We start from the raw sequence: 115,343 nt of genomic DNA on the forward strand, positions 1-115,343 counted from the left end.
CGGAGGCCCACATCCTGGAAGTCCGGCTTGGCCTGGACACGCAGGCTGCAAGGCTCGCAACGCGGAACGCAACGGCCGAGGACGTCGCCGCCCTGGCTGCCCTCCTGACGGCCCGGAACGAGGCCTGGAGCTCGGAGGACTACGAGGCGTGGGCCCAGGCGGACTGGGGCTTCCATGAACGGGTGGCGCAGGCATCGGGCAACCCCCTGCTGCACGAGCTTTACGTCAGCTTCGGCGCAGTGGTCCACGGGGATCTTCTCCAGCAGCTCCGCCGGCCCGGGTTCGAAGGACTCCAGCACGAGGGTCACGACCTCCTGCTGGCAGCCATTGAGCAGCGGGACGAGGATGCCGCCGTGGCAACGGTCAACGCCAATTTGAACTCCTGCGCGGAGTGGCTGGCCGGATAGCCCGCCCCTCGGGGTTTCACCCATCCTCAACCAGTCAGTAGGCTTACTATCTGAGACAGGTAGTATCCCTGCGGCGCATACCCGCGCCCAGGGCACCAGCCGATGATGAGGAGTCCCCATGGCGCGAGCAACACGCGTGACCGACCACGGGCCGGCCAGCGACACCCCGCAGCCCATGCCAGCGGCCGGGCCAGTTATGCAGCAGCAGGCGCCGGTGCCTGCTGCAGGGAAACCGGAACCCAAGCCGGTCAGCGCGTTGTGGACCGACGGGCTGGGCAGGGTAGGTATGCGCTCCGGGCAGATCCTGCTGATCTTAACTCTGGCCGTGGTGTCGGTCTACGCGCTCATGCAGATCAAGCTGCTGGTGATTCCCATCCTGATCGCCCTCATTCTGGCCGCCGCCATCGGCCCGTTCGTAAATATGCTGCGGCGCCGTGGAATGCGGGGCGGGGTGGCCACCGGCATCGCGTTCATCGGGCTGCTGCTGGTACTGGGCGGGGTTTCCACCGTGATCTACTTCTCGGTCCGCAACCAGTGGGGTGAACTGGCCCAGCAGGCATCATCCGGGCTGGACGAGCTGGAGCAGTTTCTGCTGACCGGCCCCATCCCCCTCGAGCAGGAGCAACTGGACCAGGCCCGCGAGGGGATCGTGCAGTTCGCTACCAGCAGCCAGGTCCGTTCGGGCGCCATCACCGGACTGTCCGTAGTGACTGAGTTCATCGCCGGCGCCAGCCTGATGATCGTGATCCTGTTTTTCTTCCTGAAGGACGGCGCCAAGATCTGGAACTTCTTCCTCCGTCCCTTCAAGGGGCAGCGGGAAGCGAAGCTGCGCCGGGTGGGCCGCCGCACGCTTGAGGTACTGGGCGGCTACGTCCGCGGCACCGCGATCGTTGCGCTGGTGGACACTGTAGCCATCGGGGCCGCGCTGCTGATCATGCAGGTTCCGCTGGCCATCCCCTTGGCCATCATCGTCTTCATCGGCGCCTTCATCCCGCTGGTGGGCGCTACAATTGCCGGCATCCTGGCGGCCCTGGTCGCATTGGTGGCCAACGGCCCGGTGGTGGCGCTGATCGTGGTGGCCGTGGTGATCGCTGTCAACCAGCTCGAAGGCGACCTCCTGCAGCCGATCGTGATGGGCAAGTCCCTGCAGCTCCACGCCCTGGTGATCCTGATGGCATTGACGGCCGGGACCATCCTCGCCGGTATCGTCGGCGCGGTGCTGTCCGTGCCGCTGGCCGCCGTCGCCTGGGCCATCATCCAGGTGTGGACGGCGGAGGATCCCAAGCTGGAGGACATGAACCCGGACCTGCCGCCAGCCAACAGCCAGCCGATCTAGGCATCCCGCCCGCAGAGTTTTTGGGCGGGCAGCGAGTTTTTGGACGGGCAGCGGGACCTGGAGGGCGTTTGGGTCGGCGTATCTGCCAGAACGCCGTAGGGGCAGCGCACGACGACGGTCCGGCACTTGGGTGCCGGACCGTCGTCGTGCGGGTTGATGCGTTGGTGCCGCGGGGGTTTAGCCGCGAAGGCCGGCGAACACGTTCTTGGGCCGCTGCATCTCGCCGTGCTTGGCACCAAGGATGACCACCAGCCCGGCGAACGCCGGGATGACCCACTGCAGCATCTTCAGCTGCTGCTGGGCGGCCTTAAGTTCGTCGGAAGCATCGGGGCGCGGCTCGGTTGCACCCTCGGCGCCCTCGGCCGCCAGCTTTTCGACCTTCTTTCCAAGGATTCCGGAGTAGAGGGTTACCGCTGCGCCGACCACGGTCACGGCGGTCTTGACCACGGTGTCCCGGCCCACGCCTTCCTGCTTGGCGATGCGCTCCTTGTTCTCCCAGGCAATGGCGAGGTCCGCCACCAGATGCGAGGCAAAGGCAGCCGTCTGGAACGGCGCCCATTTCATCCAGCCGGCGCTGGAAAGGCGGGTGCGCTCGGACGGGTCCTTCGCCGCCGCAGCTGCTCCGTTCAGGCCGATGGCACCCATCAGGGATCCACCGAACCATGCTGCTGCCGTCAGATCGTGAACTGACCGGGCAATGAGATTTCCTGCCATGATGTGCATTCCTAACGTTGAACTGGTTGAGATGCCGCGCCTGCGGACTTCACTTGCCGTGTCCCATCGAGGTCATGGTCCGCCCATGGTAAGCACACTTACTAATGTTACGAAAGCCCGTCTTGCGCGCGCCGACCGCGTAATATCGTCGCCATGGGAACTACAGGCAGTTTGTTCGGCTGGGCCTTCGGGGACCCGGCCCGTGAAGACGACGACAGTTACGTGGAAGGGCTCCAGGGCGAGGCATTCGGTAATGCCCGGGCCACTGCGAAAGCCAAGGGAGTGGCCGTTGTGACGGGCTCTGAGGTCTTCACCGTGCTGAGCGCGGACGATTCGTTGGTGGAGCTGGACAACGCGCCCGGAAAGCTCGTGGTCCGCTGCACCGTTCACGTCGAGGGACCCGGCGCGGAGAAGATACGTGCCGAAGGACCCATGAACGGCTGACAGATGTCGGACAGCGATTCCACCATCAGCCAGGCTGCGGACGCCGTCGAGGAGGCCTCCAACCACCCGGCACTGGATGTCCTGGCGCGGACGGGTTTCGCCGTGATGGCCCTGCTTCACGTCATTATCGGGGCCATCGCCATCGCTGTTGCTTTCGGCCAGCCGGGTGAGGCGGAACCGACCGGGGCGATTGAACAACTGGCCTCCAACCCGTGGGGCCCGGCCGTGATGTGGGGATGCGTGGCGGCATGCATCGGCCTGGGATTGTGGCAGGCGAGCGAAGCCACGCTGCGGGCCCGCCGCCTGCCCCGGAAGGAACGGGTATCCAAGCTGATCTCCTCGGGCTTCCTGGCTGTCGCCTACACCAGCGTTGGCCTCAGCTTCGCCGGTTTTGCCGTGGGGCTGCGGGGGGATTCCAGCGAAAGCACACGGGATTTCAGCGCCTCGCTCATGGCTACGCCCCTGGGGCTGTGGGCGTTGGTGGCGCTTGGCCTGACCATCATCGGAATCGGCATCTATTTTGTCTTCAAGGGCGTCCGGCGTGGGTTCAAGGAGGAGCTCTTCCACTTTGACGGCACCCGGCGCGGCCGGCTCATCGACACTCTCGGCGTCACAGGCCACATCTCCAAAGGCGCCGCCCTCGGCCTCACGGGCCTGCTCTTTGTGATCGCTGCCGCCAAGCACAATCCCGAAGAGTCCACCGGGCTGGACGGCAGCCTCAAAGCACTCCGGGACCACCCCTATGGCCCCTACCTGCTGGTAGCCATCGGCACCGGATTCATCGCCTACGGGATTTTCGCGCTGATCCGGTCGCGGTTTGGACGCATGTAGTTCCCCGTTTTGTTGGTAGGAAGGAAGCATGAAGCACCACTTGCTGAAGGAGCAACCAACCGACGGCGGCGCGGCGCGGATCGAGCCTGGTGTGACGGAGACGGCGGGCCGGGCTTTTGCTGCCCTGTTCCGGCTGCTTAAGGTGGCACGTCCCCACCGGCCCATCCACCCGAAGGGCATTGGCCTGACGGGTCAACTGACCAGGGCAGGGAACTCCGGCGGGCCGAGCGGGTTGGACTGGCTCGACACCCCCGGCATCGATCCCGTTGCAGCGCGGTTTTCGCGTTCCGTTGGGTTGCCCGAGGGGCTTCCGGACATCCTGGGGCTCGCGCTCCGGATTACGCCGGCCCGTGGCGGTGCTGCAGGCAAGGCGGACGACGGCGGGGCAGCCGACGTGCTGTTTTCCACCACCGGCTGGCACGTACCCGGGAGGTTCCTGCTCCAACCCAAGCTCGGCGTCTCCTCAGCAGCCTTCACCACGCTGATGCCCTACCGCGGCCGGAAGGGTCCCGTGCTCCTGGGGCTCCGGACCCTAAACCTGCCGGCGGGGTCCGTCACGTCCGGCGAATGGGTACTTGGGCTGTACTGGGCCAAACCGACGGGCCCGTGGCGGCACTGCGGGGAACTCCGGCTGCGGGCTTCCCCGGAACCGGCTGACACTCCGCTGCGCTTCAATCCCCTTGAGAACCAGCCGCCCGGCGCCCAGGCCTACGACTGGACCCGCCGCCTGCGGGAGCGCTCCTACCGGGCGGCGCAGCAAACCGCGCCGTCCGCCGTCGCGCATTCTGCCGGCACTCCCACTCCGGCGGGAACCCACACCAGCCCAGCCACCCGAGGAAGGAACACCATGTCCACCGTGTCCCAGCTATTCAACACCCCTGCCGCCGACGTCTGGCGGGTCATTGCCGACGGCTGGCTGTACTCCGGCTGGGTAGTGGGCGCCTCTCGGATCCGCGCCGTCGATGACACGTGGCCCCAGGCGGGAGCCCGCCTTCATCACTCCGTGGGCGCCTGGCCGCTGGTGATCAACGACAGCACCCGGGTGACCGCCGTCGAACCCGGAAAGTCCTTGGAACTGGTGGCCCGCGGCTGGCCCATGGGCGAAGCCAAGGTGGTAATCACCCTCCAGGACCAGGGCGGCCAATGCCTTGTGACTATTGCTGAGGACGCCATCCGCGGTCCCGGCAAGAAGGTGCCCAAGATCATGCGGGACCCGATGATCACGGTGCGGAACCGCGAGACCCTCAAGCGGCTGGAGCTTATGGCTGTGGGCGGGGCTGGGAGATAGCGCGACCGGGTTAACTGGTACGACAATTACCCCGCTTAATGCATCATGCGGCCAGTTCGGGCCCTGACCCTGAGCGGGTAGGGCGCAAACTGGCCGCGCGTTGAAAGTCGCGGGATTAGACCTGTGCGGCGACGCCGTCGCGGGAGATGGCAACCATGTCCTCGCGCGGCACCACCTTGATGCGCTCGCGCTTGACCTCAACCCCGTGGGAGCCGCCGGCCTCCGTGGCGGCTGCGCCGAGGGCGAGTTCGTGGGCGTCCAGCGCCAGCCAGCCTTCCCAGCTGGTGAACTTCACGCCACGGGCGTCGAGAAGGTCAACCACGGCTTCCGCCTCGGGAACGGCGGCGGCCGGAAGGTTCCCGCGATCCTCCAGCAGGTAGGTGACGGTTTCCAGGGCGTCGCCCTTGGTGTGGCCAATCAGACCCACCGGTCCGCGCTTGATCCAGCCCGTGGCGTAGATGCCCGGCACGTGCTGGCCGTCGGCGTCCAGGACGCGGCCGCCGTCGTTCGTCACTACGCCCTTCTTGTGGTCGAACTCAACGTCCGGCAGGGCCGAGCCGAAGTAGCCGATGGCGCGGTACACGGCCTGCACGGGGTAATCGACGAACTCGCCGGTGCCGCGTGCGTTGCCGGTGCCGTCCAGCTCGGTGCGCTCGAACTTGATGCCGGCAACCTTGCCCGGCGTCTCGGCGTCGTCGTAGATCTCCACCGGGCTGTGCAGGAAGTGCAGGTGCAGGCGGCGGGAAGCCTTCAGCTCGGAAACATCCTCGGGCTGCTCGGCGATCCAGTTGGTGAGGGTGCCCACCATGGTCTTGGTCTGGTTGTTCGTCTGGATCTGGCGGTCGGATTCCTCGTCGAACTCGAAGTCCTCCGGGTACAGGATGATGTCCACGTCCTTGGAGTGGGACAGCTCGCGCAGCTCCAGCGGGGTGAACTTGACTTGGGCGGGACCGCGGCGGCCGAAGACGTGCACGTCAGTGACGGGTGAAGACTTCAGGCCGGCGTAAACGTTGTCCGGGATCTCGGAGACCAGCAGGTCATCGGCGTGCTTGGACAGGACGCGCGCCACGTCCAGCGCCACGTTGCCGTTGCCGAGCACGGCGATTTCCTTGGCCTCCAGCGGCCACTCGCGGGGAACGTCGGGGTGGCCGTCGTACCAGGAAACAAAGTCCGCACCGCCGTAAGAACCGTCGAGTTCGATGCCGGGGATGTTCAGGTCCGCGTCCTTGATGGCGCCGGTGGCGAAGATGACCGCGTCGTAGTGGGTGCGGAGGTCCTCGATGGTGAGGTCGGTGCCGTAGTCCACGTTGCCGAAGAAGCGGATGTCGCCGCGGTCCAGCACCTTGTGCAGGGCGTTAACGATGCCCTTGATGCGGGGGTGGTCCGGGGCGACGCCGTAGCGGATCAGGCCGTAGGGTGCCGGGTAGCGGTCAAAGAGGTCGATGCTCACGGTCAGCTCGCCGCTCTTGACGGCTTCGCTCTTGGTGAGGATGTCCGCGGCGTAGACGCCTGCCGGGCCGGAGCCCACGACGGCGACGCGCAGCGGACGTTCGGCAGAACCTACGGTGGTGCTTGATGACACGGCTGTGTTCCTTTTCTTCGATCCGTCCCAACCTCGTTGGGTTGGTGGGCTAGGTGGTGAGGACGCGGGGGCTGTTCGGGGTGATGGTGCTGTAGTCAGCGGTTTTGAAGTGCGACGGCGCAAACGGGCTCACGCGCACCACGTCACCGATGACAATGACTGCCGGATTTGCGACGCCGGCAGCTTCCGCTTGGTCCGCAATGGAACCGAGGGTGCCGATAGTGACGCGCTGGTTGGGCAAATAGCCGTTTTCCACAATACCAACCGGGGTGTCCCCGGGCAGACCGGCTTTGCCCAGAGCGGACGCCGATTCACGCAGCTGGCCCACACCCATCAGCAGGACAACCGTGTGGTCCGCGCGGGCAGGCACTTCGGACAGTTCCTCGTGCCCGGTCACCACGCTGAAGCCCTTGGCCAGCCCACGGTGCGTCACCGGGATGCCGGCGGCGGCGGGAACGGAAATTGCGGACGTGACGCCCGAAACCACCTCAACCTCGACGCCGTGCTGCCGGCAGTACTCGGCTTCCTCGCCGCCGCGCCCCAGCACGTACGGGTCGCCGCCCTTGAGCCGGACCACGTGGTGACCCTTGAGGGCTTCCTCCACGAGGATTCGGTTGATCTCTGACTGCGGGACGGGGTGGTGGCCGGGGGTCTTGCCGACCTCGATGACGCGGACATCAGGAGCAAGTTCGTTCAGAAGCCCGCGCGGGCCAAGGCGGTCTGCGACGACGACGTCGGCCTGGCCCAGGAGGCGGCGGCCGCGGACGGTTATGAGGCCGGGGTCCCCGGGACCGCCGCCGACGAGGGCGACACTTCCCGCGGATGCGCGGCGGCGGCGCAGCGGCAGGTCTCCGGTTTCCAGGGCGGTGGCGACGGCGTCCCGGACGGCCATGGCGCGGCGCGGGTCTCCCCCGGCGTTCACGGCGATCTTGACATCGTCCACCTCGGCGACGGCGGGGGTCCACGCGGCGGAGACTTCATGGTCGGAGGCGTTGACGCACCAGATACGCTGCGCCTCGGCGTCGGCGGAGACCTGGGCGTCCACCTTCAGGTCTCCCGTGGCGGTCTGGACGAACCATACGCCGTCGACGTCGGATGAAGAGTAGGTGCGCGGCTCCCAGGTGAGGAGGCCGGCGTCGGCCAGTTCCTTGAGCGCGTCAGAGGCAACCGGAGCCACGACGGTGACCACTGCACCGGCGTCGAGCAGGCCCTTGGCGCGGCGCGCGGCCACCGGGCCGCCGCCCACCACCAGCACGGGGCGGCCGAGCAACCGCAGCGCTGTGGGGTAAATATCCTGAATTGCCATGAATCAACGGTAGGGCCGCGTCACAATGGCCCACAAAGGCCGAGCAACACCAGTTCACGTAAGGTAACGCTGCGTCACACAAGGTTGGGCCGGCGTCGCCCTCCGTCGCGGGGCACTATGCGTCGGCGAGGGGCGCTATCGGCTGAGTCTGCGGCGTGTCCGTGTCAAAGCGCCCCAGTTTGGCCGCTCCTGGTGGGCGGAGGGGAGGCCCAGGTGCCAAAAGTGACGCGAACGCGTCCGGGGAACAGCAGAGCCCGACGGCGGGAGTCGCCGTCGGGCTCTACAGAGGTTGTGTTGGGGCTACCGCGTGCTGCCGGACAGGAGGCCGCGGCGGCGGAGGAGGCGCTTCTCAACCGGCGCGAACACCAGCAGTTCGATCAGGATGCCGACGGCGAGGATCAACAGGATCGCCGCCATCACCACTGACATGTCGGACAGTTGCCGGCCCTGGTCCAGCAGGGAGCCCAGGCCGAAGCCGATAGTGCCGCCCACGGCAATGATTTCCGCAGCCATAAGTGAGCGCCAGGAGAAGGCCCAGCCCTGTTTGAGGCCGCTAAGGTACCCCGGCAGTGCGGCGGGGAGGATGATCTGCAGCGCCATCTGGAGCCTGCTGGCACCCAGGACGGTGCCCACCCGGCGGTACTGCGGCGGAATCTGGTCCACGCCGGAGATGAGGCCGTTGATGATGGACGGAATGGCGCCCATAAAGATCACGAAGTACACGGTGGCGTCGGTGAGCCCGAACCAGATGATGGCAGCCGGCACCCAGGCCACTGAGGGCAGCACCTGCAGCCCGGAAATCAAGGGTCCGAAGGCACGGCGGAGCGGAGCCACCTGGGCCAGCAACAGGCCTACCGGAGTTGCGATGGCCACACTGATCACGAACCCGACAACCCCACGCTGCATGGAAGTCCAGACAGATTCCTGCAGCTTGCCGTCACTCCAGAGCACGCCCATCTGGGTCACCACGTCCAGCGGACCGGGCACCAGGTCGCGGCGTTTCACCCCGAGCGAGACGTAGAACTGCCAGATGAGCACCAGGGCCACCAGGGCCGCGATGGGCAGGAGCACGCGGCTCCAGTCGACCCGGTGTTTGCGGTCGGCGTCGGACTGCAGTGAGTCAAGACCGGACTCGAGTTCCCGCAGGTCCTCACGCCCCGAAGAACTTCTCGTTAAAGCGGCATGAACGTGCTGAGTGGATGCAGGCGCAGCGCCCGATGCCGCCCAGGGAGTGGCATCGGGCCTGTCGAAGCCGGCCGCTTCGTCCGCAGGACGAAAGCGGTCCGGCGAAGGGGCGGGGGCGGCATCGGGCGCGGAACCGGACAACGACTTACTTGGCATGGCGGCGAATCTCCTCACGCAGCCGGGCAGTGATGACCCCGGTCAGCTGGCCGGCGAGCCCGGCGTCGGTTCGGTGTTCCTCGGTGACGGCCCATTCCTGGACAACGCGGCCGGGGCGGGAGGACAGCAGCAGCACCCGCTGGCCCAGTCGGACGGCCTCGCGGACGTTGTGGGTCACGAAAACGATGGTGCGCCCGGTTTCCTTCCAAATGCGCTCGAGCTCGTCGTGCAGCAGGTCGCGTGTAATGGCGTCCAGGGCGGCGAACGGCTCGTCCATGAGGAGCAGCTGCCGGTCCTGTGCCAGCGACCGCGCCAGGGATACGCGCTGGCGCATGCCGCCGGAGAGCTCGTGGGGGCGCTTGTCCCCGGCCGTGCCCAGGTGCACCAGCTCGAGGAGCTCCTGCGCCTTGAGCTTGCGCTCGGCCTTGCCCACGCCGCGCAGCTTCAGGGCCAGCTCAATGTTCTCCCGGGCCGTGAGCCAGGGGAACAGGGCGGCGTCCTGGAACATAAAGGCCGCGCCATCGCTGGGCACTTCCAGCGCGCCCGACGACGGGGCCTCCAGTCCCGCCATGATGTTCAGCAGGGTGGACTTGCCGCAGCCGGAGGCACCGAGGAGGGCAACAAACTCGCCCTTGCCGATGTTGGCGTTGACGTCGTCCAGTACCGGGGCGCCGTCGCCGAAGCTCTTGCCCAGATGTTCCAGTACGACTGGCATGGTGCCGTCCTTAGGTAGTTGGTAAGGGTTCAGTCCTGGCCGAGGCCGGCGGCTGAAACAGGTGCGGTGCCGCCGCCGGTGGCGATGACGTCGTTGAGCGGACGGAGGCTGAACAGCCCGTTAATGTCGGCCTGCCTGGTGGTGCCGGCCTCCACTCCGTCCTGCAGCAGCCGGGGGTAGCTGCCGGCCAGCGGGTCCAGGGTGAAGGTGATGTTGGCCAGGGACCGTGCGAGGACGTCATCGGCCAGGGCTGCGCCGGCTGATTCCTGCAGGGCCGAGTTGATGACGGCGGCCTTCTGCTCGGCGGGCGCTTCGTTCAGCCAGGCGACCGACTTCGCATGGCCCGCCAGCAGCGCCTTCACGGTGTCCGGGTGGTCGGCCGCGAATTTTTGGTTCACGATCAGGACAGTTGTCGGGAACTCGCCGGGTTTGCCGGTACTGCTGCCGTCCCACAGGTCCTTTTCATCTACGAGTACCTTTGCTCCGGCTTGAAGCACCAGCCTGGACGCCCACGGCTCGGGCAGCCACGCGCCGTCGAGCTTTCCGTCCTGGAACAGCTTCAGCGTCTGCGCGTTTTCCGTGGGGTTGATGGCGACGTCGCCGCTGCCGTCAACGTTGGTTTTGTACCCCTGGTCCGCCAGCCAGGAGCGAAGGGCCACATCCTGCGTGCCGCCGAGCTGCGGGGAAGCCAACGTCTTGCCCTTCAGGTCTGCCGCTGAGTTGACTTCGGGTTTGACCACCAGCTGCGCGCCGCCGGCGGCAGCGCCTGCGACGATCCTGACGGACTCGCCCTGGCTCTTCACGAAGGAGTTGATGGCCGGGTTGGGGCCGATGTAGGCCGCGTCAATGGCGCCTGCGTTCAAAGCCTCAATGGCTGCGGGGCCGGCGTTGAAGGTTTCGGTGCTGAGAACGGTACTGCCCAAGGCCTCTGCAAGGAAGCCTTCCTTGATGCCTACCAGCGCAGGCGCATGCGTGACGTTGCCGAAATAGCCCAGTTTCAGCTCCGATGCCGGGGTGGGCTCCACAGCCTGGGCCTCAGTGTTACGCGAAACAGTGGATGCCACCACGGCGCCCACCACAATCAACAGGACCAGCCCAACGGCCAGGGCCGCCTCGATGGCACGCCTGCGCTTGGGAACCGCGCTTTCGCCTGCCACGATGCGGGTCATCCCGGGCTTGGAAGTAGTCATTGTTTCACCATAGGGAGTGGCCCAAAGCCGTTCAATGAAGCGGAAACGGGGGGTCACGCGGGTTCATCTAGCGTCATATTCCGGCGAGAGCGGCCCGCCACTTGGAATCCGTAGATTTCCCCCACCAACAGATTCGAGTACTCACTACTCGTGCCTCAGCAAGGGCTGCCCCGTATTCTCCATTGAAAGTCCTGCTGGGAGGCGCACCGAAGTTTTGAGCTTCAGGGGTTCGTCATGGGTTTGCGAGTTTGCAGGCGGCCGTTGCGTCATTGGTGCACGCCCGGTGCGAGGACTGGCCATGGGGGGCACCTGTGACCCAGGGCGACGGCTACGCACCCCTCCTGGACCCAAGCGTGCTGGTGAGATTGCGGGAGGAGCTCGACGACGACGAAGGAGTCTGGAAGGTATTCGTACAGAACTTCATCGCGCACCTGCCCGAACGGAGCGAGCGGCTGCGGCAGGCCCTGACCACCGGAGACCTAAGGGGCGCAATAGACGCGGTCCTCAGCCTCAAGACCTCCAGCCAGATGGTCGGGGCGGAGCGGCTGGCCGGGCTGGCAATGGATCTGGAGCAGGCCATTCGGAACGACACCAGTGACGCCGACCCGGCCGTCACTCTGCCTCAGCTGGCGGTCGCCCACCTTCGGCGGATCACGCAGTGCAGCAGGCAGACCACCTATCTCCTGCAGGCAGCCCTGAATCAGAAACCTGACCTCGGCTGACGTGCGCCGTGTGCGGCTTCTGTCCCTGCAGCCGGCACCACGCCCAGGCTTTTGACCGGATGTTGTTGCCCCGTTAAGGTTGCTCCACCTGCGAGTTGACCTTGCCTTCATAGGTTCTGGTGGGTGACCAACAACCAGGTGCTTCCCGCTCTGCAATTTCCCTCTGACCTTCCAAAAAACAACTCCCGACCCGACCCACGCAGTACCGGCTTCGCGGTGGTTGGCCATCGCGGGGCCATGGCCCTGGCACCCGAGAACAGCGCGGCGTCGTTTCGCCTGGCGGAAGCCGCCGGTGTTGACGAAATTGAACTCGACGTGCGCATCACTGCCGATGGCGTCCCCATCGTCCTTCATGATCCAACCCTTGAGCGGCTGGCAGCGGGAGGGCCGAACGTGGCGACGCCCATCGCCGGGCTAACGCTGGCCCAGGTGCACGAGGTTCCGTTGGACTCCGGACAGCCCATTTTGACCTTTGCCGAAGTCCTCGAGCTGACCAACGCCACGCTTCAGGTGGAGATCAAGGACGCGTCCGCTGTCCCTGCCCTGGTCCAACTGCTCGCACAGAATCCGTCCCATACCGGCCGCGTCAAGTTCTCGACCTTCCTCCCGCAGGCCCTGTTCCTCCTCGCGCTGCACCTACCGGCAGTTCCCCGCGGACTCATTGTCAGCACTTTCCCGGCTACCCGACGGCAGCAGGAAGAACTTGAAGACGTCCTCATCATTACCGGCGCAAGCGCGCTGTACACGGGATTTGAGCATCTCACTCGCATGCACGTGGAACAGCTGCAGGCAGCCGGCATGGAGGTCCACGTCTGGCCCCTGCGGAGCGGCGAAGACCTGGACCGGGCCCTGGAGCTGAATGCCGACGGCGGAACGGCCGACGATCCTGCCCAGGCAAAAACGTGGCTTGAGGCAACACAGACCAGGGTCGCGGCCGAGGTGGTTGACGCGACCACCTAGGGGCTCGGCAGCGACACCAGCGGGCAGCAACACCAGTCCGTCAGTTGCCCTTGACGTTGATCAGCTGCCGCAACTTGTGCCGGACCGTGACGAGGTCGGCGGCGTCCTGCATCACCTGGTCAATCGATTTGTAGGCAGCAGGGATCTCATCGATGAACGCCTCGGACGCCCGGAACTCGATGCCCCGCATGGCCTTCTTCAGCTCCTCAAGGGAGAACGTCTTGCGGGCCGCATTGCGCGAGTACTCCCGGCCTGCCCCGTGCGGCGAGGAATTCAGGGAAGCGGGGTTGCCACGTCCCTCCACCACGTACGACGCCGTTCCCATGGAACCGGGAATGAGTCCGGGATCGCCCGGCGCGGCTTTGATGGCGCCCTTCCGCGACACCCACAGGGATTTGCCGTAGTGCGTCTCCTGCTGGGTGAAGTTGTGGTGGCAGTTGATCCGCTCCCGTTCGTGCACCGCGCCGCCCACCCAGTGGCCGAACTGCGTGCTGACGCGGTCCATCATTTCTTCCCGGTTCAGCAGTGCAAAATGCTGGGCCCAGCGCAGCTCCGCGATGTACCGGTCGAACTGTGGGGTGCCCTCGTCCAGGTAGGCGAGGTCCGGGTGCGGCAGGCGGATCTGGTTCTTCCGGGACACGTGTTGGGCGACGCCGATGTGGTGCTGGGCGATCTTGTTGCCCACGCCCCGTGAGCCGGAGTGCAGGAACAGCCAGACGTCGTCGTTTTCGTCCGCACAGACCTCGATGAAGTGGTTGCCCGAGCCCAGGGACCCCAGCTGCAGGTCCCACTTCGTCACGTACTGGGCGGGATTGAAGCCAGCTTTCGCCGCCAGTTGCTTCAGCTCCGCAATCCGGGGCTCCGCCGTGGGCAGCACTTTTTTGTTGTTGTGCCCGGCGGACAGCGGAACCACGCGTTCGATGTCCTCGCGGAGCCGCCGGCGGTCCTTCGGCAGGTCCGCCAGCGAGTACTGGGTCCGCACCGCGATCATGCCGCAGCCGATGTCCACTCCCACCGCCGCCGGGATGATCGCGTTCAGCGTGGGAATGACTGACCCCACCGTGGCGCCTTTGCCAAGGTGAGCGTCCGGCATCAGCGCCAGATGCGGATAGATGAACGGCAGCTCGGCAGTCATCACGGCCTGTTCCCGCGTCTGGGGGTCAAGGATCGAAGCCCAGTTGAGCAGCTTGCTGTTGATGGTCTCCATGCCTGGCCTCCTACCCGGAAAACGGGACGACAAAACCGCGGCCTGTTCGCAAAACCCGGCTGTGAAGGTCAGGTTTCGCGGACAAGCCGCGGTTTCGTTGTCAGAGACTAGATCGAGTAGCGCTCGTCCTCGTGGTCGCCCGGATGGTCCTTGACGAGGCCGGCGGCCAGCGTGTTGCCGTCCAGCGGGTCGATTACCAGGAACGCACCGGTGCGGCGGTGGTGCAGGTAGTTCTCGAGCGGCAGCGGCGCGGCGAGCCGGAGCTGCGCGTGGCCGATGTCGTTCAGTTCCAGGGTGGACGCCGGCTCCAGCTTGAAGGTGGCCAGGTCCAGCTTGCCGCCAACGTTGCGCACCAGTGCCTGCACGGTGCGGGTGCCGTGCTTAACCAGCACCTTGGCGCCTTCGCGCAGCGGCTTCGGGGACAGCCAGCACAGCGACGCGTACACATCCGCCGAAGCTTCACGGACAGTTCCGGCAGCGGCGATGGTGTCACCACGGGCGACGTCAAATTCCTCGGCGAGGCGGAGGGCAACAGACTGCGGGGCTGAGGCTTCATCCAGCGAGGCGCCGGCGAAGTCGATGCCCACCACGGTGGTGGTGCGGGGGTCCTGGCCAGGGGTCAGGACGGAAACCCTGTCCCCCACCTTGACCGAGCCCTCAGTGATCTGACCGGCGTATGCGCGGTAGTCACGATAGGCCTCCACATCCAGACCGGCTGCGACGGCGTCGGGAGCCAGGGCGCCCTGCGGCCGGATGACCAGCTGCACCGGGAAACGGAAGCTCTCCAGGTGGCTTTCCAGCTCGTCGGCTGCGGGCAGGGTCTCAAGGACCTCGAGCAGCGCGGGGCCGGTGTACCAGGGGGTCCGCTCCGAGCGCTCCACCACGTTGTCGCCGTCGAGCGCGGACACGGGCACCACCAGCAGATCGGTGATGCCGTCTGAACCCAGCCCGAGCTCGCGGCCTACCTGCTGCACGTCCGCTTCGATCTCGCGGAACACGGACTCGCTGAAGTCCACCAGGTCGATCTTGTTCACGGCCACAATCACGTGCGCCACGCGCAGCAGCTGCAGCACGGACAGGTGCCGGCGGGTCTGCTCCAGCACCCCCTTGCGGGCGTCGATGAGTACGACGACGGCATCCGCGGTGGACGCGCCGGTCACCGTGTTCTTGGTGTACTGAACGTGCCCGGGGCAGTCGGCAAGGATGAAGCTGCGGCGGTCCGTGGCGAAGTAGCGGTAAGCCACGTCGATGGTGATGCCCTGTTCGCGCTCGGCGCGCAGGCCGTCGGTCAGCAGGGCAAGGTCGATGCCGCCCTTGTCCCCGCCGAACCCGCGGTCCGCGGACGTGCGGGCCACGGCGTCGAGCGTGTCAGCCAGGATGGCCTTGGAATCGTGAAGGAGGCGGCCCACCAAAGTGGACTTGCCGTCGTCGACCGATCCTGCGGTGGCGAACCGGAAAAGGGTCGTTGGCAGGGCTGTCTCCAGCTCCGAAGCCAAAGTGTCGGTGCTCATTTAGAAATACCCGTCCTTCTTGCGGTCTTCCATGGCGGCCTCGGAGATGCGGTCATCTGCACGGGTGGCGCCACGTTCGGTCAGGGTGGAGGCAGCGACTTCAACCACCACGTCGGAGACGGTGTACGCGTCCGATTCGACGGCGCCGGTGCAGGACATGTCCCCCACGGTGCGGTAGCGGACGGTCTTGGTGATGACTTCCTCGGAAGGCAGCGGCTGGGAAACCTCTCCCACTGCACGCCACATGCCGTCGCGGGCGAAAACCTCGCGCTCGTGGGCGTAGTACAGGCCGGGCAGTTCGATGTTCTCACGCTCGATGTAGCGCCAGATGTCCAGCTCGGTCCAGTTGCTGATGGGGAACGCGCGGACGTGCTGGCCCACGGTGTGGCGGCCGTTGTAGAGGTTCCACAGCTCAGGGCGCTGGTTGCGCGGATCCCACTGGCCGAATTCGTCGCGCAGGCTCAGGATGCGCTCCTTGGCGCGGGCCTTGTCCTCGTCCCGGCGGCCGCCGCCGAAAACGGCGTCGAACTTGTTCTGCTGGATGGCGTCCAGCAGCGGGACGGTCTGCAGCGGGTTGCGGGTGCCGTCGGCACGCTCGGCAAGCTCGCCGCGGTCGATGAACTCCTGCACGGAGCCCACTACCAGCTTCAGGCCCAGGCGCTCCACGGTGCGGTCGCGGAAGTCGATGACCTCCGGGAAGTTGTGGCCGGTGTCCACGTGCAGCACGGGGAACGGGACCTTGCCGGGCCAGAACGCCTTGGTGGCCAGGTGCAGCATCACCACGGAGTCCTTGCCGCCGGAGAACAGCAGCGCGGGCTTCTCGAACTCGGCAACAACCTCACGGATGATGTGGATGGCCTCGGACTCGAGGGTGTCCAGGCTGCTCAGTCGGGTTGATCCGCCGAATGCCGCCCCCGCCCCTTCGCCGCGCGACTGATCTTCGATCAGTCCAGCGCGCGGCTCCGACAGGCCCGAAGCCACTCCCTGGGCGGCATACGGCGTCTCAGTAGCGTCAGTTTCCAGCACAGACAGCTCCAGATCCTCGTTGGTGGTTTGGGTGCTCATACGTGTAGTCCGCATTCTGTCTTGTCGGAGCCCGCCCAGCGGCCGGCGCGGGGGTCGTCGCCCGGCGCCACCTTCCGGGTGCAGGGCTGGCAGCCAATGGAGGGGTAACCCTGGGAAAGCAGCGGGTTGACGGGCAGGAGGTTGTCGTCCGAGTACTGGACCAGCTGGTCGAACGTCCATGCGGCCACCGGGTTGACCTTGACCAGGCCGTTGGCCTCATCCCACGTCACCAGCGGGGTGTTGGTGCGGGTGGGGGCCTCATCGCGGCGGACCCCGGTGAACCATACCTCATAGCCGGACAGGGTGCGGCGCAGCGGAGCCACCTTGCGCAGCGCGCAGCACTGGGCGGCGTCACGGGCGAAGAGGTCCTTGCCCAGGAGCCGGTCCTGCTGCTCCACGGTGTTCTCTGGGAGGACGTCCACCACGTTGACACGCAGGTTCGCGGCCACCTCGTTCCGCGTGGCGTAGGTTTCCGGGAAGTGGTAGCCGGTCTCCAGGAACAGGACGTCGACGCCGGGCAGCTGGTCCGCGACCAGGGCGGGCAGGACGGCGTCGGCCATGGAGCAGGCGACGGCGACCGCGGGCAGGTCGAAGTTGCGCTCCACCCAGGCGATCACGTCGCGGGCCGGGGCGTCCCAGCCGAGCTCGGCAGCACCGGCCTCGGCCAGGGCCTTCAGCTCTTCTTTGCTGCGGAGCTTCGGGGCGGGCGCAAGGTGCTTCGCAGGCGATGCCGCCCCCGCCCCTTCGCCGCGCGGCTGATCTTCGATCAACCCAGCGCGCGGCTCCGACAGGCCCGATGCCACTCCCTGGGCGGCATCGCCTGCCAGCGGTAGTGCGTGCTTGCTCACTGCAGGGCCTCCTCGTCTGCTGCGTGGGCCCACTCGGCGAAGGTCTGGCCTTCGGCGCGCTGGGCGACGAAGGTGCGGACGACGCGCTCCACGTAATCGGGCAGGTCGTCGACGTAAACCTTGAGGCCGCGGACCGTGCGTCCCAGGCCTGCTTCCTCACGCTCGTTGGAAGCCAGCCCGCCGCCCAGGTGGACCTGGAAACCCGGGGAGGGGTCGCCGTCGGGCGTGGGAAGCATCATGCCCTTGAGGCCGATGTCCGCGGTCTGGATGCGGGCGCAGGAGTTGGGGCAGCCGTTGATGTGCAGCGACAGCGCGTGCGGCAGTTCACCGGAGGCGGCGAGGTCGGCCAGGCGCCGTTCCAGCTCGGCGACGGCGGTGGCCGCGGTGTGCTTGGTCTCCACAATGGCGAGCTTGCAGTATTCGATGCCGGTGCAGGCGATGGTCCCGCGCCGGAACACGGACGGGCGGGCGGACAGGCCCAGCGCGTCCAGCTCTGCCACCAGGGGCTCCACCTGGTCCTTCGCAACATCCAGGACCACCAGCTTCTGGTGCGGCGTGGTGCGCAGGCGGTAGGAGCCGCGCGCCTCAAGGGTGTCCGCAAGCTTGACCAGCCCGGCGCCGGACAGGCGGCCGGCCAACGGGGTGGCGCCGATAAAGAACTTGCCGTCCTTCTGCTCGTGGATGCCGATGTGGTCACCGGGAGACGTGGGCTTGGGCGCGGCCGGACCGTCGGCCAGCTTGTAGCCCAGGTACTCGTCCTCGAGGATCTGGCGGAACTTCTCCGGACCCCAGTCAGCCATCAGGAACTTCAGGCGGGCCTTGGTGCGCATGCGGCGGTATCCGTAGTCGCGGAAGATGCTGGTGACGCCCAGCCACACATCCGCAGCTTCCTCGGGCCGGACGAAGGCGCCCAGCCGCTTGCCGAGCATCGGGTTGGTGGACAGCGCGCCGCCGGCCCAGAGGTCGTAGCCGATGCCGAGCTCCGGGTGGCGGACACCCACCAGGGCGAAGTCGTTGATCTCGTGGACCACGTCCTGGCTGGGGTGGCCGGTGATGGCGGTCTTGTACTTGCGCGGCAGGTTGGACAGCAGCGGGTTGCCGATGAACCGCTCCCCCAGCTCCTCGATGAGCGGAGTGGGATCGATAATCTCGTCCTTGGCAATGCCGGCCACGGGCGAGCCCAGGATGACGCGGGGAACGTCGCCGCAGGCCTCGGTGGTGGACAGGCCAACGGCTTCCAGGCGGGTCCAGATCTCCGGGATGTCCTCCACACGGATCCAGTGCAGCTGGATGTTCTGGCGGTCGGTGAGGTCGGCCGAGTCCCGGGCGAAGTCAACGGAGATCTGGCCGATAACGCGCAGCTGCTCGGTGGTGAGCGCTCCGCCGTCGATCCTCACGCGGAGCATGAAGTACTTGTCCTCGAGCTCGTGCGGCTCAAGGGTTGCGGTCTTGCCGCCGTCGATCCCTGGCTTGCGCTGCGTGTACAAGCCCCACCAGCGGAACCGGCCGTGCAGGTCCTGGCCGGGGATGGCGTCGAAGCCTTCCTTGGAGTAGATGGTCTCGATACGCTCGCGCACGTTGAGGCCGTCGTCTTCCTGTTTCCAGGTTTCGTTGGCGTTCAGGGGCGTTTTGCCGTCCACTTTCCACTGACCGTGCGGCTTCGCGGCGGGTCGGGACGGGCGGGCCGGGCGCTTCGGGGCGGCGGTGTCCGCGGACGCTCCGGCTAGAGCTGTATCAGTCATGCATCGACTGTAGGTCCCGCCCGAATTGCGTCACAAAGGCCCGGAAACGTTGAGTCACCTAGGGAAATATTTCGTCACGAAACGCCGGACCGCCTTGAAGAAGCCACCCTCCTGTGCATCTGATCCGGCTGCGGCGGGCTCGCCGGCCGGGGCTTTCGGGGGTGCCGCAGCTGCGGTTTCGGAAGCTTTCGCGACGGCGGCGTCGTACCGTTCCAGCGCGATCTCCGCCAGCACCGGCGACGGCAGCAGCGGTTCCGTCACGACGTCGGCACCCGCCTTGGCGAGCTGGTCGTGGAAGTAGCCCGGCGCCAGGAGGTAGGAGGCAATCACCACCCGCCCGCCGACGTCGACGGCTCCGGCGGACTCCCCCGCCCCGGCACCTCCTTCAAGTTCCTCACGAAGCATCGTGACGGCGTCGGGCACGGAGGGCTTGGCGGAGGCACCATAGGCGGCCACCATCCGGTTGGGCCGCAACTCCTGAAGCTGGCCCAGCAGCTCCTCGACGCTCACCGCTGCCTTGGGGTTCGACGAGCCCGCGGCGGCCAGGATAATCACGTCGCGGTCCGTCACCCCGGCCTCCCCCAGACGCTGGTCCAGCAGCGCAGCGAGGCGCGGATCCGGTCCCAGCGGTGCGGCCGCGGCACTTCCCGGACGGCTCTTAACCGCCCGCGCGATGTCCACCTTCACGTGGTAGCCAACGCTGAGCAGCAGCGGCACCACGACGGCGGACTCACCCTCCGGCAGGCCCGCCACCACGTCCACCAGGTCCGGCTGCTGGACGTCCACATAGGCTTCGCGCACGTCGAGGCCCGGGCGCAGCGCCGCAATGGCATCCCGCAGGGCGTTGACCTCCGCGGCGCCCTGTGTGCTGGAAGTCCCATGGGCGCAGGCGATCATGATGGGGCTGTTCATAGGGGCTAGCGTAACGTTGGAGCCGCCCTGTCCGCCCTCTTTGAATTGCCGGGACGCTCCCATGACATTCCCTTTTGACATCGCCCTGGTATGGCTGGATCTGGCCGGTGTCTTTTTCTTTGCTGTCTCCGGATCCCTGTTGGCGGCCCGGAAGCAGTTCGACATTGTGGGCTCCCTCCTGCTGGCCTCCCTCGTGTCGCTGGGCGGCGGCGTCATCCGCGACATCATCCTCGGCGCTGCGCCCCCTGCGGCCTTCAGCAACCCCGCGTATCTCCTCCCGCCGATGCTGGCCACGTTCCTGGTGTACTTCCTGTTCTCCAGCGTGGAACGCTTCACGTCCCTGCTGGTCCTGTTCGACGCCGGCGGGCTGGCCCTGTTCTGCATCACCGGCACGCTGAAGGCGCTCTCGTTCGGCGTCAATCCGGTGGCCGCCGTGCTCCTGGGTGTCACGACCGCGGTAGGCGGCGGTCTGCTGCGGGACATTACCGCCAACGAGGTGCCTCAGCTGTTCAACTCCCGGGACCTCTACGCTCTGCCGGCCTTCAGCGGAGCGGCCCTGACGACGGTGCTGTGGGTAACGGGAGCCTTTAATGCGGTGACCGCCTGCGTGGTGGCTGCCCTTGTTTTTGCCTTCCGGGTGGTGGCCTGGCGGCGCTCCTGGTACATCCCGCTGGCCGTCAATGGATGGCACCGCAGCGGTTCTGGAGGCGGCGAATTACGGGGCGGGGATTAGCTAGGATATTTGCATGACTGACATGTTCCTCGAGAAATTCCGTGCGCTGGTTCCGAAGTATCTCGAGGACGAATGGCAGGAAGAGGACGGGCTGTCCGCTGAAGAGCTGGACAAGGCCCTGGCCGACCACCAATTCCAGATTCCCCTGGTCCTCCGCGAGTTCTACCTGGCCATTGGCGGTTGTGAGGACCTGATGGAGGCCTACCACTACTTCTGGGATCCCGATGAGCTCGAAGTGGATGACGAAGGCTTCCTCATGTTCCTCGAGGATGAGGAAGAGGAGTACACGTGGGGCTTCCGCGTCGGAGACCTGGGCGTCCCGGATCCCATCGTCTACCGCCGCAACAACACCCGCGGCCAGTGGAAGTCCGAAGAGGGGACATTCTCGGAGTTCGTGTTCGACATGTTCGAGTGGGCCTTCGAGGACGAGGACTAGGGCCTCCCTCTGGCGGTGGTCCTGCCGAAACGGGGCACTTTGACACTGGCGCGCCGTGCGCCGTGCCCACACCAGGGTTGCCGCCGCTCAAAGTAGCCCACGACGGCGGCGCTCACCTTCCGCTGAAGGCTCCCCTCCGGCTCAACTCAAGCACCCCCAGCACCCGTTCCATCATCCGCCCGGGGTGATGGACGACGTCGTCATAGCCGAAACGAAGGACCAGATACCCGCCGGCCAGCGTGGCGTTGTTGCGCCTCCGGTCCTTCTTCACCTGGCGCGGCTCCAGGTGAGTGGCACCGTCTGTTTCCACCACCAGGCAGTCCTCAACCAGGAAATCCACCTCCCCCACTCCAGGCACCTCCACGTGCCTGCGGACATGCAGCCCCCCACGCCGGAAGTGATAGTTTGCCAGCACCTCCAGCAGGGAGTCCGCCCTCGGGATCACGTACTCCAGGACCGCCCTGGCACGGGCGTTACGATTCCCGGGGAGCTTGCGGCGAAGGAACTCCAGTGTGATGTCCCCACTCTGCGCGGCGCACTGGACCATGACCAACGCCTCGATCTCAGGCAGGCATCGCAAGGAATGGATCAGCACGTCAGCCAATCCGGCAACTGGCAGCCAGGGGTGGCGTGGATGTGAACACCTGCCGTGGGCAAGTGCACCCGTCGGGGTTCTCCGATGCCCGGAGCTCAGGTGTATTTCGGCTGCTTTGTTCAACGTCCACAGCCCATACGTCGGCGCGGCCGACAGGCAGGTCAGCAGTGCGTTATGCTGCAGGGCCATCCCAAGGACTCCCGCCTCCCCGGGCAGGCTGTAGATGCCCCGCCGCAGCCTCACTATTCGGCCTGAGGCCTGGGCTTTAGCAATGCTGCTTCGGGGGAACCCCGCATGGCGGAGGGTCGAGTTTCGCGCCACACCCGCGCGCCTGCCGAGAAAGACCTCGATATCCATGCATCCACAGTGTCCTGGCGGGAACACGAAGGGCAGTTTGGTCCTTCAGTATGTGGAAAGCGCACCTTCGCGGGGCACTTTGCCACGGACATGCCGACACTTCAGGGGGGAACCCCTTGCCGCTTGGCCCAATGTGCCCCGAAGAGGCTTCGGAAAGTCTTTGACAAGGGTAGTAACAATGGACTTGCGTCCTGTGACAAAGGTGTCATAGACTATTCACGGATCCGCTAAACGCCTCCGGCGGGTCTGATGCGAACGGAGAGGCAGCCTCGGTTTACAGCAACGGATGACTCGTCATCCAGCGCTGGGGACCGGGGCTGTCCCGTTTAACATAACCTCCGGCAGGACAGCACAAGGCCCACAGCAAAAGCCCGGCACCACCACGGAGCCGGGCTTCCACAGGAAAAGCTAACTGGCGCGGTCCACCACAGCCATCGCGAAGTTGGACAGGGATTCCTTGACCACACCTTCGGGCAACGGGGCAAGGGCGGCGATGGCCTCATTGGCCCACTCGCGCGCCACAACCCAGGATTCAGCCGTGACCGGGTGCTCGCGCAGACCCGCCACCGCCTCGGCCAGGGCTTCATCAGAGGTCAGGTCGCCGTCGATGAGCTGGAGAAGTTCGACGGCGGAGCGGTCACCGTCCGCAGCGGCCCGGCGCAGGAGCAGCACCGGCAGCGTGGGAACACCTTCACGCAGGTCCGTACCCGGGGACTTGCCGGACTTGACCTTGATGCCCGTGACATCAATGACGTCGTCAGCAAGCTGGAAAGCTACACCAACCTTCTCGCCGTACTCCACCAGCAAGGATTCGTAGGCTTCATCCGCGCCTGAGAAAATTGCGCCCAGCTGACCGGAAGCAGCAACCAGGGAGCCGGTCTTGTCTGCGATGACCGAGAGGTAGTGCTCCACCGGATCTTCGTCCGGGCGCGGCCCCACGGTTTCGTGCAGCTGGCCCAGGCACAGCCGCTCGAAGGTGCGGGCCTGGATGCCCAATGCCCGCGAGCCGAGTTCGGACACCAGGATCGAAGCGCGGGCAAAAATCAGGTCGCCGGTGAGGACGGCAACTGAGTTGCCCCACACTTCGTGGGCAGTCGGCGCACCGCGGCGGAACGGTGCGGAGTCCATTACGTCGTCGTGGTACAAGGTGGCCAGGTGCGTCAGTTCAACCACGACGGCGGCCTGCACCACGGCGGGAAGCGACGCGTCACCGAGGTGTGCACAGAGGAGCGTCAGCAAGGGCCGGATGCGCTTGCCGCCGGCTTCCACCAGGTGGCGCGACGTTGCGTCAGCCAGCGGATCCGAGTTGGCAATGGCCTCGCGCAGCTTTTTCTCCACGCGGGCCAGGTTGTTGGTGATGGCCGGCCCCAGCTCGGCATCTCCGGCGATGGCGGCGAAGCCCGCAGGCAGCTGCAAACCCGTCGCGATGGCGGTGGTATTGAGGCTGGGTTCGGAGTCCGGCAGGCCGTGTCCGGCGTGCGTCCAGCTGTGGTCTGCGGGTTTGGTCACGGGTTAACCCTAACTTTTTGTTGCGGATACCGCTGATTCGAAGCCGACGGAGTGGCGGATGTATTGGATGTGGCCGGAACCAGCGACTCCAGGACCCGGATCACCCGGTCCTCGAAGCCCTTGGCAGCAGGGTCCGTGAGGTTGGCCAGGAGCCGGACCACGAACCGCATCAGCACCGGGATGGGCATGCCGGTCCGCAGTGCAAGCTTCATGACCGCTGGCTTGCCGATCAGTGCGGCGAACGCCCGCCCCAGCGTGAAGTGGGATCCCCACTGGCCCCGCACGTAGTCCCCGTACCGCGAGAGGTGCGTATCGGCGTCGTACGTTCCGCCTGAGGAGGCAGTGCGCGAGGAGGCATCGATGATGAACTCGGCGGCGAAGCGCGCGGACTCCATGGCGTAGGAGATGCCCTCGCCGTTGAACGGGGAGACCATCCCGCCGGCGTCGCCCAGGAGGAACAGCCCGGGCGAGTAGTGGGGGGTGCGGTTGAAGCCCATGGGCAGCGCGGCGCCGCGGATCTCCCCCACCTGGTTCTCCGGCGTGAAGCCCCAGTCAGCGGGCATTCCGGCGGTCCATTCGCGCAGGACCTGCTTGTAGTCGAGCTTGCCGAATTCCTTGGACGAGTTCAGGATGCCCAGGCCCACGTTGGACGTGCCGTCGCCCACGCCGAACACCCAGCCGTAACCGGGCAGCAGCTTGCCGTCGCGGCCGGGGAGTTCCAGCCAGCCTTCCATCCAGTCGTCGTCGGTGCGCGGGGAGGTGAAGTAGGTGCGGACGGCGACACCCAGCGGTCGGTCGTCACGCTTCTGAATGCCGAGGGACACGGCTGTGCGGGTGGAGTTTCCGTCAGCGGCGAGTACGACGTCGGCAGTGAACTCGTGCGTTTCCCCCGTCTTGCGTCCGGCCTCGTCCAGGAGCGCTGCGCGGACGCCGGTGACGCGGCCGTCGTCGTTCCGGAGGGCTTCGGTCACGCTGTGCCGTTCAAGGATGATGGCGCCGGCAGCCTGTGCGTGCCGGGCGAGTTCCTCGTCAAAACCCAGCCGGGTGCGGATGAGGCCGTACTGCGGAAAGTCCGAAACCTCGGGCCACGGCAGTTCGATGGTCCGGCCGCCCGCAATCAGGCGCAGGCCCTTGTTGCGGCGCCAGCCCTCACCTTCGGGGTGGGGCAGGCCGAGTTTCTGGATTTCCCGGACCGCGCGCGGGGTGAGGCCGTCGCCGCAGACCTTTTCGCGCGGGAAGCTGGTCTTCTCCAGGACGGTGACGTCGATGCCGGCTTTGGCAAGGTAGTACGCGGCGGTGGAACCAGCCGGCCCCGCGCCGACTATCAATACCTTCACAGCTCAGCGGGTGTTGCGGCGCAGCTTGGCCACGGGGCCTTTATGCGCGGCGATGGCGGCAGCCGTCCCACCGGGAGTGCCAGCTGGTGACTCGGACGCCTTGAACGCACGGTGCACCGCCACAATGCCGCCCGTGAGGTTGCGGTAGGTGACCTTCTCCCACCCGGATTCCTCCAGCCAGGCTGCCAGGTGGTCCTGGTCTGGCCAGGCGCGGATGGATTCGGCGAGGTAGACGTAGGCGTCCGGGTTGGAGGCCACCTTGACGGCGATGGCCGGCAGGGCGCGCATGAGGTATTCGGTGTACATGGTGCGCCACAGCGGAACCACGGGCTGCGAGAACTCGGCGATCACCAGGCGGCCGCCCGGCTTGGTCACGCGGAGCATCTCCTGCAGCGCCTTCTTGGGCTCGTTGACGTTGCGCAGGCCGAAGGAGATGGTGGTGGCGTCGAACGTGTTGTCGGCGAACGGCAGGTTGGTGGCATCCCCGGCGATGAAGTCGATGTCCGGGCGGCGGCGCTTGCCCACCTTGAGCATCCCAAGGGAGAAGTCACAGGCCACCACATCAATGCCCGCATCGGCATATGGCTCGCTGGATGTGCCCGTTCCGGCGGCGAGGTCCAGGACGCGCTGGCCCTTGACGGCTTCCATTGCTTCCACCACTACCTTGCGCCAGCGGCGGGTCTGCCCCAGGGACAGGACATCATTGACGACGTCGTATTTGGGGGCGACGTCGTCAAACATCGTGGCTACTTCGTCCGGACGCTTATCCAAGGATGCTCGGTTCACCATGACATTGTCTCAAATGTTCAGGAGCGTCCGGACCAAGGCCCGCCGCTGCTCCGGGGGCTGGCCACTGCAAATTACCCTGAGGGGTAGTGTTGATCCATCATGACCAGCACGTTCCGCACCCTGACAGTCCCCCTCGATGGCCAAAAATTCGCCGGGGGGCTGCCGTCGTTTCTGGTCCGGGAGGACGTCCTCTGCTGGACCCGCCGTGAGGCCGGACTGGTGGGCTTCGGCGAGATCACCCGCTTCACCGCCACCGGCCCCGAGCGCTTCCTCGAGGCCGACATCTGGTGGCGCCACCTGGTACTCGAAGCCCGCATTACAGACTCCGTGGAACTGCCGGGCACCGGTCCCGTGGCTTTTGGCTCCTTCGCTTTCTCCAAGACGTCAGCCCACGAGTCCCGGCTGATCGTGCCGGAGGTTGTGGTGGGCGTCCGTGACGGCCAGGTCTGGCTCACGCACTTGACGTTCGACGACGGCCCCCTTACCGAGAAGCGCGCCCTCGCCGCGCTGGACCGCTGGCTGGGCAGCAGTGCCTCAGGCGCAGAAGGCACGACGGCGGCGGCGGACTCCGGCGGGGACGGTACCTCCGGCTCGGTTCCCGCCCGGGCGGGCGGCGCCGTCGTACGTCCCCTCCCCCTTGCCGCCGGCGCAACGCTGCATACGGGATCACTGAGCGAGGCGGACTGGATGGCCGCGGTGGAAGCGGGTGTGGCCGAGATCCGGACCGGCGCGCTGGAGAAGCTGGTGCTGGCCCGTGACGTCGTTGCCACCCTTCCCTCCGGCGTGAACGCAGCCCAGGTGCTGCGCGAACTCGCCGGGCGGTACCGCGAATGCTGGACGTATGGGGTGGACGGACTGGTGGGCGCTACGCCCGAGATGCTGATCCAGGTGGAGGGCCGCACTGCCCAGGCGCGCGTACTGGCGGGCACCCTGGACCGCCGCGATGCCCACGGTGAGGACGGACTCCCCATGGATTACGCCACGCGGGTGCTGGCGGGGTCGGAAAAGCAGCGGCACGAACACGAGATCGCGATCCAGTCGCTGACCTCCCAACTGGCGCCGTTCTCCGAGGCGATGAACGCCCACGACGAGCCGTTCATCCTGGAGTTGCCCAACGTGTGGCACCTGGCATCGGACGTCAAAGCTGAACTCACGGAGGTGGAAGGGCACGTCCCCACCTGCCTGGCCCTGATCAACGCACTGCACCCGACTGCCGCCGTTTGCGGGACCCCAACGCAGGTGGCCGGAGCGCTGATCCGAAAGCTGGAGCACCTGGACCGGGGGCCGTACGCCGGACCGGTGGGATGGCTGGATGCTGCCGGGAATGGAGAATGGGGCATAGCGCTGCGCGGCGCCGTCATCGAGGCCCGGGACACGGTGCGGTTGTATGCCGGCTGCGGAATAGTCGAGGGATCCCAGCCGGAGGCTGAACTCGCAGAGACCTGGGCGAAGTTCCGGCCCATGCTGGAGTCACTCGGGATTAGCCACTAGGCAAGGAGTCCGGGATACGGGACAGTTCCCCTTCGCCTAGGCTTGAAACAAGGGTAACTTGGTTATCCAATAGTGAATCTAAGTTTCCTGTGATGCACATCTCCTAATCGGCGCTACACTATGAACCGATTTAGTACCGCATACTCCTGCAACAAAAGGTAAGAAACATGCAGCTCAAGTCCCTGGCCACGGCCAAGATCACCGCCAAGGCAGCAGCACTGTTCGCCGTCGGCGCCCTCACCCTCACGGCCTGCGGCGGCGGAAGCTCCACTCCGGCAGCCTCCGAAGGCGGCATCCAGCTCATCAACGCCGGCAAGCTCACGGTGTGCTCGGACATCCCCTACGAGCCGTTCGAATTCGAAAAGGACGGCCAGACGGTCGGCTTCGACGTGGACATCGCCAAGGAACTCGCCAAGGACTTCGGCGCCGAATTGAGCATCGTGGACAGCTCCTTCGAGGCCATCGAGACCGGCACCGCGCTGACCCAGTGCGACTTGGGTATCTCCTCCATCTCCATCACCGACACCCGCAAGTCCGTCATGGACTTCTCCACGCCGTACCTCGATGACGATCTGGCCCTGGTAGCCAGCGAGGACTCCGGCATCACCAACCTTGCCGGCGCCAAGGGCAAGAAGGTGGGCGTCCAGCAGGCCACCACCGGTGCCGACTATGCCCAGGAGCAGGGCCTCGACGCACAGCAGTTCGAGGACACCGGGCTCCTGGTTCAGGCCCTCCAGGCCGGCACCATCGACGCCGCCCTGGGCAACCAGTCCGTCCTGGGCTACGCCATCAAGGACCAGCCCAAGTTCAAGAGTGTTGAGCAGTTCGCCACCGGCGAGCAGCTGGGCATTTCCATCAAGAAGGGCAACACCGCCATGGCGGAGAAGGTCAACGGCACGCTCAAGCGCCTGACCGACGACGGCTCCCTCGAGAAGTTCAAGACCACCTGGTTCGGCGAAACCGCCAAGTAGCCAAAGACCGCCAAGTAGTCGCCGTGCAGGCCTGAGGCTCCCCCGCCCGGGTCCGGTCACGGCCCTGAGAACTACGCAGCCGGGGCCCCGGACGAGCTGTACCGCAGTCCGTCCGGGGCCTCTGGCACGCACAACGAATGTGAGCAACCCATGGCAATGACCGCACGTCAGCGAGCCAGAGTAAGCCTGTATGTCCAGGCCGGAATCTTTGTTGTGGCCATCGCCGCGCTGATCCTGGCCACCGACTGGGAGACCATCGGCAATAGCGTCTTCAACTTCGCCAAGATCGGCCCCATGTTCCCGGGGATCTTCATGACCGGCCTGGTGAACACCCTGATCTACACCTTTCTCGGCTTCGTCGTGGGCCTCTCCGGCGGCCTGCTGCTGGCCCTGATGAAGCTCTCCAGCTTCCCGCTGTACCGCTGGATCGCCACCGGATACATCGAGTTCTTCCGCGGGATCCCGGCGCTGCTGGTCTTCATCGCGTTCGGCTACGGTGTTCCGCTGGCGTTCGGGGTCTCGTGGAACATCACCCTGATCGTGATGATTTCGCTTGGCATGGTGGCCTCGGCGTACATCGCCGAAACCCTCCGCGCCGGCCTGCAGGCAGTCCCGAAGGGCCAGCTGGAGGCCGCCCGTTCCCTGGGCATGCCGCAGTGGCGGGCAATGGTCACCATCGTCATCCCGCAGGCCTTCAAGATCGTCCTGCCGCCGCTGACCAACGAGGTCATCCTGCTCACCAAGGACTCCTCGCTGATCTACGTCCTGGGTCTCACCGCGTCCCAGTACGAGCTCACCAAGTTTGGCCGCGACGGCATCTCCAGCCTCGGCGCAGGCCTTACCCCGCTCCTCGTGGCCGGCGCCTTCTACCTGGTGATCACCATCCCCCTGAGCTTCCTGGCCCGGAAGTTCGAAAGCCGCAGCGCGCGGACCAAGCGATAGGCAGCGAAGACCATGAACGACGTCGTAAACAACTCCCGCGGTGGCACGGCAACAGTCCACGCTGCCGGGGTGGAGATCAAGGACCTGCGCAAGTCCTACGGATCCAACGAGGTCCTGAAGGGCATCAGCCTGGACGTGGCGCCCGGCGAAGTGGTGTGCCTGATCGGGCCCTCCGGGTCCGGCAAGTCCACCCTGCTGCGGTGCGTGAACCTGCTGGAGCAGCCCAACCAGGGCAGCATCCACGTGGGCGGCTTCGAGGCCACCGATCCCGATGTGGACATCGACAAGATGCGCCGCAAGGTGGGCATGGTGTTCCAGCAGTTCAATTTGTTCCCGCACCTGGATGCCAAGCGCAACTGCTCCATCGCGCAAACGAAGGTCCTCAAGCGTTCCCAGGCCGAGGCGGACAAGGTGTCCATGCACAACCTGGAGCGCGTGGGGCTGGGACACCTCGCGGACCGGTTCCCGGACCAGCTTTCCGGGGGCCAGCAGCAGCGCGTGGCCATTGCCCGTGCGCTGAGCATGGACCCGGAGCTGATGCTCTTCGACGAGCCCACCTCGGCACTGGACCCCGAGACCGTGGGCGATGTCCTCTCGGTGATGCGGAACCTGGCCAAGGAGGGAATGACCATGCTGGTGGTCACGCATGAGATGGGCTTCGCCCGCGAAGTGGCTGACCGGGTGGTCTTCATGGATGGCGGCGTTGTGGTGGAGGAAGGCGTGGCCGAACACGTCATTTCCGCCCCCACCCAACCGCGTACCAAGGAGTTCCTGCGCCGTGTGCTCGATCCGACGCACATCGAGATCGAGGAATAGGCGCTCCGGCTTTTCGAAACCCCCTCGCAGATTCCCTGACGCTACGGATATATCCGTAGCGTCAGGGAATTTCTGCGTCACGGGGGCTTTTGCGCGTCACGGGGGCTTTTGCGCGTCACGGGGGCTGGGAGCGTACGACGGCGGGGCGCGCCATCCGCTGCCGGCCTTCGTTCCAGCCGGGTCCTTTACTTCCATGAGTGTTGCATTCGACAATGGTCCTTCTGGACAGCCTCCACTGGCTCAGCAGCGCGCTGCCAATCCGTGTGGCAGCCCCCGGCCGCCCTACCCAGGAGCGCTGGCATGACAGATCCGACAACCAGATCCCGGACCACCTCAGCGGTGTCTGTGCGTGCTGCACAGCTGGCCTCGATTCCCTCCTTCCAGCGGGTAGACGCCTACCTCGGGCGCGCCATGTTCCGCCGGAAAAGCCAGTCGGACGGCTGTGATTTCACCTTCGGCAACCCGCACCAGATGCCACCTGACCGCTATGTCAATACGCTGCGCGACGCCCTTACTCCGCAGCATGACCAGTGGTTCGCGTACCAGACCAATGGCGAGGCCGCCCGGGAGGCGGCAGCGGAATCCCTGCAGCGGCTGCTGGACGTACCGTTCCGGCCGGAGGATATTTATCTCACCACCGGCGGCTTCGCCGCCATCGCGCTGGCATTGAAGACGGTGGCCGATCCGGGCGACGAAGTCATCTACAGCCTGCCGCCATGGTTCCTATACGAGCCGCTGATCCTTGAAGCCGGGCTGGTCCCCGTGAAGGTCAAGGTCAACACCGCCACGTTTGACCTGGACCTCGACGCAATTGAGGCTGCCATCACGGACCGCACCAGGGTTGTCATCGTCAATTCGCCCAACAATCCCACGGGACGGATCTATCCTCCGGAACTGCTGCTCCGGCTGGCGGAACTGCTGGAGGCGGCCTCGGCGCGGATCGGCCGGCGCATCTACCTGGTCTCGGACGAGGCCTACAACCGGATTGTGTTCGACGGCTTGCGCTTCCGCAGTCCGGTGGAGTTTTATGCGCACACACTGCTGGCCTACTCCTACGGCAAGACGCACCTCTCGCCGGGCCAGCGGGTTGGGTACCTGGCGCTGCCGCCCACCATGCCGCACCGGGATGAGATGCGCCCGGCCATAATCGGTTTGCAGGTGGCCATGGGTTGGATTTACCCGAACGCCTTGCTCCAGCACGCGCTTCCCGAACTGGAGAAGTTCTCCATCGACATAAACCGGCTGCAGCGGCGGCGGGACCGGCTGATGGACGCACTGGGCGGTATGGGCTACCGCGTCCCGCGGCCGGAGGGCACGTTCTACCTGTATGTCACGTCCCCCATCGCGGACGACGAAGCATTCACCGAGTCACTCGTCCGCCGCGATGTCTTTGTTTTCCCGGGCGCGCTGTTCGAGACGCCGGGCTTCTTCCGGATCTCGCTGACGGCCAACGAGGGCATGATCGAACGCAGCCTGCCGGCATTCGAGGCGGCGATGAAGGAAAGCGTTAACGGGAGCGAGAGATGAACCAACGGACCTACCCGCAACGGGCTGGCTTTCGACACACGAATGCACTGGGGCGCCGGAGATTTCGGTAGCACAGGAAAATTTGCGCGTCGCCAGAAATATGCGAGTCGAAACTATCCTGCCAGTACTCCCCCGACCGCTGCGGCAACGGCCTCCTTGATCCGGCCATGCAGGGCACGCAGGCCGTGCCTGTCGGTGCGGACTTCGACGATGCTGCGGCCCACGATCGGCTGGCTGAGCGCTTCGGCGAGTGCCGCCGTCGTACTTACTGAGCAGTGCCCGACGCCGTACGCCGCGGCCAGTGCCGCGATGTCCACTGTGTGCGGGGTGCCGAAGAGGCGTTCGACGGCGTCACCATACGTTGCGGCCTCACGCACCGCACCATGCTCCAGCAGGTCGAAGATGGCACCGCCGGCGTCGTTGAGTACGACGATCCGCAAGTCGGGCTGCTCTTCGCCGGTGCCAAGGAGCAGTCCTCCGGCGTCGTGCAGGAACGTGACGTCGCCCAGCAGGACGGTGGTCTCCTGCCGTCCGCCGAGAGCGATGCCGGTGGCGGTGGAAACGGTGCCGTCGATCCCGGCAAGGCCGCGGTTGGCATAAACGGTGGCAGCAGGCTCAGGGGCGGGCAGGCCTGCCAGATCGACGTCGCGGATTCCGTTGGAGGAGCCCAGAAGCAGCTGGCCCCGGGCGTTTCTCCACACCAGCGACCCGACGGCCGGGCCGGTGGCGGGCGCTTCCTCAGCCAGGATCCGGTCCACTGCATGCTGTGCGGCCGAACCGGCGAGCAGCCAGGTGTCCAGCCAGGACGACGGGCCGCGGCCGGCAAAATCAGCCAGGTCCGCGAGGCTTTCCAGCGGCAGTTCCGTGCGCCGGCCCGGCTCGTACCAGGCCACCGGAACCGGCTGGTACAGGGCGGACTCAACGTCTGCGCGGGCCAGCAGGGCTGCCACCGGGCGTGACAGCGTGGGGCGGCCAAACAGGACAACCCGCTCAATCGGCATTGCAGCCTCGGGCCCGAAATGCTCCAGTAATAGCCGGTATGGTCCCACGGCTGTAGGCCCAAAACGGGCGTTGGAGGAGGGCTCTGCCAGCAGCGGCAGGCCGTGGGCGCGGGCGAAGGCCTCGGCGACCGGTCCGGCGTCGTGCCCTGCAAGGACTACGGTGCGCCGTTCGGGCAGATCGGGCGATGCGGGCGGCAGGTTCATCACAAGCGGCTCGGTGGCCACCCTGTATCGCGGCCGGTCAGCCGGCGTCGGCAGTTTCTCTCCGGGCCCGGGAACCAGCGGATCGCGGAATGCCAGGTTGAGCTGGACCGGGCCGGGCGGAAGGTCGGGGAACGCCCCGGTGGCCGCGGACAGGCCGGTCCGGATGGCGCGTTCGGGGTCCATACCCGCGGGGATGTCGACCGCGAAGCGCACCTGGTCGCCGAAGATGTCGGGCTGGATAGTGGTCTGGTTGGCGCCGGTTCCACGCAGCTCGTCAGGCCGATCAGCGGACAGAACGATCAGCGGTACGGCCGCGTGGTTGGCCTCCATCACGGCCGGCAGCAGGTTCCCGACGGCGGTCCCGGACGTGGTCAGCACGGCGGCCGGCGAGCCGGTGGCAAGGGCCAGGCCCAGGGCTGTGAAGCCGGCGGACCGCTCGTCGATCCGGACCAGCAGCTCAACCCTGCCCTCCGCCGACGCCTCCGCCAGCGCGTAGGCCATGGGGGCGGACCGGGAACCGGGCGAGACCACCACGTGCTGCACGCCGCCGTCGACCAATACCTCTACGGCGATGCGCGCCGCCGCCAAAGCGCTCAGCTGAGGGGCAGCGTCGGAGAAGTCTGCACGGGAAGTGGCTGCAGGGGAAGCGTCCGTGGAGGAAGCGTCGGGGGCGGAATCGTTGGGCGAAGTCACCAAACCAGTCTGCCACCCCCGACGCCCCATCACCTTTCGCGCCAAAAACCCAAACGCCCCATCACCTCACGCGCCAAAACCCCAAACGCCCCATCAGCTCCCGCGCCAATATTGAAAACGCTCCCCCACTTCCCGTCCGGTATGCGGCGGAAGGTGGGAGAGCGTCGTCGGATAAGCAGCGAAAGCTGATAGGGCGTCGTCGGATAAGCAGCGAAAGCTGATAGGGCGTTGCAGGAATACCTGCGAAAGGTGATGCGGCGTTGCAGGAAAACCTGCGGAAGCTGATAGTGGGTTTGGGGCCTTGGCGGTTAGCCGCGGAATACCTGGATCACGGACGGACGGGGCGCGCGTGCCTGGCCGCGGGCCGGCGTCGTTCCTGCCGGGACGTAGTCCGGGAAGAAGGAGACCTGCTTTTCGAAGGAACCGTCCTCACCCGGGTGCTGTACGGCGACGAACACCGTGCGCTCCTCGTCGTGGATGACGGGTCCGCAGGTTTCGCCGTCGCGCGGGACGGCGAGGAACTGCTCGACCTTGCCGCGCTCGGCGCCGTCCAGCGTGACCTTGAACAGGCCGTCGGCGCGGCCGATCCCGGAGGGGGCCCCGTCGGTGGAGATCCAGAGGTTGCCTACGGAGTCGAAGGCGAGGTTGTCCGGGCAGGAGATCGGCGAGACCTTGTCCGCCGGGAAGCCGGAGAAGTAGGTGACATCGCCCTGCGCCGGATCACCGCAGACCATCAGCAGGTTCCAGGTGAACGTGGTGGAGGTCTGGTCGCCGGTTTCGGTGATCTCCACGATGTGCCCGTCGCGGTTCTCGTTGCGCGGGTTGACCTCGGTGGCCTTTTCGTTGGAACCGGTGCCGCGGTTGGAGTTGTTGGTGCAGGCCACGTAGACCTTGCCGGTGTGCAGGCTCGGCTCCACGTCCTCGCAGCGGTCCATCTTGGTGGGCCCAACCTTGTCGGCGGCCAGGCGGGTGTACACCAGGACCTCTTCCACGGACATGCCGTCAACCACAGACTTGCCGTCCACCACCAGCGGCAGCCATTCACCGATGCCGTCAAACGCACCGTCTGAGGGCACAGTCCCGGTACCGGTAATTTCGGCTGCCGGCGAGTTGCCCGTGAACTTGGCAACGTAAAGGCTGCCCGCGGACAGGAGGGTCATGTTGTGCTTACGGTCGCCCTCGATGTATTTGTCCTTCGAAACGAACTTGTACAGGTAGTCGAACCGCTCGTCGTCGCCTGAGTAGGCAACGACGTGCCCGGACTCGGCGATGATCACGTTAGCGCCCTCGTGCTTGAAGCGGCCCAGCATGGAGTGCTTCCTGGGGGTGGAGGTGGGGTCGAACGGGTCAATTTCGACGATCCAGCCGAAGCGGTTGGCTTCGTTTTCGTAGCCGGACTTACGGGTGTCCCAGCGCGGCTCGTCCAGTTCCCATCCGCGCGCCGTGGGCTTGTTGGTGATGCCGTAGCGCTTGTCCCCGGCGGAGGTGCCGTTGCTGACGAAGTAGCTCTGGAAGTTTTCCTCGCCGGAGAGGATGGTGCCCCACGGGGTGGTGCCGCCGGCGCAGTTGCCCAGGGTGCCCTTGATGAAGCGGCCAGCAGGGTCTTCCACGGTCTTGACCAGCGAGGAGCCCGCAGCCGGACCGGTGAGTTCGTACTTCGTGTTGTTCAGGAACCGTCGGTTCAGTTCCGCGCCCTTGACGTACGTCCACGGCTTGTTCTTGTTCTTGCGCTCGAGCTCCACCACGGTGAGGCCGTGAGCGGCTGCCCCCACAGCACGCATCTGGTCTGCGGGCATGGTGGCCGGGAACATGATGTTCTCGTTGGTGTACTCGTGGTTGGCGAAGAGTACCGCGCGGCGGCCCTTGCTGCCCGGAATTTCCAGGATGTCCGTGTAGTCGTTGTTGTAGCCGAACTGCTTCTCCTGCGCAGCGGCCGTCTGGTTGTCCAGGTCGAACTCCGGCGCGTCATTAAAGATCGGGTCGCCCCAGCGGATGACCGGCTGCCAGGTGAAGCCTTCCGGGACCGTGACGGCGTCCACGGAGGCATCAATTGACGGGATCGCCGTGAACTGCAGCTTGGACTTGCCGAAGCCTTCCTTGGCCGCCTTCGAAAGGCCGGCTGCGCTGGCGGAGTCGGGTGAGGTAACGGCACTGCCGAGCACGACGGCGAGCGCACCGGCGGCGCCGAAGCCCAGGGCGGCGCGGCGTGACATGGTGGCGGAGGCGATGTCGCGGAAGTAGCTGTTGGAGCTCGTGTTGCAGACATCGCCCGAGCAGGCGTTGTCGCACTTCAGCGCGCAGGTAACGGCACTGCGCTTGCCCTTGGTGTGGCCGAGCATCGGCAGCAGGGTGAACTTGCGGGCAGTCGTTTCAGACATGGGGGCCTTCCAAAAAAATCGATGCGGTTCGCCCACCCTGTCAGCCGGTTTCTACGCGCAGTAGACAGCAAGGTGAAGTTCCGGTTAACCGCGCATGACCTGCAGGGATGTGATGGAGCGTCCGCCAAAAAGGCGCGGAAGGTGGTGGAGCGTCCGCCCAAAAGGCGCGGAAGGTGATGGAGCGTCCGCCCAAAAGGCGCAGAAGGGGATGGAGCGTCCGCCAAAAAGGCGTGGAAGGTGATGGGGCGTTTAGGCGGTGAGGAGGGCGTGGACGCGGCGGAGCCGGGCCAGCCACCAGTCCCGGCGCTCTGGCGGCGCCGCATACTGCTCAAGCAGCCCTGCGTCGGCGGTAACGTCACGGAGGCGGATGGCGCCGTCGTCGGCCACCAGCGGATCGAGAGTGATGTCCGATTCAAACAGTGACACGGTCCCCAGCCCGCACGCGTAGGGCAGTTCCGGAAGCGCCGCCGCCAGGGCAAGGCCAGCACGGATCCCCACCGACGTGTCCAGCGCTGAGCTCACGACGGCGGGAAGCCCGGCCTGCGCCACGATGTCCAGGGCGCGCCGCACTCCCCCGAGCGGCGCCACCTTGACCACGATGAGGTCGGCCGCGCCGGCACGCGCCACGCGCAGGGGATCTGATTCCTTACGGACACTCTCGTCCGCCGCGATCAGCACAGGTGTTCCGGCCGCCCGCAAGGCACGCCGCACCTCGGCCAGCCCATCAATGGTCGGCACCGGCTGTTCGGCGTATTCAAGCCCTACGCCGGCCAGCCGCATGAGCGCCTCGACCGCTGCGGGAACATCCCAGCCGCCGTTGGCGTCCACCCTGATGGCCGCGTCCGGCAGGGCAGAGCGGACGGCGGCGAGGCGGGCGGCGTCGTCGTCGAGCGTCTGGCCCTGCTCGGCAACCTTCACCTTCACGGCGTCCACGCGGCCAAAGCGCGCAAGAACCTCAGGCACCCGCTCCGCAGCAACGGCAGGGACGGTGGCGTTGACCGGAATAACAGGCCGCATCGGAGTAGGAAAACCGTGCCACGCGGCCTCAACGGCAGAAACCAGCCAGCGGGAAGCCTCGGCGTCGCCATACTCGGGGAACGGGCAGAATTCGCCCCAGCCGGCCGGGCCCTGCAGGAGCAGGGACTCACGTTCAGTGATGCCGCGGAACTTCAGCCGCATGGGCAGGCTCACCACGTGCGCGCCGGCCAGCAGGTCCTCAAACGAAGGCAGTGCGGGCACAGGCGAAGTAGGCATGGATTCACTGTACAAGCGGTGACAGACAAACCCTTTTTATGCATATCTATATGGGTATACGATTGCGGAATGGCACGGGCAGCAACAACGGCGGATGCATTCAATGCGATAGCTGAACCGCGCAGGCGGGAAATCCTGGACGCGCTGGTTGGCGGCGAGCGCCCGGTTGGTGAGCTTGTTGACCTGCTGGGTATGGCTCAGCCGCACGTGTCCAGGCACTTGCGGGTACTGCGGGAGGTGGGCGCCGTCGCCGTCCGGGACGAAGGCCGGCAGCGCGTCTACCGGTTGAACCCGCAGGCCCTCAAACCCATCCACGAGTGGGTTTCCGGCTACCGGCACCTCTGGGAGGAGCGCTTGGATCTGCTGGAAGACGTTGTGGAAGACCTCAAACAGCAGGAAAAGTCGGCAAAGGAGCAGGGCAATGGCACAGACAACCATGAACGTCACCTTCCCCAGCGATGAGGAAATCCTGATCACCCGCACCGTCAACGCACCCCGGCACCTCGTGTACCGGGCCTGGACCTCCCCCGAGCTGGTCAGGAGGTGGTGGCCCGGCAAGCGCGGTGAGATGACAGTCGCGGACATGGACTTCAGGGTGGGCGGTGCTTGGCGGTACGTGATGGTGGCCCATGGTGAATTCGAGGTGGCCTTCCATGGGACGTACCGGGAGATTGTTCAAAACGAGCGGATCGTCCACACGGAAATCATGGAGACGCCGGGTCTTGGCCCGGACAGCGAGGACGGTGCCGTGGTCAACACCGTCACGTTTGAAGAGGCCGACGACGGCGGCGCCACCCTGGTGAGCATCCGCACCAACGCGGGCAGCAAGGAAGTCCGGGACATGATTGCCCAGTCCGGCATGGAGGGCGGCGTGCGGGAGCAGTTCGAGATCATCGAGGAGCTGGCTGCGGGCCTCCGTTAGGCGCCGCGCCGCAGGGAACCGCTGGGAGCCGCTGGGAGCCGTCGGCGCGGCGCCCCGCGGCCAAACAACATGGGGCATCATCCCAGCTTTCTGTGACAACCTTGAAGCGATGACTTCTCAACGGACTGCACAGACCAGGACCCCGGCACGCCCCGCTCCAGGGTCGGGCTTCCTGTTCGTGCTTGCCACCCTGGCGTGCGTTGCCGGGCTGATCGCCGCGTACTACTACTTCGTCCGCACCACCACAGGCCAGTTCATCGACGAGTCCGCGCTGGTGGAAGCGGTGGATATCCACGGACCGGCGGGCAAGGCGAGCACCCGGTTCCTGGACCTGCTGCCCACCATCTCACTGGTGATGGCAGCCGTCGTAGTGCTGTTTGTCACGGTAATCCGGAAGCGCTGGACCGAAGCCGGCATTGCGGTGGCCGCCTGCATCGGCGCGAACATCGCCACGCAGGTCCTCAAAGATGTGCTGCCGGCCCGGCCGGACAAGGGCGTGGTGACGCTGGAGCTGAACTCGCTGCCGTCCGGGCACACTACCCTGGCAGCTTCCGCGGCGGCTGCGGTGTTCCTGATGGCCTCGCCGCGCTGGCGCCCAATGGCCGGTTTTGTGGGCGGAACGTTCGCCATCGCCTCCGGAGTGTCCACACTGATCAACCAGTGGCACCGGCCTGCTGATGTGGTGGCCGCGTTCCTGCTGGTGGGCGCGTTTATGATTCCCGCGGGCTGGCTGATCATCCGGCGCGGGGCGTGGAATGCGTGGGACGGTTTCGGCGGGCATATCGGCTCCGCGCGGGTCTGGCTGACGCTGCCAGTGATGATCGGGCTGGCCTCGGCTGCGGTGGCCGTGTATTCGCTGGCCCTGATCGCGCCCAGCCCCTGGCAGCAAACCAGCACCACAAATTACTTCTGGGCCGGGATCTCGCTGATTGTCATCGCCGGGTATTTGGCAACCGTCGCCACCACCGCCCTGTTCGCCTTCGCCGCACGACGGCGTGACTCACCAGGGCGCTGACGTCACCACCGCCCCCGCTGGCCCAACCAGGGTGGGGCGCAGGGAAGGTTAGCCCGGGGAATTGAGGCGGGCAATCAGGAGCGCCTCGGCGAGAATGGCGTTCTCGAAGTCGCCCAGGTGGATCGACTCGTTGGCCCCGTGGGCGCGGGAGTCCGGATCCTCCGCCCCGGTGATGAGGACCTCCGCCCGCGGATACAGCTTGGTCAGGATGTTGACGGCAGGAATCGAACCGCCCACGCCCATACAGACGGCGGGCACTCCCCAGGTCTCCTCCATTGCCGAGAGCATGGTGCGGGCAGCGGGTGAAGCGGCATCACCGGCAAAGCCCTCGGTCCTGCCGGCGGGCATAAACGTCACGTCGGCGCCGAAGGGAGTGTGCGCCTCAACATGCCGGCGGACAGCTTCCATGGCAGCGGACGTATCGCTCTCGGGTGCCAGGCTGAGGCTGAATTTCGCCCGAGCCACCGGCTGCAGCGTGTCCGAGGAAAGGGCAACAGACGGCACATCCACCCCGATAATCGCCAGCGCAGGCTTAGTCCACAGCCGCGACGTCAGTGAGCCCGAGCCGGCAAGGGGCACCCGCGGACGGACGCCGGAATCCGCGCGGAACTCCGCTTCATCCAGCAAAGGCCCCGGCGTATCCGAGGCCAGAAGCCCCTCCACGGCCACGCTGCCGTCGTCGTGATGAAGCGTGGCAATCAGCCGCGACAGCACGGTGACGGCATCCAGCAGCGGCCCGCCGTAGGTGCCCGAGTGCAGGGCATGGTCCAGTACCTGCACCTCGATAGTGCCGAGGATCAGCCCGCGGAGGCTGGTAGTCAGCGCCGGGACGCCCACCTTCCAGTTTCCGGAGTCGGCCACCACCAGGACGTCGGCGCTGAGCAGGTCGCCGTGCTGCTGGAGCAGCAGCGGCAGGCTGGGCGAACCGGCCTCCTCCTCGCCGTCGATGAAGATTGTCACGCCAAGATCCAGATCGTCCCCGAGGACCCGCAGCGCGTTGCGGAAGGCGGCCAGGTGAAGCATCACCCCGGCCTTGTTGTCGGCCACTCCCCTGCCCCACAGCCGGCCGTCCCGCTCCACCGCTTCGAACGGCGGGCTCTCCCACAGGGTGATCTCCCCGGCCGGCTGAACGTCGTAATGCGCATAGAGCAGGAGCGTCGGCTTGCCGTTCCGGGCGGGTCTCCGTCCCACCACGGCCGGCGCTCCCGGCGCCCCATCCGGCCGCGGCGCCTGCAGGATGTCGACGTCGGTGATCCCGGCTTCCTGCAGCAGGCCCGCCACCTGCCGGGCTGCCTTATCCAGTTCGGACGGGTCGAAGGACTCCCACGCCATCGCAGGAATGCGGACCAGCTCCGACAGCTGGCCGACGGCGGAGGTGAAGTCCCCCGTCACGGCTTGGCGCAACTCGGGCAACAGGGAGGTGGTGGTGTCCCGCAGGCTCAATGGTCAGCCCACCCCGTGGTGCTGTAACCACATCTCCAGCAGCGCCAACTGCCAGAGGACGTTGCTGTTCACGGCGGTCCGCTGTGTATTGGGGTCGGCCAGGAGGCCGTCGAGGTAGGCCGGCTGGAAGAGTCCGCGCTGCTTGGCCTCGGGTGCATGAAGGGCCTCGCGGACGATGGAGAGGAAAGGTTCCTCCAGGTGGCGGAGGGCGGGGACCGGGAAGTATCCCTTGGGCCGGTCCACCACGGCCTTGGGAAGCATCTGCCGGCCCAGGTCCTTCAAAATGCCCTTTCCGCCCTGCGATGCCTTCAGCTCCGGCGGGCAGGAGGCGGCGAGTTCCACGAGCTCATGGTCCAGGAACGGTACCCGGGCCTCGATGCCCCAGGCCATGCTCATGTTGTCCAGCCGCTTGACGGGATCGTCCACCATCAGCAGGTGGGTGTCCAGCCGGAGCACCGCGTCCAGGGCGGTGTCCGCGCCGGGGGCGTCCAGGTTGGATGCCAGGACCCGGCTGCTCACATCGGTGGCGCAGTACCACTCGGGTTCCAGGATGTTCAGGAGTTCTTCATGGCTGTGGTCCACAAAACTTGAGGTGAACGTGGCCAGGGCCTCCGAAAGGCCCACAGAAGCAAGCGGCTGGTGGTACCCGTACCCGCCAAAGACCTCATCGGCACCCTGCCCGCACTGCACCACCTTCAAGTGCTCCGCAACGGTCCGGGAGAGCAGGTGGAACGCCGTGACGTCGTGACTGGCCATGGGTTCGGACATCGCACCCACGGCCCCGTTGATGGACGGAGCGAACTCGGAGGTGCTGATGTGCAGTTGCTCATGCCGCGTACCGAATTCCCGGGCAACCAGGTCCGAGTAGGCGAACTCGTTCCCGGAGTCCCCGCCAGCGGCGTCAAACCCAATGCTGAAGGTCGACAGCCCGTGCTGGCCCTCCTCTGCAAGCAGGGCTACCAGCAGGCTCGAATCCAGGCCGCCGGACAGGAGGACGCCCACCGGCACGTCGGCGACCATTCGCCGTCGCACTGCTGTTTTAAGTGACTCGCGGACGGCGTCCTGCCAGTCGATAGCGGACCAGCCCGAGTTCTCCGCACGGCGGGTGTAGCTGGGCTTCCAGTACTCGCGGTCGTGCCAGCTCCCGTCAGCGCGGATGGTGCGGATGGTGGCCGCCGGCAGCTTCTGGATACCGCGAAGTATGGTCCGCGGCGCCGGGACGATCGAGTGCCAGCTCAGGTAATGGTGCAGGGCCGTCTCGTCGATGCTGGTGTCCATCCCGCCCGAGGCCACCAGTGCTGGCAGGCTGGATGCGAAGCGCAACGTTCCGGGGAGCTGGGTGACGTACACGGGTTTTATGCCCAGCCGGTCCCTGACCAGCAGGACCTCCTGCCGCTGCGGATCGTAAAGAGCCAGCGCGAACATCCCCACCAGGTGGTGGACAAAGTCGTCGCCCCACTTCCGGTAAGCCTTCAGGATCACCTCGGTATCGCTGGTGGACCGGAAGGTGAACTCCGGCTCAAGCTCCCGGCGCAGTTCCTTGTAGTTGTAGATGCAGCCGTTGAAGGTGATGGCCAGGCCGCCGTCGTCCAGCATCGGCTGCGCCCCTGCCTCGGACAGGTCGATGATGCTGAGCCGCTGATGTCCCAGAGCCACCCAGCCCGCGCCATTCCACGTTCCCCTCCCGTCCGGCCCCCGCGACGTCATTGCCCCCATCATTTTCAGTACCGACTCTTGGGAGGCCTTTCTCCCATTGAAGGCGATTTCGCCGGCTATTCCGCACATGGTGCTGTCCTCGTTCCTTGCAATCTACTGCGATCGGTGCGGTTCTTCCCGAACCACCCTGATGGTCTTGAGCGTGGGATCGGCGGGATCCGGCAGGACCATTCCCGCCTCCACACCGCTCCGGAGGTAGTCAATGGCGGCTTTGTTGATCCGTTCGCCGGGCAGCAGGAGGGGGATGCCGGGCGGGTAGGGCGTGGCCATTTCGGCGGCGATGCGGCCCGGTGCTTCCTCGCACGGAATCACTTCCACCGGTCCGAAGAACGCGTCCCGGGGCAGCATCACCGTCTCCAGGTAGAGGTCCTCCTCATCCGGAATGACGACGGCGGGCGGCCGGGGCAGGTCCGGGGCGGCTTCAGAGAGCGCGCGCAGTCCGGCCAGCAGCCGGCCAGCCGTCTCCTGGTCATCGGACACCGCGATCACGGCTTCCGTCCGGCGGTGGTCTGTGGTGCCCATGTCGATGCGGCAGTTCTCGCGCAGCCAGTCCGTGGCCTGGAACCCGCTGATGCCAAGGTTCGAGACGTCGATCATGATGTGCTGGACGTCCAGGTCGTGGGAGGCCTCCGCGTGGACCAGTTCGTCTTCGAGGACGTGCAGGCCGGGGAGTGCCTCGATGTCCCGCCGGAGTCCCTTCGTCAGTTCCAGGGCCTTTTCGATCATGGCCTTGCCGTCCTGCACCATCTGCCGGCGCCAGCCGTCCATCGCTGCGTACAGCATGACGTTGGCACTGGTAGTGGACAGCACATCGGCACACTGGTTCAGCCGGACCGGGTCCACCAGGCTGCCTTGCAGGTGGAACATGGAGCCCTGCTCGAAGCCCAGCCCCATCTTGTGGACACTGACCACGCAGATGTCCGCCCCGGCGGACATCGCCCAGGTGGGCGTGTCCGGGTGGAAGGGCAGCTGCGCGCCCCAGGCCTCGTCAACGATCAGCGGTTTGCCCCGCTTGTGGCAAATCTCCACGATCGCCTCGAGGTCCGCGCACGTGCCGTACGGGGTGGGGCTGACAATGAGCGCGGCGGAGGCATCCGGGTAACGCTGCCACATCTCCTCCACGGTTTCCGGAGACGGCGGGTGGCTCAACTTCAGCTCGTTGTCCCATTTCGGCTTGATCCACCGCGGCTGCAGCCCGGACAGCACCAGCCCCGAGACCACCGATTTGTGGGCGTCCCGGCTGATGAGCAGCTCCCCCTCGCCGCGGGTCACAGCAAGGATGGCGGCTTTGATGGACAGGGAGCTGCCGCAGGTGGAGAAGAAGGCCATGTCCGCGCCCACGGCTTCGGCCATCAGCTGCTCGGCTTTGGACAGGTAGCCGTTGGAGGACTGCCGGTCGTCGAGCCCGGAGGAGGCAACGACGTCGGACTTGAAGCTCTGCTCGCCCAGCACCTCCAGCACGCGCGGATCAACGCCGCGTCCCTGCCGGTGGGCAGGAGGAGTGAACCCGTACCTTTCCAGTTTCTGGTGTTCGGCCAGTGCATCGAGCACCGGCGCTTCATTCTGGTCCATATGCCCTCCCGGATCCTCGGCTAAGAACTCTGGTCGCTCGCCAGCAGCGGCGCATCAGTCAGTTGTCGAAGCGGTGTTGCCGGCAGGCTGCTGATGTGGACGGCGTCGGCGATGACGTCGCACAAGCTGCCCGCCTTGGCGTAGGCTTCCCGCTGCCTTGCAGCACCGGTGCCCCTGGTCAGGACCTGGAACAGCAGGGATTCCACAACGTCGAACTCGCCCTGCTCCTTCAGCACCGGCTGGACATGGTCCAGCAGTGCCATGACCACTTCGAAGGCCGCGCGGGGCTGGCCCGTCAGCGGATCCACCAGCTCGCCGTCAAGCCCGAAGCGGCCCGCCTGCCAGGAGGCGAGCCGAAGCTGCAAAGCAGAGGCAGGAACCGGAGGCACACCTGCGTGCCACTGCCTGGCCGCCGTCTCCACCAGACCCCGCACCAGGGCGGCCAGCAGGACTGCGTCGTCGGCAAAGAGGCACACGTCCCCCACCCGGACCTCCACGGTGGGATGACGATGGCTCAGCCTCGCGTCAAAATAGATCTGCCCCTTGTCCAGGGGGACGCCCGACGTCAGGATCTCCTGAACCTGCGCATGGTAGGCCTCGGCCGAGCCGAAGATCTCGCATGGCCCGGCGGTGGGCCAACGGTTCCAGGCCTGTGAGCGGTAGCTTGCGTAGCCGGAGTCGGTGGCGTTCCAGAAGGGGGAATTGGCAGTGATGGCCATCAGCACCGGGAGCCAGACCCTGACCCGGTCCAGGACAGCGACACCCTCCGCGTCCGACTCCACCTCCACATGTACGTGGCAGCCGCAGGTGAGCTGCTCGACGGCGGTCAGGCCGAACCGCTGGATCATCCGCTGGTAGCGAAGGCCAGGAGTCGCTGTGGACTGCACGGGAAGGGGCGAGGTGGCAAGGGCCACCGAGCGGGCCCCTACCCCACGGGCAGTGGCATCCGCGCTTACCCGCCGTGCTGTGATGTCCTGTGCCAGTTCATCCAGGCTGATCCTTGGCAAGGTGCACGTTTCGATCTGTTCCTGCTTCATCTCACTGCTGAGCCCGTCATCGTCGCTCAGGCGTTCCAGCAGTTCGCCCAGCGGAACAGCATGCCCGTCGGCGTAGTCGAGGATGAGGAACTCCTCCTCCACACCAACCCGGCGCATCAACGCTGTCCCTTTGGACCGGCACTTCCCCCGTCTGGGATATGACCGTGGGCAGAGCGCTCGTGGGGATCAAGATAAGCCATGGTTACTCCTCCAAAAAAGGACCTTGGGGCGTTGGCTTAACCTCCGGTGCTCACCACATACTAAGCATGCTTATTTCCCGTCCGCAAGGCAGGATGCACAAAAACACCCCGAAACAAGGCGTTTTTCGCGCTGTTTCGGGGCGGTTCCGTGAATCTATTCAGGAGTTCTTTCCGGCTCTGTGGTACGGCTATGTGCCTAGACGAGTGGCGGCCCGGCGAGGCTGGCATTGATCTCCGCTGTGACGGACGACGTCGGCATGGCCGGGATGAGGCGTTGCAGGAACTTCCCGCGGGCTGCTTCGACGAAACCACGGAAAAGGCCGAAGTCCTCGGGAAGCTCCTCCGGGTGCCATTGAATGCCCATGGTGAAGGTGTTGGCGGGATACTCGATGGCTTCCACCACCTGGTCTTCACTCCAGGCGGCAGCAATGAGGCCCTCGCCGAGCTTGTCCACGGCCTGGTGGTGGGAGACGGGAACGGGTCCCGGGTCCGAGCCGATCAGCTGCTCGAGCCGGGAACCGGGCTTGATCTCCACGGGAATCCTGTTGAAGTTGTAGCCGCCGGGCTGGTACCGGCCGTTCCCGATCACATCGGGAAGGTGCTGGTGGAGGCTGCCGCCCAGGGTGACGTTCAGAAGCTGCTCGCCACGGCAGATACACAGCAGCGGAACGTCCTGGCGGATCGCTTCCTGGATCAGGGCCTGCTCCCAGGCGTCGCGCTCCGGCCGGGGCGCATCGGTCTCGGCGTGGGCTTCCTGGCCGTACAGGGAAGGATCAACGTCCCAGCCGCCGGGGACCACCAGGCCGTCGAGCCTGCCCACGAGCTGTTCGATCATGCCGGCGACAACCGGCTGCGGCGGCAGGAGGATGGGAACGCCGCCGGCGGCGATGAGGGGGTTCAGGTAAGTCTCGGGCAGGAATGCCGCCCTGACCGTGCCGCAACCATCTGTGCCCGCCTGCTCCAGGTACGTGGTCAGTCCGATGATGGGCTTCATCGCGGCGTCGGTTGTTTCCAATGTGGTCCTTCCAGAAAATTTCTCTGCCTCCAATTTTATGGCCGCGGAAAGCAGGAAATGTTTCGTGCAGGTCAAATCCAGGTGTCGAGAGGGTCACACTTTTTGGCTCAGTCCATGCCGCGGGGTATCACGCTGAACCGCCGGTTGAGCAGGGACGGCACCCGGGTCCTAACGGCCGCGATCCGTTCCGGTTCCAGCTCGGCAAAAACGACGCCGGGCGCTTCACCCGCGTTGGCGATGACCACCCCGAAAGGATCCACCACGATGGAGTAGGCGGTGGCGAGCGGCCCCGACTGGTTGGCCGTCACCACATAGGAGGTGTTCTCGATTGCACGGGCACGGACCAGGGTGCTCCAGTGGTCCTCCTTGCCCGGGCCAACGATCCACATGGCCGGCAGCAGCAGGACATTTGCCCCCGCGTCCACCAGGTAGCGTGCGCTCTCCGGGAACCTGAGGTCGTAGCAGGTGAGCATGCCCAGGCGAAGCTGGCCGTAGGAGAGCAGCTCCGGCTGGCCGATGGTTCCCTGGCTTATTCCAGCGCTTTCGCTGTAGCCAAAGGCGTCGTAGAGATGGACCTTGCGGTAAGTGCTTTGGACGGCGCCCTCGGAGTCAATGGCCACCAGGGTGTTGTAGGGAAGGCCTTCAGGGTTGGCTTCCGTGGTACCCACCACCACCGGCAGGTGGAGACCCTTGGCGAGCGCCCCGATGCCGCTGACGAAAGGCCCGTCCAAGGGCTCTGCGACGTCCGCGAGGACGCTCGGCGGTTCGGTACTCGCGTACAGGCTGGACTCCGGCAGCACCAGCAGGTCAGCGTTACCCAAGGCGGCAGCTTCCATCAGTTGCCCGATGTGCAGCAGGTTCCTTCGGGGATCCCTGCCGGCGCTGAACTGCCCGGAGGCGATTATCACTTCAGCCCTCCTGCCACGGCGAAACGGCCCCTCAACAAAGGTTCGCACACCCGGGTCCGCGCGAACAGCCCCGCTGGGCCCCTCCGCAGGAAGCCGCTCCTCACCGAACTTTGACCTGCGCAAATATGGAACAACTCTTGACAAAACCTTGAGTGATTACCTCGGCGTAATTTGAGCCCGGTCCACAAAGCTATTCCTATCGGAGCCGCACAGGCTCACAAGGTCTCTGCGGAACACCGCACAATATTCACTGAGGGGCACCACATGGCTAAGGTTGCAGGACGTAAAAAGCGCATCATCGGCACCACCGTTGCACTGGTGGCCATCAGCGGCGGCGCCGCCTTCGCCTACTGGACTGCAAGCGGCGCAGGGGACACCACCACGACGGCGGCTGCCGCCAGCACGAACTTCACCATCACCAGTTCGGTTGCCGGCAACCCACTCTCTCCCAACGGGCCGATCCAGACGGTCACCTTTACTGTGACCAACCCGGCCACCGGCAGCCAGAAGGTCACCAATGTCGTGGCGACGGTTGCGGGCCTCAACGGCACAGCCTGGACGTCGGTTACCGGATGTTCCAAGGATGACTTCAGGGTCGTGGGCCCCACCAATTTCCCCGCAACCGAAATCGCGGCCGGCGAGGCCGTCACCGGCACCGTAACCCTTCAGATGATCGACCGCCCTGGCGTCAACCAGGACGGCTGCAAGGGCGCCGACGTGCCCCTGCACTTCGCGGCCAGCTGAAGAAGGCAAGGGATCACTTTCCTGAAGCAGTCCGTCAGCTTCATAGCCCGATGGTGATGAAGTCCGCCTAGCCGCTATCAAGCCCGACTTTCCCGGAAGGTTCCCGTGCCCACAGTCGCCAGCTCCCCCGAAGCCTCCCCCCGGCTTCGGCGGGAGCTGGTTTGTTTTAACCGGGTGGCGCGTGCCGGACTGCTGGCGCTCGTAATCCTTTTCGTTGCCACTTTCGCGGGCGCTTCACCGGCGTCCGCCTACTGGCGGGCCGCCGGGTCCGGAAGTACGACGGCGGCAGTCGCCACGCTGCTTCCGCCCACCAACGTTTCGGTGTCGGCAAGCAGCAACTCCAACGTCGCAGTCAGTTGGACGCGGTCCGCCGGTGCCGTGGTTCCCACGGGCTACTACATCACCCGGATCACCGGTTCCACAGTGATGGCGGCCTGCGGTTCAAGCCCTGTGACGCCGCTTTTAGCGTCCTCGTGCACGGACATATCGGTTCCCGAAGGCACGCACCGTTACCAGGTAACCGCCGTCCACCGCTCTTGGACCGCAACGGGCACCGTGAGCGGAAACGTGGCGGTCACCAGCCTCCGTGACCTCTCCTTCGTCTCGCAGCCGTCCGCAACCGCAACAGCCGGCTCGCCGATCACTTCATTCACGGTGCAGTTGCGGACCATTTTCGGTCTTGAGGTGTGGGACGAAGGTATCCCCATCACGGTGAGCATCGGTGCCAACCCGGCGGGCGGTACCCTTTCCGGAACCGTAACCACTTATACGAACTGGTCCGGCACCGCCACCTTCGACGGCCTGTCCATCAACAAAGCAGGCGCTGGCTACACCCTCATCGCTTCCAGCCCTGGCTTCGCCGGAATCGCCAGCAACAGCTTCACGGTTCTCCCAGCCCCTGCCAGCAAACTGGTAATCACCGCCGGAGCATCCCTTACGGGCCTCGCCTCCAGCGCGGCGATCCTCGGGCCGGTGACTGTGCAGCGACAGGATGCCTACGGCAATGCCGTTACCGCCGGACCTTCTACGGTCTCTCTCGCCACCAGCTCCGCCGGAACCACCATCTTTGCTGCAACGGCGAACGGTGCAAATGTCACCATGGTGACCATTTCCGCGGGGTCCTCGTCGGCGTCGTTCTTCTACGGGGACACGAAAGCCGGCACCGCAACCATCACTGCTGCTACACCAGGCCTCACGGCTCCCGTGCCCGTCACCGCCACCATCACCGCCGCAGCAGCAGGAAAACTGAAGTTCGATGCCATCGCTGCCGTCGTCCCCAAGAACACACCCATAACGCCTTCCGTAACGGTCCGCGTTCTGGACGCCTTCGGCAACCCGACCGACAGCCCCGGCCAGGTCACGCTTCATTCGAACTGCTCCACTAAGGGCATGCTCATCCGCGCCTTGTCCGCCGGGGCAGCCACATTCCCGGACCTTGAAATCACAGGAAAAGCCACCGGCTGCACGCTGACCGCAAGCAGCGGCACACTGGCCGGGGAGCCAAGCAACTCCTTCAGCACAGACTGAGTGAACATCAGGCAGGCGGGCATCTTCTCCAGGTGGATTCCGTTGCGCCATAATGGCAGGCAGTAGCGCCCTGCCGTCCGGAGAGATCCCTGCACAGGGACGGGCCATGTTGCGCTGGTGACACCTTGAGCTACAGGCGCTGCTGCGGAAGAAGGACGCCATGAGGGACGCAGGAAAGCAGGGCTCAGACCCATCCGGTGAGAGCGGGCCAGCAGCGCTGCAACATCCACGATTCGCCCGGGCCTATCCGCGGGCCGTGGAGGTGATGAACCGCCGCGGCGGGACAGAACACCGGCGGAGCATCCTTGCCGGCCTCAGCGGAACCGTCATCGAAATCGGCGCCGGTAACGGCTCCGTCTTCGCCCTCTATCCGGAAACGGTGACCCAGGTGATTGCCATCGAACCGGACGATGATCTCCGAGACCTTGCTCAGGCCAATGCCGCCTCGGCACCGGTTCCCATCACGGTTCTGGCGGCAACCGCCGAACAGATCCCGGCGAAGGACGCCAGCGCGGACGCTGTGGTGGCCAGCCTCGTCCTGTGCAGCGTGGCCGAGCCGGCCGCCGCACTGGCTGAAATCCGCCGGGTCCTGCGCCCCGGAGGGACACTGGCCTTTTATGAGCACGTCCGCTCCAACAACCGCCTGGCCGCCGCGGCTGAGGATTTGCTGACCCCTGCCTGGCAGCGGATCGCGGGCGGCTGCCACCTCAACCGGAACACGCTCGAGGCCATCACCGCTGCTGGGTTCACCGGGGTGGTCAGCCGGCGTTTCGGCTTCTCTGCAGGCCCGCTGGTCCCTCCGGTTGCTCACATCATGGGTACGGCAACGAGCCCCGGCCCCGGCTGACCTGAAGCGCTCTACGCCGAGCCGCGCAGCCCATTCCCTTCCACCAGGCGAGCGGCTTCAGCCCTCCGAAGATCCCACCCTGCGCAGCCGCTCCGGCGGGTGCAGGTCGATGATCGGCAGGTGGCCGTCGGTGCGGATCGCGTCGCCTCCGCCGTTGCGGTGGTGGTAGCCGCTGGAGTAGTGGCGGATCACGTGCACGGACTCAACGGCGTTGGCTGAGCTGAGCGTCTCGATGATGAAGTCGCGTTCCTCGTCCGTGCGGTCAGCAATTTTGTGGGTGATCTGGAACGTAAACAGGGACAGCCCCACGCTGCGGTCATACGTGCCGGCGCCTACCCAGTCCACGGCCAGGCCGCCGGGCAGCATCCATCCGGCCGGGCACTTCCAGAACCGCACATGGTGCCGTTTGCGCGGGTTCCCGTCGATTTCCCGCTGGAATGCAAGGTCCTGCTTGTTGCCGAAAACGTAGAGCGAGCTCACGGGGGCATGCGGGTAGCTCCGTCCCAGGACGGTGGAGGTCAGGGTGCGCCAGGCCGTGGCCGGGGTGATCGGATCGGCCTCCACCCACCCCGCCGTCTGCATCGCCTGCCTCAGCTCCTCCTTGGGCCCCACTACGGCGAGGTTCACGGGATCGCCCAGCACGCCGTCGCCCGTCCTGGTCCGCCCGATGAAGTAGTCCGGGATGTACAGGCTGCTGAGAATCTTGTGGATGCGCGGCAGCAGGGCGTAGGCAAGGATCAGCCACACCGGCAGGAAGACCCACGTCTGCTCCGGCCCGCGCGAAAGCCGGGCGAGCAGGAAGACGTAAACAGCCCAGCCCACAGCAATCGTCACCACCAGGTACAGCAGCCGCTGCAGGACCGCCAGGACGGTGGCCCACCTGCTTTGCCGGCGCACCACAGGACTGCTGGACCGCGAGTGGTCCGGTTCTTCCGGAACGGTCCGCTTCCCGCCAGTGGACGTCACAGTGCTTCTCCTTTCGGTCGCCAACCCATGACCAGCCTAGAAGATGCGCCCGCACTCCTGCAGTGGGCCGGCAGGAGCCAGAGCCCGGAACAGCCAGAAGGCAACCAGCTCAGGCAGGAAGGCTCAGCTGCTCCACGATGATCCGCGCCGTCTCGTGCTCTCCGAGGATCCGGAAATGCCCGGCCGTAGGCAGTTCAATGTTCGTGGCACCCGGCAGGACGCTGCCCTCAGGAATGTGCGGATCGAACGGGCCGTAGATCGATGTGATCCGGCTGTTGATCGTCTCCTCACGGGCCAGTTGGAGGGTGAGGGCGTTGCGGGGCGAGAAGATCCGCAGGCTGGGCAGTAGCATGTACTTGGCGTAGCGCGACCCGGAAAACGGCGTGCACACGGCGATCATCCGGTCAATGCGGTGCTCCGGATCCAGGTTCAACATCGTGTACTTCCCGATGAGCCCGCCCTTGCTGTGCGCCACGATGGCCGCATCCCGCAGGCCCGCCTCCTCCAGGTGCTGGGCCACGAGCCGGGCGGCAGCGGGGACGTCCAGGCTGTTCCGCTGCAGCACCGTCACCACGTGCACCGGATGGCCGGCGTCGTGGATGCACTGAATAAGGGGCAGCATGAACTGCCAGTTTTCGTACACGCCGGGGATGATCACCACGGGAGCGCGGTGGCCCTGGTGGAACGAGCCGGGCTGCACGCGGGAGAGCACGCCCCGGACCTGCCAGGCGCCGGCATAGAGATAATCCTGAAGCCACCACACGCCTTTTTGCAGCGCACTGGCTCGAGTGGGCGTGCCCGTTTGACTCATCTGTTGAGGATAGCCCCACGCGCGGGATTCAGTAGTTCCGCCGGTGCTTGAGCCGGGGAATGACGACGGCGAACACGGCAGCCGCCGCGAACCCCAGTACGCCTGTGGCTGAGATCCCCGCGCCCAGGGACGCCAGTGCCGTCACCCCGGAGAGGAGGACAGGCCCACCGGTGGACCCTGCGTCCGCCATGAACCGCCACAGCCCCAGGAACTGGCCGCGCCCCCGGTCCGGCGAGAAGTCGGCCCCTAGGGTCATGACCAGTCCGGAGCTGATGCCGTTGCCGAACCCGATCAGCAGCGACGCCAGGAGCAGCGCCACAAAGGACCCCGTCAGCGGTATCAGCAGCAGCGCCGTACCCATGATCAGCGTGGACGGGACAGCCACAAACTGGCGGCCCTTCCGGTCCATGAGCTTGCCGGCGGGATAGAACACCAGCATGTCGATGGCTCCGGAGAGCCCGTAAATCAGGGACGCCGAGGTGGCGTCCATGCCCAGGTGGTCGGCCCACAGCGGGATGACCACCTGGCGTGAGGAGCGCAATGCGCTGAGCAACAGGATCCCCACACCCACGCTCAGGAACACGCCGGCATGCGAAACTGCCACGCTGCGGAGGGTGGGCTCGGGGCCGGACGTGCCGCCGTCGTGCGCTTCGGCCAGCACGAGGTCCGGAATGGTGAGGGACAGCAGCGCGGCGGCCGCCATCGCCACCACGCCCACCCAGTAAGCCCCGCCAATTCCGGAGAACTGCATCACGGCCGCACCCAGGAAGGGCCCGATGAACACACCGATCCGGTTTACGCCGCCCAGTGTGGACAGCGCCCGCGCCCGGAACGTCACGGGAACGGCTTCGGTGAGGTACTTCTGCCGCGCCAGCCCGAACACTGCTCCGGACATGCCGACGACGGCCATCGCCACCGCGAGCAGCCACAGCCCGTTAGGGATCAGGGAAGACAGCCCCGCTGCCGCGAGTGCCAGACCGGCAGCGACGGCGGCGCCCACAATGGCCCAGCGTTCGCCGAATTTCAGGGTCACCAGGGACGCGGGCAGGTTGAAGAACCATGAGCCCAGCCCGATCAGGGTGACGATCAGCGCGGCCACTGCAACGGAGGCACCAAGATCACGGGCGGTCAGCGCCACCACCGGAAGAATCGCTCCCTGGCCGATCCCAAAAAGCAGGGTGGGGCCGAAGGCTGCCACGGCGATGCTGCGAAGGCTGAAGGGCTGGGGGTCATCCGGGGAAGTCATCAGATTTATCCTAGGGCGGCCGGCATAAGGAGGGAGAAAAGCCCAGACTTGGGGGTCACAAAACCCTTGCAAAGGACTAGCGTTTGCCTTATGGGGTGCTGATTCGCGCCCACGGCCACAGGGGAGGTTCTTTCATGGGTGAAGTGTGGATCCGTACGCTCGGCAACGGGCTGGTCCGGGCAGACAAAGTCACCGAAATCACATCAACCCGGGGAACCCTCCACGAGGACCAGGGGTATCTGCTGAAGGTCATCGTCGACGGCAAAAGCCACGCACTGATCGACGACAGCGACCTTCAGGGAACCTTGGCCGAGCGGCTCGAATACGCGCGGCATGTGGAGGACGCCCTGCTGCTGGCCATCGACGAGGCGCGGGACAGTGATGCCTCCGTGGTCATCTCGTATGAGCCCGAGCGCGGGCGCTGGTCATCGGCTCCGGTGACGGCGTTAACCGGAAGCCTGCCCGAAGCGGTGGGTTGAGCAGGGCCCGGACAGGAGGCCCCGGACTGGGTCCAAAGGCCTTGGTTTAGCCTGCGACGACCCCAACGGCGAGCACCGACGTGTCACAGGATCAGCATCCTAATCGGTGTAATAAATACGTAACTGTTGCGTGGGTCACATTTGCCCCTTACTCTGGATGAGGCTTAAGAAATAGGCCATAGCAAGAAGCTGCAGCGTCGCAGCCAATGCCGGGGAAGGCTTTACAACTTGAATTCGAAGCTGAACATCGTTGTCCGTGTAGATCTCGATCACGCCAAGGCTCTGGTGATTGCAAAGGGGCATATCACCGTCCACAGCGTGAACGCACTGTATGTAGTAGTGAAGAGGGCCAATTCCTTACGGGAAGGCCTGGACCTGAAGTTGGACATCACCCACGCACGGGTTGATGAAGAAGCCCTGGAAATGCTTCATACCGCTTCAGAAACGCATCACCTGCCGGCCAAAATCGATCCGCAGCAGGCACCTTGCACTATCAGCGTCCTGGCAGCTCGCCGGGAGCATGCACCCGCAAGGCGCGCGCTGATCGCCGCCTAAAGCTTTGCAGGCAAGGTACCCGCAGCGTCCACAATCGGGCCAGTGTGCCAGCCACAGACTTTTTTCTTCCTGATTTTCCTCAAACTTTGAGTGCAGCTGTATCCGAATAGACGGGTAGCTGCACTCTTAGTTTGAGGGCAGCCCTTCAAGCGCGAGCCGGTTCACCGCCTGCGTTTGCATTCAGCCATTCCTTGAGGAGCGGGGCGGGCAGCGGCCGGGCGAAGTGGTACCCCTGGGCGAGGGCCGTGAGCGATTCGAGTGCCGCAGCGGGGTCGGCCATGAGAGCCCTCTCGGTGATTTCCAGCAGCAGGAGGCGGGGTCGATGCTCCTGAGCCGTGGGCAAACATCATCATCGGACCGTCAGCCCGCCCGGATACCGTGACGTTGTTCCGGCGGATCACACGCCCACCGCTACGTCACCGAGCTGCAATACCGAAATATGTGGTGACACGCCGGGGGCCCGGCGGCGAAACTGTGTGTCTGTTTCGCTGCCGGGCCACCGGCCACAAGGACATGTGTGCTGATGACATGTTTGTGTGTTGGGTGTGTTTTTGTGTTTTGCGGGGTCCTCCTTCCGCTCAGCCTGCTTTATGCTGCCGCTTCAGGCGCATGGTGCAGGCACGGCCAGCAAACGTTGGGTGTCCTAGGAGACCTTGCGCTTGCGGAGCATGAGGAGGATTCCTGCTGCCAGGAGCAGCAGGGCCAGCGGGACCAGGGAGGCGTCCGCGCCGGTGTTGGCCAGGGTGTTGGCGCCTTGGCTGGTGCCTGCTTGGGCAGCGGTGGTGCGGGCGGTGGTGTCAAGGGCGATGGCGCCGCCTACTGCGGTGGACCCGGCCGGTGCTGCGGAGAAGCCGCCGGCGCCTGCAGTGCCGGTGTCAGAACCGTCGCCCGTGCCCGTGTCCGTGGTGCCGTTGCCTGGGGTGTTTGTGCCCGGAGTGTTGGTACCGGGAGTGTCCGTGTCGGGGTCGACGGCGCCGGTGCCTCCGGTGTTGCCGTCACCCGGGGTCTCCGTGCCGGGGGTCTCGGTGCCGGGTGTGCCGGCGCCGGGGTTCTCCGTGCCATTGCCGTCACTGCCCAGTCCCAAGCCAAGATCCAGACCCAGGTCAAGGTCGGCAACCAGTCCACCGGTGCTTCCGGTGTTGCCGGTGCTGCCGGCGCCAACACCGACAGCTGCGTCTACTACGGCGTCGAGTCCGCCGGTGGTGAGTCCGTCGGTGGCACCGTTGGTGCCGCCGAGGCTGACGTCCACGAGGGCATCGACACCACCAGTCGTGACTCCATCAGTGGCACCGTTGACGCCGCCGAGGCTGACGTCCACGAGAGCATCGACACCACCAGTCGTGACTCCATCAGTGGCACCGTTGATGCCCCCGAGGCTGACGTCCACGAGAGCATCGACACCACCAGTCGTGACTCCATCAGTGGCACCGTTGACGCCGCCGAGGCTGACGTCCACGAGAGCATCGACACCACCAGTCGTGACTCCATCAGTGGTGCCGTTGGTGCCGCCGAGGTCGACGGCGACGTCCGCGGCGGCGGTGAGGTCGGTCGCGGCCGGAGCCGTTCCACCGGTGACGGCGTTGCCGAGACCGAGGTCCACGACCGCTGCTGCGGCGAGGTCGGGGCCGGTGGCTTGGCCGGTCCCGTTCCCGAGGTCGACCGCTACGTCCGCGGCGGCGGTGAGGTCGGTCGCGGCCGGGGCAGTTGCACCGGTGACGGCGTTGCCGAGACCGAGGTCCACGACCGCTGCTGCGGTGAGGTCGGGGCTGGTGGTTTGGTCGGCAGTGGTGATGGTTCCGAGGTCCACTGCGGCGTTGACTACGGCGGCGACGGCCGTTGACTCCGACGGCGTTGGGTCACCCAGCAGGCCCAACGACGCCGTGTCAGCGGACGCCGCCGCCGAGATGAGGGCGGACGCGGAAAGATCCGGACCGCTGGTGGTGTCCGCGGCGTTCGCCGCGGTGCAGCCGAAGGCCAGAAGCCCGCCGGCAAAGAGGGTGCCGAGCATCCCCCTGCGAAGGTTCGAACTCATGATGATGTCTCCTGAAGAAGTTGAGGTCAGGGGCCGCTTGTCAGCAACCCGCAATAGCCGTCTTCTGCCGCACCCAGAGGGGGCAGACGGGTCTCAACTAATCAGGAGAGGAACCGGGGTCCAGGGACACCGGTGCAGGGACATGCTCAGAGGTTTCACCGGCGCGGAAGGCACCGGGAACAGGAAAATCAAAGCTGAACGGGCTCAGCCAGGCCGCCACGCCGGGGGCACCGGTAGCGGACGTGCCGCTTCCGGCACCCGACCCCGGGACGGCGGGAGCCTGGGCAGGGACCGGCGAAGGGTCAGCGGTGTCCTGCTGCCCAACCCGGCCGTCAGATGCGGCGGCGGGGGCCAAGAGCGGGGACGACGTACCCGCCGGGGCAACCGCACCGGCACCGGCACCGGCACCGGAGGCAGCCGGACCCGGGCCTCCCACAGCGTCACCAACGGGCAGGCCGACAGGGGCCGGGCCCTCATTGGCAGGCCCCGGATTCGCTGCCGGGACCTGGGGTTCGGCGGGGGCTGCCGTGGCGCCATCGGCAAGACCGGCGCCTCCGGCAGGGTCCGCACCATCGGGGACGACGGGCAGGTCGGGCACCACTGCGGGCAGCGGTGCGGTGCCGGTCACCAGGTCAGCGACGGGCTGCAGAACGGGTTCGAGAACCGGAACAGCCCCGGCCACAGGCGGAACAACACCGCCCGCCACGGCTGCGGTGGCTCCGTCAGCAGCACCGGCAACGGGAACCGCAACGGCCGCTACGGCACCGGCGGGAACCACCTGGTTCACCACCGGTACTGCTGCGACGATATTATCCGCGAGCCCGGCAACCTGACCGGCCACCGGCGTCAGCAAACCCTGAGCGGGCGCCGCAGCAGCGGCAGGGACAACGGGGGCAGCGGGCGCCGCAGGGGCGGCGGGTGCAGGGCCGGCAAGTCTGTCCGTTACCGAGGACACCGAACTGGTGACCCCGCCCAACAGCGACGCGGTGTCAGAGACCGCATCCGCTGAAGCAGCCGGAGATGAAAACGTCAGCCAGGTCAGGGTCGCCGCGCCGGCAAGAAGCACAGGACGCAGGGCACGCCACGAAGAACGAGCCATAGCCATGCGTACCACCCCCAGTACCGGTGCATTCGACGATTGCCCACAGCCTAAAACCAAATGTTGCAGGAAGTCTAGGCAAATCGAAAAACAAATCGACTAATGCGGACCGAAGAATGCAATCCAACTGCTGATGTCACTTAAGACGCGCTTGCATTAGGGCATGCAACAGTTCCGTAATTCATGTGACGCTGATCACTAAAAGCGCTTTCCTGCTTCTAACTTAGGATTGCCTACCCTACAGTTCCTCGGGTGGGCAATCTTTCCCCAACACCCACCAGGACTCCGGTCCGCCCCACTCTTCCCCAGAAAGCAGTGCCTCAATGAAGATTCGCAACAGCGCTCTAGCCGGCATCGCACTCGCCGCCAGCGCCGCCCTCAGCCTGTCGGCCTGCGCCGGCAGCGCCACGCCTGCATCCACGAATTCAGCAACCTCCGCCGCCTCGGCTGGAGCAGTCTCGGGCGAAATCACCGTCTACAACGCCCAGCACGAAAGCCTCACGAAGGAATGGATAGATGCCTTCACGGCGGAGACCGGCGTCAAGGTGACCATGCGGCAGGGTTCGGACACAGAGCTGTCCAACCAGATCATCCAGGAGGGTCCGGCGTCCCCGGCCGATGTCTTCCTCACCGAAAACTCCCCCGCCATGACGCAGGTTGAGAACGCGGGCCTCTTCGCTGATGTGGACAAGGCAACCACCGAGCAGGTACCGGCAGAGTTCCGGCCCTCCACGGGTAAGTGGACGGGCATTGCGGCCCGCTCCACCGTCCTGGTCTACGACAAGGCCAAGCTGACCGAGGCCCAGCTGCCCAAGTCCATGCTTGACCTGGCCAACCCCGAGTGGAAGGGCAAGTGGGCGGCTTCGCCGTCCGGCGCCGACTTCCAGGCCATCGTGTCCGCGCTGCTTGAGCTCAAGGGTGAGGCAGCCACCGAAGAGTGGCTGGCGGGCATGAAGGAGAACTTCAAGGCCTACAAGGGAAACAGCACCGCCATGAAGGCAGTCAACGCCGGCGAAGTGGATGCCGCGCTGATCTACCACTACTACTACTACGGCGACCAGGCCAAGACCGGCGAGAACTCGAAAAACGTCACCCCGTACTACTTTAAGAACCAGGACCCGGGCGCGTTTGTGTCCGTCTCCGGCGGCGGCGTGCTGAACACCTCCAAGAATGAGGCCGCGGCGCAGGCATTCCTAAAGTTCATCACCGGCAAGAAGGGCCAGGAAGTCCTCAAGGACGGCACCTCGTTCGAGTACGCCATCGCCTCGGATGTTCCGGCCAACGAGAAGCTTGTCCCCATAACGGACCTTCAGGCGCCCACCGTGGACCCCGCCAAGCTGAACTCCGAGAAGGTCACCGATCTGATGACCAAGGCAGGACTCCTCTAATTTCGTGACTCCTGATCTATCGGCTCCCCCTCGAGGGAGCACGACGACGGCGGGCCGGGGCAGCAGCCCCCGCCCGCCTTTCGGCGTTTCAGCAGTGTCCATCCTGGCGGTGTTGATCGCCCTCTTTTCCCTCGTCCCCCTGGGGTACGTGGTGTACATGACGGTGGCAACCGGGTGGGACACCGCCGTCGGACTCGTCTTCCGGCCGCGGGTCCTCGAACTGCTCCTCAACACCCTCCTGCTGATGGCATTCACCGTCCCGCTCTGCCTTCTCCTGGGCGTGGCGGGTGCCTGGCTGGTTGAACGGACCGGGCTGCGCGGCGCCCGGATCTGGGCGGTTCTCCTGGCAGCGCCACTGGCCATACCCGCGTTCGTTAACAGCTATGGCTGGGTTTCGGCCGTCCCGTCACTGGGCGGGCTGGGTTCCGGCGTCCTGATCGCCACGCTCTCCTATTTCCCGCTGGTGTATATCCCTGCTGCGGCCACACTCAGCCGGCTGGATCCGGCCATCGAGCAGTCGGCAGCGGCGTTGGGCCTGGGCGCCTGGCGAACGTTTTTCCGGGTGGTACTCCCCCAGCTGCGGATCGCCATGACGGGCGGGGCCCTCTTGGTGGGGCTCCACCTGCTGGCGGAATACGGGGCATTCGCGATGATCCGCTTCGATACTTTCACCACCGCGATCATGGTCCAGTACCAGTCCACCTTCAACGGCGCTGCCGGGAATATGCTGGCCAGTGTCCTGGTGTTCTTCTGCCTTCTCCTGCTCGTGGCCGAAGTCCGCAGCCGCGGGAATGCGAGGTATGCCCGCATCGGTTCGGGAGCGCAGGCGAAGGTGCTGCGGCTGCCGTTGCGGGGCTACCAGGTTCCTGCCCAGCTCTTCCTGCTGGCGCTCACGGCGCTGGCCGTCGGGCTCCCCCTGTTCTTCGTGCTGCGCTGGACTGCGGCCGGCGGGGCGGACGCCTGGGCGGCGGATGAATTCCTGCCCGCCCTCCTGACCACCCTCGGTTACGGCCTGGCAGGAGCCGTGGCCACTACCGTGGTGGCTTTTCCCATGGCCTACCTCGCCGTCCGCCATCCCGGCTGGTTCAGCAAGTCCCTGGAACTCTCCAACTACGTCACCAGCTCGCTGCCAGGCATCGTGGTTGGCCTGGCCTTCGTTACTGTCAGCATCCGGGTGGTCCCGGGGATCTACCAGACCGCCGGCGTGCTGGTGGCAGCCTATGTCCTGCTGTTCCTCCCCCGTGCCCTGGTGAACCTGCGGGCAGGACTTGCCCAGGCGCCCAAGGAACTTGACGAGGCCGCGCAGGCGCTCGGCAAGCCGCCGCTGCTCTCCTTCATCCGGGTCACCCTGCGGCTCACGGCACCCGCGGCCGCGGGCGGAGCCGCCCTGGTATTCCTCGCCATCGCCAACGAACTCACTGCCACCCTGCTGCTGTCCCCCAACGGAACCCGCACACTGGCCACCGAGTTCTGGAGCAAGAGCAGCGAAATTGACTACGCCGCAGCCGCCCCCTATGCCCTCCTGATGATCCTGCTCTCCGCCCCCACGACTTACCTCCTCTTCCAGCAGTCCAAGAAAGTAGCCGGCCAGTGACCGAACAATCCCCTCCCCGGCTGCCGGAACCGCGGATCGCCCCGTCCGTGGCGCCGTCCACGAACAGCCACCTGGAGATCACCGAGCTCACGCGGAACTTCGGCACGCAGGCTGTCCTGAAGGGCGTTAATCTTGCCGTCGCCCAGGGCGGAACCACCGCCATCGTCGGCCCCTCCGGCTCGGGCAAGACCACCCTGCTGCGACTGATTGCCGGGTTTGAGCACCCGGCAACCGGCAGCATCTCGCTCAACGGGAAAAAGGTAGCCGGTGACGGGGCGTGGGTTCCGGCCCATAAACGGCATATCGGGTACGTGGCCCAGGACGGTGCCCTGTTTCCGCACCTCACGGTGGCCAAAAACGTGGCCTTCGGACTGGACCAGGCCAGGCTGGCCGGCGGCCGGCGGGGGGTCGCGGACCGGGTCCGCGAGCTCCTGGAGATGGTGTCGCTGGATCCGGACATGGCTAGGAGGCGTCCTCACCAGCTTTCCGGGGGCCAGCAGCAGCGCGTTGCCCTGGCCCGTGCCCTGGCCCGTGAACCGGAACTAATGCTCCTGGATGAACCGTTCTCCGCACTGGACGCCGGACTCCGCGTAGCCACCCGCAGGGCGGTGGCCAAGGTCCTGAACCAGGCGGGCGTCACCACCATCCTGGTGACCCACGACCAGGCCGAAGCCCTCTCCTTCGCCGACCAGGTGGCCGTGATGCGCGGCGGAAAGCTTGCGCAGATCGGCAACCCGTTTGTGGTGTACACCCGCCCCGCAGACCGTGCCACCGCCGAATTCCTGGGCGACGCCGTCATCCTGGACGCCTGGATGGAAGGGTCCTTGGCGACGTGTTCTCTCGGCGGGATCCCCGTCCGCAGGCCACCGGCCCAAGGCCGGGTGCAGCTGATGCTCCGGCCCGAACAGATCCGGATCGCCGAGGACGGTCCCATCCGCGGGGTGGTGGTGGAGACCGACTATTTCGGCCCTGAAACCACGGTGCGGCTAAAGCTTGCGGTCCCTCCCGAACTGGCCGCCGGAGCTGACCACCGTTATCCGGGCGGCGGCGAGGTCATCACCATCAGGCACTGGAACGCCTCCCTCGCCCGGCCAGGGATGGAGCTTTGCCTGCGCGTTGTGGGCGAAGGCGTGGCGTTTCCATCTGAATCCTGACCGGCCGGAGGGTGGCAACTGTGGATGAGGATGTCAGTCCCTACGCACCGAGGCGGTGGCCGTGCCGCCGCGGCTGGATACGGCCCGCACGGAGGTGACCTGGTAAGTCGGGCCGGGCTTGGCCGTCAGGGACCAGTTACCGAGCGAGTTAATCGAGACGGCTCCCAGCTTGGTGTTGACACCTCCGGGCGAGACAGAGTAGACGGTGACCGACGCCGAACCGGACGGGACGAGCCCGCCGACCCTGGAGGTGCCCGCAATCGTCATGTCCTTCCGAAGACGGTGCCGGGCGGTGGTGATGCTAAGGACCTCGGTCTGTGCGGCCGGGGCTTCAGCCGTTGGCGTTGGGGTGGGCGTTGCGGTTTGGGTCGGAATTGCGCTTTGGGTGGGTGTTGCGGTGTCTGTTGGCTCAGGCGTGCCGCTTGAGTCGTCACCATCGGCTGGTTCCGTATTTGTTGGTGCCGGCTGCTCCACAACGACGGGGGTGATCGGATGCGGCCGGGAAGCCTCGATGGGATCGTTGGGATCCGGCTCGTTCGCGTCGATACCCACGCTGAACTGGGCCATCATGTCGTGATCCTCGTGCGGGAGGTTGTGGCAGTGGATCATGTACCTGCCGCGATGGTGCTCAAACTTCATGAGCAGCCGGACCGTCTCGCCCTCGCCGACGTAGACAACGTCCTTGGGCCCGCGTTCGTAGTTGAAGGGTGCTTTCCCGTTGCGGCTGAGGATCTGGAAGTCCACCAGGTGAATGTGAACCGGATGGAACCAACCGCCTGAGCTGTTTTCGATTTCCCAGATTTCCACATCATTCAGGTCCGGGTCTGCCAGGACTTTCCTGTAGCCGCTTTCGACCACCTCGTCCCACGTCATGCCGCCGATGGTCCAGATGTCGTTGTCCCGCTTCACGCGCATGCGCCGGGTCTTCACCGACTCGGAAGTCTTCAGGCTCATGGTGGTGCTCGAGGTGAGCAGGGTTGGCATGACCTTTGCGGCCGGTCCGGACGTATCCACCGGCTCATCAGTCACATCAAAAGCCATGACCCTGCCGGTGAAGTCATAGTCCACGTTGTTCTTGTTGGACGCGTTGCGCAGTTCCACGCGTTTTCCTGCGGGGTACTTGGAGAAGTCAATGAGGATCTCATAGCGCTCCGCGCTGCTGTGCCGCCATGACGTCACCTGCTGGGCCGAGGGCATCAGACCACCGTCCGTAGCGACCATGGTCACGGGATCCCCCGTGCTGAGGGAAAAACGGTAGGAACGTGAAATGGAGGCATTAAGGACCCGGAAGCGGTAAATCCGCCGCTGGACCTTCATTACCGGCCAGGGAGCGCCGTTGACCAGGATGACGTCACCCCAGAGGCCGGAGTGGGTGTTGTCGTCATAGCCCAGGGAGCCGTTGGCGGCGAACATGGCGTCAGAAATGGTCAACGGTACATCAAACTTGCCCTGCGGAAGCAGGTTCCGTTCCACCTCGTCGTGCAGGTGGTAATGGCCCGCCAGCCCGGAATAGACACTTTGCGCAGTGTTGTGGACGGCATGGTCGTGATACCAGAGCGTCCGTGCCGGCTGGAAGTTGGGGTATTCGTAGTCCTTGCAGTAGCCAAGTCCGGTCAGATCGTTGGCGTACCCGTCGAACTGCGGCAGCGAGGCCGACCCGTGCAGGTGGGTGGAGGTATCAAGCCGGTACCCCCACTGCGGATGGAGCAGCGGCAGCACGTTGTCCATCATGAGAGTGATGCGGTCGCCCTTGTCCACCTTGATCGTGGGGCCCGGGAACGTCCCGTTGTAGCCAAGGATGGGAGTGCTCAGCCCCGGCACGATACTCGCAGAGCTGAGCTTCTGCTCTATGCGGTAGTGGTGCCTGTTGTGGCCGTCGGCATCCACAGTTTTTTTGTAGGGCGCAAGCACCGAAGGGACAGTCAAAGTCCGTTGGTAGGGCTTTGGCATGTTGCGGGCAGCCAGCTGGCTCGCTGACTTTGCCTCGACTGATCTCAGTGGGACGGCAAGCCCAAAGGCGCCGATGATTCCGATACCACCTATTTGCATTGCCTGCCGGCGTGAAATGGACATGCACACAGAGTGGGGGGAGCAGGTTGCGAAAACATTGGGAAATTCCGGGGGCCCGGTAATGCCAAGGATTTCCCAAGCGGGTTACGCCAAGCTGGCGTGATGTAAGAGGCCGCGTTGCCGTACGAACGGGATCAGGGCCAATAGAGCGGCGGAAGGGGCGCTATGTCGCTGAGTACACGGGTAATGGCATGGCCGGCGCTGCTGGTGGGCGGAATGCTGTCGTTGGTCTGGGCCTACACCTACGGCAGCGGCGCGAACGCTGGCCTACTGGACAGGACGGGTCCCGCCGTGACCTGGGGCTTGCCAACCGCCAAGTTGGTGTTCAACCTCGCCAGTGCCGGCACCATCGGGGCCCTGGTGCTGGTGCTCTTCGCACTCCCGCACGGCGGAACCCCTCATCAACGGGCACTTCGACTTGCCGGATATTCGGCGGCGGTCTGGGCCGTGGCCGCTGCGGTACACACGTCCGGAAGCTTCCTGCTCCTTGCCAACAGGGCACCAACGGCGGGATTCGGTGATGAGTTCCTGACGTACCTGACCAACATTGACGCGGGCCGCGCCGGCGCCCTCAGCACTCTCATAGCCGCGGCCGTGACACTGATGTGCTTCCGATTCAAGAGCCCGCGGACTGTTGCCGTCACCGCCGTCGCGGCTTTCGCCGGCCTGTTGCCGCTGGTCATGAAATCCCATGCGGCCGGCGGCACCGACCACGCGGACAGCACCACCGCCCTGTTCGTCCACGCGGCCGCCGCGGCGGTCTGGCTCGGCGGCCTCCTGGCGCTTCTAGTGCTGCGACCAGTGCTGCCGGCGGGCCAGCTGGGTGTGACGGTACGCCGGTACTCAACCCTGGCGCTGATCAGCTTCATCGCCCTCGCAGTCTCAGGATTTTTGGGGGCCCTCACCAGAATCAGTACGGTCGAGGCCCTTTTGAGCCCCTATGGTGTAATCGTCCTGGCCAAGGCCGGAGTCTTCGTCATCCTCGGGCTGTTCGGGGCGCTGCACCGGCGCTGGTCGGTGGGCCGGATTGAAAAGAACCCGGACCGGGGCGGCAGGCACTTCACCGCCCTCGCCGTCGTCGAACTCGCAGTCATGGGCGCCGCCTCCGGTATGGCTGCGGCGCTGGCCCGAACAGAACCCCCGCCGGCCGCAGGATCCGGGAAGACGTCCGCCGGGGACTTCGCTGCCGGGCTGCCCGAGCCGGGCCTCTGGGAATACTTATCCCGCTGGGCCCCTGACCCGTTATGGATTCTGGCCTGCGGCTTCGCCGTCGTTGCGTACCTGGCAGGGGTGCGGCGCCTCCGGGCCGGGGGCCGGTCATGGCCGGTGAACCGCACGGTGGCGTGGCTTGCGGGAATGGCGGTCCTGTTTGTTGTCACGAACGGGGGCGTGCACGTCTACCAGGGCTACCTGTTTAACGCCCACGTACTGACCCAGATGATGCTCACCGCCGTGGTGCCGTTACTGCTCGTCCCGGCCGCCCCGCTGACCTTGGCCAATTTGGCGGTCAGGGCCAGAACCGACGGCAGCACCGGAGTCAAAGAATGCCTGGAACGGTCCGTGGAGCCGGTTCTGGCAGTGCTGCGCAGGGATCCAGTTCTGACCATTTTTGTCCTCGCCGCGTCCCTGCTCGTCATCTACTACACCCCTCTGCTCGAATGGGCGGCCGTGGGACAAATCGGCTACAGCATCATGACCCTGCTCGCTCTGCTGACCGGTTCCCTCGCCACCGCCGCGCTCACCGCGGCCCCGGACCAAGGCATCAGCAGCAGCCCACGCAACCGGCTGTTTGTCCTGGCAGGAATGGCCGGCGTCTACGCTTTCGGCGGGTTGAAACTCCTGGAGCAGGCCCCTGCAATGGAAATGCCCTGGTACACCTCGGTAGGCCAACCCTGGGGGTTGTCTCCGGGTGCTGCCGCGGAACTGGGCGGCCCCATCATGTGGTCCATCGCAGCCATATCACTCGCCATTACAGCTGCCATGGTGATCGTTCGGCGCGGCCAGAGCCCCCGGAACCAGAATCCGGGGCCGGCGCACAGCAAAGCCCGGGAGTCCGCGTCTGTACATGAAGAACTAGCCACTCCGGCTGCCTGAGCGGTAGCCGGTCACTGGCTCTTCTACCCGAGGGCCGGGTTACAAGGTATTTCCGGGATCGTCCCGGCAGGCTGAGTGCTGTACCAACACATAAATGTCCCAGAACTGGAGGCGGAGATGGATGCACGCGTGCTGCACCTCGTGCGTCCACTCCTGGTGACCGGAACCGTTTGGTTGCTTGCGGCCGGCGCGCATGTCCTCGGCGGAGGTACACTTCCGCCGGCGGAGACCTCGATGGCGCTGATCGCGCTGGTCTTAGTCGCCGTTATGTTGGTCTTGGGCCGCCAACTGGGCATGGGGAGAATTGCCGCCGTCGTAAGCATCGGGCAGCTGCTGCTTCACCAGGCCCTCAGCCTGCTGTCCCATGCCCCGTGCGTGACTTCGCCGCACGGCGGTCTGCACCAGGCGGCCACTGCCGGCCCGTGCCTGGCCGGGGCCCCCGAGCCCCTCATGCACACCGACCAGGGGCTCGCCATGCCGGTGGCGCACATTCTGGCCACCGCTATAACTGCGGGCCTATTGAACCGGGCAGAAGCAGCACTGTGGCGGCTCGTCGCATGGTTCCGCACCCTGACACAGGCCCTCCAGCCGGTCAGCATTTCCTGGTACGGACAGCCCCGTGTTGATTGCAGTTCCGGCCGAGTACCGACTCCCTGGCGAAACCACCGTGCCGACGGTATCCGGGGGCCGCCGGCACACAGCGTCTCCCTCAGGTGCCTGATCTGAGTGCACAGGCCGGCGGAGGGAACGCTGCTGCCGTCAACCTGCAATCCGCTGCCCTCCAAGCTTCCGGTCCTGGGCGGCACCCAGCAAAGGACCTTTCCCATGACAACCAAACGTTCCCTCAAGGCAGCTGCCATTGGGGCAGCCACGGCCACTCTTATGACATGCGGCCTCGGTGCGGCCTCCGCGCACGTGACCGTAACACCCGACGCCCCCGCGGAAGGCGCCTCCACGCAGGTGACTTTCAGGGTTCCCAGCGAGTCGAAGACCGCCACAACCACAAAAATCAAAGTGAATTTACCAACGGACACTCCATTCACCTCGGTCCGGGTCAAGCCTGTTCCTGGCTGGACCGCTGAGGTGGTCAGGGGGCCTTTGCCCCGGCCGGTAATTGTGGACGGCGCCACCCTCACTGAGGCGCCCTTGTCCGTGTCCTGGACCGCCAACGACGCACCAAGCCAGTTGACGGTCGATCAGTACCAGATGTTCTCTGTGCATGTCGGGCGGCTTCCGAAGTCCGGTACCACCGTGATGCTGCCGGTGGCGCAGTCCTACTCCGACGGCAGTGTCCGGAACTGGGATGATCCTGTGACCGAGGGCCAGGGCGAACCCGAGGACCCCGCCCCATCCTTTGTGACCACTGCCGCCCAGCCGGCACAACAGCATGGCCACGCCGACACAACTGCTGCAACCCCAGCCACTGAAACGGCGGCCTCGGTGAGCTCGGACGCGCCTTCGCCGGGGCTGATCTGGGCGGCCTTGGCGGCCGGCCTGTTAGGGCTCGCCGCAGGTACTGCCGCGTTCTTCCGCTCCGGCCGCACCCGAAAGAGCTGATCGCCAAGCCCCTGCCCGGCGTCGTCGCACCAGGAGTGAGACATCGCCGGGCAGGGGCTTTTAACGCCCAGCGCAGCAGTTACTGCCGTCTGCCCGTAATATCCCCGGCACGGCTTGGTCAGGAACAGCTCCTAGGGAATCCCTGGCAGCCAGGCCTGAGCGCTGGGCGACCTGAGCGTTACCTGCCACGCGCCGCGCGTGCCAAACCACCATCCGCATTGGTGAACACAGAAAGCGAGGGCCTCCTGGCCTTGAGCTGAGTGTGGTGGCTCAAGTCAATACCCGGAGGCCCTCGCCGCTCTTATCAAACCTACGTTGCCCTCAGTACCGCTGGATCCTGGCCGGACTTGGCAACAAGGTGCCGGCCGGCGAAGCGGAGGGCAGGGGCGGCAACACCGAACGCTGCGGTAACAGAGGTTCCGGCCCGCGGGGCTGAGCGGACCTCAAAAGTGCCGCCTGCCTGCCGGATCGTGTCCCCCAGGATCCGGAGGCCAAAATGGCCTTCCGCGCGCGGCTCGTTCAGGTCGAAGCCGACGCCGTCGTCGGAAACTGTGAGCTGGGTACGCTGGCCGGCCTGCCAGATCCGGATTCCAACTGATTGCGCGGAAGAATGCTTGCCTACATTGACCAAGGCTTCGCGCGCCACACGATAGAGCAGAACTGCGCGGTCCCGGTCCAGCACGAGCTTGTCGGGGATCTCAACAGTCAAATGTATCCCCCGCTCCACCAGGGGCGCCTCCAGCCTCGTAAGGGAAGCCTTGAGCCCGAGCTCTTCGAGGTCAGGCGGGTAGAGTTCGCTCGTCATGGCCCGCAGGGTGCGGATATTGTTCTGGAGCATCGTTCTGGCATTCGTAAATACCGGCTGTAGTTCAAGCGGTCCGCGGCGCTCCTCCGATTCAAGGGCGTACGCCAGCCCGGACAAGTCCTGAATCACCTCATCGTGGAGTTCGCTGGCGATCTGGCGGCGCTCCTGGTCCGACGCCTCGATGGCACACCGCAGCGATGCATTGCGTGCCGCTTGATGGACCTGCATCCGCCGCGCCAGGCGGACGGCAGGAACCAGTTGCGTCAGCTGGAGGACCGCCAATGACAGGGCCATTGGCGGAACCATTCCCGTCAGCACTGCTTGTTGTTCGCGGCGGACGCCGTCCCCGGTGGTGTACGTCTCGAAGATCATCGGGGCTCCGCTTTGGGAGGCGGAGCGGGCATAGACTTCCACGAGTTCGCCGGAATTCGCCTCAAACTCGTTCTCTTCGCCAGTCTGGGATTCAAAGGTTGCCGTCGCCGGCCCGCCTTCCAGGAGCTCGCGTGCCCATTCCTCCGTTTCGAAATCCTGCCCGATGAGGGACTCGACATCCGAGTAGACCACGCGGCCGTGCTCGTCCCATACCTTAATCCTGATCACGCCGCTCTCGGCCAGCCACGGCTCCAGCCGCTGATCCAGCAATTCCAGCGCAGCGGGCTCGCGGGCAAGGAGCTGGTCCGTTATCAACGGCCCAACCACGTTGTCGGCCAGCCGCTGGGTGATGTCCCTGGCATTGGCCAGCGCGTGCCGTTCCGCTTCGGCACCCACCCAGAAGGAAACGGGGACGGCGACCAGGACGAGCGCCGCAAAACCGGCGGTGAGGAAACGGGCTACAGCTGCCCTGACCTCACGCCGCTCAGCGGCATCACGGCCGATGATTGCGGCATGGGTGGGCTCAACCTTGTGAAGTTTGCGCACTGTTATTTTGCCCGGTTAGTTTTCCGAAGTTCCCGGTGCTGAGGCAACGGTACTGCCCCACCTTGCCACCAGGGACGGATTCACGATCATGTTGCCGGCGTGGGCGTGCCTCAGGGTGTCCAGCATGACTCCCAGGGCGCCGTCTTTCGGGAGGAATCCGCAGATACCCATGCGGGCGGCTTCACGCAATGCTTCCTGCGACGGATTACCCGTCAGCATCACGATCCGGGTTTCCGGTGCTTCGGCGAGAATGCGTTCAGCAGCCGTGAGCCCGGAGCCATCAGGAAGGTACAAATCCATGATGACGACGTCGGGCCCAAGGTCCCGGAACATTGTCACCGCGGATGCCACAGACTTTGCTGCCCCTACACTTTGCAGGTCCGGCTCGCGGTCCAGCGCCCCGGCCAACAGGTCGGAAAACGTGGTGTGGTCATCAACGATCAGGATTCGCAGGCGACCCGTTTCCTGTGGGGTTATCACATCCTGCTGGGTCATCACGGCAACGGAACCATTCTCCGCCACCCCGTGAGTGGCGTGAAGGAAAGTTGCCGCGGTGCTCCTCAGGAGCCTGCCCTGTGCCTCCCTCAACGCGGGCCCCGGGGCACACCCCAATTCCTGGTCAATAGCCCGGCGGCAGCGGTCATATGCCCGCAGGGCTTCGGTGTTCTCGCCGTTCTGCTCCAACCCCAGAATCAAGGCCGTCCATGCCCGTTCGTTGAGGGGATCTTCCTTTACCGCCGCACCGCCCCAGGCAATGGCCTTGCCTGCTTCCCCCACGGCGAGCGCGGTTTCTGCAGCCAAGACGCGGGCAAAGCCGATCTGCGCTGCATGTGCTGCCCGCTCCTCTTCTGCCCAGGCCGGCAGCAGCTCGTCCCCGAGCAGTGGAGCGGAAGCGAGGTCGAGTGCTTCTGTCAGCAGTGCGAGCGCCTCGCGGGGCTCTGCCTGGCCGGCCATTTTGGTCAAGGTCTCGAACCGGTCCAGATCCAGTTCCACCAGCGAACGGTCGATGGCATAGCCGCCAGTGACCGTCCGCAGGGGACCTGTCCGCCCGGTACCTGGCTGCAGGTGGCGCCGGAGGACGCTGACATAGCTTTCAAGGGTAGGCAGGGCAACGGCCGGGTGGTTGCCGCCCCACAGCAAATCCATAAGCCGGGTCTTCGACACTGCCGAGCCAAAATTCATCAAGAGAATCTCGAGCACCTGACGCGGTTTGGGTCCGCCCAAGTCTTTGGCGCTTAGCTCGATGTCGCCGCGGCGAATCGTCAACGGGCCGAAAACCGAAATTTGAAGTGTCGACGTCTGCGGCGATGCTTCGGGAACGAGACCCGTGTGGTCCGCGTTGTCTGCCAGTTCCAAAGTAATCACGAAGGTTCCCCCAAAGTAGTTCGGTGGTGCGTGGTTCTCATTGAAGTGGCGGGCCAAACACGCCAACAACAGTGTTGAGTACTCGCTTTCGAACTGGTACTGCACTTGGTACTACCTGCCCTACGCAGAACCTATGCGGCAAAGACAGGTGGGGCACCTGAAACGAAGCAGACCGCGGGAAGCGTTTTCGCTGGTGAAGCCAAAGATTGATGGCCTGCGTCAAACGTTGGGAAAAGCCTAGGTAGCACGGCGTAATTGGTAATCGGCCGCCAAAGCTTTCCCCAAGCCGGCCTACCTAATTTTGTAGAGAACAAGTACAGCCCTGGTGCGGGCAGCCAATATGACGGGATACAAAGATGAAGCGGATCGCCATGACGGACAAAGTTTCCGCCATGATGCGCACCCTGCCGCTGACTCAGGGCTGGCACGGCATCCGGGCAGAGCTTCGCACCGTCCGCTTTCGGGTACTGGCCACGGTCCTGGCTTTCCTGGCGGCCGGCCTGCTGGTCACCGGCATCACCACGCTCGCCCTGGACCTCCGCAACCTCAACAGCCGCGCCAGCGGGGAGCTCCTGCTTCAGTCCGCCCGGCTCCAGAACATCGTGGACCAGGGTGTTCCGGGCGGAGGGCCATTCAGCTCCCTCGACGAGCTGTTCACCGTGTTCCTCCAGGGTGACGCTCCCGGCAGGTACGAATCGGTGATGGCAACAGTCAACGGCGGCACCACGTTCCTTCCCGCCGGCGAGCAGCCCAGCAATCTCGCTGCTCCTGGACTGCTCGAAACAGCGTGGGCACAGCACAGTGAAAACCGAACCGTTTTCCAGGACACGACGCTGGACGGCCGGACGGTGCGTTTGGCCATCACTTCCGTGTCTTTGGGCGATGGAGGAGCCACCGGGTTGTTGGTGGCAGCAAATGAAATTGGGCGGCAGAGGGAGGAGATGTTGGGGTCCTTCGGCACCTTCGCAGGGGCGTCGCTGGCAACGCTGCTGCTGGCGGGGGCCGTGGGTTTCGCCGTGACGGGCCGCCTGTTTGTTCCTGTCCGGCGCTTGCGCCAGGCCACCGAATCCATCACGTTCGAGGACCTGAGCAGCCGCGTCCTGGTCCCGTCCGGCGATGACGACGTTTCGCAGCTGGCGACGGACTTCAACCGCATGCTGGACAGGCTGGAAAAGGGCATTGCCGACCAGCGCCAGTTTGTGGACGACGCCAGCCATGAACTTCGGACACCCCTGACCATCATCGGCGGGCATCTCCAGCTTCTGCAGGCAGGAGACCCCAGGGATGTCAGCGATACCCAGGTACTGCTCCTGGAGGAACTCGACCGCATGCAGTCCCTCGTGGATGAACTCCTGCTGCTGGCCCGTAGCGGCCGCCCGGACTTCGTCCGATTTAACTGGATCGACGCCGATTCCTTTCTTAAGGCGGCCATGGACAGGATCAGTGTCCTGGCCGATCGCCGGTGGCAGATCGAAGCCATGCCCGGCGGCCATTTCCGTGCAGACCGCAACCGTCTCACCCAGGCGGTGGAACAGTTGGCAGCCAACGCAGTACAGTCCACGCGCCGGCATGACGTTATATCCCTTGGTGCCGCCTGGACCGCCATGCCGGGCGGCACAACAACGCCCGGACACCAGGATCCTCCCGGAGGTGGCTTCGAAATCTGGGTGGCCGATTCGGGTTGCGGAATCAGCCCAGCGGACCAGGACCGGATTTTCGAACGCTTTGCCAGGGCCGGGGTTTCACGCGGCAAAGAAGGATCAGGACTGGGGCTGCCGATCGTCAAGGCCATCGCCGAAGCACACCGCGGAACACTGCGCGTGACTTCGCGGATCAATGAAGGCAGCCGGTTTGTGCTCTCACTCCCAGGAGGAACCTCATGACACGGATACTGATCGCCGACGACGAACCACGCATTGCCAGCTTCATCACCAAGGGACTCACCGCAGCGGGGTTCACCACCACGTCAGTGGAGGACGGCATGCGGGCTCTGGACTACGGCAGCTCCGGGGAGTTCGACCTGCTCATTCTGGATATCGGCATGCCCAGAATGGATGGCTTAACTGTCCTCTCGGCCTTGCGCGCCATGAAGTGCAGTGTTCCGGTAATCGTCCTGACGGCCAAGGATTCGCTTCAAGATACCTTGGCTGCGCTCGACGGCGGCGCGGACGACTACATGACCAAACCCTTCCGGTTCGAGGAACTGCTGTCGAGGATCCGTCTGCGACTGCGCGACAACCCGGGGGCACAGGGCACACCAGACCCAACAAGCGGCGACATCAGCCTGGATATAGACCTGCGAAGCGCCAAGGTACGCGGCCGAACAGTGCCGTTGTCTGCCCGGGAATTCGCCATGGCCAGGGCGTTTGTAGAAAACGCGGGCAAGGTGCTCACCCGGGAACAGCTGCTGAGCCGGGTGTGGGGGTACGACTTTGACGGGTCCTCCAACGTGGTGGATGTCTACGTGGGGTACTTGCGCAACAAGCTTGGCCCCGAAAAATTCCTTGCTGTCAGGGGCGCCGGTTACCGCTTCGTAGCCGCCCCTGCTGTCCCGTCCCGGACGCAATTCACCACATGAGAGATCTCTCATAAAGGTCTCATCCCACTCTCACCGTTTCCCGGCAAAGTGGGACCACAACCAAGAAAGGCGAGTTCAATGAAGAATCTTTGGTATCTTCCCATTGCAGCTGCAGTTGGTGCTACGAGCCTCACCGTCTGGGGCCAGGCAAATGCCGGCCCGCCCCCTGAAGTTACTCCAGGGGTGGTGGTGACGGCTGACCTGGCGTCCGGCAGCGGCACCGTGAAAACTGAGGAACCGGCGGCCCTGCTTCCCACACCAACCCCAACGGCCAGCATCACCGCAATCCCTGACCATGCTGCAAACCCGGGAACCCAGCTCGTTCCCGCAGAACCGCAGACCTATGCACCAGTGCAGACAGCCAGCCCGACGCACGACGCCTTCGACGATAAAGGCGGCCTCAGGGCCGACAACGTTTCCGACGACCCGCCCGGCGACGATAAAGGCGGCCTCAGGGCCGACAACGTTTCCGACGACGCCCCCGGAGACGATAAAGGCGGTGAGCGGTAACGCCTGACTGTCCGCACCAAGGTTTTCCCTAGGACACCCCTGCAGCATTGCCTTGTTCGCCGACTCTACTGGGGAGTTGGCCCCACAGGGGAAGCAGAGATCGCAGGATGAAGGCTTCATCGCGTAAACCAACACAAAAAAACAGCACTCGCCCACGCCTCCGGTTCGTGGCTGCATCCGGGGCAGTGGCGCTGGCCGCTTCCATGGGCTTGCCGCCCATCGCCGCCAATGCAGTGCAAGCTCCGGTAGGCGCCGGCTTCACCGTGACGCCTGCCGACTTGTCCTTCATCCTGAAGCAGATCAAGATCGCCGAGGCCCACGTCGTGAACACGACGTCGGAAACCGGGCCCTGCGGGGCCCTCCTGGGCACCGGCCCGAACCAACTGGCCAGCCCGCTGCTGTCCCACGGGCTGCGTACGGTTGACGGAAGCTGCAACAACCTCCAGCCTGGCCAGGAAACCTACGGCGCCGCCGACCACGTATTCCCGCGTCTGACCTCGAAGTCGTTCCGCGACGCTGAGAGCGGCACTGCCAACCCGCGCGGAACGGCGGTGGATACGAGCTACTCACAGAAAGCCGGGGACGTCTTCGATTCCCAGCCGCGCGTCATCAGCAACCTGATTGTGGACCAGACGTCCACCAACCCGGCCGCCGTTTCCGCTGCCGGCAATCCCGTGCGCACGCAGGGCAATGACGGTGTCAAGCCCTGCACCACAGACCCCGATCCGCTCGCAGAACCGCCGGTGGCCGCTGATCCGGCCGGTTGCGTCCCATCCCACAGCACGCTCTTTATCCCCAACGTCACCACCGATGTCGGCTTATCGCCACCCTACAACTCGATGTTCACCCTGTTCGGGCAGTTCTTTGACCACGGCGTAGACCAGACGGTAAAGGGCGGAGGAACGGTTTACGTTCCACTGAAGGCCGATGATCCGCTGATCGCCGGTCCGGACCACAACATGGCCACTACGGCTGATAATCTTCCCCCTCAACTCCGCTTCATGGTCCTCACCCGCGGCCAGAACCAGGACAACGGCACTCCTGACGACACCAGCGACGACGTGCAGGACGCCCTGAACACGGACTCACCGTGGGTGGATCAGAGCCAGACGTACACCTCGCACGCTTCCCATCAGGTCTTCCTGCGCGAATACGCGAAGAACGCTGCCGGCCAGCCCGTGTCCACCGGCAAGATGCTCGGGGGCATGCCCGGCACGCCGGAAGCAAGCGGCATGGCCACGTGGGAATCCACGAAAAAGCAGGCCCGCGACCTGCTCGGAATCCAACTGCTGGACAAGGACGTCCTGAACGTTCCGATGCTGGCCGTCGACCTTTACGGAAATTTCATTCCGGGCGCCAACGGTTTCCCGAAGTTCATAACGGCAACGGGGGAAGTGGAAGTCGATCCGGCTGCCAACGGAGGCGCCGGCACCCTTGTTCCGGCGAACGTGCGTTACTTCAACACCCCGTTCCTGACCGATATCGCGCACAATGCCGACCCGTCGGCCAAGGACACGGACCACCGACCGGACACCCCGCCTGTTGCCCCGCGGACGGACGACGACACGACGGCCTCGGCTGACTTTGCCAGCCAGCCCGCGGGTACGTACGACGATGAGATGCTCAACGCGCACTTCATTGCCGGTGACGGGCGTGTCAACGAGAACATCGGCCTGACGGCCATTCACCAAGTGTTCCATTCAGAGCACGACCGCCTGGTCGATGACGTCAAGGCCACGCTGGCGAAGCCGGAAAATGCCGCACTTCGCGCCAGCTATGAGGCGGTCAGCGACTCCACGTTCGACTACGGGGAGCGCATCTTCCAGGCAGCCCGCTTTGTCACGGAGATGGAATACCAGCACATTGTGTTCGAGGACTTCGCCCGCAAGGTACAGCCGGCCATCAACCCGTTCCAGCCATTCGCCTTCACCGAAACCGATATCAACCCGGCCGTCACGGCTGAGTTTGCCCACGCCGTCTACCGGTTCGGCCACTCGATGCTCACCGAGACCATCTCCCGACGCAACGAACACAAACCCGGAACCGACGGGACCTACGGGACCTCGGATGACGTCGCCGGTTCGGTGAATGACATCTCACTGCTGGAGGGTTTCCTGAATCCGCCGGCCTACTTTGACGGCGGCGATGCCGGCAAACTGACCCCTAAACAGGCTGCGGGCAGCATCGTCATGGGCATGTCCGACCAGGCCGGCAACGAACTGGACGAACACGTCACGGAAACACTACGGAACAACCTGCTGGGCCTCCCCTTGGACCTCGCCGCCATCAACATCACCCGCGCCCGCTCCGAAGGCATCCCCAGACTGAACGCGCTGCGTAAGGAAATCCACGAGGCCACCAACGACGGCCAGCTCAAGCCCTACATGAACTGGATCGATTTCGGGGAGAACCTCAAGCACCCGCAGTCCCTGATCAACTTCGTGGCAGCCTACGGCAAGCACCCCACCATCACGCAGGCATCCACGCTGGCAGCCAAGCGCGCAGCTGCCCGCGCCATCGTCAACCCGGATACGATCGCGGGGGATGTCCCACCGGAGGACGCTGCAGCGTTCATGAACGGTACCGGTGAAACATGGTCAGATGCAGAAGGATCGACAAGGACGGGTCTTGAAGACGTCGATCTTTGGGTCGGCGGCCTGGCAGAGCGGACCAACCTGTTCGGCGGGCTGCTGGGCAGCACGTTCAACTACGTATTCGAGAAGCAAATGACTGAACTGCAGAACGGGGACCGTCTCTACTACCTGGCGCGTACCCCTGGCATGAACCTGCGGGCACAGCTGGAAGGCAACTCCTTCGCTGAACTGGTGATGCGCAACACCAACGCCCAGGCGCTGAAGGCCGACGCCTTCGCCACCGCCGACTGCAAGTTCGAACTGAAGAACCTGGCCGGCACCCGGGACGGTTTTACCCTCTCCGGCAACACCGTCGCTGACGACGCGGACTCGGAGTGCAACGAAACCGCGGTCCTTATCCGTATGTCTGATGGCACGATCAAGTACCGCGCCTCAAATACTGCGGACCCTGCCGGCATCAACGGCCAAGGGGTTTACAACGGCACCGCAGGAGCCGACCGTATCTACGGAGGCGTCGACAATGACACCTTCTGGGGCGGCGAAGACAACGACATCATCGAGGGTGGCGACGGGGCCGACGTCGCGCTCGGCGGCGAAGGCAGCGACATCATCACTGACATGGCCGGGGACGACATCCACAAGGGCGGCCCGGGCAACGACGCGATCGACGGCGGCCCGGGTCTGGACATCCTGATGGGCGGTGACGGCAGCGACTTCACCAACGGCGGGGAGAACGACAACGAAACCTTCGCCGGTGAGGGCAATGACTTCGCCATTGCCGGCAAGGGTATGGACGCGGTCATCGCCGGCAGCGGCGATGACTGGATGGAAGGCGGCGAAAGCCCCGATCTGCTGATCGGTGACTCCAGCAACCTGTTCTTCCTGGATGATTCGGAAAAGCCGGGCCATGACATCCTGATCGGCCAGGGCGGCGACGATGACTACGACATGGAAGGCGGGGACGACATCGGACTCGCAGGCCCGGGCATCGAAAAGGCGGCTGGTGGTTCCGGCTACGACTGGGAAATCGGCCTGCACGATCCCCAGCCGCAGGACGCCGACCTCAACCTGCAGATCCTGCCCCTGGATATCCTCGAAATAGGCGTCCGCGACCGTTACAACGAAGTGGAGGCACTCTCCGGAGGCCCCCTGAATGACAAGCTGCGGGGCGACGACATCATCCCGGGCGTGCTCGGGGGCGAAGGCTTTATCGGCTGCAACGTCCTGGATGTGCACGGGGTGAACCGTATTGCCGGCCTCAGCGAACTGATCCCGGCAGAAGCGCGAACCACTCGCATTGCGGACGTTATCGCCGCCTCGGCCTCCCAGAGTTGCCCGGTTCTGGACTCCTCGGAGAACGCCATGGCTTGGGCCGACGGCAACATCCTCCTCGGCGGCGGCGGCAGCGACATCATCGAAGGCCGTGGAGGCAACGACATCATCGACGGTGACCGTTACCTGAACGTCCGGCTCAGCGTCAAGAACGACGCCGGCGAAGTGATCGGCAGTGCCACGTCAATGACCGCCCAGTACCTGAAGAACGAGGCCGGTGCCCTGACCGGAGCGACCCTCCAAGCGGACGTTTTCGCCGGCAAGGTCGACCCGGGCAACATCCAGGCGGTACGGGAAATCCTCTCCACCAGCGGTGGCACCGACAAGGCCGTGTTCTCCGACATCGAGGTGAACTACACCGTCACGGAAGAGAACGGGGTGACGACGGTGACCCACAACAACGCCGGCGCAGACGGAACGGACACCCTCCGGAACATCGAAACCCTGGTCTTCGCCGACTCGGTTGCACCAAGCGCACCTACCGGCGTCACCGCCGTCAGGGGCAACGGTGAGGCAACGGTGAACTTCACTGCTGCTGAAGCAGGCGGGATCACCGAAGGGTTCGAGATCAAGGTCGTCAACGTGGCAACGGGTGCCCAGATCGGCGAGCTGCGCACTACGGAAGGTGATGCCACCAGCCTGGTGGTCACCGGCCTGACCAACGGTGTTGAGGTCCGCTTCGAGGTCACGGCAAAGAACGTCCACGGTTCCAGCCCGGTAGTGGTGTCCAACGCGGTCACCCCTGTAGTACCGGTGCTGGTGACGGCTGCCCCGACCATTACGGGAACGCCTGCTGTAGGTGCCGTCCTGCGGGCCAACACCGGTGTTTGGGGACCGGCTCCGGTGACGCTGGCCTACCAGTGGCTCGCCAACGGCACAGCAATCAACGGAGCCACGGCATCCAGCTACACCCTGAAGGCCGGCGACGCGGGCAAGGCAATCACCGTCAGGGTCACCGGTTCCAAGACCGGGTATGCTACGGCATCCCAGACCTCGGCCGCGGTAACGGCAGCCAACGTTGCCGGCATCCTGACCGCGCTCCGGGACTTCAACAGTGACGGCAACGCGGACCTGCTGGCCAGGGACTCGAGCGGAGTGCTCTGGACCTACATGGGCAACGCAGCTGGAGCATTCCCGACGCGCGTCCGGGTCGGTGCCGGCTGGAACACCATGAATGTCATCAGCGCCTCCGGCGATGTAAACGGTGACGGCCGGGCTGACCTGGTGGCCAGGGATTCGAGCGGTGTGCTGTGGTCCTACCTGGGCAACGGCGCCGGAATCTTCCCGAACCGGATCCGCGTCGGTGCCGGCTGGAACACCATGAATGCCATCAGCGCCTCCGGCGATCTGAACGGTGACGGCCGGGCTGACCTGCTGGCCAGGGATTCGAGCGGTGTGCTGTGGTCCTACCTGGGCAACGGCGCCGGAATCTTCCCGAACCGGATCCGCGTCGGTGCCGGCTGGAACACCATGAATGCCATCAGTTCTTCCCGCGACCTGAACGGTGACGGCCGGGCTGACCTGCTGGCCAGGGATTCGAGCGGTGTGCTGTGGTCCTACCTGGGCAACGGTGCCGGAACTTTCCCGAACCGGATCCGCGTCGGTGCCGGCTGGAACACCATGAATGCCATCAGCGGTGCCGGTGACCTGAACGGCGACGGCAGGGCTGACCTGGTGGCCAGGGACTCGAGCGGCACGCTCTGGTCCTACCTGGGCAACGGTGCCGGAATCTTCCCGAACCGGGTCTCGGCCGGCACCGGCTGGAACACCATGAATGCCATCAGCTAGTCCGCTTGCCACCCGGGCCCGGAAGGGCCCGGGTGGCGGCCCCACCCCCGTATCCGTCTTCATTGGCGGATGCGGGGCCCAAGACACCACGCCCGGACCTTCCACAACAACGCGCAGCCACAGCGCGGGGAGGCCCGGGCGTAGTTTTGTGCGCTGGCCCAGTACCTGGTGGCGGATCCCGGCACCGCGGTCCTCGCCATCACTACGGGTGACATGCTGGTTGCTTGCCCAGTCCAAGGGCGGCCTAACCCCAGCGAGGGGTGCAGGCCGCCCTGGGATATGACCTTGGAGGCTGGGAAGTCCCAAGGTTTGCTGTACCGGCTCTCACCCTGGAAATGGCCGGCCAGATCAAGCCCTTCGAAGTCTTCCTGATGCCCACCGAGGCGAGGACATTGTCCACGTTCATCCACGCGGCGAACGGCGGGCCTGGCTCCGCCTAATCAAAATGGCGCCGGCTGCACCCTCGTCCCAGCCACAGCACGAAGCCGCCGTCCATCGGACGGCGGCTTGCCAGTTAACCTACTTCTGTCCCGTCAGCAGGGTGCCGTGGACCGCCGTCAAAGGCACGGCCCCGAAGTCCCTGGAATCGATGGAAACACCGCGGTTGTCGCCCAACAGAAAAACGCTCCCGGCCGGAACCTTTTCGGGTCCGAAGTACGTGGCGTCGATGCGGCTGTGATCGATGAAAGGCTCTGGTACGAGGACGTCGTCTACGTACAGCACGGAGTCGCGGATGGCAACGGTCTGCCCCTCCTTCGCGATGACGCGCTTGATAGCCGGGTGGCCGTCAACGGGATTGGTGAAAGCCACCACCACGCCATTCTGGATCCAACCCGACGCGGCAGCCGGCTTGTACAGGAGCACCACGGCGCCCGAAGGAATGGTGGGCTCCATGCTGTCCGAGGACACGGTGAAAGGTTCCACCACCCATGCGCGGACGGCAAGTATGGCCAGGGCAGGAATCAACGCCATCGCAACGAGGCGGGGCCAGCGGCCTTTAACTGGATGCACCTTTGGCAACGGCCGCAGGCGGGCGCCCGGGAGCCGCCGCCTGCCGCGGCTCTTTACTTGTAGCGTGGTCAATCCTCTTCGTTGTCCCATTTCCTGCACAGGATTCCCCACTCTCCTTGGAGAAACCCTGAATCCCGCTGGAGACAAGATCTTCAGAGGCTAATCCGGCGGTGCCCAGGAATTCCCAGGGGCCGCACAGGCCTCTAGTGCCACGCCTTGATGGCGCCGGCGAAAGTTGAGCCATTCTTGAGCCATCCTTGACGCTATCTGCCGGGGCCCTTGAGCGTGGCGGTGCACAGTAGTCCGTGTAAGGCCGGAAGCGCAAAGCAGTAACTGGGATCTGGGCCCAGCAGCCAAGGTCTTCCTGGGGGGAACAGCAGAGGTCTTAATGCTTGGCGGTGTCGAGAAGCCGGCACCGCCAAGCAGGCCACTGCAGATGAAATGCTCGTCGCCGTACAACCAATTGGCGGCAGTAGGTTGCAGTTGAAAAGCGAGTACTCACTACTCGTGTACTACCTACCCCCGCCCCGTAACGTCCTGAATAGCGTCGCGCAGAAGACTTTCTTCAAACGTTTTGACGGTTCAGGGGGACGGATTTATGGGGACAAATCTTGGGGTGCGGAAGCTGCACCAGCAGACCGGGACCGATGACGGAGGCGGCGGGACAGCGTGGTTCCGCAAACAGTCATCGGTCCCTACTACCTCCGGGCCCCTCTTGGATTTCCGGGCCGAAAATGACCAGGATTCCCTTGACCTGTTCGTCCTTGCCGGTGCGGCTGCGCTGTCCGATACCGGTAGCCAGTTGGACTGTGTCGTGTTACTTCCGCAGCCCCGGCAGGCCTTCCTGGCGTCTGGCACCAGTGACCGCGCCGCCAGCCTTGCCCGTTGGGATCAGGAGAACGGGGACGGTCCGGTATCCGAGGCCCTCGGCGGGGAATTGGCGGTCATCATTAACAGCTACTCCAGAAACCCCCGCTGGCCCGCCTACTGGCAACACATGGCTGAGGCCGGCTACCGTTCCCTGGCATCGGCGCCTGTTCCCCTGGAACCCGGGAATTTCGCCGCCTTGACCCTCCTGGCGGACAGGGACGACGTCTTTACTACCGCGGCTATTGAGCGTCTCACTACATTCAGCAAGGTGGCAGCCAGCAGTTACATGATGGCCAGGGACCTGAGGGCCGCCCAGGCAACGGCCGATCAACTACGCAACGCGATGCAGGGCAGAACCTCCATTGACGTCGCGTGCGGAGTCATCATGGGGCAAAACCGGTGCTCCTACCAGGAGGCTTTCAACATCCTCGCCAGGGCCTCAAGTAACAGAAACGTCAAGGCCCGGGTGGTGGCCGAAACCATCCTGAGCGATCTGCCGGGCGGAACCCCTTCGACCCATTTCAGGGCGTAAGGCTGTGGACCTTTTGGCGGCAGGACAGCCGTGATTCAGTACGACGACCACACTTTGCCCCTGCTGGACAGTTCAGTGCTGGACAGGCTGCACCTGGAACTGGACTGCGACGAAGGAGTCTGGAAAGTCTTCATTCAGGACTTCATCGCGCATCTGCCTTCCAGGATAGAAAGACTCAGGCTGGCTCTGACCACCGGTGATGCCGTCACCGCAAAAGACGCTGTACTGAGCCTGAAAACCTCAAGCCAGATGGTGGGCGCGGAACGGCTGGCGGGCCTTGCCCTTGATCTGGAGTGGGCGCTGCGGTTTGACTCCAGTGAGGACGATCCCTCCGTTGTCCTGCCCCGGATTGCAGCAATTCATCTGTTGGGGATCAGGCAATGCGCGCAACAGACCAGCTACCTCTTGAATAGGCACCTGCTCAAAGCTCCTGGCCGGGTTTAGTTGCCGGGCGGCGGGACCATGAAGACTTTCGCTTCTTCCTGAGTTGCGGCACTCAGCCCATTCCCGTGCTCTTCCCGCCGCCTGCATAAGTAGGTAGCCTTGGGGGTATCAGCAGCCTGCTGACTCTTAGGCGGGCTGGTGAGGGGCTCCTGCAGGAGGGCTGAAAGGTTCACGGCCGTCCGGACGATGTGTCACCGGTCCGGGTTGCCTTCCTCATTGGAAATCCCATGAAACCTCTTCAGAATCAGCCGGGCCTTCCTCCCCCCGGCCTTCAACGGACTTTCGGCGTTGAAGAGGAATTTTTGCTCGTGGATCCCGGCACAGGGTTGCCGCTGCCCGTAGCGGAGCAGGCCCTGCGGCGCGGTACGACAAGTCCCGGCACCGGCCCGGCCCTGGCCCTGGAGGTCAAGCAGGAGCAGCTCGAGGTGGTTGGCCCGGTCTGTTCCACCCTGCAGCAGATGGCAGAGGGAATTCGGCAGGGCCGGGCCATGGCCGATACAGCCGCCCGGGCAGTGGGTGCAAGAGCGGTGGCGCTGGCTGCCAGTCCCCTGGCGTGCACCCCCACCCTGGTACCCCAGCAGCGTTACCTGAAGATGGCCGCCCGGTTCCACCTGACCTTCAGGGAGCAGTTGACCTGCGGCTTCCACGTGCACGTCCGCGTCGATTCAGGGGAGGAAGGGGTGGCGGTCCTGGACCGTATTCGCCGCTGGTTGCCTGTGCTCCTGGCGCTGAGCACGAACTCCCCGTTCTGGCAGGGAACCAACAGCGGTTATGCAAGTTTCCGTTACCAGGCGTGGAGCAGGTGGCCGACGGCGGGACCTTGCGAAACATTCGGTTCCCTGCGCGAGTACCGGCGTCACGTTGAAGGACTGCTGGCTTCCGGCGTGCTCCTGGACGAGGGCATGGTGTACTTCGACGCGCGGCTGTCGCGCAGCCACCCGACCGTCGAGGTGCGTATCGCCGATGTCTGCATGGAGGCGGCACACGCCGCGGTCATCGCAGCCATTGTGCGGGCACTGGTGGAGCGCTCGGCCCAGGAGTGGCGGGCAGGCGTCCCGGCGCCCCGGGTGTCCGCCGCGCAACTGCGCCTGGCGAGCTGGATGGCCAGTGAGGCCGGTGTGGAAGGTAATCTTCAGCACCCCCTCCTGTACGTTCCGTGCCCTGCTACCGAAGCTGTGCAGGCCCTCCTGAAGCACATCCGGCCGGCCCTGGTCAGCAGCGGGGACGAGGAACATGTGAGGTTGGGACTCGCCAATATCCTCGCCTTCGGCACCGGTTCCCACAGGCAACGTGAAGCAATGGTCAGCACCCAGAGCCTCACCGCAGTGGTGATGGACGCCGTCGAACGCACCCATGGAACAGCCGCTGACCTGCACCCCCGCACCCGGCACCTCCACGCCACGTGAGCCCCGGATATGAGTGGAATGTGGAGGGTATGTGTGCTGAGATGAGGAGAGGAAAGCAGTTGGTTCACCAAGGGCCAAAACGCGGGGAATGGAGCGGTCATGGACACTGAATTGCCGCTGGCTGACGAGCTGGCCGCTGTCTATGCGCGCTTTTCCAACGTGCTCCTGACCGAGGAGACCGTCTCCAACGCCCTGAAGCTCATCACCGAGGCTGCGGTCCTGGCAGTCGGTGACGCCGCGGGTGCGGGGGTTTCCCTGTTGGATACCAACGGCCGCCGCAGCAGCACAGCTTCCACGAGCCCGATTGTGGCGCAGGCTGACACGCTCCAGTACGAGCTTGGGCAGGGCCCCTGCCTCAGTGCATGGGCCTCCGGACATCCGGTGGATATCGCGGACGTGCACACAGACCTCCGCTGGCCGGAATGGGGCATGGCAGCAGGCGAGCTGGGGTTGAAGTCCTGTGTCAGTGTTCCGCTCCTTTCCGGGGACTTGGCTTTCGGAGCCATCAAAATTTACTGGGCAAACCCCAAGGCGGCGTCGCACAAACTGATCCGGCTGCTGGAATTGTTCGCAGCCCAGGCCTCGATCTTCCTGGTCAATGTCCAAGCCCGGGAGCGGGGCAAAATGTTGAGCGAGCAACTCAAGTCGACACTTACCCAGCGCGACATCATCAGCACCGCCAAGGGCATTGTCATGGCCAGCCGGGGCATCGGAAACCACGACGCGATGCTGCACCTGATGACCAGGGCTTTGAACGAGAACCGGACATTGCAGGAAGTGGCAGAAGAGACTATCGGGTCCACGCCGGGACCCGATCTTGACCGGGGGTGAACTATGGCCGTCCCTGGGGACGAGGACGAGCAGCGGCAAGGTTTCCGGCTAGCATTCGAGGCTGCACCACTAACTCTTGAGCAGATCTGGATCAAGTACTTCGGAATTGGAGGAAAGGCCGGGCTGACCGAGGTCCAGGCGTACATTTATGGCGCCCTGAGCCTTCCCCCGCTTGAGCGCGATATCCTGGCGCACGCGCTGAACGAAACCCTTAATAGCCTCGGTGTTGATGGGCTCCGTGCAAGCTACAGCCAGGCAATTCAACCGAAGGCGGACGAGGGCGAGCGGGGCATGAACTAACCCCCTGCCCGCAAAACCCCCTGTTGTTCCCACAACCTTGCTCCTAGCATGGGAGTTGTGGACACAGACAGGCAGTACGAGGACTTCCAGCTACTCCACCAGCTCATTGTGGAGAGCGAGGACATCAAAAGCTTCCTGGACGGTATGACCAGGCATGCGGCTTCTTCCCTGAGCCGGACCACCGGCGCACCCATTGCCTGTGCCGCCACGCTCCGCAGGCACAAAAGGACCCTCACGATCGCCGGCAGCAGTGAGAAAGCCGTGGCCCTGGACCACATCGAACAGGACCTGGGTCACGGACCGTGCCTGGAAGCCCTCCACACCTTCACAACCATGCTGCTGGCCGATACCAGCACCGACCGGCGCTGGCCCCAATACTCCGTGAGCCTCGCCGCGGCCGGCTACAGAAGTGTCCTCGGAGTGCCCGTCGAGTTAAACGACACTGCAGCAGCGGCATTGAACTTCTTCGCCCCCGCCACCGGGCTGTTCACGGCCGAGGCCGTTGATGAGGCTGTCCTATTCACCCAGACGGCAGGGCAGTCCCTGAGGCTGGCCCTGCGCATCGTCACCGCGGAACTGCTCGCAGAGGACCTCAAGGCGGCAATGGGAAGCAGAACTGCCATCGACCTCGCCTGCGGCATGATCATGACGCAAAACCGCTGTACGCAGGAGCAGGCGTACCAGTTCCTCCTCCGGGCATCTAACAACCGGAACATGAAAGTCCACGCAGTCGCTAACGAGATCATCTTGCGGCTATCGGGCGCCAAGCAAATGGCCACCCATTTCGAGGACTAGCCAATCTCTGCGGTGTCCTGAGTCCTAAGCGGTGCGGTTGAAGGGTGTAACTGATGAAAGCGCCAGTCGTGGCGATTGTCGCCGTCGCCGTGGTCCTCCTCATTGTGGGCTTGGCCGTGAAAACGCTCGGATTCCTCCTGGGAGTGGCCCCGGTGCTGTTGATCGTGGCTGTCGTCCTTCTGCTCTTGAGCCGGTTCAGGGGACGCCGCATCCCCCGCTGAGAGGGATATTTTCGGATTGTAGTTACCAGGACGCCGGGACGAAGCCGGTGACCAGTGTGCCGAGGCGGGCAGCTGCTGCCAGCTCCAGGCCGGTTTCCGCGAACGTCAGGTTGTCGCCGCTGATGACCAGGACGCGGCCTGCGCCGGCAGCTTGCAACCAATCGGCATCATTGCGGTTCCTTACATCCAGCTGCTGGGAACACATCAGGAGCCCGTCAACGTGCAGCTGGACCGCTCCCCCATCGGCCACGGTGCAGGTGCAGGTGCTCCGGGCAGGGACGGCCCGCTGCAGGATCTCGCTGTAGCGGGCACTAGTAGACATTTGGAATCCCTGGCCCAGCAGGAGCGAAACCAGCGCGGATGTCATCTCCCCGCCCGGTTCCTCAATAACAACGTTAGGTACCAGGGTGTAGGCCAGCACTGGAATGGCCGGCGTCCCAAACGTACTTCCGCCAAGGACCAACCGTGCACCAACGGAGATCACGCCTTCCACCAGTCCAATTGCTTCACGTATTGTCAGCCCTGGTTCCTGGCACTGCAGATGACAGACGACAGGATCGAAAGTCAGCGACGATATGCCGTCCGGACCGGAGCGTTCGGTGATGAACACCATCAGGGACAGGTCCGCTCCGGGGCCCAGAGGCAGCAGGCAGGCTGCGCAGCGGCTGGCCGCGGCCTTCACCGTCTCGATGTAGTGAGCTGTGTCCCGGCCCTTAAAGGCTTCGAGTCGTTCGTCCCAAGCGACATTGCTGGTGATAGGCATTTCCGCAATCCAATCCGTGACGCGCTCCAACGACGCGGCACGGGTGCGTTATTCACGTCTTGGAGCGGGAGACCTGGCAGCCGGGCTTGGAACCGCATCTGGGGTGCGACCGCCAAGCCCGGCACTGACCGGAATGAGCTACGGGGGCCTAACTCCCCAGCCAGATAACTACAGACTGACGCCTCGGCCTTGCGGAAATCCTGTGAAGCTATGCCAAGGGGGTCTCCAAGGAAATCCCTAGCTGCCCTGATGGCACGCACCTTCCGTTTCGGGGCGTGAAGAAGGTTCCACAGGGAAGGCCTCCCACGCCGGCTGGCGTGGGAGGCCTTTCTGTGTGTGTTGGAGCAGGGATCGCTCCGTAGTGGGGAGGGGGTTAGAGGATGCTGGTCATGCTGTTCCAGCCGGCGCCAAGGTAAACCCTGGGCAGCCACTTGCCTGCACCATCACCGGGGTACAGCCACAGCTTGCCCGAACGATCCCGAGCCAGCGCATCGACGTCGCCGTCACCGTTGAAGTCACCCGGACCAACAATGCTGGTCATGACGTTCCAACCGGCGCCAAGGTAAACCCTGGGCAGCCACTTGCCTGCACCATCACCGGGGTACAGCCACAGCTTGCCTGAAGTATCCCGAGCCAGCGCATCCACGTCACCGTCACCGTTGAAGTCACCCGGACCAACAATGCTGGTCATGACGTTCCAACCGGCGCCAAGGTAAACCCTGGGCAGCCACTTGCCTGCACCATCACCGGGGTACAGCCACAGCTTGCCCGAAGTATCCCGAGCCAGCGCATCCACGTCACCGTCACCGTTGAAGTCACCCGGACCAACAATGCTGGTCATGACGTTCCAACCGGCGCCAAGGTAAACCCTGGGCAGCCACTTGCCTGCACCATCGCCGGGGTACAGCCACAGCTTGCCCGAAGTATCCCGAGCCAGCACGTCGGCGTCACCGTCACCGTTGAAGTCACCCGGACCAACAATGCTGGTCATGACGTTCCAACCGGCGCCAAGGTAAACCCTGGGCAGCCACTTGCCTGCACCATCACCGGGGTACAGCCACAGCTTGCCCGAAGTATCCCGGGCCAGCGCATCGGGGTTCCCGTCACCGCTGAAGTCGTGCCTGTCGAGGCCGGCCGTAGCGTTGATGACAAACTCCCACTGTCCAAGCGGGCTGATATTGCCGGCAGCATCGACCGCGATCGCACGAAGCGTTGAGGTCTGGGCGATGGCAATGGGCTCGGTGTACAGCGTGCTGCTCACCGTGGGCTCGGTGCCGTCGGTGGTGAACCGGATGGCTGCGCCCTCGCTCGCGGAGAGGGACGCCGTCGTGGCTGCCGTGAAGGTACCGCCCGGAGTGGTTGTGGTCAGCTCCGGAGCAATCGAGTCCACGGTGTAGACCTCGGTGACGACCGCCGAGGGCACGCCCTCGTTCACCGCGATGAATTTCAGTGTGGTGGTTCCTTCTTCAAGGGCGATCTCGCCGGTGTAGGGGATTCCGTCCTCCACGGTGGGTTCTGAACCGTCTGTGGTGAAGAAGATCTGCGCACCTTCGGGCGTGGCGCTCAGCGTGACGGTTTGGGCTTCGTTGAACGTACCGCCCGCAGTGTTTACAGCGACCGTCGGGGCTTCCGGAGGTGTGGCACCGACCGTGCGGCCCTGAACCACGAAGTCCGTGGTTGTGCCCAGGCTCCTGTTGACCGGTTCACCCAAGGTGTTCTTAACCTGGCGGATCTCGAAGAAGTTGGTGTCGTACGGGCTGCCCGTTACGGCGTGAGGCGTGGAACCGTCCCCGAGGTAACCCTCAGGTGCTCCCTCAGTCCACTTTAGGAACGGCCCGATCTTCTGCTCAAGCAACGGCGTGAACTCGCCGTTGCCGTTCATGCTGCCGAGGTCCTCCGTGTAGCGAAGGCTGCCGGTGTCATCGGCGACCACCTCAAACGACCCGTAGGGATGGATGATCTCGTAGGTCGAGCCGATCTCGAACACATCGTTACCGCGGACACGGATGCGCCCAAAGGCAACCTCGTCTCCGGCGACAACGGCTTCGCCGGCGAAGGCTGCTTCCAGGGCGAGGGTCAATCGCACCTCTTCGCCGTCGACTGGCAGGAAGGCCTCAGCTGCCCACCAGAAGGATTCACCGGGGAAATTGTCGGGGAAGGACAGGTCGCCCTCCGGTAGAGGCAGCTCCTCGATGATTGGACACAGCGGATCCTCGAGGCACAGGTCCAGCTGAACTCCAGTGTTGTCTTCCAGCCAAGAGGGATACCCGTGGCTGTCCGAGACTGGACCGATGGCCTTCAGGTTGTGGATGACGTAACGGAAGTTCCGAATTTCTCCGGCAGTGCCTTCCCCGTTGACCGACATAGCCCGAATGAGAGTGGTGCTGCCCACCGTCATGGGAGTGCCGTCGTATTCCTTTGTTGAACCGGTGGCCCCTTCGCTGTCGTACGTCGGTTCGGAACCATCGAGCGTGTAGTACACAGTTGCCGGTCCCGCGCCCTCCGCGGTGGTTCCTGTGAGAGTTACCTGCTGGGGACCCGCGTAGGAGGAGGCAGTGGCGTCCGGTGTCGCCGCGATCCAGGGGCTCGTCGCATCGAGGTTGTAGGTCTCACTCTTGATTTCCGTGCGCTGAGACGGGTTGGTGAGGCTGACCGCCATGTACCGAAGTTCCGTGGTGCCCGGGGTACCGAGCGACACAGGAGCAACGTCCTTGTCATTGGGTGAAGGCTCCCACACTTCTCCCTTGGTGACGGTGCCGTCCTCGGCGACCACAGGGTCCTGGCCGTCTGTTGTGTAAACAATCTTCGCCTCGTCGGGGAAGGACGCCTGGATGTTGACCGTCAGCGCCTGATTGTAGGTGCCCCCTGGCTTATCCACTCCGGCGCGGACAGTGGCGATCTTGCCCTGCACCGCAAAAAGATTCGTTTCGATCGGTGCTGGGATGCCGGGGCCCTCAAGGCGGAAGAAGTTCGTGTCGAAGGGGCTGCCCGTCACGGTGTGCTCTACGTTGGGGTCACCAATGGATCCGGCATAGGCATCGGGCACGGGCGAATCCCACTGAAGGAACGGCCCCCAGCTGCCGGAAAGTGGTTCATCCCAGATGCAGGGCTGCTGCAGGCAGCCGATGTCCTCCGTGAAGCGCACCCTTCCCTGATCATCCGCAGTGACTTCGTAGACGCCGTACGGCGTGGTCGCCTTGTAGGTCGCGTTTGGAGTCATATCTTCCATCCGGATCCGCATGCGCGCGAAAGCATTCTGTTGTCCCTGGGCAACTTCCCCTGCCCCTCCGAATGCCGCTTCCTGGGCCATGATGAGGCGGGCGTCCTGCCCGTTCGGCAACGTCAGCGATGCTTCGGCCGACCACCAGAAGGACTCATCCGGGAAATTTCCGGGAATCGCCGGCGGCAGGGCTGGGTCATAGCCTGCCCCGACAACGGGGCAGACCTCGACGGCGTCGAGGCACAATTCCAGTCGAAGGCCGTTCTTGTCTCCATACCAGTACGGGTAGCCCGTCTCGGGGTTAACTGGTCCAACGCTTCCCTCCGCCCCCGATACGGCGGCTGGAAGTATTGCGGGTTGAGGCAATGCCACGGCAGGTAGTGGACCGAGTGTGGACAAGAGCACAACCGCCGAGACAGCGATTCCGGTCCCCCTCCTTGTCCTGCTCGCGCGGGGGGTGCCCCCCGCTGTGGTATGTGTATCGTCCAAATTCATGATCGTCTCCCCAGTTTGATCCAGATCTGCCGACGAGCGAGACTGCTGCCGGGCGGAGCAGGACATGAGAACTGCCCTGGGGCCACTGTGCCGAGGAGACCTTGAGAATACCTTGAGCTTCCCAAGGCCCACTGAGGCAGCTGCATGCAGCTGCTGGCCGTGAACAAGCTGCGGTTACGGGAGCCAAATCAAGAGGAGCACAAGACCGGCGCCGGCTGCTGCCCGTGGGTCTACAGCACTTAGCTCACGCCCGGAACCAAGGATGCAGGGATCTTCGATCCGAGATTTAACCAAGGTCGATCCGCCACTGTGACGGTGGCGGGGAAATCCACTTCTCGGCCTGGCCTTGAAGGTACTGGGGGCCATTAACGAAGAGTCCATCTGAGGAGTCACGATGTTTTCCAAATCTGTTGACCGGCCCGAGATGCCAGACGGAGCGCGCCGCGCCCGCCGGACAGACCGCCAGCCAATGACCACAACCGCCCGCCGTCTTGCCGCCGTGGTCTCCGGCGCGCTGCTGGCCGCATCGCTTGCACCGCTTGCTGCCCTTCCGGGCAGCGCTGCCACAGCAGGCATGGGGCCCGTGGATGAGACAAACGGGTTTCCCACCTGGTATTCGGACGGGACCGTCCGGCTGCAGCTCTGCTACGAAGCAGGGAAGGGCTGCCTTTCCGAACCGCCCAACCCGGAGGTGGCCGTTTCCTACCCCGACAACTTCCCTGATGAAGCCTTCTGGTTCGCCGCTGCAGCCGACGTCGGCACCATCGGCTCCTATGAAGCCGCCCTCGAAGCAGCACACGCCAATGAAGCCGTGATCGACGGCGATCAGATGGGCTTCGGCCGGCTGCGGTTCCGGTTTGAGGGGCTGCAGGCCGGCGCCTCCTACACCATCACCCACCCGTACGGGATCCACACCTTCGTGGCCGACAACCTCGGGGGGATCAACGAGACCGTCGACGAGGGCTGCGAGCCAACCGCTACGACTCCCTGCGACTGGGCAGCAGTCGGTGCCGCCTTCCTGGGCGACTATGCGACCGGTTCCACCGCCACCTTCCTCACGCAGGTGGGGGCAGAGGCCGGCACCCTCGGATCCATCGACACGGCACGGACTGTCACGGGAGCCCCCTCGGGCAACAATTTTGTCCAGGTGGTCGGACCGAACGCCGGCGGTCCCGGCGTCAACACGGTGACGACGAACCTGTTCACGGTGCAGGGCCTCATCGCCACGGCCACCGAGGCCGGTCCCTCTACACCGGATCTGGCGGCAGCCAGCGACAGCGGCCGCTCCTCCACGGACAACATCACCAAGGTGACCACGCCGACGCTGACCGGCACGTTGCCGGCAGGCACGACGGGACCGGTGGAGGTCTCGGTCAACGGGGGCGCAGCTCAGGCAGCAACGGTGACCGGATCCACGTACTCGGTTACGCTGGCACCGCTGGCTCAGGGCCCCCACACGGTACTTGCCCTTGCTGGCGCCCAGACCTCCGGAACGCTGACCTTCACCGTGGACACCACGGCTCCGGCGGTCTCCGTAACGGCTCCATTTCCGTCCACGCCCAGCGCAAACAACACTCCAACGCTGAACTTCAGCAGCGCTGATCCACAGGCACGGTACGAATGCCGGTTGCTTCCCACCAACGGCGACTGGGACCCCACGTGCTCGTCACCGAAGACCTGGGACGCCCAGGTTAACGGCTTCTTCACCTTCGACGTCCGCGCGACGGACACGGCCGGAAACACGGGTGCTGTCGCCAACCGGAACGTCCGCATCGGTACAGGTGCCGGCGTCACCAGCATCATGCAGGACTTCAACGGTGACGGACGTGCTGATCTCGTGGCACGCGACTCCAGCGGAGTGCTGTGGACCTATCTCGGCAACGGCGCAGGCAGCTTCCCCAACCGGATCAGGGTTGGCGCCGGCTGGAACGTCATGAACTCCATCAGCGCAACCGGCGACCTCACCGGTGACGGACGTGCTGACATTGTGGCCCGCGACTCCAGCGGAGTTCTCTGGACCTACCGCGGCAACGGCTCCGGCACCTTCCCAACCAGGGTTCGCGTGGGGGCAGGCTGGAACACCATGAAGACCATCAGCGCAGCCAATGATGTCACGGGTGACGGACGGAATGATCTGCTCGCCACCGACTCCCAGGGAGTCCTGTGGAGCTACGCTGGCAGCAACACCGGCACCTTCCCGTCGCGCATCAACGCGGGTCCAGGTTGGGGCGCCATGGCGGTCAGCGCCGCCGGTGACCTCAACCGGGACGGCAAGGCCGACCTGGTGGCACGGGACGCCAGCGGAGTTCTGTGGTCCTACATGGGCAACGACGCCGGCGCCTTCCCCACACGGGTCAGGGCAGGCGCAGGCTGGAACACCATGAATGCCATCAGCGGCGCTGCAGACCTCAACAGCGACGGACGTGACGACCTCATTGCCCGCGACAGCAGCGGTGTTCTCTGGTCCTACCTGGGCGACGGTGCCGGCACCTTCCCCAACCGGGTCCGGGCCGGCGGCGGCTGGAACGTCATGAACGCCCTCAGCTAAAACAAACTGCCTCAATCCTGACCAACACAATTACCGCCCGCGTACACCCAGTACGCGGGCGGTACTTGTGTCACCCGACAGGACGCCGTCAAATCCGTGCATCGATGTGGCTCTGCACTATGGCGGCGAGCGTCCGCAGTACCTTCTGCTCGGAGGGCGGGAAGGCCCGGGGTTTCTGGTCAATGATGCACAGGGTTCCGATGTTCCAGCCGTGCGGTCCGTGCAACGGGTAGCCGGCGTAGAAGCGGATGTGGGGTTCCCCGACGACGAGTGGGTTGGACGCGAATCGCTCATCGGTGAACGTGTCGTTGATGATCAGCATCGTGTTCAGTTCCACTGTTGCCGCGCAGAGCGCGATCTGGCGGGGAGTCTCCTCGCGGAGCGGCCCGAAGACGGACTTGAAGTACTGGGCGTCTTCGGCGATAAGTGACAAGGACGCAGCACCCACATCAAAGTATTTGCGGGTGGCAGCCACAATCCGGTCAAACGTTTCCTCCGCACCGCCTTGAAGAAGGTCCGTCTCGCGGAGTGATTCGAGGCGTTCCGCCTCTGCCTGCTCAGGAGTGAGCAGGAAGCTCCCCGCGGCTCCCAGGGCTGAGAACGCATGCCCGCGGGCCTTCGACTTACGGGCCCTCTTGTTGGCACCGTGGCCGCGTTCAAGCATGGGCCAGGCCAGGGCACCATGAAGGTAGGCGTCCAGTTCGAACTCCGACCACCGGGACCGTCCGCGATTGGCTGGCAAAAGCTTCCGCGGATCCAAACCGATGGTGGCAGCGAGCTCACGCCGCCGCTCCACCTCTTCATCCATGCCGTCCACCTCCAACCGGGCCGCATGTCACGGGACCGGGCCATCCGCAGCTGCACAACATATTGCTAAGCCTACTTAGCACTTTGCCCCACGGCTAGCCCGCCACAAAAAAGCAGGGTACGGCCCTGCCGAAACTGACATTAGGCCTGGCCCACTTTGTCCTGAACTGCTCGTAGGATTTCTTGTATGAGGATTGCCGTTGCAGGGGGAACCGGTACGGTCGGGCGCCACGTCGTTGACGTAGCGAAAGAACGCGGGCACAACGTCGTCAGCCTGAGCCGTGCGGAGGGCGTGGACCTGGTGAACGGCCGCGGCCTGAACCAGGCGCTCCAGGGCGCGGATACGGTCATCGACGTTTCCGGCATCGAGACCATGTCCACCAAAAAGGCAGTGGACTTCTACACCAACGCCACGCAGAACCTGCTGGCGGCGGAGAAGTTAACCGGCGTGCGGCACCACGTTGCGCTTTCCATCGTGGGCATCGACAAAGCCACCTCCGGACTGTACGCGGGGAAGCTGGTGCAGGAGGACGAAGTCAGGCACGGCGGCATTCCCTGGTCGCTCCTGCGGTGCACGCAGTTCCACGAGTTCGTGCCGTTGACGGTGAAAGTCGCCTCGGTGGGCCCGCTGGTTTTTGTCCCGAAGATGTTTACCCAGCCGGTGGCAGCCCGGGAGGTGGCCGAGGCCCTGGTGAACGCCGCAGAGGCCGGGCCCAAGGGGCGCCTCCCCGATCTCGGCGGCCCCCGCGGTGAGCAGCTCGCGGACCTGGTACGCGCCTACCTGAAGAAGACAGGCCGGCGGAAACGGATCGTGCCGCTGCATGTTCCCGGCCCCATGGGCAAGGCCATGCGAAAGGGCAAACTGATTCCCAAGGCGGGTGCCGCCGTCGGCCGCCAGACGTTCCAGCAGTGGCTGGAAACGCAGCCCAACAAGTAGCCCGCAGCCCGGGAATTTCGAGTACCCGCTACTCGTGCGCTCCCCTGCGGGCCGCCCTAGATTTGAAGTGCAGTCCGCGGATAACGCTGCGCGGGCGGTTCGAACGGGACGTGACGGTGACGATACATGTGGCGGGCAGCACCGGCAGGGTGCTGAAGGCCGACGGCGGGAGGCTGGCGAGTGCGGGCTCCGCCGGCTCGGAGCCGTGGCCGGAGCCGTCCGGGTTCCTGCTGGACCTGGTCACGGACGCAGCGGCCGACGTCGATTCCCTGCGAAGGCTGGCCGAAACCGCTGCGGCGGCCGTCACCGGGTCCGTTGGGGTCCAGATCGACTGCGCCGCCACGCTCACCTCGCCGCAGGGCCTTCCGGTCTTGGCGGCCAACAACGGCCGGGCTGCTGGGCTCGCGGCCTTGGAAAAGGATCTCAACGACGGCCCCCTGGCCCAGGCCAGGGAGGCAGGCATTCCCGTAATTGTGGAGGCCGACGGCGGCCCGCCCCTGCGGTGGCAGGCTTACCGGTGCCGTTTTCTTGACGCCGGCTATGGCGAGGTACTGGCTGTTCCGGTCCGGTTGGACGCCGGAATGTCCTGTGCCTTGGGCTTCTTCGCCCCGCGGGGGGTCCGGTTCGCACCCGAAACGGTCTGCCATGCAATGTGGTTCGCAGGCGTGGCAGCGAAGGGCCTGGGGCTGGCCCTCGAAGTCAGGAGCATCCGGGCGGCCGGGGACAACCTGAAGGCCGTTTTGGAGAGCCGCACCTCTATTGACGTGGCCTGCGGGGTGATCATGGGCCGGAACCGCTGTTCCTATCCGGACGCCTTCCACATGATTGCAGGTGCCTCCAGCCGCCGCGGCATGCCGGTACGCGAGGTTGCCGAGGCAATCCTGAAGAACCTCCCGAGTGGCTCGCCAAGGACCCGCTTCGAAGTTTGAGCCTGCTGAACTGGAAGGAATCCTTTTGATCCAGCCCGCCGCCTTCATGCTCCTGGACTCCGCACCACCGGACTGGCTCGCCCCGGGTCAGTGGGCGGAGCTCGAGCTGGAGTCTATCGCCCGCGGGCGCCTGGCTGCCTCCAGGTGTGTCTGGAGTGCGTAAGACGTTTGTCCTGCCCGTTGCTTGATGCGGCGCAGGTAGTTCACGGCCAGCCGCGGCAAGGCAACAGCTGGATCACCAACCCGGACACCTTCACGCTGGGCCGCCTCAAGATCCATGGCCAAGGCTGCGAGGCGTTCGGCGCCCACCATTTGGCTGGAGGTCTTGAGGCTGAGGACCGCATCCCTGGCGCCATCGGCGTCGCCGGTGGTCAACGCTACCCGCAGCTTTTCGATCCTCAGAGGCAGGGCGGTGATGAAGTTCTGCACAAACACCTGCCACACGTCGTACTCACAGAGGTCCTCGCGCAGCCTGTCCAGGACCCCATGGTCCAGGAGCGGCTTTGGGGAACTTTCGGCGCCGATCCAGGGAGACGGTACGCCGGGCTGGGGGCAACTTACCTTGTGGCGTGGAGCGGGAGTAGTGATCATGCTTGGACAGTACGGAGCGCATATTGGGGGAACCCTGAGGCGGTACCTTGTGGTTTTCTAGCATGGTTCTAGGCTTTTTGTTTTGTCCTGTGGCTCACGACACTGATAAGCTTCAACTTCGCTTGATGTCCCGTGCAGGGCATCGGGCTTGACTGCTGTAGCCCACGGCGGACAACTGCACCTCGTTGAGAAGAGCCGGCATGGCGCAATCACAGTTCGATCAATTCCTCACCGAAGCCACCTATCACGACCCAGAGACCGGCTCCACTCTCAGCCGGGACGCTTTTTATGGGCTGTACACCAGCTGGTGCAGCGTATCTGAAGAGACACCACAGGCAGAGCACGTCTTCTGGGACGCTATGGCAAAGCTCGTAGATCCCAAACACCCACTGCGCATGACAGGCCCGGCGGCAGCAGACTACATCCTGGCCAGCTATCCGGCCGTGGTCTGAACAGATTGAATCCGACAACGAACACGTACGTCCCTTGTGACATCCATCAGCCGCGCGGGAAACGCCCTTGGTGCGCAACCTGCGACACTGACGTCCACCTCGTTGTTGAGTTCCCGGCCGTCAGGGGCAGGCGAAGCGGTACAGTCGCCGTCGCCGTCCGTTGTTCGCAGTGCCGCTTCTCGCGTGTGGTCGACACCACCGCGGAGCATGTCGCAGCCCTGCCCGTACTTTTACATGAACCAAGACAGACCAAAGGAATACCCGGATGACCATCACCAGCAACACAGCCGCTCCCAATGACGGGCATGCCCACCTGGCCAACCTCGAGGCCCTTGACCTCACGCCTGCCGGCCTCGCAGACGCCCCCGCAAACGAGTTGGACCGCGAGAGCATCGTGCATACCGGCAACAGCTGATTTCGGCCGAATTCCGGGCTGACGAGATCAGCCCGGACAAAGGGAAAGCCCCTCCTAGGAGGGGCTTTCTACGTAGTGGTCAATTGTCTTCTGGTATAGGTCAGCGGTGATTCACTCCCCCTTCCCGGACGCCCCCTAGCGCCCATCCGGACTATGACAAGAACAGACTTTAGTAAACCGGCCCGGGCTCGTAAAGGGGGGTTCTGCCAAGAATTTTTTCTTACGACGGCGGGCACCGGCCAGGGTCCCCTGCCCACCTTGCGGAGGATAATGGCGTGCATACCCCTCAAAAAGCGAAGCAGGCGACGGGAGGCCGGCATGAAGAGGAACCAGGCCCTGGCAGGCGAGCCAGTTCAGACTGACGGACCATCGATGGCTGCTGCGGCGGAGCTGTTCAAGGCCTTGGCCCATCCGGTCCGGGCGCAGATCCTGGCGCTGCTCGCCCAAGGCGAGTCCACCATCCCCGCGCTGTGCGAGGGCACGGGGGTGAAGGCAACGCACCTGTCCCGGCACCTCACCCAGATGCGGGGGCAGGACCTGATTCGGTGCCTGCGGTCCGACGGCCGCCTTGTTTATCGGCTTGCACACCCGGAAGCCACGGAACTGCTCACCGCTGCGCGGTCCGTACTTCAAGCCCGGACGGCGGCTGCACTGAGTTCCCTTGGCTCCGGCCCCATGCCGCAGGAGCCGTCATCCACGGCGCTCTGGGACGAGCAGTTCTCGGCCCTGGAGCAATCACTGGTATCGCGTTTGGTGATCGTAGACGCGTGCCAGGCCATTGCTGCACGAACCGGTTGCAGCATGGAGGAAGCAGCCGGATTTCTTATCATGACGGCTCGCACCGGCAACACCACCCTTGTGGAAGCCGCCCGCAAGGAACTTCGCAACGGAGCGGAACAGCACCGCACCTAACGCTGGCGGGGCCCCGGCTTCTGCCCGGCCTGCTGAAGACGTCCGGCGTCTCCTGGCTGTTCGTGAAAATCATAGGTAGTGAAAACCCTTGACCTTGCCCAGCGGCGTGCATCAAACTCGTACTGTCGGATTGACGGAAAGGTCTATTCGTCAAAAATATATCAATTGCTTCTCCCTCTTTTCGAGCGAGAAGACGCCGCACCAGGGGAAAGGGACTTCCCTTGATTGGGGGCTCAGGGTGCGACGGCAGACGCGGAGGGGACAGTGTGGTCCCCTCCGCCCTCCCTTCCCTGCCGGCGACAGGGACTGGGTCAACCAGGCGCCAACCGTCCGCGGGTCCGTGGCGGCATTCATCAGCAGGAATGACAAGGTGGAGGCAACCGAAATGGGAATGGACAAGTTGTGGGACCAGCTTGAGCCGGAAACGCAACAATGGCTCATCGATAATCCCGGGTGCAGGATCCTTCCCCGAGCCGTCGTGGCGGCGATCAACAAAGCCACCGGAGCCGAGCTTGAACAGGATCGGCACGGCGAAACTACCCTTTCCCCCGGTGACTGCGACTTCATCCACAACGCAGCGAATTTGTATCAAGCCCCGCGGTCATAGCCTTCGCAGCCCAGCGGTAGTCCACTTCCGGCGCATACCCAGCTGGCGCATACCTCTTTCTGGCCAGCAGCCTCATTGGGTCAAGCGCGCCCAGGACTCCAGGAACTTCTCAGCCAGGTAAGCGTGGCCCGCGGTGTTGACGTGGGTGCCGTCAAAGTTGAAATCCGGGCTGTTGGTGCTCGTGAACCAGCCGGCCTCGACGGCGTTGATGTAGGGAGCATTGGCGGCTGCGGCACCAGCGCGGACCGCGCTGTTCGCGGCCCGCAGTTCCTCCGTGACGGGCTGCGGTGCGGACGGCCCGAGCACCACCACCTGGACGCCTGGCCAGAACCTGCGGGCCGCCTCGATGGTCTGCGCCGTGGCAGCTTCAACTTCCTCCGGGTTGGGGATCCGCGAATCGTTCTGTCCGCCCTGCAGAATGAGGACGTTGGGCACGAAGGCGGGGTTGGCAGCGGTGTCCTGCAGCCGGACTTCGTACTCTCCACCCAACTCGTCCTGCTCCCCGCCACCCCAGGCGAACCCGGTTCCGGGCACGCCGTCGATGTTGGTGGGGTATCCGAGCTGCCCGGCAACGAGGTTTGCCCACCCCTGGTCCGGCTGATCTGCACCAACACCGGCAGTGTATGAGTCACCAAGAATAAGGAGGACGGGCTCGGCGGGCAGTTCAATTCCCGGCTGTCGGGCGGTGGCAGTAGCCGTGGGTGTGGGTGCCGGTGTTGGAGCCAGGGAAGCAGTCGCCGTGGGCGTTGCGGCCGGCAGGATTACCGTGGGGACGGCGGCATCGCCGGGGCCGCGCGGATTCATCAGGGCTATAGCTGCTACCCCGAAGGCGGCCACTGCCAGCACGAAAAGTGCGGCGTATTTGATCCACTCATGTTTGTTCATGCGGGACCCCCGCCATTTCCGGTCACCGGCTCATCTTACCGGCACCGTATTGCCCAGCCTTCCTGCCAATCCCAGGTGCGCCGGAAGGCTTTAGTCAGAGGGTCAGGGCGAACATACCTATGGCAAGGCCAATCACCAGGACGACGTTGACCACTACATATGGTTGAACGCCCCGTTTGGCTTCTGCGGCCCGTCTGCGGCGCCCGTGCTTGCGCTGAATTACCTCTGTCATGCTTCGAACTTATTCAGCCCCGTGTGGCGGCGCCCGAGTATCAACTACTCGTTTCACTGAGCACCGACTACTCGGGCCTAAGAACGGAGCATGCAAAGTTAGTGCTGAACGTCCTGCGGCGGGTCCCTTAGCATCGGGGTAGATTCATCAGGATGCCGGGCTAAGAGGCGGGATCGTCGTTACGTTTCGTCGGCCGGTAGCCGGCAAGTTCGGCGCGGACGTCGCCTTCCTTGTGGCCGCCCTTGTCCTTGCCGAACGGCAGCGCTTTCAGCAGCGGGTGCACCACAGCCATGACGGCGAGGCCCCAGGCGATTCCGATGACGGCCGAGCACAGGGTGTTCACGAGCCAGGCCAGGAAGCCGCCCACCACCGCAATCCCGGCGAAAGGTGTCTCGAGGGCGTGGACCAGGTCATACGGCGCGTGCCAGCCGAGGTCGTAGGCTCCCTGCAGCATGATGTGTCCACCAACCCACAGCATGGCGACCGTCCCGATGAGGGTGATCGCGGCCAATACGGCGGGCATCCCCTTGACGAGCAGCTCGCCGAAGCGCTTGGAGCCGGCGGAATCCTTGGTGGTCAGGTGCAGGCCGACGTCGTCCATCTTGACGATGAGCGCCACGGCACCGTACACGGCGATGGTGATGACAAACGCCACCACCACCAGGATGATTGCCCGGACCAACAGGGAATCAGCGGCTACCTCGTTCATCGAGATGACCATGATCTCGCAGGACAGGATGAAGTCGGTGGTGATAGCGCCCTTGATGACCTTGGACTCAGCCTCCGGCCCGCGCTCCACCGCCGGCGCATCTTCTTCCGCCGCGTGGTGGCCGCGGAGCTTGTGCCAGACCTTTTCGGCACCCTCGTAGCAGAGGTAGGTGCCGCCCAGCATGAGGATGAACGGGATAACCCACGGGACGAAGGCGCTGACGAGCAGCAGCGCCGGCAGGATGATCAGCAGCTTGTTCCGGAGCGAGCCCCAGAAGATTTTCTTGATCATCGGCAGTTCGCGGGAGGGGTCAGCCCCGGACACGTATTGGGGGGTGACGGCGGCGTCGTCGATGACCACGCCGGCGGCCTTGGCCCCTGCCTTGGCGGCTCCGGCAGCGACGTCGTCCACCGAGGCGGCCGCTATGCGGGCCAGGGCGGCGACGTCGTCCAGCAGTGCGACCAGACCGCCGCTCACAGGTCGCCCCGGAACTGCTCGACGGCGGACGGCTGGGCATCGATGTCTCGGTTATGGCGCGTAATCGGCATATTTGGAGTATATGTCGCACGCACGGCTAGTGCTCCCGGCGGGTTTCCTGGAGCCGCTTGATGAACCACCGCGACTGCTCCGGCCCGTAGGGCAGGACGGGGATGGCTTTGGTGGCATCGTTTGGGGTGTCGCGGATGGAGCCGCGTGCTTGGCGCACCGCCGTGGTCATGGTGTTCGCCATGGTTTTGACGAACTGGTCGCTGCACGGCTTCCCGTGCCCGGGAATCAGGAACTCGTAGCGGTGACGCAGGGCGGAGATGTGCCACAAAGCATCCGCCCACTCCTCCGGGTAGGAGTCTTCGAAGGACGGGTGGGCGCCCTGCTCCACGAGGTCGCCGACAAACAAGGTAGTGGGGGTGCCCACCAGCAGGTCGCCGTCGGTGTGGCCCCGGCCCAGGTAGAAGAGGGTCGCGGTCAGCCCGCCCAGGTCAACCAGCACGGGCTGGTCCTTCACCAGGGCGTTGGGGACCACAAGTTCCACGTTCTGGCCTTCGCCGGCGGACATCTCCGGTTCCAGCGTCCCCACGAAGCGGCGCTGCAGGTCTCCGCGTTCGTCGATTTCGGTGGCGCAGTTCTGGTGCGCCCAGAATTCGGTGACGCCGGCTTCCGCGAACACCGCGTTGCCGAAGAAGTGGTCGTAATGGGCGTGGGTGTTAACGACGACGAGCGGCAGCTGAGTCTTTTCCCGGACCGCGTCCAGGATCTCCTTGCCCTGCCTGGGGCCGCAGCCGGTGTCGATCACCATGGCCCGTTCGGAGCCCACTATCAGTCCGGTGTTCAGCAGCGATCCTTCGGTGACCAGCACATAGTTGTCCGCGCCGACTTCGAGCCATTCTGACATTGTTTCTCCGTACCTCCGGCAAAGCAGTGTTCGTTCGTCTAGCCGTCGATTCTACCCAGCACTTCTTGGAGTTCACCGGAAACACTCGGAGGGAAAGCTTCCCGCGTACGACGGCGGCACGCGCCGCCGTCGTACGGCTCACCTCTGGAGGGCCTTCAGATATCGGCCAGGAGCGTGGTTGGGTTTTCGATCGCATCGGCTACGAAGCGGAGGAACCCGGCGGCGGTGCCGCCGTCGCAGACGCGGTGGTCGAAGGTGAGGGTCAGCTCGGTGACCTTCCGGACGGCCAGCTCGCCGTTCACTACCCACGGCTTGTCGATGATCCGGCCGACGCCGAGGATGGCCACCTCCGGGTGGTTGATGATCGCTGCCGACCCGTCAACACCGAACACGCCATAGTTGTTCAGCGTGAAGGTACCGCTGCCCAGTTCGGTGGGGGTCGCTTTGCCTTGGCGGGCGACGTCGGTCAGCCGACGGATCTCCGCGTCCAGCTCGCGGGCGGTCAGCTTCTCCGCCGCACGGACTGAGGGCACCACGAGGCCGCGGTCGGTCTGCGCGGCGATGCCGAGGTTGATCCCGTCAAACGAGACGATCTCCTGCGAGCCGTCGGACGCAGTTTCAATCCGGGTGTTCAGCTCCGGGTACTTCTTGAGCCCGGCGGTGACAAAGCGGGCAATGAACGCGAGCAGGCCCGGTACCTGCGAGCCGCCCGCCTTGAGTCCCTCGCGGAGTTCGAGGAGCGCAGTGGCATCGACGTCCACCCAGACAGTTGCCTCAGGAATTTCCGAGCGGCTGCGGGCCATGTTCGCCGCAACAACTTTGCGTACTCCCCTAACCGGGGTCCGGGAGGAGATCGCCAGGCCGGTCCGGGCATCGGTCCCCACCCGCTCCGCCTCCGGTGCTTCGACCGGTTTGGATTCGACAGGTTCAACCACCGGTGTGGGACTCGTGATCGCCGCTTCGACGTCGCGGCGCATGATCAGCCCGCCCTCGCCGGAGCCGCGGAGCTCACCGAGGTCGACGCCGTGCTCGCGCGCCATCCGCCGGACCAGCGGGGAGATCACCGCGCCCAGCTTGCCGGGGACCCGGGTGCGCAGGAGGGACAGGTCGTCGAGGGTATCGACAGAGTTGGTTTGTACAGGCTCAACCACCGCGACCGAGCCCTTCCGCGCCCGGGTCCGACGGGCGACGCCGTGTCCGCCCGGAGTTCCGTAACCGATAAGCACGTTGCCGGACCCGGCCTTCTCCTCCTCGCGGTAGGTTTCGGCTGCCGCCGCGGATGATGCCGCCCCGGGAGTGGCATCGGGCCTTCCTGAGCCGGACGGCGTGCTGCTTGCAGCATTGCCGTCCGGCGAAGGGGCGGGGGCGGCATCATCCGCGGCGATCCCGGTTACCAGCGGCGTCACCGAGATCAGCGGCTTCCCCACGTCCAGCGTCTCCCCCGGCTGCCCGTGCAGCTCAGCCACAATGCCCGCATAAGGCGAAGGCACCTCCACGGTGGACTTGGCCGTCTCCACCTCGGCGATGGGCTGGTCCACGCGGATCTCGTCCCCCACGGAAACGTGCCAGGACACCAGCTCGGCTTCGGTGAGGCCCTCGCCCAGGTCCGGGAGCAGGAATACTTTCGTTTCACTCATGGTCAGTTCTCCCACTGAAGGTCGTCGACGGCGTCGAGGATGCGGTCCACGCCGGGCAGGTAATACTTCTCAAGCTTCGGCGCGGGGTACGGGATGTCGAATCCGGTGACGCGGCGGATGGGCGCGGCCAGGTGGTGGAAGCAGCGCTCCTGGACCCGGGCCACGATCTCCGAGGACACGGACGCGAAGCCATGGGCTTCGGCGATCACCACGGCCCGGCCGGTCTTACGCACGGACTCACAAACAGTGGAATCGTCGAACGGGACGATGGTGCGCACGTCGATGACCTCCAGCGAACGCCCCTCCAGCGCTGCCGCCTCGGCGGCGGCGAGCGCCGTGGGGACGGACGGACCGTAGGCGATCAGCGTCGCGTCGGTGCCGGGACGCGCGACGGCGGCACGCCCCTCCGAGGTGCGGCCCGCCGTCGTGCCTTCCACATGCTGGGACCGCAGCGACGAAAGGTCCACCAGGTCCTTGGACCAGTAGAGCTTCTTCGGCTCCATAAACACCACGGGGTCATCCGAGTCGATGGCTTCGCGCAGCATCCGGTACCCGTCCGCCACGGTGGCCGGGGTGAACACCTTCAGGCCGGCGGTGTGCGCGTAGTAGGACTCGGATGAGTCGCAGTGGTGCTCCACTCCCCCGATGCCGCCGCCGTAGGGAACCCGGATCACCATGGGCAGTTTCACGGCGCCCTTGGTGCGGTTGTGCATCTTGGCCACGTGGCTGATGATCTGCTCGAACGCCGGGTAGGCGAACGCGTCGAACTGCATCTCGATCACCGGGCGCATCCCGTTGATCGCCATGCCCACGGCCATGCCCACAATGCCGGACTCGGCCAGCGGGGTGTCGAAGCACCGCTGCTCGCCGAACGTCGCGGTGAGCCCGTCGGTGATGCGGAAAACTCCCCCGAGCGTCCCCACGTCCTCGCCGAACACCAGGACGGAGGAGTCAGCGTGCATCGCATCAGCCAACGCGGTATTCAAGGCCTTGGCCATGGTGACCGGCTGCGGGCCAGCGGCTTCCGCTGAAGCAGCGGCCGAGGCGGCTGCCCGGGCGGTGGCTGCGCTGACGTTGCCGTTGGCCTCGGACGATGTGGTGATGGTGGGGCTCACTTGCCGGCCTCCTGAGCATCGGGGTTCTGGGATGCGGATGCTGCCTCGCGGGCGAGTTCGTCGGCGAGCAGGGCGGACTGTTCCTTCAGCTGCGGCGTGGGCGTGGAGAAGACGTGGCGGAAGAGTTCCTGCGGGTCCACCGGCACGTCCTCGCTGAGTCCCTCACGCAGCTGGGCGGCCACAGCTTCGGCATGCTCGAGGATGCGCGTCTCACCCGCGGAGTCCAGCAGGCCGCGGTCCGTCAGGTAGGTCCGCATCCGGTTCACCGGGTCCTTGGCCCGCCACTCGGCAACTTCGCTGTTCTCGCGATAGCGGGTGTCGTCGTCAGCATTGGTGTGGGCCTGCATGCGGTAGGTGTTGGCTTCGATGAGCAGGGGGCCGGAGCCTTCCCTGGCCAGTTTCACCGCCCGGTCCAGGACGGCGAGGAGCGCCACGACGTCGTTGCCGTCCACGCGTTCGCCGGCCATGCCGTAGCCCACGGCCTTGTGGGCGAGCGACGGCGCCACGGACTGGTGTGCCAGCGGCACCGAGATGGCGTACTTGTTGTTCTGGACGAAGAAGATGACGGGCAGGTGGAAGACGGCGGCGAAGTTCAGGGCTTCGTGGAAGTCACCTTCGCTGGTGGCACCGTCGCCGCACATGGCCAGCACCACGGTGTCCTCGCCACGGAGCTTGGCGGCGTGGGCGACGCCGACGGCGTGCAGCAGCTGCGTGGTCAGCGGGGTGCACTGGATCCCCACTTTGTGCTTGAGGGGATCGAACCCGCCATGCCAGTCGCCGCGGAAGATGGTCATCACCTGCACGGGGTCAACGCCGCGCGTCATCACTGCGACGGCGTCACGGTAAGTCGGGAACATCCAGTCGCCGTCCGAGAGGCACAGCGCGGCCGCCACCTGGCAGGCCTCCTGGCCGTGGCTGGACGGGTACACGGCCATGCGGCCCTGCCGGACGAGCGCCGAGTTCTGGTCATTGACGCGGCGTCCGACTACGAGCTGCTCGTAAGCAGCCAGCAGTTCCGCATCGCCGGGCAAAGGGTACTCGTGGCCGGGTTCGGTGCCCTGCTCGCCTTCGGGCTTGAGCCGGCCGTCCGGGTCCACCATCTCGATCTGGTGCCGGGCCGGCAGCATGTAGTCCTCGGCGGTGATGCCGAACTTCTTCGCTGTTTCCGAGAGGGCGTTCCGGGTGGGCGCCTTGCTGGTTTGGTGCGGTGCGGTGTGGTTCGCGGAGATCGTCATCGGTTCCGTCCTTCTGTTGCCACTATTCCTCCCCAGTATCCGCCTGCAGAAGGTTTCGTATCCAGCACCTCGAGGAATCGTGGAGAAGCTGCTCAGTTCTGCCTAGACTGGAAGACGAATTGCAAGTGTGAGGCAGATTACTGACAGGGCCCGTGGACAAATTGGCAACCAGGGATGCGGCGACGGAACCCGTCCCGCTGGACGACATCGACCGCAGGATCATTTCGGAGCTGACCCGCGACGGCCGCATGTCCGTCACGCAGGTGGCGGAGAACGTCCACATCTCGCGGGCACACGCCTATACGAGGATCGGCAGGCTCACGAGTGAGGGGGTGCTGTCCAGGTTCACCGCACTCGTGGACCCGATCAAGGCGGGCCTCCGTTCCTCCGCCTACGTGACCCTGAAGCTGAAGCAGGACGCGTGGCGCGAACTGCGCGACCAGCTCGCGGTGATCCCGGAGGTGCACCACGTGGCCCTGGTGGGCGGCGACTTCGACGTGATCCTGCTGGTCCGGGCCGTGGACAACATCGACCTGCGGCGGGTCATCTTCGACCAGCTCCAGTCCATGCCGGGCGTGCTCGATACCCAGACGTTTCTGGTGTTCGAGGATCTGGATACGCGGTAAATTGGCGCCGGCCGCGCAAACGTCCGGACCTAGCCGCTAATGGACGCCCGCCGCACCAGATTTCAGCACTGGGTTGGGCAAAGGCGTGCCAAGCCATGCCGGAATGCATTCGGGAGGCATGGGGCGGCTCCAGTAGTACCCCTGGGCGTGGCGTATGCCGAGGCGGCGAAGTTCAGCGAGCTGCTCGGGCGTTTCTACACCTTCCGCAACCACGTCGAGGCTGAGACTTTCGGCCATGCCAAGAACAAGTTCGATAATGGTTGCCCCATGGGGCCCCTTGCCCAGTTCCTCAACAAAGGTTCGGTCAATTTTCAAGGTCCGGGCCGAAAGCCATTTGAGGTAGCTCAGGGACGAATATCCTGTGCCGAAGTCATCGATGGACAGCCCTACTCCCAGGTTGTGGAGGCGCTGGAGTGTCTCTTTAGGCAGGTCCGGCTGATCCATCAGCACTGTTTCGGTGATCTCCAGGTCCACCGCGCCGGGATCGATGCCGGCGTTCTGGATTGCTGCCTCAACGATGTCTGTGAAGTTGGGCGCCAGAAACTGGCGCCCGGAGATGTTCACTGCGGCTGAGACGTTCTCCGCTCCCTTCAGCTGTGCGCGCCATTGTTGAACCTGCCGAAAGGCTTCATGGAGTACCCACGTGCCGATGGGGACAATCAGGCCTGTCTCCTCGGCGATGGGGATGAATGTGTCGGGCGGGATCAGCCCGTGCTCGGGGTGATGCCAGCGCAGCAACGCTTCGAAGCCGACGGTGCGGCCGTTGCCCGCGTCAACAATGGGCTGGTAGTTCAGGGACAACTCTCCCCGTTCCAAGGCGTGCCGCAGGTCAGACTCCAGGTCCAGCCGCCCCGTAGCCCTTCCAGCCATCAGCACGTCATACACCGCTGACGAATCCCCGCCTGCTGACTTCGCCCGGTACATGGCGGCATCGGCTCCCTGGAGCATCGACTCGGCAGTGTCGTCCGGACCTGCCAGAGCGATGCCAACGCTGAGATTCAGGTAGATCTTCCGTCCGTTGACTTCAAACGGGCGCCTGGTGGATTGCCTGATCCGTTCCGCCAGGGTCCGCGCGCCACGCAGCGTCAGGTTCTCGCAGACTATGACGAATTCATCCCCGCCGAACCGGCCTACGGTGTCACCGCTGCGGACAAAAGCCTTCAGCCGCTCTCCCAGGAGAATCAGGATGGTGTCGCCTGCCCCGTGGCCGATGCCATCGTTGATCAACTTGAACCGGTCCACGTCTACGAACATCACCACAGCCCGGGAGTCCCGATCCAGCAGTCCTTGAAGCACCTCGGTGATGACGTAACGGTTGGGCAAGCCAGTCAGCGCATCATGGCGGGCCCGCCACTCCAGGATCTGCTCCGCCTGCTTGCGCTCGGTGATGTCCAGGACGGTATCAAGGAACCGTCCGGGTTTCCCCTCCTCGGGTTCCACGTTCCGGATGCGGGAGTGCAGCCAGCGCTGCTCGCCATCGGCCCTGACGATCCGGTACTCAAAATCCGCGAACCTGGTTCCCTCCTCCAAGCCCACCCACACCCGTTGAACAAGATCCCTGTCCTCCGGGTGCGTCAGCTTAAGCATTAACTCCCGGGAAGCGGCCTGCCCCGAATCCAGGCCGAAGATCCGGCCGAATTCCTCCGAATGCCAGGTCTCACCCGAGGCCATCGTGTGCTCCACGCTGCCTACGTGCGCCATCTCCTGGGCCGCCAGGAGCTTCTCACGTTCGACGGCGGCCGCCGCACGGAGGCGCTGAATCTCGGTGATGTCCCGGGCGATGACCGACACGCCGGTCTGTTCCCCGCCCGGCCCGTACACCGGTGAGACGGTCAGCTCGACATCAATGACCGATCCGTTCTTGCAGCCCCAGCGCACCTTCAGGCCGGTGACGAATTTTCCGCTCGAAATGCTGGCCTTGACCTCCGCCGCGAAATCCTCCGCGTCACGGGTGGTCAGCAACCGGTAGTTTTGCCCCACCGCTTCCCGGGCGCTCCATCCGAACATCCTGGCCGCCCCGGGGTTCCAGCTGGTGATTGTCCCCGTCATGTCCGCACTGACGATCGCGTCCCCGGAGGATTCCACCATGGCTGAAAACCGCCGTAGAACAGCCTCGTTGTGCTTCCGGTCCGTGATGTCCTTCGAAATTGCCACCACGGCCACGGGCGTGGTGTGCCGTCCGTGGACAGGGCTGATCGTGGCGTGGACAGGAAACTCTCTCCCGGCCGGGTGGTGGATCCAAAGCTCGCCGGACCAGTCTCCGCCGTTGGCGATCCGCCCCCTGATCTCCGCTGTCTCCGCCGCAGACGTACCACGAGCCAGCATCCCCAGGTCCGCTATTCTCGCCCCGATTACCTCAGAGGCACTGAACCCATACAGCCGCTCCGAGGCACGGTTCCAGTACGTCACCCGCCATTGGGCATCCACTCCGATCACCGATTGCCCGATTTCATCGAGCAACAGCGACTGCATGACCAGGTCATCATCATGCTCTTCAGCCATCAGTTCCCTCCCCCGACGGGCTGATGCCCGCTATTCCCCCGCAGCTTCACGAACTGTGGAACATCCACCGGTGCACCAAGAAAGTCCGGCTAGCACCGCAGGAACTACCAGCAGTTACCAAAAACTGGTCGGTATGTCTTGGGACCAGAACTTAGCACTGCCCAAGGCTGCAGGAGAAGAGCAAGCGGGGTCCTGGCACCGAGTACGACGGCGGCTGCCGGGCTAAGTGCAGCGCCACCCTGGGTGCCGCCGGGGGTTTCCGGCTGGTTGGACCAACTAGTGGCGGCCCTTTGCGCGGATCAGTCCTGCCGCCAGGAGTCCTGCCGCGCCCAGTGATGCCAGCATGCCGCCAAGAGCCACGGCGTAGTCGGTGATTGTCATGTCCTGCTCCCTCCGTACTGCCCGTACTGCCTGAAGGGCCCAAGCTACGCCCGGAAGCTTGGGGTTTTGTTGAGGAGCGCCCGCACGTCGAGTCACGATTCGGGCACGGCAGTATCGACGGGCATTTTGAGGAGCTGTTTTGAGTAACCGCAATGCGGCGACAGGCTTTAGCGGTACCCGTCCACAATCGCCGCGGCAATCTCCTTGTAGGCCCGACGCGTCTCGGGCTTCAGCACGTCCAGCGTGACGAGGTCGCCGTCAGCTACCCCGCGGTCGTGCGGGACGGCGATGAGCTCGCGGCAAATGCCGGCCAGGTGTTCCTCGATGGCGTCCTTGTCCACCCGCGAGGACACCTCATCCTTGTCCGTGATCACCACAATGGCGTTCCGTGCCAGGTCCTCATAACCGTGGCTCGCCAGCCAGTGCAGGGTGCTGCGGGCGCGCTTCGCGCCACTGACCGCGTAGCCGGCGGCGATCACCAGGTTATCGGCGGACTGCAGGATCCCGCTCATGGCGTTGTGGGTAACGCCGGTGCCGCAGTCCGTCAGGGCCACAGAGTAGTAGGCAGCAATAAGTTTGCGGATGCGCAGGTACTCTTCAGCAGTCAGCGAGTCCGAGACCTCAGGGTCCTGCTCCCCCGCGATGAGGTGCAGCCTGCCGGCGTGGTGCATGTAGCGGGCCAGGCCGGTGAGCGAATCGATGGAGTCGATGTTCCGCAGCAGGTCCGTAATGGTGCGCGGGCTTGACTGCTGGTAGATACCCTCCCCCAAGGCCCGTTCCACAAGGTCACCGGAGTCCGGGTTGGCGTCGATGGCGCAGGGCGCGTCGCCGCGGTACTCGGCCAGGGTCAGGCCCACGCCCACGGTGGTGGAGGTCTTGCCGATGCCGCCTTTGAGGCTCAGCACCGCGGTGTTGTAGCTGCCCTGCAACTGCCGCGAGATGCGCCGGCCCAGTTCTTCCTCCTGGCGCTGCTTGGCGCCTGGGCCCATGTTCCACGCCCCGCCGGTCATGTTGAATATGGCCCCGCGCACGCCGCCCACCGGCCGCGGTTTCTGTTCCTTCACGAACAGCCCGGGCGAGCTGGTGAAGTCCGGCATGGGCTTGTCTGCGATGGTGTCGGCCACAGTGGGCCGGGCACGCCGGAAGGCGGGGGTTTCAGAAGGAGCACCCGACGGCGCCTGCTCGGCATCCGCAGCAGCGGCACCGGGGATTGAGGTGATGGTGTCAGTCAACACGGGCTGCGCTGACGCCGGCGCCCGGGTGGGCGCCGGAACGGACGCGGCGGGCTTTACTGCATCCGCTGCAGCCGCCGCCTCCGCCCAAGAGGTCCGGCGCGTCGACGGCCTGCCGGCATCGGGCTGAGTGGAGGGGTTCGGTGTTACGGCTGGCATGGTTCCTGTCCGGGCATCCGTCAGCTCACCGTCGCCGTGACGCTTGTCACGGCGACGGCGCAGCTCAGGCTGCCCTGCATCCTCTGCATGGGCGCGTGCGTTCTGATCCGCCGGATCGGGCATGTATGTCCCCCAGGACGTTCGGCAAACTGTTTTTGCAGCACTGGTTCAGACAGTAAGTCTAGGGGCTTAGCCAGATAACCCTGTTCAGACCCGTACGAGGGCTGCGCCCACCACAGCTGCGGTGAGGACCAGGAGGACGACGAGGACCGCGTAGGCCTGCCATTTGGGACGGGTTTTATGGGGATTGATGTCGACGTACGGCATGACTAGCGGCGGTTACCTCGTGGTGCGGCGGGAGCAGTGACCCTGATGGCTCGGCGCTTTAGCCGGAGCATCTGGTGCAGGACAAAGAAGGGAACCAGCAGGGTGCCCAGCAGCGCGCTCAGCGCAAAGGCATACTCAGATATAGCCACAACAGCCTCCATCGGACAGGTGATCCCCCAATCACCCCGACCTAACCACGTGACAGGTGTGATTGACAAGTCACGTCAACAGCAGGCGCGCCGCCTGCAGAAGCTACCCGCGCAAAGCCATCAGCACGACAGCCACCGTCGCGACGGCCAAGGCACTGATAAGAAAATAGGAAAGTACCCTTATATTCCGCTGTCTCAGCTCCCGCCGCGAGTACCGCGCGTCGTAAGTGCCTCCGTATCTACCCATGCCCCAAATGCTAAAAACACAGCCTCAAGGTTTGATCAAGTCACGCGGATTGTTACGTTTATCCCGGTCCGGCTGCTTGGCCGCAGCGTCGCTATAACGGTTCCCACCAGAGTCATGGCAACACGGCAAGGTGCCCCGCCCTTAGTGCCAACCCTGTCGGGTAGGAGAGCATCGCCATGCCATGTCGACAGCGAAGAGATGGTGCTCACCCTGAACAGCGGACGCCACGGAACCCGACAGGCCAAAAGCAATGCGCTCAGAAGGAATGCCGGGCCAGTGGCCGCTTAACTGGGGCATGGTAGGAAAGCCGCGGGATAGCTGCAGCGGCCAGGGGCAGCTTGCGCTCGCCGACTATGAGGGGATCGAACAAAGCACCAAGGCCTGTCAACCGCAAAGCCTGTTGAACCTACGCCGGCCACAGAAACAAAAACTTTAACCTGGGCGCGTAGCTTATACGCCCACCCTTCGCGGTAGTTATCCAACAGGTCACCCGCAGTGTACGAATCACTCAGCACCGCGACGTCAAGCAGCCCTGTCGGACCTGAACTACCTCGCCACGAGAAGCAATGTAAGCCTGAACCTGCTTGCACCGTTGACGGTCCAGATTGTTTTTCCTAGCGACAAGGCCATCTCGCCGAGCAAGACGACGATGGTCAGTGCAACAACAAAGGCGACCATGCGCTTTGCTACTACTCCCGCGAAAGAAGTACGAATCAGAGGTGTTCTCTCCGACCAGGTCTACCTACGGTTCACTTCGGCAACCCGCCAAGCGTCAAGCGGCGGTATGGATACTAGATAGCGCATACAAGGAATCCGTTTTGAAGCTTCAGAAACGATAAAGCCGCAAAGCAACGAAGCCGTAACCGTAAGGCATAGGAGCAGGAATGGGTTTCCGAGAAACAAGGACTCTGGAAGCGCCCTGGTTACGATCAGGATGGCTGGCCAGTGGACGAGGTAGTACGAGAGCGAGTCCCGGCCTATGATCCTAAGCCACTTCATACCGGAAGCCAGGCCTACTGTTCGGCAAACCTTCACGAGCAGTAAGCCCAATGCCGCAACTACGGGCAGCAGTGCCGGTTCATATCGGACGTCGCCCGGCATGAGAGCAGCCGGGATGATGAGCCCAGCAACAAGGACTGATGTTCCGATGACGACGGGGTTGCTGATGGCAGCGGCAGCGCGGGTGCGGTATTCGGACACGGATGACCCGAGCGCGAAGAACACGAAGAGGTATGCGCCGCGACTGACCTGTTCCCAATGCGCAAAGTCCGCGCACACACATGCGGCCAGCCCCCCGAATATCCAAACGCCGCGCGGGGCGTTCCTGGCGGCGAGAGCCAAGGCATAAAAGACGAACAAGTCACGCAGGAACCAAAGATGGTCGATCGGGTGCAGAACGATTCCGGACGGATCCTGCCAAAAGGTGGATTCGTGTGTGAAAGGGGCGGTGGCAGCGAAAAGCGCCATCATAAAACCCGACCACAGAAGGTACGGCCACAAGATCCGCGACGACTTTCCGGCAAGGTAGTTCACGGGCGATTTTCTCAGGGAGTTGGTTAGCAGCATCCCGGAGAGGAACACCAGAACCGGTAACCGCATCGGGGACAGAATCTCGTTCACGATCAAAGCCCAGGACGGCACCTCGACGCGGATGTCCACTTCCACAACCGAGTGGAACACGATGATCAAGATGATGGCCAGCCCGCGAGCAAAGTCCATCCATCCTTCACGCCAAGCGCGGTTACTTTTGATGTCTTTTATCTGCCCCCACATGAGCGCCGATAGTACACGCCGGGCACGAACAGCGCTTGTCACACGGCTTGAGCAGGAACCCGGAAGGGGCTACATCTGGTTTTGCTGGTCCTCAGAATCACGGCGCTCACACTGCACGCTGCAATATCGGTAACCGCCGGGCGACTGGATGGCTGCTTCGTTGACGCGGCAATAAGCACACCGGCTCCGATAGGTGAGGAGCTTGGCGAGAAGCGAGCGGAGCAGGGCCATCCCTTATGTTTAGAGGAACGGCATCAAATTTCACGCAAGGACACCTCAAGATTCCGCAAGGGCCCTTACGCTCGAGTAGCGCCTACGCCAAATGAGTACTCGCCCGACAAGAAGACGCGCAGTCCCCACGGTGCTTGTGTCACTTCAGGCCTGAGAGCTTCTGGACGTGGCCAAAGAGATTGGTATTTGGACCAACCGGAAGCGCCCAGCGATTCCTTCGTGAATCTCTTAAGGCTTCTCCGATAAGGAACCCTGATAACTGCGCTGACGGGCGCTCCTGCAATGTCGGCTGTAGACTCCGACAGAGCCCCAACTGCCCACGGCGATACATATTCCAGTAGGCTGAAAAGGCCACGCCGGCGAGGGTGGCAACTTTGGAGGCGAATGCCAAGATCCAACCCGCCCAACTTCCTGACTTTTCTGCCGCTCATGCCATGAAGGCTGAGGCGGCCACGGCGCAGCCTATCGCGGGGCTGGCGAAGTTCCGGGCAGGACTCGCCCCGCGCAACGTAGCCCCGGTGCCGTTGGTGTTCCCACGTTCAACTACGACGGGAGGAGTCGGGGCGTCGGAACCGTCCAAGCCTTACGTAAACGTTTTGGCCAAGGTGCTTCAAACGCCTACCCGATGGAAAACGAATCTGTGCCTCTGTTATGACCCGGGGGAACGCCTGGCGCGATTTTGGGGCTTCGGCGAGCGAAGTGATCTAAACTGCCACCCGGCGCTCCTGTATCTTCGGACTGCCCAGGATTGGTCAGAGAGTCTGGTGAGGAAACGAAGATGGCATCGCAAGACGATCCCAAGGTAAAGCGCCGTGGGCTTCTGCAATATGGGGCCTTGTTCACTGCGTTTACAGGTGGCTACGCAATATCAGCTCTAAGTACCGACAAGGGTTCCCCCTCCTTCGGCGACGAACTTTCGCCCGTCGCCTATGTCCCAGTTGCCGAAAAGGGCGCCCCAGGGGGCGTCGCAAACCTGGATGGAAATGGGAAGATCCTCGCTACCCAACTTCCCGACCCCTCCGGCTCCTACCCCGGCGTGGTTGCCCTGAAAGGTGACGGCATCGACCCGACCGGCATCATGGACTCAACAGCAGCAATCCAAGCCAAACTAAACACTGCCGCCAACAAGCACGCTTACCTGCCCCCTGGAACCTTCAAGGTCGCAGGCACAATCACGCTCGCAGGAGAACGCACCATGCTTCATGGGCCGGGCATACTCTCGTGGTCTGCTGGCATCGAGAACAGCCCGGCACTCCTCGTCACCGGCAGGGGCACGGTCGTTGATGGAGTGACGTTAATTAACCCCTTTGAGCTGGGAGCCCAGACTGGCCATGCAAGCTCGGGTCTTCAAATACAAGCGCATGATGTCATCGTCACGAACTGCCTCATTGATTCCTTTCAGACTGGCATCCACGTCTACCAAAACGGCGAATGGATGGACATCGTCATAGCCAATAACCGAATCAAGGACGTGCTTGGCTCCGGCGACGGACCGATCAATCCAGTGTCGGATCGGGGCGAGGACCGGGGTGATGGGATCATGGTCACGGGAGCTGGCGTGAGCATCACCGGAAACGTGGTCAACGCGAAGGCGGGCCGGGATGCCCGCATTGGCATCCACTGCGAGTCGCTAACTGACCAGGCGCCTAACCACCCGGACGGCGAGAACCGTTCGTTCACGATCGCTGGCAACATCATCACAGGCCCCTTCCGCCGCTCGATCGCGACCGAGGACGTCTCGAACGCGGCCATCACCGGCAACGCTTGCGCGGACGCGACCTGGTGGGGCATCAGCGTCTCTGGAACCTGCCACGGCATCACTGTTAGCGGCAATTCGCTGGTGTGGACGATGCCCGCTGGCCAGACGCCAGGCCTCGCTTGGCGTCCAGAAACCTGCTGCTTTCAGATTCTCAATGGCGTGAAGGGCGTAACGTTCGCAGACAACACCGTCACTCTCAAAGGAACGTCCAAGAGCGTCATCCGTATTGAGGGTGGAGAATTAGGCCGTCCCGACAACGTGACTATCGCCGGCAATGTCTTTCAGTGCGACGGGGGAGCTTATGAGGTCGGCGTCTCGGCGTCTGCAGGAACTGGCGACGTCAACATCTCGGGAAACATCATCGAGGGCTTTTTGGTCTCAGGCTTGAGTATTAGCGGCGTCTCGGGTGTCATAGTTACTAACAACTACATCGACGGCGTCACCGCGGGCGCATCAAACCACTGGGGCATTTTGTCTGATGGAACCACTAAGGGTGGTGTCATTGCTACGAACCGCGTGAATAATGTCCACAAGGGCGTCGAGCGCGCTAACTCGGAGGGCGGCGCCGTCATCACCTCAAACGAATTCAGGGGATGCTTTACTGCGATCGACCTTTATGCCACGTCGAACGCT

Annotated in this window: 98 protein-coding genes and 1 pseudogene (2 of these 99 only partly in view); 48 read left to right on the forward strand and 51 right to left on the reverse strand. The window is 64.8% G+C overall.

Annotated elements, in window-relative coordinates; translation table 11 throughout:
* Positions 1–407 carry the 3' portion of a FadR/GntR family transcriptional regulator gene (locus M1E07_RS15245; RefSeq protein ID WP_461187475.1) on the forward strand. 274 nt of this gene lie to the left of the window's left edge, so the window shows 407 of its 681 coding nt (coding positions 275–681); its start codon lies off the left edge, out of view; the stop codon is at positions 405–407.
* Positions 408–525: 118 nt separating this feature from the next.
* On the forward strand, positions 526–1,743 hold the full coding sequence (locus M1E07_RS15250) for an AI-2E family transporter (RefSeq protein ID WP_461187476.1): 1,218 nt from the start codon (positions 526–528) through the stop codon (positions 1,741–1,743).
* Positions 1,744–1,920: 177 nt separating this feature from the next.
* On the opposite strand, the gene M1E07_RS15255 is transcribed toward M1E07_RS15250, so the two are convergent.
* A complete protein-coding gene (locus M1E07_RS15255; protein ID WP_461187477.1) occupies positions 1,921–2,457 on the reverse strand; it encodes a hypothetical protein in 537 nt (178 codons plus the stop codon).
* A 153-nt stretch (positions 2,458–2,610) separates the two neighbouring features.
* On the opposite strand from M1E07_RS15255, the gene M1E07_RS15260 reads away from it, so the two are divergent.
* Genes M1E07_RS15260 through M1E07_RS15270 form a run of 3 tightly spaced genes read left to right on the forward strand, consistent with a single transcriptional unit; the run spans position 2,611 to position 5,020 of the window.
* Positions 2,611–2,901, forward strand: coding sequence for a hypothetical protein (locus tag M1E07_RS15260; protein WP_461187478.1), 291 nt, complete (start codon positions 2,611–2,613; stop codon positions 2,899–2,901).
* A gap of 3 nt (positions 2,902–2,904) precedes the next feature.
* Complete coding sequence (locus M1E07_RS15265; RefSeq protein ID WP_461187479.1) at positions 2,905–3,732, forward strand: DUF1206 domain-containing protein; 828 nt, start codon at positions 2,905–2,907, stop codon at positions 3,730–3,732.
* A 28-nt stretch (positions 3,733–3,760) separates the two neighbouring features.
* A complete protein-coding gene (locus M1E07_RS15270; protein ID WP_461187480.1) occupies positions 3,761–5,020 on the forward strand; it encodes an SRPBCC family protein in 1,260 nt (419 codons plus the stop codon).
* Between the two features lie 115 nt (positions 5,021–5,135).
* Here the strand turns inward: M1E07_RS15270 and M1E07_RS15275 are convergent, their stop codons facing one another.
* From M1E07_RS15275 to M1E07_RS15295, 5 genes are all read right to left on the reverse strand, one after another.
* Positions 5,136–6,602 carry an FAD-dependent oxidoreductase gene (locus tag M1E07_RS15275; protein ID WP_461187481.1) on the reverse strand — a complete coding sequence of 489 codons (1,467 nt, stop codon included), beginning with the start codon at positions 6,600–6,602 and terminating at the stop codon, positions 5,136–5,138.
* 49 nt (positions 6,603–6,651) lie between these two features.
* On the reverse strand, positions 6,652–7,908 hold the full coding sequence (gene cobA, locus M1E07_RS15280) for a uroporphyrinogen-III C-methyltransferase (protein ID WP_461187482.1): 1,257 nt from the start codon (positions 7,906–7,908) through the stop codon (positions 6,652–6,654).
* A gap of 300 nt (positions 7,909–8,208) precedes the next feature.
* A complete protein-coding gene (locus M1E07_RS15285) occupies positions 8,209–9,249 on the reverse strand; it encodes an ABC transporter permease (protein ID WP_461187483.1) in 1,041 nt (346 codons plus the stop codon).
* Positions 9,239–9,964 carry an ABC transporter ATP-binding protein gene (locus tag M1E07_RS15290; protein WP_461187484.1) on the reverse strand — a complete coding sequence of 242 codons (726 nt, stop codon included), beginning with the start codon at positions 9,962–9,964 and terminating at the stop codon, positions 9,239–9,241. Before M1E07_RS15290 ends, M1E07_RS15285 begins: the two co-directional genes overlap by 11 nt.
* A 29-nt stretch (positions 9,965–9,993) precedes the next feature.
* Positions 9,994–11,133: an ABC transporter substrate-binding protein gene (locus M1E07_RS15295; protein ID WP_461190410.1), complete on the reverse strand. Its 1,140-nt coding sequence runs from the start codon at positions 11,131–11,133 to the stop codon at positions 9,994–9,996.
* A gap of 332 nt (positions 11,134–11,465) precedes the next feature.
* On the opposite strand from M1E07_RS15295, the gene M1E07_RS15300 reads away from it, so the two are divergent.
* Complete coding sequence (locus M1E07_RS15300; protein WP_461187485.1) at positions 11,466–11,876, forward strand: Hpt domain-containing protein; 411 nt, start codon at positions 11,466–11,468, stop codon at positions 11,874–11,876.
* A 123-nt stretch (positions 11,877–11,999) separates the two neighbouring features.
* Complete coding sequence (locus M1E07_RS15305) at positions 12,000–12,836, forward strand: glycerophosphodiester phosphodiesterase (RefSeq protein ID WP_461187486.1); 837 nt, start codon at positions 12,000–12,002, stop codon at positions 12,834–12,836.
* Positions 12,837–12,876: 40 nt separating this feature from the next.
* Here the strand turns inward: M1E07_RS15305 and M1E07_RS15310 are convergent, their stop codons facing one another.
* The 6 genes from M1E07_RS15310 to M1E07_RS15335 all read right to left on the reverse strand — a co-directional run bounded on the left by M1E07_RS15310 (position 12,877) and on the right by M1E07_RS15335 (position 20,121).
* Positions 12,877–14,043, reverse strand: coding sequence for an RtcB family protein (locus tag M1E07_RS15310; RefSeq protein WP_461187487.1), 1,167 nt, complete (start codon positions 14,041–14,043; stop codon positions 12,877–12,879).
* 107 nt (positions 14,044–14,150) lie between these two features.
* Entirely contained in the window at positions 14,151–15,554 is a 1,404-nt protein-coding gene (locus M1E07_RS15315; RefSeq protein ID WP_461187488.1) for a sulfate adenylyltransferase subunit 1, read from the reverse strand.
* A complete protein-coding gene (cysD, locus tag M1E07_RS15320; protein ID WP_461187489.1) occupies positions 15,555–16,619 on the reverse strand; it encodes a sulfate adenylyltransferase subunit CysD in 1,065 nt (354 codons plus the stop codon).
* Positions 16,616–17,296, reverse strand: a complete 681-nt coding sequence (locus M1E07_RS15325; protein WP_461190411.1) for a phosphoadenylyl-sulfate reductase — start codon at positions 17,294–17,296, stop codon at positions 16,616–16,618. The genes cysD and M1E07_RS15325 overlap by 4 nt, the downstream gene beginning before the upstream one ends.
* 167 nt (positions 17,297–17,463) lie before the next feature.
* On the reverse strand, positions 17,464–19,209 hold the full coding sequence (locus M1E07_RS15330; RefSeq protein WP_461187490.1) for a nitrite/sulfite reductase: 1,746 nt from the start codon (positions 19,207–19,209) through the stop codon (positions 17,464–17,466).
* Between the two features lie 54 nt (positions 19,210–19,263).
* The gene (locus M1E07_RS15335) at positions 19,264–20,121 is read right to left on the reverse strand and encodes a sirohydrochlorin chelatase (RefSeq protein WP_461187491.1); all 858 of its coding nucleotides are present in this window, start codon (positions 20,119–20,121) and stop codon (positions 19,264–19,266) included.
* Positions 20,122–20,182: 61 nt separating this feature from the next.
* Between M1E07_RS15335 and M1E07_RS15340 the strand changes: the two genes are divergently transcribed.
* Positions 20,183–20,854 (forward strand): trimeric intracellular cation channel family protein, encoded by a 672-nt coding sequence (locus tag M1E07_RS15340; protein WP_461187492.1) that lies wholly within the window; start codon positions 20,183–20,185, stop codon positions 20,852–20,854.
* A 13-nt stretch (positions 20,855–20,867) separates the two neighbouring features.
* Complete coding sequence (locus M1E07_RS15345) at positions 20,868–21,290, forward strand: hypothetical protein (RefSeq protein WP_461187493.1); 423 nt, start codon at positions 20,868–20,870, stop codon at positions 21,288–21,290.
* Between the two features lie 112 nt (positions 21,291–21,402).
* Here the strand turns inward: M1E07_RS15345 and M1E07_RS15350 are convergent, their stop codons facing one another.
* The 5 genes and pseudogenes from M1E07_RS15350 to M1E07_RS15370 form a co-directional block, all read right to left on the reverse strand.
* Positions 21,403–21,885: an endonuclease domain-containing protein gene (locus tag M1E07_RS15350; protein WP_461190412.1), complete on the reverse strand. Its 483-nt coding sequence runs from the start codon at positions 21,883–21,885 to the stop codon at positions 21,403–21,405.
* Positions 21,886–22,107: 222 nt separating this feature from the next.
* Positions 22,108–22,242: pseudogene (locus tag M1E07_RS15355) on the reverse strand (type IV toxin-antitoxin system AbiEi family antitoxin domain-containing protein); the annotation flags it as partial.
* A 408-nt stretch (positions 22,243–22,650) separates the two neighbouring features.
* On the reverse strand, positions 22,651–23,751 hold the full coding sequence (locus M1E07_RS15360; RefSeq protein ID WP_461187494.1) for a polyprenyl synthetase family protein: 1,101 nt from the start codon (positions 23,749–23,751) through the stop codon (positions 22,651–22,653).
* Positions 23,748–25,088: a geranylgeranyl reductase family protein gene (locus M1E07_RS15365; RefSeq protein WP_461187495.1), complete on the reverse strand. Its 1,341-nt coding sequence runs from the start codon at positions 25,086–25,088 to the stop codon at positions 23,748–23,750. Before M1E07_RS15365 ends, M1E07_RS15360 begins: the two co-directional genes overlap by 4 nt.
* Before the next feature lie 3 nt (positions 25,089–25,091).
* Positions 25,092–25,874: a demethylmenaquinone methyltransferase gene (locus M1E07_RS15370; RefSeq protein ID WP_461190413.1), complete on the reverse strand. Its 783-nt coding sequence runs from the start codon at positions 25,872–25,874 to the stop codon at positions 25,092–25,094.
* A gap of 102 nt (positions 25,875–25,976) precedes the next feature.
* Here M1E07_RS15370 and M1E07_RS15375 point away from each other — a divergent pair, with 102 nt between their 5' ends.
* From M1E07_RS15375 to M1E07_RS15395, 5 genes are all read left to right on the forward strand, one after another.
* Entirely contained in the window at positions 25,977–27,368 is a 1,392-nt protein-coding gene (locus M1E07_RS15375) for an isochorismate synthase (protein WP_461187496.1), read from the forward strand.
* Between the two features lie 167 nt (positions 27,369–27,535).
* Positions 27,536–28,339: an ABC transporter substrate-binding protein gene (locus M1E07_RS15380; RefSeq protein WP_461187497.1), complete on the forward strand. Its 804-nt coding sequence runs from the start codon at positions 27,536–27,538 to the stop codon at positions 28,337–28,339.
* A gap of 150 nt (positions 28,340–28,489) precedes the next feature.
* Positions 28,490–29,281 (forward strand): amino acid ABC transporter permease, encoded by a 792-nt coding sequence (locus M1E07_RS15385; protein ID WP_461187498.1) that lies wholly within the window; start codon positions 28,490–28,492, stop codon positions 29,279–29,281.
* Between the two features lie 12 nt (positions 29,282–29,293).
* Positions 29,294–30,097, forward strand: a complete 804-nt coding sequence (locus M1E07_RS15390; RefSeq protein WP_461187499.1) for an amino acid ABC transporter ATP-binding protein — start codon at positions 29,294–29,296, stop codon at positions 30,095–30,097.
* 300 nt (positions 30,098–30,397) lie between these two features.
* Positions 30,398–31,624 (forward strand): aminotransferase class I/II-fold pyridoxal phosphate-dependent enzyme, encoded by a 1,227-nt coding sequence (locus M1E07_RS15395; RefSeq protein ID WP_461187500.1) that lies wholly within the window; start codon positions 30,398–30,400, stop codon positions 31,622–31,624.
* Positions 31,625–31,737: 113 nt separating this feature from the next.
* Here the strand turns inward: M1E07_RS15395 and menD are convergent, their stop codons facing one another.
* From menD to M1E07_RS15410, 3 genes are all read right to left on the reverse strand, one after another.
* On the reverse strand, positions 31,738–33,552 hold the full coding sequence (gene menD, locus M1E07_RS15400) for a 2-succinyl-5-enolpyruvyl-6-hydroxy-3-cyclohexene-1-carboxylic-acid synthase (protein WP_461190414.1): 1,815 nt from the start codon (positions 33,550–33,552) through the stop codon (positions 31,738–31,740).
* 278 nt (positions 33,553–33,830) lie between these two features.
* A complete protein-coding gene (locus M1E07_RS15405; protein WP_461187501.1) occupies positions 33,831–35,900 on the reverse strand; it encodes a PhoX family protein in 2,070 nt (689 codons plus the stop codon).
* Between the two features lie 249 nt (positions 35,901–36,149).
* A complete protein-coding gene (locus M1E07_RS15410) occupies positions 36,150–37,154 on the reverse strand; it encodes an o-succinylbenzoate synthase (RefSeq protein ID WP_461187502.1) in 1,005 nt (334 codons plus the stop codon).
* 69 nt (positions 37,155–37,223) lie between these two features.
* Between M1E07_RS15410 and M1E07_RS15415 the strand changes: the two genes are divergently transcribed.
* The 3 genes from M1E07_RS15415 (at position 37,224) to M1E07_RS15425 (ending at position 39,091) form a co-directional block, all read left to right on the forward strand.
* A complete protein-coding gene (locus M1E07_RS15415) occupies positions 37,224–37,616 on the forward strand; it encodes an ArsR/SmtB family transcription factor (RefSeq protein WP_461187503.1) in 393 nt (130 codons plus the stop codon).
* Positions 37,576–38,076, forward strand: a complete 501-nt coding sequence (locus M1E07_RS15420; RefSeq protein ID WP_461187504.1) for an SRPBCC family protein — start codon at positions 37,576–37,578, stop codon at positions 38,074–38,076. Before M1E07_RS15415 ends, M1E07_RS15420 begins: the two co-directional genes overlap by 41 nt.
* 109 nt (positions 38,077–38,185) lie before the next feature.
* Positions 38,186–39,091 (forward strand): phosphatase PAP2 family protein, encoded by a 906-nt coding sequence (locus M1E07_RS15425; RefSeq protein WP_461187505.1) that lies wholly within the window; start codon positions 38,186–38,188, stop codon positions 39,089–39,091.
* A gap of 48 nt (positions 39,092–39,139) precedes the next feature.
* Here M1E07_RS15425 and M1E07_RS15430 read toward each other — a convergent pair whose 3' ends face one another.
* The 6 genes from M1E07_RS15430 to M1E07_RS15455 form a co-directional block, all read right to left on the reverse strand.
* Positions 39,140–40,534, reverse strand: coding sequence for a M20/M25/M40 family metallo-hydrolase (locus M1E07_RS15430; RefSeq protein WP_461187506.1), 1,395 nt, complete (start codon positions 40,532–40,534; stop codon positions 39,140–39,142).
* Positions 40,535–40,537: 3 nt separating this feature from the next.
* Positions 40,538–42,319 carry an N-acetylglutaminylglutamine amidotransferase gene (locus M1E07_RS15435; protein ID WP_461187507.1) on the reverse strand — a complete coding sequence of 594 codons (1,782 nt, stop codon included), beginning with the start codon at positions 42,317–42,319 and terminating at the stop codon, positions 40,538–40,540.
* A 24-nt stretch (positions 42,320–42,343) separates the two neighbouring features.
* Positions 42,344–43,822, reverse strand: coding sequence for an aminotransferase class I/II-fold pyridoxal phosphate-dependent enzyme (locus tag M1E07_RS15440; protein WP_461187508.1), 1,479 nt, complete (start codon positions 43,820–43,822; stop codon positions 42,344–42,346).
* Between the two features lie 20 nt (positions 43,823–43,842).
* Positions 43,843–44,976 carry a glutamate--cysteine ligase gene (locus tag M1E07_RS15445; RefSeq protein WP_461187509.1) on the reverse strand — a complete coding sequence of 378 codons (1,134 nt, stop codon included), beginning with the start codon at positions 44,974–44,976 and terminating at the stop codon, positions 43,843–43,845.
* Between the two features lie 279 nt (positions 44,977–45,255).
* Positions 45,256–46,074 (reverse strand): gamma-glutamyl-gamma-aminobutyrate hydrolase family protein, encoded by an 819-nt coding sequence (locus tag M1E07_RS15450; protein WP_461187510.1) that lies wholly within the window; start codon positions 46,072–46,074, stop codon positions 45,256–45,258.
* Between the two features lie 107 nt (positions 46,075–46,181).
* On the reverse strand, positions 46,182–46,982 hold the full coding sequence (locus M1E07_RS15455) for a carbon-nitrogen hydrolase family protein (protein ID WP_461187511.1): 801 nt from the start codon (positions 46,980–46,982) through the stop codon (positions 46,182–46,184).
* 264 nt (positions 46,983–47,246) lie between these two features.
* Between M1E07_RS15455 and M1E07_RS15460 the strand changes: the two genes are divergently transcribed.
* The 3 genes from M1E07_RS15460 to M1E07_RS15470 all read left to right on the forward strand — a co-directional run bounded on the left by M1E07_RS15460 (position 47,247) and on the right by M1E07_RS15470 (position 50,100).
* Entirely contained in the window at positions 47,247–47,726 is a 480-nt protein-coding gene (locus M1E07_RS15460) for a hypothetical protein (RefSeq protein WP_461187512.1), read from the forward strand.
* 105 nt (positions 47,727–47,831) lie between these two features.
* Positions 47,832–49,253 carry a hypothetical protein gene (locus M1E07_RS15465; RefSeq protein ID WP_461187513.1) on the forward strand — a complete coding sequence of 474 codons (1,422 nt, stop codon included), beginning with the start codon at positions 47,832–47,834 and terminating at the stop codon, positions 49,251–49,253.
* A gap of 160 nt (positions 49,254–49,413) precedes the next feature.
* Positions 49,414–50,100 carry a class I SAM-dependent methyltransferase gene (locus tag M1E07_RS15470; RefSeq protein WP_461187514.1) on the forward strand — a complete coding sequence of 229 codons (687 nt, stop codon included), beginning with the start codon at positions 49,414–49,416 and terminating at the stop codon, positions 50,098–50,100.
* A gap of 57 nt (positions 50,101–50,157) precedes the next feature.
* Here the strand turns inward: M1E07_RS15470 and M1E07_RS15475 are convergent, their stop codons facing one another.
* The 3 genes from M1E07_RS15475 to M1E07_RS15485 form a co-directional block, all read right to left on the reverse strand.
* Positions 50,158–51,066, reverse strand: coding sequence for an LssY C-terminal domain-containing protein (locus tag M1E07_RS15475; RefSeq protein ID WP_461187515.1), 909 nt, complete (start codon positions 51,064–51,066; stop codon positions 50,158–50,160).
* A gap of 109 nt (positions 51,067–51,175) precedes the next feature.
* On the reverse strand, positions 51,176–51,877 hold the full coding sequence (locus M1E07_RS15480) for an esterase/lipase family protein (protein ID WP_461187516.1): 702 nt from the start codon (positions 51,875–51,877) through the stop codon (positions 51,176–51,178).
* 28 nt (positions 51,878–51,905) lie between these two features.
* Positions 51,906–53,123 (reverse strand): MFS transporter, encoded by a 1,218-nt coding sequence (locus tag M1E07_RS15485; protein WP_461187517.1) that lies wholly within the window; start codon positions 53,121–53,123, stop codon positions 51,906–51,908.
* Between the two features lie 134 nt (positions 53,124–53,257).
* On the opposite strand from M1E07_RS15485, the gene M1E07_RS15490 reads away from it, so the two are divergent.
* Positions 53,258–53,602, forward strand: coding sequence for a hypothetical protein (locus M1E07_RS15490; RefSeq protein WP_461187518.1), 345 nt, complete (start codon positions 53,258–53,260; stop codon positions 53,600–53,602).
* 228 nt (positions 53,603–53,830) lie between these two features.
* Positions 53,831–54,157, forward strand: coding sequence for a hypothetical protein (locus M1E07_RS15495; protein ID WP_461187519.1), 327 nt, complete (start codon positions 53,831–53,833; stop codon positions 54,155–54,157).
* Positions 54,158–54,302: 145 nt separating this feature from the next.
* Here M1E07_RS15495 and M1E07_RS15500 read toward each other — a convergent pair whose 3' ends face one another.
* The 3 genes from M1E07_RS15500 to M1E07_RS15510 all read right to left on the reverse strand — a co-directional run bounded on the left by M1E07_RS15500 (position 54,303) and on the right by M1E07_RS15510 (position 57,294).
* Complete coding sequence (locus M1E07_RS15500; RefSeq protein WP_461187520.1) at positions 54,303–54,437, reverse strand: hypothetical protein; 135 nt, start codon at positions 54,435–54,437, stop codon at positions 54,303–54,305.
* A 363-nt stretch (positions 54,438–54,800) separates the two neighbouring features.
* The gene (locus M1E07_RS15505) at positions 54,801–56,189 is read right to left on the reverse strand and encodes an LPXTG cell wall anchor domain-containing protein (protein WP_461187521.1); all 1,389 of its coding nucleotides are present in this window, start codon (positions 56,187–56,189) and stop codon (positions 54,801–54,803) included.
* Positions 56,190–56,286: 97 nt separating this feature from the next.
* Positions 56,287–57,294, reverse strand: coding sequence for a hypothetical protein (locus tag M1E07_RS15510; RefSeq protein WP_461187522.1), 1,008 nt, complete (start codon positions 57,292–57,294; stop codon positions 56,287–56,289).
* Between the two features lie 317 nt (positions 57,295–57,611).
* Here M1E07_RS15510 and M1E07_RS15515 point away from each other — a divergent pair, with 317 nt between their 5' ends.
* From M1E07_RS15515 to M1E07_RS15525, 3 genes are read left to right on the forward strand one after another with little or no spacing between them, the layout of a single operon-like run.
* Complete coding sequence (locus tag M1E07_RS15515; RefSeq protein ID WP_461187523.1) at positions 57,612–58,676, forward strand: iron ABC transporter substrate-binding protein; 1,065 nt, start codon at positions 57,612–57,614, stop codon at positions 58,674–58,676.
* A gap of 4 nt (positions 58,677–58,680) precedes the next feature.
* Positions 58,681–60,270 (forward strand): ABC transporter permease, encoded by a 1,590-nt coding sequence (locus tag M1E07_RS15520; RefSeq protein WP_461187524.1) that lies wholly within the window; start codon positions 58,681–58,683, stop codon positions 60,268–60,270.
* The gene (locus M1E07_RS15525) at positions 60,267–61,424 is read left to right on the forward strand and encodes an ABC transporter ATP-binding protein (RefSeq protein WP_461187525.1); all 1,158 of its coding nucleotides are present in this window, start codon (positions 60,267–60,269) and stop codon (positions 61,422–61,424) included. The genes M1E07_RS15520 and M1E07_RS15525 overlap by 4 nt, the downstream gene beginning before the upstream one ends.
* A gap of 33 nt (positions 61,425–61,457) precedes the next feature.
* Here M1E07_RS15525 and M1E07_RS15530 read toward each other — a convergent pair whose 3' ends face one another.
* On the reverse strand, positions 61,458–63,497 hold the full coding sequence (locus M1E07_RS15530; protein ID WP_461187526.1) for a multicopper oxidase family protein: 2,040 nt from the start codon (positions 63,495–63,497) through the stop codon (positions 61,458–61,460).
* 162 nt (positions 63,498–63,659) lie between these two features.
* Here M1E07_RS15530 and M1E07_RS15535 point away from each other — a divergent pair, with 162 nt between their 5' ends.
* The 3 genes from M1E07_RS15535 to M1E07_RS15545 all read left to right on the forward strand — a co-directional run bounded on the left by M1E07_RS15535 (position 63,660) and on the right by M1E07_RS15545 (position 67,145).
* Positions 63,660–65,588 (forward strand): cytochrome c oxidase assembly protein, encoded by a 1,929-nt coding sequence (locus M1E07_RS15535; protein WP_461187527.1) that lies wholly within the window; start codon positions 63,660–63,662, stop codon positions 65,586–65,588.
* 117 nt (positions 65,589–65,705) lie between these two features.
* Positions 65,706–66,314 (forward strand): hypothetical protein, encoded by a 609-nt coding sequence (locus M1E07_RS15540; protein WP_461187528.1) that lies wholly within the window; start codon positions 65,706–65,708, stop codon positions 66,312–66,314.
* Between the two features lie 99 nt (positions 66,315–66,413).
* The gene (locus M1E07_RS15545) at positions 66,414–67,145 is read left to right on the forward strand and encodes a YcnI family copper-binding membrane protein (RefSeq protein ID WP_461187529.1); all 732 of its coding nucleotides are present in this window, start codon (positions 66,414–66,416) and stop codon (positions 67,143–67,145) included.
* 310 nt (positions 67,146–67,455) lie between these two features.
* Here M1E07_RS15545 and M1E07_RS15550 read toward each other — a convergent pair whose 3' ends face one another.
* The gene (locus tag M1E07_RS15550; RefSeq protein ID WP_461187530.1) at positions 67,456–68,868 is read right to left on the reverse strand and encodes a sensor histidine kinase; all 1,413 of its coding nucleotides are present in this window, start codon (positions 68,866–68,868) and stop codon (positions 67,456–67,458) included.
* Positions 68,869–68,883: 15 nt separating this feature from the next.
* On the reverse strand, positions 68,884–70,233 hold the full coding sequence (locus M1E07_RS15555) for a BTAD domain-containing putative transcriptional regulator (protein ID WP_461187531.1): 1,350 nt from the start codon (positions 70,231–70,233) through the stop codon (positions 68,884–68,886).
* A gap of 356 nt (positions 70,234–70,589) precedes the next feature.
* On the opposite strand from M1E07_RS15555, the gene M1E07_RS15560 reads away from it, so the two are divergent.
* From M1E07_RS15560 to M1E07_RS15575, 4 genes are all read left to right on the forward strand, one after another.
* Entirely contained in the window at positions 70,590–72,116 is a 1,527-nt protein-coding gene (locus M1E07_RS15560) for a sensor histidine kinase (RefSeq protein WP_461187532.1), read from the forward strand.
* The gene (locus M1E07_RS15565) at positions 72,113–72,811 is read left to right on the forward strand and encodes a response regulator transcription factor (RefSeq protein ID WP_461187533.1); all 699 of its coding nucleotides are present in this window, start codon (positions 72,113–72,115) and stop codon (positions 72,809–72,811) included. The genes M1E07_RS15560 and M1E07_RS15565 overlap by 4 nt, the downstream gene beginning before the upstream one ends.
* A gap of 78 nt (positions 72,812–72,889) precedes the next feature.
* Positions 72,890–73,321, forward strand: coding sequence for a hypothetical protein (locus tag M1E07_RS15570; protein WP_461187534.1), 432 nt, complete (start codon positions 72,890–72,892; stop codon positions 73,319–73,321).
* 167 nt (positions 73,322–73,488) lie between these two features.
* Positions 73,489–79,035: a peroxidase family protein gene (locus tag M1E07_RS15575; protein WP_461187535.1), complete on the forward strand. Its 5,547-nt coding sequence runs from the start codon at positions 73,489–73,491 to the stop codon at positions 79,033–79,035.
* A 519-nt stretch (positions 79,036–79,554) separates the two neighbouring features.
* On the opposite strand, the gene lepB is transcribed toward M1E07_RS15575, so the two are convergent.
* Positions 79,555–80,007, reverse strand: coding sequence for a signal peptidase I (lepB, locus tag M1E07_RS15580; RefSeq protein WP_461187536.1), 453 nt, complete (start codon positions 80,005–80,007; stop codon positions 79,555–79,557).
* 637 nt (positions 80,008–80,644) lie between these two features.
* Between lepB and M1E07_RS15585 the strand changes: the two genes are divergently transcribed.
* From M1E07_RS15585 to M1E07_RS15615, 7 genes are all read left to right on the forward strand, one after another.
* On the forward strand, positions 80,645–81,448 hold the full coding sequence (locus M1E07_RS15585; protein ID WP_461187537.1) for a GAF and ANTAR domain-containing protein: 804 nt from the start codon (positions 80,645–80,647) through the stop codon (positions 81,446–81,448).
* Between the two features lie 30 nt (positions 81,449–81,478).
* Complete coding sequence (locus tag M1E07_RS15590; RefSeq protein WP_461187538.1) at positions 81,479–81,892, forward strand: Hpt domain-containing protein; 414 nt, start codon at positions 81,479–81,481, stop codon at positions 81,890–81,892.
* Positions 81,893–82,119: 227 nt separating this feature from the next.
* Positions 82,120–83,298, forward strand: coding sequence for a glutamate--cysteine ligase (locus M1E07_RS15595; RefSeq protein WP_461187539.1), 1,179 nt, complete (start codon positions 82,120–82,122; stop codon positions 83,296–83,298).
* 99 nt (positions 83,299–83,397) lie between these two features.
* Positions 83,398–84,129, forward strand: a complete 732-nt coding sequence (locus M1E07_RS15600; protein ID WP_461187540.1) for a GAF and ANTAR domain-containing protein — start codon at positions 83,398–83,400, stop codon at positions 84,127–84,129.
* Between the two features lie 3 nt (positions 84,130–84,132).
* Positions 84,133–84,429 (forward strand): hypothetical protein, encoded by a 297-nt coding sequence (locus M1E07_RS15605; protein WP_461187541.1) that lies wholly within the window; start codon positions 84,133–84,135, stop codon positions 84,427–84,429.
* A 48-nt stretch (positions 84,430–84,477) separates the two neighbouring features.
* The gene (locus M1E07_RS15610) at positions 84,478–85,224 is read left to right on the forward strand and encodes a GAF and ANTAR domain-containing protein (protein ID WP_461187542.1); all 747 of its coding nucleotides are present in this window, start codon (positions 84,478–84,480) and stop codon (positions 85,222–85,224) included.
* 53 nt (positions 85,225–85,277) lie between these two features.
* Positions 85,278–85,445: a hypothetical protein gene (locus M1E07_RS15615; protein WP_461187543.1), complete on the forward strand. Its 168-nt coding sequence runs from the start codon at positions 85,278–85,280 to the stop codon at positions 85,443–85,445.
* 22 nt (positions 85,446–85,467) lie between these two features.
* Here M1E07_RS15615 and M1E07_RS15620 read toward each other — a convergent pair whose 3' ends face one another.
* Positions 85,468–86,208, reverse strand: coding sequence for a hypothetical protein (locus tag M1E07_RS15620; protein WP_461187544.1), 741 nt, complete (start codon positions 86,206–86,208; stop codon positions 85,468–85,470).
* A 373-nt stretch (positions 86,209–86,581) separates the two neighbouring features.
* Complete coding sequence (locus tag M1E07_RS15625; protein ID WP_461187545.1) at positions 86,582–89,800, reverse strand: chitobiase/beta-hexosaminidase C-terminal domain-containing protein; 3,219 nt, start codon at positions 89,798–89,800, stop codon at positions 86,582–86,584.
* A 517-nt stretch (positions 89,801–90,317) separates the two neighbouring features.
* Here M1E07_RS15625 and M1E07_RS15630 point away from each other — a divergent pair.
* A complete protein-coding gene (locus M1E07_RS15630) occupies positions 90,318–92,471 on the forward strand; it encodes an FG-GAP-like repeat-containing protein (protein WP_461187546.1) in 2,154 nt (717 codons plus the stop codon).
* Positions 92,472–92,559: 88 nt separating this feature from the next.
* Here M1E07_RS15630 and M1E07_RS15635 read toward each other — a convergent pair whose 3' ends face one another.
* Positions 92,560–93,279, reverse strand: a complete 720-nt coding sequence (locus M1E07_RS15635; protein ID WP_461187547.1) for a GAF domain-containing protein — start codon at positions 93,277–93,279, stop codon at positions 92,560–92,562.
* A 186-nt stretch (positions 93,280–93,465) separates the two neighbouring features.
* Here M1E07_RS15635 and M1E07_RS15640 point away from each other — a divergent pair, with 186 nt between their 5' ends.
* Positions 93,466–94,215, forward strand: a complete 750-nt coding sequence (locus tag M1E07_RS15640) for an SDR family oxidoreductase (RefSeq protein ID WP_461187548.1) — start codon at positions 93,466–93,468, stop codon at positions 94,213–94,215.
* Between the two features lie 116 nt (positions 94,216–94,331).
* Positions 94,332–95,144 carry a GAF and ANTAR domain-containing protein gene (locus tag M1E07_RS15645; protein WP_461187549.1) on the forward strand — a complete coding sequence of 271 codons (813 nt, stop codon included), beginning with the start codon at positions 94,332–94,334 and terminating at the stop codon, positions 95,142–95,144.
* Between the two features lie 87 nt (positions 95,145–95,231).
* On the opposite strand, the gene M1E07_RS15650 is transcribed toward M1E07_RS15645, so the two are convergent.
* Entirely contained in the window at positions 95,232–95,735 is a 504-nt protein-coding gene (locus tag M1E07_RS15650) for an Hpt domain-containing protein (protein ID WP_461187550.1), read from the reverse strand.
* A gap of 200 nt (positions 95,736–95,935) precedes the next feature.
* Between M1E07_RS15650 and M1E07_RS15655 the strand changes: the two genes are divergently transcribed.
* The 4 genes from M1E07_RS15655 to M1E07_RS15670 all read left to right on the forward strand — a co-directional run bounded on the left by M1E07_RS15655 (position 95,936) and on the right by M1E07_RS15670 (position 98,121).
* The gene (locus M1E07_RS15655) at positions 95,936–96,187 is read left to right on the forward strand and encodes a hypothetical protein (RefSeq protein WP_461187551.1); all 252 of its coding nucleotides are present in this window, start codon (positions 95,936–95,938) and stop codon (positions 96,185–96,187) included.
* A 265-nt stretch (positions 96,188–96,452) separates the two neighbouring features.
* The gene (locus tag M1E07_RS15660; protein ID WP_461187552.1) at positions 96,453–96,602 is read left to right on the forward strand and encodes a hypothetical protein; all 150 of its coding nucleotides are present in this window, start codon (positions 96,453–96,455) and stop codon (positions 96,600–96,602) included.
* A gap of 318 nt (positions 96,603–96,920) precedes the next feature.
* Positions 96,921–97,514: an ArsR/SmtB family transcription factor gene (locus M1E07_RS15665; RefSeq protein ID WP_461187553.1), complete on the forward strand. Its 594-nt coding sequence runs from the start codon at positions 96,921–96,923 to the stop codon at positions 97,512–97,514.
* 370 nt (positions 97,515–97,884) lie between these two features.
* The gene (locus M1E07_RS15670) at positions 97,885–98,121 is read left to right on the forward strand and encodes a hypothetical protein (RefSeq protein WP_461187554.1); all 237 of its coding nucleotides are present in this window, start codon (positions 97,885–97,887) and stop codon (positions 98,119–98,121) included.
* Positions 98,122–98,193: 72 nt separating this feature from the next.
* Here the strand turns inward: M1E07_RS15670 and M1E07_RS15675 are convergent, their stop codons facing one another.
* From M1E07_RS15675 to pdhA, 7 genes are all read right to left on the reverse strand, one after another.
* Positions 98,194–99,006: an SGNH/GDSL hydrolase family protein gene (locus tag M1E07_RS15675; RefSeq protein WP_461187555.1), complete on the reverse strand. Its 813-nt coding sequence runs from the start codon at positions 99,004–99,006 to the stop codon at positions 98,194–98,196.
* A gap of 94 nt (positions 99,007–99,100) precedes the next feature.
* A complete protein-coding gene (locus M1E07_RS15680) occupies positions 99,101–99,238 on the reverse strand; it encodes a hypothetical protein (RefSeq protein WP_461187556.1) in 138 nt (45 codons plus the stop codon).
* Positions 99,239–99,398: 160 nt separating this feature from the next.
* Complete coding sequence (locus M1E07_RS15685) at positions 99,399–100,424, reverse strand: DUF808 domain-containing protein (protein WP_461187557.1); 1,026 nt, start codon at positions 100,422–100,424, stop codon at positions 99,399–99,401.
* A gap of 97 nt (positions 100,425–100,521) precedes the next feature.
* Positions 100,522–101,337 (reverse strand): MBL fold metallo-hydrolase, encoded by an 816-nt coding sequence (locus M1E07_RS15690; RefSeq protein ID WP_461187558.1) that lies wholly within the window; start codon positions 101,335–101,337, stop codon positions 100,522–100,524.
* Between the two features lie 155 nt (positions 101,338–101,492).
* On the reverse strand, positions 101,493–102,974 hold the full coding sequence (locus M1E07_RS15695; protein ID WP_461187559.1) for a dihydrolipoamide acetyltransferase family protein: 1,482 nt from the start codon (positions 102,972–102,974) through the stop codon (positions 101,493–101,495).
* A gap of 2 nt (positions 102,975–102,976) precedes the next feature.
* The gene (locus M1E07_RS15700; protein WP_461187560.1) at positions 102,977–104,089 is read right to left on the reverse strand and encodes an alpha-ketoacid dehydrogenase subunit beta; all 1,113 of its coding nucleotides are present in this window, start codon (positions 104,087–104,089) and stop codon (positions 102,977–102,979) included.
* Positions 104,086–105,324, reverse strand: a complete 1,239-nt coding sequence (pdhA, locus tag M1E07_RS15705; protein ID WP_461187561.1) for a pyruvate dehydrogenase (acetyl-transferring) E1 component subunit alpha — start codon at positions 105,322–105,324, stop codon at positions 104,086–104,088. The genes M1E07_RS15700 and pdhA overlap by 4 nt, the downstream gene beginning before the upstream one ends.
* A 161-nt stretch (positions 105,325–105,485) precedes the next feature.
* On the opposite strand from pdhA, the gene M1E07_RS15710 reads away from it, so the two are divergent.
* Complete coding sequence (locus M1E07_RS15710) at positions 105,486–105,950, forward strand: Lrp/AsnC family transcriptional regulator (RefSeq protein WP_461190415.1); 465 nt, start codon at positions 105,486–105,488, stop codon at positions 105,948–105,950.
* A 36-nt stretch (positions 105,951–105,986) separates the two neighbouring features.
* Here the strand turns inward: M1E07_RS15710 and M1E07_RS15715 are convergent, their stop codons facing one another.
* From M1E07_RS15715 to M1E07_RS15730, 4 genes are all read right to left on the reverse strand, one after another.
* Positions 105,987–108,452 (reverse strand): sensor domain-containing protein, encoded by a 2,466-nt coding sequence (locus tag M1E07_RS15715; RefSeq protein ID WP_461187562.1) that lies wholly within the window; start codon positions 108,450–108,452, stop codon positions 105,987–105,989.
* A 548-nt stretch (positions 108,453–109,000) separates the two neighbouring features.
* Positions 109,001–110,347 carry a MinD/ParA family ATP-binding protein gene (locus tag M1E07_RS15720; RefSeq protein WP_461187563.1) on the reverse strand — a complete coding sequence of 449 codons (1,347 nt, stop codon included), beginning with the start codon at positions 110,345–110,347 and terminating at the stop codon, positions 109,001–109,003.
* A gap of 206 nt (positions 110,348–110,553) precedes the next feature.
* Positions 110,554–110,700: a hypothetical protein gene (locus M1E07_RS15725; protein ID WP_181037538.1), complete on the reverse strand. Its 147-nt coding sequence runs from the start codon at positions 110,698–110,700 to the stop codon at positions 110,554–110,556.
* Between the two features lie 985 nt (positions 110,701–111,685).
* Complete coding sequence (locus M1E07_RS15730; RefSeq protein ID WP_461187564.1) at positions 111,686–112,666, reverse strand: acyltransferase family protein; 981 nt, start codon at positions 112,664–112,666, stop codon at positions 111,686–111,688.
* Positions 112,667–113,729: 1,063 nt separating this feature from the next.
* On the opposite strand from M1E07_RS15730, the gene M1E07_RS15735 reads away from it, so the two are divergent.
* Positions 113,730–115,343: the 5' portion of a right-handed parallel beta-helix repeat-containing protein gene (locus M1E07_RS15735; protein ID WP_461187565.1), read on the forward strand. 93 nt of this gene lie beyond the right edge of the window; the window shows 1,614 of its 1,707 coding nt (coding positions 1–1,614); it begins with the start codon at positions 113,730–113,732; the stop codon falls past the right edge of the window.

The sequence above is a fragment of the Arthrobacter sp. Z4-13 genome (assembly GCF_054792705.1).

Excerpts from the sequence above, each read along its gene's own strand:
- M1E07_RS15425 (WP_461187505.1), top strand. The coding sequence starts at position 38,186 with ATGACTTCTCAACGGACTGCACAGACCAGGACCCCGGCACGCCCCGCT.
- M1E07_RS15675 (WP_461187555.1), bottom strand. The coding sequence starts at position 99,006 with ATGAACAAACATGAGTGGATCAAATACGCCGCACTTTTCGTGCTGGCA.
- M1E07_RS15530 (WP_461187526.1), bottom strand. The coding sequence starts at position 63,497 with ATGTCCATTTCACGCCGGCAGGCAATGCAAATAGGTGGTATCGGAATC.
- M1E07_RS15405 (WP_461187501.1), bottom strand. The coding sequence starts at position 35,900 with ATGTCTGAAACGACTGCCCGCAAGTTCACCCTGCTGCCGATGCTCGGC.
- M1E07_RS15605 (WP_461187541.1), top strand. The coding sequence starts at position 84,133 with ATGGCCGTCCCTGGGGACGAGGACGAGCAGCGGCAAGGTTTCCGGCTA.
- M1E07_RS15630 (WP_461187546.1), top strand. The coding sequence starts at position 90,318 with ATGTTTTCCAAATCTGTTGACCGGCCCGAGATGCCAGACGGAGCGCGC.
- M1E07_RS15440 (WP_461187508.1), bottom strand. The coding sequence starts at position 43,822 with ATGGACCAGAATGAAGCGCCGGTGCTCGATGCACTGGCCGAACACCAG.
- M1E07_RS15655 (WP_461187551.1), top strand. The coding sequence starts at position 95,936 with ATGGCGCAATCACAGTTCGATCAATTCCTCACCGAAGCCACCTATCAC.
- M1E07_RS15390 (WP_461187499.1), top strand. The coding sequence starts at position 29,294 with ATGAACGACGTCGTAAACAACTCCCGCGGTGGCACGGCAACAGTCCAC.
- M1E07_RS15375 (WP_461187496.1), top strand. The coding sequence starts at position 25,977 with ATGACCAGCACGTTCCGCACCCTGACAGTCCCCCTCGATGGCCAAAAA.
- M1E07_RS15265 (WP_461187479.1), top strand. The coding sequence starts at position 2,905 with ATGTCGGACAGCGATTCCACCATCAGCCAGGCTGCGGACGCCGTCGAG.
- M1E07_RS15290 (WP_461187484.1), bottom strand. The coding sequence starts at position 9,964 with ATGCCAGTCGTACTGGAACATCTGGGCAAGAGCTTCGGCGACGGCGCC.
- M1E07_RS15460 (WP_461187512.1), top strand. The coding sequence starts at position 47,247 with ATGGCTAAGGTTGCAGGACGTAAAAAGCGCATCATCGGCACCACCGTT.
- M1E07_RS15665 (WP_461187553.1), top strand. The coding sequence starts at position 96,921 with ATGAAGAGGAACCAGGCCCTGGCAGGCGAGCCAGTTCAGACTGACGGA.
- M1E07_RS15585 (WP_461187537.1), top strand. The coding sequence starts at position 80,645 with ATGGGGACAAATCTTGGGGTGCGGAAGCTGCACCAGCAGACCGGGACC.
- M1E07_RS15315 (WP_461187488.1), bottom strand. The coding sequence starts at position 15,554 with ATGAGCACCGACACTTTGGCTTCGGAGCTGGAGACAGCCCTGCCAACG.
- M1E07_RS15485 (WP_461187517.1), bottom strand. The coding sequence starts at position 53,123 with ATGACTTCCCCGGATGACCCCCAGCCCTTCAGCCTTCGCAGCATCGCC.
- M1E07_RS15250 (WP_461187476.1), top strand. The coding sequence starts at position 526 with ATGGCGCGAGCAACACGCGTGACCGACCACGGGCCGGCCAGCGACACC.
- M1E07_RS15620 (WP_461187544.1), bottom strand. The coding sequence starts at position 86,208 with ATGCCTATCACCAGCAATGTCGCTTGGGACGAACGACTCGAAGCCTTT.
- M1E07_RS15435 (WP_461187507.1), bottom strand. The coding sequence starts at position 42,319 with ATGTGCGGAATAGCCGGCGAAATCGCCTTCAATGGGAGAAAGGCCTCC.
- M1E07_RS15415 (WP_461187503.1), top strand. The coding sequence starts at position 37,224 with ATGGCACGGGCAGCAACAACGGCGGATGCATTCAATGCGATAGCTGAA.
- M1E07_RS15595 (WP_461187539.1), top strand. The coding sequence starts at position 82,120 with ATGAAACCTCTTCAGAATCAGCCGGGCCTTCCTCCCCCCGGCCTTCAA.
- M1E07_RS15340 (WP_461187492.1), top strand. The coding sequence starts at position 20,183 with ATGACATTCCCTTTTGACATCGCCCTGGTATGGCTGGATCTGGCCGGT.
- M1E07_RS15505 (WP_461187521.1), bottom strand. The coding sequence starts at position 56,189 with ATGAGTTCGAACCTTCGCAGGGGGATGCTCGGCACCCTCTTTGCCGGC.
- M1E07_RS15560 (WP_461187532.1), top strand. The coding sequence starts at position 70,590 with ATGAAGCGGATCGCCATGACGGACAAAGTTTCCGCCATGATGCGCACC.
- M1E07_RS15690 (WP_461187558.1), bottom strand. The coding sequence starts at position 101,337 with ATGTCAGAATGGCTCGAAGTCGGCGCGGACAACTATGTGCTGGTCACC.
- M1E07_RS15480 (WP_461187516.1), bottom strand. The coding sequence starts at position 51,877 with ATGAGTCAAACGGGCACGCCCACTCGAGCCAGTGCGCTGCAAAAAGGC.
- menD (WP_461190414.1), bottom strand. The coding sequence starts at position 33,552 with ATGGGGCGTCGGGGGTGGCAGACTGGTTTGGTGACTTCGCCCAACGAT.
- M1E07_RS15330 (WP_461187490.1), bottom strand. The coding sequence starts at position 19,209 with ATGACTGATACAGCTCTAGCCGGAGCGTCCGCGGACACCGCCGCCCCG.
- M1E07_RS15730 (WP_461187564.1), bottom strand. The coding sequence starts at position 112,666 with ATGGACTTTGCTCGCGGGCTGGCCATCATCTTGATCATCGTGTTCCAC.
- M1E07_RS15380 (WP_461187497.1), top strand. The coding sequence starts at position 27,536 with ATGCAGCTCAAGTCCCTGGCCACGGCCAAGATCACCGCCAAGGCAGCA.
- M1E07_RS15285 (WP_461187483.1), bottom strand. The coding sequence starts at position 9,249 with ATGCCAAGTAAGTCGTTGTCCGGTTCCGCGCCCGATGCCGCCCCCGCC.
- M1E07_RS15510 (WP_461187522.1), bottom strand. The coding sequence starts at position 57,294 with ATGGCTATGGCTCGTTCTTCGTGGCGTGCCCTGCGTCCTGTGCTTCTT.
- M1E07_RS15255 (WP_461187477.1), bottom strand. The coding sequence starts at position 2,457 with ATGGCAGGAAATCTCATTGCCCGGTCAGTTCACGATCTGACGGCAGCA.
- M1E07_RS15610 (WP_461187542.1), top strand. The coding sequence starts at position 84,478 with ATGGGAGTTGTGGACACAGACAGGCAGTACGAGGACTTCCAGCTACTC.
- M1E07_RS15545 (WP_461187529.1), top strand. The coding sequence starts at position 66,414 with ATGACAACCAAACGTTCCCTCAAGGCAGCTGCCATTGGGGCAGCCACG.
- lepB (WP_461187536.1), bottom strand. The coding sequence starts at position 80,007 with ATGGCGTTGATTCCTGCCCTGGCCATACTTGCCGTCCGCGCATGGGTG.
- M1E07_RS15640 (WP_461187548.1), top strand. The coding sequence starts at position 93,466 with ATGAGGATTGCCGTTGCAGGGGGAACCGGTACGGTCGGGCGCCACGTC.
- M1E07_RS15570 (WP_461187534.1), top strand. The coding sequence starts at position 72,890 with ATGAAGAATCTTTGGTATCTTCCCATTGCAGCTGCAGTTGGTGCTACG.
- cysD (WP_461187489.1), bottom strand. The coding sequence starts at position 16,619 with ATGAGCACCCAAACCACCAACGAGGATCTGGAGCTGTCTGTGCTGGAA.
- M1E07_RS15385 (WP_461187498.1), top strand. The coding sequence starts at position 28,490 with ATGGCAATGACCGCACGTCAGCGAGCCAGAGTAAGCCTGTATGTCCAG.
- M1E07_RS15565 (WP_461187533.1), top strand. The coding sequence starts at position 72,113 with ATGACACGGATACTGATCGCCGACGACGAACCACGCATTGCCAGCTTC.
- cobA (WP_461187482.1), bottom strand. The coding sequence starts at position 7,908 with ATGGCAATTCAGGATATTTACCCCACAGCGCTGCGGTTGCTCGGCCGC.
- M1E07_RS15660 (WP_461187552.1), top strand. The coding sequence starts at position 96,453 with ATGACCATCACCAGCAACACAGCCGCTCCCAATGACGGGCATGCCCAC.
- M1E07_RS15615 (WP_461187543.1), top strand. The coding sequence starts at position 85,278 with ATGAAAGCGCCAGTCGTGGCGATTGTCGCCGTCGCCGTGGTCCTCCTC.
- M1E07_RS15695 (WP_461187559.1), bottom strand. The coding sequence starts at position 102,974 with ATGAGTGAAACGAAAGTATTCCTGCTCCCGGACCTGGGCGAGGGCCTC.
- M1E07_RS15680 (WP_461187556.1), bottom strand. The coding sequence starts at position 99,238 with ATGACAGAGGTAATTCAGCGCAAGCACGGGCGCCGCAGACGGGCCGCA.
- M1E07_RS15490 (WP_461187518.1), top strand. The coding sequence starts at position 53,258 with ATGGGTGAAGTGTGGATCCGTACGCTCGGCAACGGGCTGGTCCGGGCA.
- M1E07_RS15310 (WP_461187487.1), bottom strand. The coding sequence starts at position 14,043 with ATGGAGACCATCAACAGCAAGCTGCTCAACTGGGCTTCGATCCTTGAC.
- M1E07_RS15500 (WP_461187520.1), bottom strand. The coding sequence starts at position 54,437 with ATGGCCGACCCCGCTGCGGCACTCGAATCGCTCACGGCCCTCGCCCAG.
- M1E07_RS15715 (WP_461187562.1), bottom strand. The coding sequence starts at position 108,452 with ATGGCTGAAGAGCATGATGATGACCTGGTCATGCAGTCGCTGTTGCTC.
- M1E07_RS15295 (WP_461190410.1), bottom strand. The coding sequence starts at position 11,133 with ATGACCCGCATCGTGGCAGGCGAAAGCGCGGTTCCCAAGCGCAGGCGT.
- M1E07_RS15635 (WP_461187547.1), bottom strand. The coding sequence starts at position 93,279 with ATGGATGAAGAGGTGGAGCGGCGGCGTGAGCTCGCTGCCACCATCGGT.
- M1E07_RS15515 (WP_461187523.1), top strand. The coding sequence starts at position 57,612 with ATGAAGATTCGCAACAGCGCTCTAGCCGGCATCGCACTCGCCGCCAGC.
- M1E07_RS15410 (WP_461187502.1), bottom strand. The coding sequence starts at position 37,154 with ATGCCTACTTCGCCTGTGCCCGCACTGCCTTCGTTTGAGGACCTGCTG.
- M1E07_RS15445 (WP_461187509.1), bottom strand. The coding sequence starts at position 44,976 with ATGCGCCGGGTTGGTGTGGAGGAGGAGTTCCTCATCCTCGACTACGCC.
- M1E07_RS15600 (WP_461187540.1), top strand. The coding sequence starts at position 83,398 with ATGGACACTGAATTGCCGCTGGCTGACGAGCTGGCCGCTGTCTATGCG.
- M1E07_RS15395 (WP_461187500.1), top strand. The coding sequence starts at position 30,398 with ATGACAGATCCGACAACCAGATCCCGGACCACCTCAGCGGTGTCTGTG.
- M1E07_RS15540 (WP_461187528.1), top strand. The coding sequence starts at position 65,706 with ATGGATGCACGCGTGCTGCACCTCGTGCGTCCACTCCTGGTGACCGGA.
- M1E07_RS15270 (WP_461187480.1), top strand. The coding sequence starts at position 3,761 with ATGAAGCACCACTTGCTGAAGGAGCAACCAACCGACGGCGGCGCGGCG.
- M1E07_RS15535 (WP_461187527.1), top strand. The coding sequence starts at position 63,660 with ATGTCGCTGAGTACACGGGTAATGGCATGGCCGGCGCTGCTGGTGGGC.
- M1E07_RS15345 (WP_461187493.1), top strand. The coding sequence starts at position 20,868 with ATGACTGACATGTTCCTCGAGAAATTCCGTGCGCTGGTTCCGAAGTAT.
- M1E07_RS15260 (WP_461187478.1), top strand. The coding sequence starts at position 2,611 with ATGGGAACTACAGGCAGTTTGTTCGGCTGGGCCTTCGGGGACCCGGCC.
- M1E07_RS15470 (WP_461187514.1), top strand. The coding sequence starts at position 49,414 with ATGAGGGACGCAGGAAAGCAGGGCTCAGACCCATCCGGTGAGAGCGGG.
- M1E07_RS15720 (WP_461187563.1), bottom strand. The coding sequence starts at position 110,347 with ATGCCCGATCCGGCGGATCAGAACGCACGCGCCCATGCAGAGGATGCA.
- M1E07_RS15335 (WP_461187491.1), bottom strand. The coding sequence starts at position 20,121 with ATGAACAGCCCCATCATGATCGCCTGCGCCCATGGGACTTCCAGCACA.
- M1E07_RS15650 (WP_461187550.1), bottom strand. The coding sequence starts at position 95,735 with ATGATCACTACTCCCGCTCCACGCCACAAGGTAAGTTGCCCCCAGCCC.
- pdhA (WP_461187561.1), bottom strand. The coding sequence starts at position 105,324 with ATGACGATCTCCGCGAACCACACCGCACCGCACCAAACCAGCAAGGCG.
- M1E07_RS15420 (WP_461187504.1), top strand. The coding sequence starts at position 37,576 with ATGGCACAGACAACCATGAACGTCACCTTCCCCAGCGATGAGGAAATC.